This window comes from Micromonospora sp. NPDC023644 (assembly GCF_040640115.1).
Lineage (GTDB): Bacteria > Actinomycetota > Actinomycetes > Mycobacteriales > Micromonosporaceae > Micromonospora.
The window spans coordinates 169,161-275,167 of record NZ_JBFABA010000004.1; the positions used below are offsets into that span (position 1 = coordinate 169,161).

Below are 106,007 nucleotides of genomic sequence, written 5' to 3' on the forward strand. Positions count from 1 at the left end.
GCGCTGGCCGCCCTCGTCCTGCGGGCGCTGGCCCGCCGCGCGGCCGTCGTGACGCCCCGGGCGTCCGCGCCGCCCGCCACGCTGCTCGGGGTGGCCGGCGGGCTGGCGCTGCTGCTGCCCTGGGTCTGGCTGGGGGCGCTCGGCGGGCTGCTGGAGACGGTGCTCGCGGGAGTCGCCGCCGGCGCGGTGGGCGTGCTGGCCGCGGCGCTGCTGGACGACGCCTTCTGGTCGCGCTTCACGGTCGGCGAGCCACCCCGGCCGGCCCGGTTGGTGCTGGTCGGCGGGCTGGTCGCCGGGGTCGCGCTGCTGCTGCTCGCCGCCGGGGTCGGGCAGTCCGGGGCCCAACTCCCCCTGCTGCTGACCCTGCCACCGGCCGGCTTCGCGCTGGCGGCCCTGCACGCGGCGGCCCGCCGCCCGGCCCCCGCCGGCCCGGCCCGCCCTCCGGGCACCGCGCCCGCCGGGCCCTCGGGCCCCCTCCCGGCCGGGCGGCCGGGCACGGGCGCCGTCCGGCCCGCGGCCCGTTGGCTGGTCGGGCTCGGCGTGCTCGGCCCGCTGGCCTTCACCGACCCCGAGGAGATCACCCTCGTCCTGGCCGGCACCCGCGACGTGCCGTTCTGGGTGGCCGCCGCCGCGGGCGCCGGGCTCGCCGTCGCGGCCGTCCTCGCCGTGGCGTACGGCGTGCTGCTGACCCGGGGCCGGCGGCCGAGCCGACGGGTCGCCGCGGCGACCGCCGGCGCCCTGCTGGTCGGCCTCGGCGTGGTGGCCGTCGGCGCGGGCCAGCCCGGCCTGCACGGCGAGCGGCTGTTCGTGGTGCTCCGCGAGCAGGCTGACCTCGGTGGCGTCCCGGCGACGACCGGTCGGGCCGGCCGGGACGCCCGGGTCGGCGAGGTCCACCGGCGGCTGGTCGCGACCGCCGAGCGGACCCAGGCCGACCTGCGGCGGGACCTGCGCCGGCTGCGGCTGGAGCACACCCCCTACTACCTGGTGAACGCGGTCGAGGTGGCGGGCGGGCCGGCGGTGCGGGCCTGGCTGTCGCGCCGGCCGGAGGTGGCCCGGGTGCTGGTCAGCCAGCGGGTGCGACCGCTGCCCGCGCCGGCCGGCCGCAGTCGGGGCACCGCGCCCGCGCCCGCCGGCCCGGAGTGGAACGTCCGGATGCTCGGCGCGGACCGGGTCTGGTCCCAGCTCGGGGTGGACGGCTCCGGGATCGTGGTGGGCAGCTCGGACTCGGGCGTGGACGGCGGGCACCCCGCCCTGGCGGGCGGCTTCCGGGGCGGCGACGACTCCTGGCACGACCCGTGGGACGGCACCCGGGCGCCGACCGACCAGGGCGGGCACGGCACCCACACGGTGGGCAGCGCGGTGGGCCGGGGCGGCATCGGGGTGGCCCCGGGCGCCCGGTGGGTCGGCTGCGTCAACCTGGACCGCAACCTGGGCAACCCCGCGTACTACCTGGACTGCCTCCAGTTCATGCTGGCGCCCTTCCCGGCCGGCGGGGACCCGTTCGCCGACGGGCGCCCGGCGCGCGCCCCGGACGTCCTCACCAACTCGTGGGGCTGCCCGGCGATCGAGGGCTGCGACCCGGGCGTGCTCCGGCCGGCCACCGCCGCCCTGGACGCCGCCGGCATCATGGTGGTGGCCGCGGCCGGCAACACCGGGCCGTACTGCGGCTCGATCGACGACCCACCCGCCCCCTACGCGGACGTGCTGACCGTCGGCGCGGTGGATCGGCAGCGCCGGGTGACCAGCTTCTCGTCGCGGGGACCGGTGCCGGGGGCGACCAAGCCGGACCTGGTCGCGCCGGGCGACGAGGTGCTGTCGGCGATGCCGGGCGGCGGGTACGCCACCCTGAGCGGCACCTCGATGGCGACCCCGCAGGTGGCCGGCGTGGTGGCGCTGATGTGGTCGGCCAACCCGGCGCTGGTCGGCGACCTGCCCCGCACCCGGCAGATCCTGCGGGACACCGCGACCCGGGCCGAGGCGACGTACGCCTCCCGGACGGACACCTGCGGCGGCGACGCGAACATCACCGGCGCCGGCCTGGTCGACGCGTACGCCGCCGTCCAGGCGGCGCGGGGGTGAGGGCCGGGTCAGCGCAGCCGGTCGAGCAGTTCCCGCGACCGCCGCACCACCAGGGTCGTCGCGTCCGCGTCGTACGACGGCAGCGTGCTGTCGGTGAACAGGTGCTGGTCGCCCGGATAGACGAACAGCTCGGCGAGGTCGGAGCCGACGATGCCGACCAGCTCGCGGGCGGCGTCGATGTCGCCCTCCAGGGCGAAGAACGGGTCGGCGTCCATGCCGTGGATCTGCACCGGGACCCCGGCGGGCCAGGGGCCGACGGCCCATTCGCCGGTGACGGGCAGGCAGGATTCGTAGAGCAGCGCGCCCCGGGCGCCGGGCCGGGTCTGGGCGAGCCGCTGGGCGGTGGCGGCGCCCCAGGAGAAGCCGCCGTAGACCAGACCGACGGGCAGGTCGGCCACGGCGCGGTCGGCGCGCTCGCGGAGCGCCTCGCCCCCGATGCGCTTCGTCAGCGCGAAGCCCTCGTCGAGGGTCGCCGGTCGCTCGCCGTCGAACAGGTCCGGCGTGTGCACGGTGTGCCCGCCGGCCCGCAACCGTTCGGCGAACTCGCGCACCCCGTCGGTGACCCCACGCAGGTGGTGGAACAGAACGACGTCGGCCATCTCTACACTCCTGTCAACAGACGACAACGATCGAATGATCCATGATTCTAGAACGGTCGAGAAATGTCGAGCAATGAGCGGATCCCGGACTACGACCTCGACGAGATGCTCGTGGTCACCGCGCCCGCGCAGCTCCGCGCGTTGGCCGATCCCCTGCGCGCGACCCTCCTGGAGCTGCTCCTGGAACGGGCCGCCACGGTGACCGAACTGGCCCGGGCGGTCGATCGGCCCAAGAGCAGCGTCGCCTACCACGTGAACGCCCTCGTCGACGCCGGCCTGCTCCGGGTGGTGCGGACCCGGCGGGTGCGGGCGATCGACGAGCGGTACTACGGCCGAGTCGCCCGCACGCTCTACATCGGCGCGCTCACCCGCCCCGAGGACAAGCGGGTCGCGACCGCCGTCAACGGGCTCGCGGAGGCGGTCGCCGAGTCCGCCGCGGCCCACGCCGCCGACCATCTGCGCTGCACCCTCGTCCACGCCCGCATCCCGGTCGAGGAGGTACGCGCATTCTGGGCCGAGGTGCAGGCGCTGGCCCGCCGCTTCGCCCAGATCCCCCGGTCCGGCGATCAGGTCTACGGGTTCGTCGCCGGCCTCTACCCCACCGACGCGCCGACCCTCCCCGAGCCCGACCCGGAGCCGGAGCCGGAGCCGGAGCCGGCCGGCTGACGCGACCGGGTCGCATCGCGGCACGCCACGGCGGCCCGCCGGCCGGGTGGCGCCGACAGGGCCCCTTCCCGACAGGAACGCTCCGGTGATCTAGGGTCGGCGTCCATGGACCTGGAGATCGTCGAGCTGGGGCCCGACCAGCGGCCCGCCGTGGTGGAGCTCTGCGGGCGGGCACTCGACCTGCCGGAGGACGCGGCCGAGGCGCCGGCGATCGTGGACGCGCTCTGGGCGCGGGCCGGCAGTCACCGTCCGGTGGTCGCGTGGGGCGCGTACCGGGAGGGGCGCCTCGTGGGCGTGCTCGTCGGCTCCCTCGCCGTCGGCGACGGCGACGCCCGTGGTCACGTCGACCTGGTCGCGGTGGCGCCGGAGCAGCGGCGGCGGGGTGTCGGGCGGGCGCTGCTGGCGGTCGCCGAGGCGCGGTTCGCCGGCCTCGGCGCGGCCGAGGTGCTGCTCGCCGGCAACCCGCCGTACTACGCCTGGCCCGGCATCGACGTGCGCTACACCCCGGCGGTCTGCGCCGCGCTGGCGCTCGGCTACCGGCAGGACCGGACGGCGTGGAACATGACCGCCGACCTGTCGTACGACGACTCGCCCGCGCTGCGTCCGACGGAGCCCGCGGAGACGCGGCTGGCCGGGCGGGGGGTGACGGTCCGCCGCGCCGGGGCGGGCGACCTGCCGGCGCTGGTGGAGTTCGCCCGCGCCACCTTCGGCGGGGCCTGGGACGCCGAGCTGGCCGGCTCGGTGGGCCGGGAGGGGGCGGGCTGTCACCTGGCCGAGCGCGACGGCGAGGTGCTCGGTTTCGCCGCGTACGGCTCGTCCCGGCCGAGCTGGTTCGGCCCGATGGGCACCGCCCCGGCCGCCGAGGGCTCGGGGATCGGCGGGGTGCTGCTGCGCCGGTGCCTGCGCGACCAGCGGGCGGCGGGCGTGACGGCGGCACAGATCGGCTGGGTGGGGCCGGTCCCCTTCTACTCGGGCAGCGCGGGTGCCCGGATCGAACGCGTCTTCTTCCTGTACCGCAAGGCGCTCGGGGCCTGACAACAGGGCAAACGGGACATAGATCCTTATAATGCCATTCGCCCGCATCGGTGATCGTCCGCGCCCTACCGTTTCGGTAGAGGAGGCAGCCATGACCACGGACGACGAACGCCCCGGCCCCCTGCCGTTCGACCGGCTCGACTACGGCGACGCCGAGCAGCAGGCGGAGATGTTTGGCGTCGACGAGCCGGCCGACGAGCCGGTGACGCTGGTCGACGAGCCGGTGCAGATCCCGCAGCCGTACGACCGGGCGCAGAAGAGACGCAACCAACGGCCACTGCCGACGTGACAGCGAAAGGGGCGGACCGCTGACGCGGCCCGCCCCTTCCGGCGTTGGAGCTGGACTCAGAAGTCCATGTCCCCGCCACCCGGACCAGCCGGGGCGGCCGGGGTCTTCTCCGGCTTGTCCGCCACGACGGCCTCGGTGGTGAGGAAGAGCGCCGCGATCGACGCGGCGTTCTGCAGCGCCGAGCGGGTCACCTTGGCCGGGTCGATGATGCCCGCGGCCAGCAGGTCGACGTACTCACCGTTGGCGGCGTTGAGGCCGTGACCCGGGTTGAGGTTGCGGACGTGCTCGACGACCACGCCACCCTCGAGACCGGCGTTGACGGCGATCTGCCGCAGCGGGGCGTCCAGCGCGATCTTGACGATCTGCGCGCCGGTCGCCTCGTCGCCGACCAGGTCCAGCTTGTCGAAGGCGGTCTTGCCGGCCTGCACCAGCGCGACGCCACCACCCGGGACGATGCCCTCCTCGACGGCGGCCTTCGCGTTGCGGACGGCGTCCTCGATGCGGTGCTTGCGCTCCTTCAGCTCGACCTCGGTGGCCGCGCCGACCTTGATCACCGCGACGCCGCCGGCCAGCTTGGCCAGCCGCTCCTGCAGCTTCTCGCGGTCGTAGTCGGAGTCGCTCCGGTCGATCTCGGCCCGGATCTGGTTGACCCGGCCCTGGATCTGCTCGGCGTCGCCGGCACCGTCGACGATGGTGGTCTCGTCCTTGGTCACCACGACCTTGCGGGCGCGGCCCAGCATGTCGAGGCCGACGGCGTCCAGCTTGAGGCCGACCTCCTCGCTGATGACCTGGCCACCGGTGAGGATGGCGATGTCGGCCAGCATGGCCTTGCGGCGGTCACCGAAGCCCGGCGCCTTGACGGCGACGGACTTGAAGGTGCCCCGGACCTTGTTGACGACCAGGGTCGCCAGGGCCTCGCCCTCGATGTCCTCGGCGATGATCAGCAGCGGCTTGCCCGACTGCATGACCTTCTCCAGGATCGGGAGCAGGTCCTTCACCGACGAGATCTTGCTGTTGACGATCAGGAGGTAGGGGTCGTCGAAGACGGCCTCCATGCGCTCCGGGTCGGTCATGAAGTAGGCCGAGATGTAGCCCTTGTCGAAGCGCATACCCTCGGTGAGCTCCAGCTCCAGCCCGAAGGTGTTGCTCTCCTCGACGGTGATGACGCCTTCCTTGCCCACCTTGTCCATCGCCTCGGCGATGATCTCGCCGACGCTGGTGTCACCGGCGGAGATGGAGGCGGTGGAGGCGATCTGCTCCTTGGTCTCGACGTCCTTGGCGAGCTTGAGCAGCTCCTCCGAGACGCTGGCCACGGCGGCCTCGATCCCCCGCTTCAGGGCGATCGGGTTGGCACCGGCGGCCACGTTGCGCAGGCCCTCGCGGACCAGGGCCTGGGCCAGGACGGTCGCCGTCGTCGTGCCGTCACCGGCGACGTCGTCGGTCTTCTTCGCGACCTCCTTGACCAGCTCGGCGCCGATCTTCTCGTAGGGGTCCTCGAGCTCGATCTCCTTGGCGATGCTCACACCATCGTTGGTGATGGTGGGGGCACCCCACTTCTTCTCGAGGACGACGTTGCGGCCCTTGGGGCCGAGGGTCACCTTCACGGCGTCGGCGAGCTGGTTCATGCCCCGCTCGAGGCCGCGGCGCGCCTCTTCGTCGAACGCGATCATCTTGGCCATACGGCGTTGTCCTCCTGGACACTCACGGGCCACCCGAGTGTGTGTCCCGGATGGGCCGCCTGGTGTACGCACCTTGGGACGTCGCCACCTGGCGACGACGACGTCTCCTCGGTCGGGCCGGATAGCCCGCGACGACCGGCCATGTGCCGCAGCCGCGTCTGGACGCTGCTACGACCGTGGCCCTACCGCCCCGACCATTGGCACTCACGGTATGCGAGTGCCAATGACTTGTTTAGCACTCTCCCCTGTCGAGTGCAAGCACGACCGCCCCGGTCAGCCGAGTTCACCGGCCAGCCGCGCGCTGTCCACCGGCCCCTCGTGGGCGCGCTGCTCGGCGTACGTGACGACCAAACCGACCAGCTGGGCGAGGTGGGTCGGCAGGGCCAGCACCGCGGCCACCAGCGCCACCGCCATCACGCCGACCGCCGTGCCGGGCGAGTCCATCGGGGTGGTGCCGAACGGCAGCGCGCCGACGCCCTCCACCATGCCGGCGGCGCCGCTGCCGACGATCACCGCCGCCGCCACCAGCGCCACCCGGCCGAGCAGCAGACCGAGCCGGTCGTGGAACATCCGGAAGGAACGGCCGATCGGGTGCTGCCGCTCGAACAGGTAGACCGGGCCGGCCATGCTGAGCGCGAAGGCGAAGTAGATGCCGGGAATGACGCAGAAGCAGACACCAAGCGTGATGATCACGCTCATCAGCAGCGTCCAGCCCCAGAGGCCCAGGGCCCGGCGCGCCCCGTAGGACAGGGCCGCGCCCATGCCCACCGGCTGACCGGCCGCCTGCCGGGCGATCACCCAGGTGCCGGCCGCCCAGCCCAGGCTCTGCACCAGACCGAAGAGGAGGGCGCTGCCGAGCACCACGGACAGCATGACGCCCATGTCGGTCACGAAGGTGTCGGGCAGCGCGGCGGGGTCGTCGGCCGTCGACTGCTCCCACTTCGCGGTCGGGTCGAGGACCAACGAGACCACCGACACCACGAGGGCCGGCAGCACCTGGGTGAGCAGCAGGATCGGCAGCAGCAGCCGCCAGCCCCGGCGCACCGCGCCGACGCACCGGTTGAACCAGCCGTTGACGCCGGCGCCGGGCGGGGTGACGAGCAGGTCGGCCGGGTCGAGGCCGTGCCCCGGCGGGTACCACCCGTGGGCCGGCTGCCCGGGATAGGCGACCGGGGCGCCCGGGTACCACGGCTGCCCGCCGTACGGGCCGGAGCCGACCGGGTACCCGCCGGTGGGCGGGAAGACCCAGTCCTGCGGGCCCGCCGGCGCGCCACCGCCGGGGACGACGGGGTAGCCCGGGGCCACGGGACCGCCCGGGACCACGGGGTAGCCCGGGACCACGGGGTAGCCCGGGCCCGGGACGGGCGGTCCTCCCGCGCCCGGGACGGCCGGTTCCCCGCCGGCCGGGGGCGTGGCGGCGCCGGGCTCGGGTGCGGCCGGGCCGCCGGGTGGCGTCGCGGTGGGGTCGGGATCTCCCGGGGGCGGCGCGGCCTGGGGCGGCTGGTCGGACATGAACCCTCCTCAGCGATGGCTGGAACGGCTCACGATCCTTCCCTGCCGGCGCAACCGCGCCGAAGCCCGCCCCCGTGGACGGGCCGGCTGACGACTGCCCGACCCCCGGGCCACCCCGCCCGGCGCCCCACCACCGAATCGTCCGGCGGTCGGCCGCCGCCGGGGCGGCAGGAACGCCCGGTCAGGCGACGACGCGCACGCGCTCGGCCTGGGGTCCCTTCTGGCCCTGGGCGATCTCGAACTCGACCCGCTGGCCGTCGTCCAGCGCCTTGTAGCCGTCCATCTCGATCGCCGAGAAGTGGACGAAGACGTCCTGCCCGCCGTCGACGGCGATGAAGCCGTAGCCCTTTTCGGAGTTGAACCACTTCACGGTGCCCTGTGCCACGGTGCACTTCCTCACTCTGCGCGGCGTTCCACGACCCCGGAGGCCGGGCGGGCCGGCACCGGAGGACCACCGGCCCGGCGATCGACGAGAGCCGCTGAAACGGTGACCGAAATCGCACGCTACACGAAGCGTGACGACGGCGCACGACCGCAAATCGGGCGAATTCAGACCGAGTGCCATCGGTGTTCATCGCTGTGATAGGGATGCGTCATGACGAGCACGCCCGACGGGTCGGGACCGGCGCGGCGGGCGGCGGTCCGGCGGGTCCGGCCGCGCGACGCGGCCCGGATGCGGGCCCTGCGGCTGGAGATGCTCGCCGACGCCCCGCTCGCCTTCCTGGAGACCCTCGCCGACGCGGCGGCCCGCCCGCACGCGGACTACGCGGCCCGGATCGCGGCCGTCTCCGCCGGGGCCGGCACCGCGCAGTTCGTCGCGGACCCGGGCGGCCGGCTCGTCGGGCACGCCGGCGGCACGGCGGCCCCCGGGGAGCCGGGGCTGACCGTGGTGTACGCCGTCTACGTCACCCCGCCCTGGCGCGGCACCGGCCTCCTCGGCGACCTGGTCGACGCGGTCGCGGCCTGGTCCCGGGCCTGCGGGCGGCCCGAGCTGATGCTGGAGGTCGTGGTCGGCAACGACCGGGCCTGTCGCGCGTACCGGCGGCTGGGCTTCGTCGACACCGGCGTACGCGTCCCGCACCCCACCGTCCCGGCGCTCACCGAACTCCAGATGCGCCGCCCGGCCTGACGCGGCCGCCCGGACCGGCCCTTGCGGGGGTCGGTCCGGGCAGCCGGACGGATCACGCGTGCCGGCGGGACTGCACGATGCGGAACCGGTTGGCCACGTAGGCGCCGTCGGTGAGCGCGGAGTTGGCCGCCGCGTTGGCGCCGCTGCCGTGGAAGTCGGAGAAGGCCGCCGACTGGTTCACGAAGACGCCGCCGGTCAGGTTGCAGGACAGGTGCACCCCGACCTCGATCGCCGCCGCCTCGGCCGCGTCGAGGACCGCCTCGTCGGTGGAGTAGACCGCCGCGGTGAGCGCGCCCTTCTCGCCGACCGTGGAGCGCAGGATCTCCAGGCTGTGCGCGGTGGAGTCCGTGGCGATGGCGAACGAGATCGGCCCGAACCACTCCTTCGAGTAGGTCGCGGTGTCGTCGGCCGCCAGCCGGACCACCGTCGGCGTGCGGACCACCGCGCTGGGGAAGGCGGGGTGCTCGACCGTACGCGACTCCAGCACCGCCTCGCCGACCTTGGTGACCTCGTCGAGGCGCTCCAGCACCCCGTCGTTGACGATCGCGCCGGTCATCTCCACCCCGCGCGCCGGGTCCGCGGTGATCTTGGCAACCGCCGCGGCGATCCCGCCCGCCACCTCGTCGAAGCTCTTGTGACCCTGGTCGGTGGCGATGCCGTCGCGGGGGATCAGGATGTTCTGCGACGTGGTGCACATCTGGCCGCTGTAGAGCGTCAGGGTGAAGCCGAGGTTGCGGCACATCCCGGCGAAGTCGTCGGTGGAGTCGATCACCACCGTGTTCAGCCCGGCCTTCTCGGTGTACACCGCCGCCTGCCGGGCGTTGGCCTCCAGCCAGTCGCCGTACTCGGTGGAGCCGGTGAAGTCGATGATCTTCACCGCCGGGTGCAGGGCCAGCGTGGAGGCGAGCTTCTCGCCGGGGGCCTCGGGGGCGAGCAGCACCAGGTTCGGGTCGAAGCCGGCCTCGGCGAGCACCTCCCGGGCGTACTTCACCGTGATCGCCAGCGGCAGCACCGCGCGCGGGTGCGGCTTGACGAGGACCGGGTTGCCCGTCACCAGCGAGGCGAACAGCCCCGGGTACGAGTTCCAGGTCGGGAAGGTGTTGCAGCCGATCACCAGCGCCACACCACGGGGCACCACGTGGAAGGTCTTGGTCATCCGCAGCGGGTCGCCCTTGCCGGCCGCCTTCTCCCAGCCCGCCGTCCCCGGGTGCCGGGTCATCTCGGCGTACGCGTAGGCGACCGCCTCCAGCGCGCGGTCCAGCGCGTGCGCGCCGCCGGCCTGGAAGGCCATCACGAAGGCCTGGCCGCTGGTGAACTGCACCGCGTTGGCCAGCTCGAAGATGTGCTTGTGCAGCCGGTCCAGGATCTCCAGGCAGACCCCCACCCGGGCCTGCGGGCCGGCGTCGCGCCAGCCGGGCAGTGCGGCGGAGGCGGCGGCGAGCAGTTCGTCGGCGCCGGCGTGCGGGTAGCGGACGTTCAGCTCGACGCCGAACGGGCTGGTCTCGGTGGCGACCCGGTCGGCCGCGCCCGGCTGGTCGAGGGGGAAGTCACCGCCGAGGTACGCCTCGAAGGCGGCCTTGCCGTCGGCGGCGGCGGTCTCGCCGTAGACCCGGGGGCTGGGCGACTCGGGGTAGGCGGACCAGTACCCGCGCTCCGTGATCGCGGTCAGCGCACGGTTGAGGGTGTCGGCGTGCCTGTCGTACAGGGGGTGCGGGGTCTCCGTCATGCCCGCCATCATGCAACAGGAAGCCCCAGGATCAGTAGGGCCGTGTCACAACTCAGATCGTGAGCTGCCAGTCGGTCCACCCGTCGACGGGGCGGAACCCGAGTTGCTCGTTGATCCGCACCATGTGGGCGTTCTCGGCCGCGTTGAAGGTGTCGATCGCGCGTACCGCCGGCTCGTGGGCCAGCAGGTGGCGCAGGTTCTCGACCTTGGCGAGCAGGCCGAGCCGGTGACCGCGGTGCGCCGGGTCGACGATGGTGATCTGCTGGAACGCGTGCCAGTCGGCCGACGGCCCCACGTCGAGCAGGGTCCAGGCGACCACCCGACCGGAGGCCTCGTGGCACACCGCCGCGTGGTAGCGCCGCCGCCCCCGCGCCTCCAGCGCCCGCTCGATGCCGCGGACCCGTTCGACGTCGATCCGCTCCGGCTCCCACTCCACGTCGCCCAGGGGCGCGTCGGCCATCAGCCGGCCGTCGAGGTAGGCGATGTCGGCGACGTACTCCCCGGGGGTCCGCCCCTGCCAGCGGACGGTGCGGTACCCGGCGGCGCGGGACCGGGCCTCGGCCAGCGACGCGGCCAGGCCCGCGTGGTCGAGCCGGGTGGTGTCGAGGCGGCGGCGGACCTCGGCCAGCGCCGGCCGGGCGCCGGTCGTCGCGGCGAAGGCGGCGCCGGCCCCGGAGCGGGCCGGGCCACCGGGCAGCGCGGCGACCGTCATCGCCACCACCCGCTTGCGGCCCCGCTCGCGCAGCAGGCGTACGGCGTGCCCGTGCAGCGCGCGGCCGACGCCGCGACGCCGGAACTCCGGGTGCACGATCACCTCGGCGGTGGCGTTCTCGGTGTTGTCGAGCTGCGGCAGGTCCAGCGCGAGGTAGCCGGCCGGCACGCCGTCGAGCCGGGCCAGCGCCCAGAGCGGATCGTTGCCCGGCAGCGGGTGCCGGATGGCCGCCTCGAAGCGCCGGCGGCAGAACGGCGGGAAGTCCGGCAGGTCGGCGTCGTTGGCCGCCGCGCCGATCCGGTACGCCTCGTCGATCGCGGCCTGGTCGGCGGCGTCGAGCGGCGCGATCGAGATGCTCATCGGCTGAGGGTGCGCCACACGACGACGATCGGGCCAGCGAATTAGCCGCTGGCCCGATCGGAAGTTGGTCGGGAGGGACGCTCGCACAACGCCTCCGGCGTTGGGTCGCAAGAACTGAAAGTCTCCGGCGAGACGCCCTCCCGCACGGAGCATCTTGCGCCGTCCGGTTACCGCCGTCAAGTCATTCTCGGCGCGTTTTCCGCACTCACAGCGAAAACCCAGTTACCCCCCGAATCCCCCACCCACCCCTCCCCGGGGTCCGGCCTCCGCGTCGATCATGAGGTTTGCGGCACCGTTCGCGATCGACTTCGCCGTCAACCTCATGATCGACGCGGAGAACAACAGCCGCGGGCAGGGGGGGTGGGGTGGGGTGGGGGTCAGCCTAGGAGGCCGGCGTCGCGGGCGGCGCGCAGCGAGGGCTTGATGCGGTGGGTGGGGCCGACCTCGCCGGCCACCGCGTCGAGGGTCTTGAGGCCCTCGCCGGTGTTGAAGACGACGGTCTCCGCGGCCGGGTCCAGCCGGCCCGACTCGACCAGCTTGCGCAGCACGGCCACGGTCACCCCGCCGGCGGTCTCGGCGAAGACGCCGGTGGTCCGGGCCAGCAGCCGGATACCGGCGCGGATCTCGTCGTCGTCGACGTACTCCATCCAGCCCCCGGTGCGGCGCACCGCCTCCAGCGCGTAGATGCCGGCGGCCGGGTCGCCGATGTTGAGGGACTTGGCGATGCCGGTCGGCCGGACGGGGGTGATGGTGTCGGTGTCGGCGTGCAGGGCGGTGGCGATCGGGTTGCAGCCGGCCGACTGCGCGCCGAACACCTTCCAGCCGCCGGCCGGCGCCTCGACGAGGCCGATCTCGACCAGCTCGGCGAACGCCTTGTCGATCTTGGTGAGCAGCTCGCCGGAGGCCATCGGGATCACCACCTGCGCCGGGATCCGCCAGCCGAGTTGCTCGGCCACCTCGTAGCCGAGCGTCTTCGAGCCCTCGGCGTAGTAGGGGCGGACGTTGACGTTGACGAACGCGGTGTCCTCGAACTCGTCCGTCTCCACCAGCTCGCCGCAGAGCCGGTTCACGTCGTCGTACGAGCCGTCGATGGCGACCAGCTCGCCGCCGTAGACGGCGGTGGTGATGACCTTGCCCTGTTCCAGGTCGCCGGGGATGAAGACCACCGACGGCGCGCCGGCCCGGGCGGCGTGCGCGGCGACCGAGTTGGCCAGGTTGCCGGTGGAGGCGCAGGCGTAGCGGCTGAAGCCGAGCGCGCGGGCGGCGGTCAAGGCCACCGAGACCACCCGGTCCTTGAACGAGTGGGTCGGGTTCGCGCTGTCGTCCTTGACCCAGAGCGGGGCGGTGATGCCCAGCTCGGCGGCCAGGTGCGGGGCGGCCACCAGCGGGGTGAGGCCCGGGTCGAGCGTGACCCGGGAGGCCGGGTCCTGACCGGCGGGCAGCAGCGCCGCGTACCGCCAGATGTTCTGCGGGCCCGCCTCGATCTGCTCCCGGGTGACGGCCGCCAGCGCGGCGGCGTCGTAGTCGACCTCCAGCGGGCCGAAACACTCGTAGCAGGCGTGCTGGGCGGCGAGCGGGTAGCGGGCCGAACAGGCGCGGCAGGCCAGGGCGCGGGCGGGGCTGGCGGTGGTGTCGATGCCGGAGGGGGCGAACGTCGACGTCATGTCGCGGGTCCTCTCATCTTTCCCCGCATCGCACCCTGCGGCGGGGACGGAATTGGCACCTGCCCCGCCGGTCGCTCTGCGGTGAGCGCGCGGGGTGGTTGCCGGGGCGTCGTCGGGCCGTATCCCTCAGCCCCTCTGGATGAGGTATGCAGTTGTGCCGTCGAGTCTAAGCACCCGCGCAGCCCGGATCGACGGGAGATCCCACGCTGTGAGCGATCCCGCAGCCGCCGGCCAGGGCCGGCGGACCCTTCCTCGACGGTACGGATTCAGGCGGTCACCGAGCGGGAGCCGCCGGGGCGCCGGGCGCGCAGCAGGGTGTCGACCGCCCACACGCCGGGGCCGAACACGGCGATCAGCAGGAACGACCAGCAGAACAGGACGGCCAGCTCACCGCCGTTGCGCAGCGGGAGCAGCGCGTCGGGCTGATGCACCACGAAGTACGCGTAGGCCATCGAGCCGGACGCCAGCAGGGCCGCCGCCCGGGTGAGCAGCCCGACGAGCACCAGCCCGCCGCAGACCGCCTGGATCAGCGCGGCCCACCACCCCGGCCACTCGCCGAGCGGGACCGCCTCGCCGGTGCCCCGGTTTCCGCCGAGGATCCCGAGCAGCGAGGCCAGGCCGTGGCAGAGGAAGAGCAGGCCGACGACGGCGCGGAACAGGGACAGGGCCGGGCCACCGATCCGGTCAGCGAACATCAGGGCACCTCCGGTCAGGACGAGGGGACGACACCAGGATGCCGCCACCCATTCGACGATGTCGATTCTTTCCCTCTCCATGGGAACGCTCCCACGGCTAGTCGGTCCACCGTCCACAAGGGCGCTGGCGCGGGCCCGTTACGGTGCGGGCACATCGACGGAAAGGAACGCGCGATGCGTCGCAAGCTCGTCCCGGTGGTGGCGCTCTCCATGGCCTGCCTGCTGGTCGTCACCACCGCCTGCTCCACCGGCAACCGGAAGAAGCGGAACCGGTCCGCCGACCGGCCGGCCGGCGCCGCCGCGAAGCGGGACGACGTCGACACCACCCGGGCGACCCCGACCCCCCGCCGCACGGGTGACGGGCTCACCTGCCTCGAACTGCGTAACAGCCGGGTCGGCAGCCGGAAGGTCCGCTACCGGGAGTACGCCGCCCCGATCCGCCTCACCGACGGCCGCTGGTCCGACCGCGACGGCACGACGGTGACGTTGCAGCGGCCGTGCGCCGTCGGCGACCTCGACGGCGACGGAGCGGACGACGCGATCGGCGTGGTCATGCTCGACGGCGGCGGCACCGGCCGCTTCTTCACCCTCGCCGCCTGGCGCAACGTCAGCGGCGAACCGGACTATCAGGCCCAGGTCGACCTCGGCGACCGTACGCCGGTGGAGAGCGTCAGCGTGCGCGACGGCAGGGCGACGGTGGTCTACCTGACCCGGCCGGCGGACGGCCCGATGGCGGAGCTGAGCATCCGGCGCACCGCCGTCTACCAGCTCAGGGGCACGACGCTGGCCAAGCTGAGCCACACCGACGCCCGGGTGGCCGGGGCGTCGAGCGACGGGAGCACCGCCGACGCCCCGGACTCGGGGGACACGGTCCCCGCGGCCGACTCCCCCACCCGCAAGCGCAGGTCCCGCTCCCGCTGACGTCCCCGCGCCGCCTCAGTCCGGGACCGGTCGGTGGGTTGGCGGTCTCGGCAGCCGTACGCTCCCGGTCGCCGGGCAACCCTCCTGGCTCACCTCGCCGAGGCAGCCCCACCCCGAGGTCGGCACGCGCTCGAAGTACTGCACGGGCTGCGACGGGACGGCCTCGGTGGTGAACGTGCCGGCACCGCTCGGGATGCGCTGCTCGTGGGAACCGGTCGTGTCGGTGTACGAGGCGACGATGTGCCACTCACAGGTGTGGGTGGACACCTCCGGCTGGATACGGAACGCCATGTTCGACTGACCGTTGCCCAGCTCGACGACGTTGCGGCGGAAGTACAGCTGGCCCTCCTGCGGCTCGCCCTCGGCCAGGACGTACGGGCCGTGCGGTTTGTCCGTCGGCCCGCCGGTCAGGTCCCACAGCAGGCCCTGCCGGGACTCGGCACCCGCCGGGGGGATGACGACGACGGTCTGCGCGGTGGGTGCGCGGCACGAGTCCTTGACGGCGGTCATGTCGTTGATCGTGAGTCCGGCGACGCGGTCGCTGTTGAGGTTCAGGTCGAACGTCTGGGCGTTGCCGCGATTCTCGTTGCCGTCCTCGAAGGGCGCCACATAGGACGCGCGCTCGACGATCCGACCGCCGAGCGGCTTCATGAACTCCCACACCCGCGACGCCTCGCCGGTCAGGGCGGTCAGGGTGGCCTGCTCGCCCTCGGTCAGCGGCCGGTCGAGCAGCACGGCGAAGGCCTCGGGCAGGTACTTGTCGTAGTCGAGCGGAGTGCTGGTGGACGTGAACGCGGGTTGCTCACGGTCGACCGCCCTCGCAGCCTGGCTGTCCGAGCGGGCCCGATCGGTGGCCGTCGACCGGTCCAGGAGAAGGTTGGCGTGGTAGGCGAACAACACGCCGACCACGAGGACGACGGCGACGGCGGTCACGTACACCGCACGCTGCTTCGGCGGGAGCCCGCGGAACCCGGGCAGGCGTTCGTCCGCCAGCACGGCCCAGGCCTTCGGCCGGGGCGACGACCCGGACGGCTGCTCCGGTGGCGCTACGGGCGCGGACGACGGCTCAGCCGGCAGTACGGGCGGAGACACGGACGACGACCCAGGTGACGACACGGACGACGGCACGGGTGGCGGCACGGGCGACGGCTCAGGTGGCGGCACGGACGACGGCTCAGGCGGCGACACGGACGGCTCAGGTGGCGGCGCGGACGGCTCAGGTAGCGGCGCGGACGACGGCTCAGGTGGCGGCTGAGGCGGCGGCACGGCGGGCGGAGTGGCCATACCCGATTCTCACTCACAGGCGCCACGTCATTACAGAAGCCGTCCCCCGACTGTGTCCGGCCAGGAGCGTCGCACCCGCCGCCGTCGCCTCGCCAGGGGTTCCGGGCCGGGTGTTGTCGTAGCCGATTCCGCTCGACAGGCACCGCAAGGGCGCTCCGGCCGGTCGCGCGGATGGGGCAGCTCGACAGCGCCCGCCGGACCTCCGCCGGGCGATGTCTGGGGTCGGCGGCGCGCTGGCCGGTGCGATGATCGGGCGATGGCACTCCCCGCACGCCGGCCCGCGGGCCGACCCGCACGCCAGCACGCACGCCGACCCGCAGGCCGACCCGCGCCGCGCTCACGCGACGGCCTGCCAGGTCCGGCACGGGCGGTCGGGCTCGCGATCGCCGGCCTCGTCCTGCTCGGCGCCTGCGCGCCGGCGACCGACCCGCCGTCGGCCGGTCCGGCGCCGGCCACGATGCCCGGCACTACGCCGACGGCGACCGCGTCGGCGACGGCGTTCTGGGCCACTCCCACGACCGGGTGCCCGGCATCCGGCGTCCGGATCAGCTCACCGGGCACCAGCGCCGCGATGGGTCTGCGCGCGCTCGGCCTGGAACTGGTCAACTGCGGCACGGAGCCCTACCGGCTCGACGGCTACCCGGTGCTGCGCCTGTTCGACGGCGACGGCAACCCCGTACCGGTCCGGGTGGTCGACGGGGCCAAGGAGATCACGTCGGGCTTCGACGACCCGCCCCGGCCGCTGACCCTGCGGCCCGGCGAGCGGGCCGGCGCCGCCGTGCTCTGGCGCAACCTGGTCACCGATCCGACGGTCGTCGCCACCAACGGCGAGCGCCTGGAGGTCGCGCCCGCCGTGGGCCGGCCCGCGCAGGCCGTCGGCCTGGACGGGCCGATCGACCTCGGCAACACAGGCCGGATCGGCGTCAGCGCCTGGAAGAAGCGGGCGGCCGACCCGACATCGACGCCGACCAGGCCGCTGCCGACCAGGCCGCTGCCGGACGCCCCGGTGCCGAGCAGGCCGGCGCCGAGCAGTCCCGTGCCGCTGCCGTGAGGCGCCCGGCGACTCAGCTGGTGACGTCCTTGCGGGTGAAGCGCCAGAACGCCAGGCCCCAGAACAGCGTCGCGTAGCTGATCGCCGAGATCGCGCCGCGTACCACGTCGTCGGTCTGCACCGGCGTCGACAGCAGCCCCAGCCAGGCGGTGCTGTAGTGCGTCGGCAGGAACGCGCGCAGCGCGCCCAGCGCGGTGATCTGGTCGAGGATGCTGGAGAGGATCCAGAGCAGCACCGCGCCGCCGACCGCGCCGAGCGCGGCGTCCGTCACCACCGACAGCAGGAACGCCAGGCCGGCCACCACCAGGAGCACGACCGCCAGGTAGCCGAGCACGCCCAGCAGCCGCAGCAGCCCCTCGCCCGGTTCGAGCTGGGCCGCCACGGTGCTGCGCAGCGGCTCCCAGCCGTAGCGCAGCGTGCCGATCAGCAGGGCGGTGCCGGCGAGCAGCAGCAGCGCCAGTGCCGAGTAGACGAGCGCGACGAGCAGCTTGACGGTCAGCAGGCGGGCCCGGGGCACCGGCACCGCCAGCAGGTAGCGCAGGCTGCCCCAGCTCGCCTCGCTGGCCACCGTGTCCCCGCAGAACAGCGCCACCACCACGACCATCAGGAACGACGCCGAGACGAAGATGGTGAAGAGCGTGAAGTTCAGCCCGCCCGACGTGGCGAACTCCACCAGGCTGCCGAACTCCCCGCGCCCGTTGTCGTCGTCGTCGCCCGTGTCGAACTGGAACGCGATCAGGATGATCAACGGCAGCAGCACCATGAACCCGAGCGCGAGCTGCGTACGCCGCCGGGAGGCCTGCCGCCGGAACTCGGCGCCGAACGGCAGGGTCGCCGACGGCCGGTAGCCGGCCGCCGCTCCCACCATGGGTGACGTGCCCGCCATCATCGGTCCCCGCTTCCCCGAGAGTTCTCGCCCACCAGGGCGAGGAACGCGTCCTCCAGGCGGCGCCGCGGCACCACCCGGTCCACCCCGATGCCGGCCCGGACCAGCTCGGCCACGACCTCGCTGCGGGCGGTGCCGTTGGTGTCCACCACGAGCTGGCCCTCGCCGTCGGGGAGCACCCGCACCCCGTGCAGGCCGGCCAGCACCGCCCGGGCGGCCTTCGGGTCGGTCACGTCGAAGAGCACGCTGGGCGACTCGCCGACGATCTCCTCGACCGGGCCCGAGGCGACGATGCGGCCCTTGTTCACCACCACCGCGTGCGTGCAGGTCTGCTCCACCTCGGCGAGCAGGTGGCTGGAGACCAGCACCGCGCGGCCGTCGGTGGCGTAGCGCTGGAGCACCCGGCGCATCTCCGCGATCTGCGGCGGGTCGAGCCCGTCGGTCGGCTCGTCGAGCACCAGCAGCTCCGGCAGCCCCAGCATGGCCTGCGCGATGGCGAGGCGCTGCCGCATGCCGTGGCTGTAGTTGTTGGTCTTCCGGTGCACCGAGTCACCCAGGCCGGCGATCTCCAGGGCCTGGTCGAAGTGCGCGTCCTCGGCCGGCCGCCCGGTGGCCCGCCAGTACGCCTTCAGGTTCTCCAGCCCCGACAGGTGTGGCAGGAAGCCCGGCCCCTCGACCAGCGCGCCGATCCGGGACAGCACCGGCGACCCGGGCACCAGCCGGTGCCCGAAGACGTAGATCTCGCCGGCCGTGGGCTGGGTCAGCCCCATCAGCACCCGCAGCGTGGTGGTCTTGCCCGCGCCGTTCGGGCCGAGCAGGCCGACGACCTGGCCGGGGTGCACCTCGAAGTCGACGTTGGAGACGGCGACGAAGCCGTCCGCGTACTCCTTGCGGAGCTGCCGCACGGCCAGCGGCACGCCCGCGTACGCCGGGTGCACGGAGCTGTCCTGGCGGCGGTGCCGGCGGCGGACCACCGCGACGACCACGACGAGCCCGACGGCGATCGCCACGATCAGCGCGACCAGCACCCAGCGCCACACGGTGGCGGAGGTGGGGATGGGGTCGCCGGCGACGGTCGGCAGGCCGACCGCGCCACCGGCCGCCACGGTGTGCACGGTCGGCTCGACCGGGGTGGCGTACGCCTGGTCGGAGGTCGCCACCACCACGCGCAGCCGGTGCCCGGCCTCGAACCGGCGGACGATCGCCGGCAGGGTGACGGTGACCGGCCGCGCCGCGTCGATCGTCGGCGGCAGGCCGGTGAGCCGGACCGGGGCGACCAGGCCGTTGGGCAGGGTGGCCGCGCCGTTGGGGTCGACGTCGTAGAGCTTGACGAAGAGCACCGCCTCCCCCGTCGGCGACGCCGCCCGGACGTCGACGGTCGGGGCGCCGACCACGTCCACCGCCTCGGCCAGCGGCGCCGACTCGAACCGGGCGTGCTGGCCGGGGATGTCCCCGGCCACGCCGCCGAGCAGCGACGACAACTCGCCGGCGAAGGGCACCGAGGAGATGGCGGCCGGGTTGCCGGACGGCGGGTTCGCGACGGGCTGGGCCGGGCCGGCGACCGGTACGTCCCGACGGGCCGTGCCGCCGACGCCCGGGTAGTCGGCGTAGCGGTAGCCGGTGGCCACCAGTCCCCGGTCGAGGGCGTCGAAGCCGGCGATCCGGGACCAGGTGAAGTCGTCGCCCGGGGCCTGGCCCTCGCCCTTGACGTAGTGGTCGAGCCACTGGACGGTCAGGAACTTCACCCGGTCCGAGTCGGTCTTCGGGCCCTCGCCGCCGTCGTGCCCGCCGGTGAACCAGGCCACCCGGACGGGCGTGCCGGCGGCGGCGATGCCGCGCGCGTTCGCGTCCGCCTCGCCGAGCGGGAAGAGGGTGTCCGCCTCGCCCTGCACCAGCAGGGTCGGCGCCTTGATCCGGTCGAGCACGCCGGCCGGGCTGGAGCGGCGCAGCAGGTCCACGGCGGCCTGGTCGGCCCGGCCGGTGGTGGCGATCCGCAGGTACGCGGCGCAGATGTCGGCGGCGAACCGGCCGCACGCCGGGTCGGCGACCTCGACCGGGACGCCCCCCGGACCGGTCCCCGGGCCGGCGCCCGGCCCCGGGCTGGGCGGGCCGGTGGCGGGCGCCCCCTCCGGCTGGGCGGCGGGGGCCCCGTTGAGCCCGGCGGGCCCGGCGCCGGCGTTGCCGGCGCTGCCGAAGAAGATGCCGGCCCAGCCGGACTTGAACACGCCCTCGGTGGGCTCCTTCCCGGTGCTCTCCGGCAGGAAGGAGCGGGACAGGTCGTTCCAGGTGATCATCGGCACGATGGCGTCGACGCGCTGGTCCTGCGCGGCGAGCAGCAGCGCCAGGCCGCCGCCGTACGAGCCGCCGACGACGCCGACCCTCGGGTCCCCGGCGGCGTCGGTGCGGACCTCCGGGCGGTCGGCGAGCCAGTCCAGCAGGCGCTGCGCGTCCCGGACCTCGTAGTCCGGGTGGTCCAGGTGGATCTGCCCGCCGCTGCGGCCGAAGCCCCGCGCGGTCCAGGTGAGCACCGCGTAGCCGCGGCCGGCGAACTCCTCGGCGTCGGCGCGGACGGACTCCTTGGTGCCGCCGAACCCGTGCCCCAGCAGCACCGCCGGCACCTTGCTCCCGGCCGAGGCGTCCTCGGGCAGGTAGAAGGTGGTGTCCAGGTCGACGGACTCGTCACCGCCGGGCCCGGAGGAGACGTTCACGATCGCCGCCTCGGTGCGCACGGCCGGTCCCTGCGGCAGGACGGCCCAGGTCACGGCGGCGGCGAGCAGCACGAGGACCACCGTCGCGGCGACGGCGCGCCGGCGGGTGGGCAGGGCACGCCGGATCCACGCGGCCGACAACGGCGATCTCATTCGGCACACGGTACGGCCCGGATCCTGAGCGTTGGCTGAGATCCTCCGTACGTCCGTCCGGTTGATCCGATCGGCGTCCCACCGGCGCGGTCCAGACCGTCTCACGAAGATGAATTCGTATCACGTGAATTCCGATGTTCGTCGGAAATCCCCTCGATCCATCCTTGTCACTCTCTTGCCTGACACAGAGAGTGCCCGACGGGTGACCCATCGGTCACTTCGGGCTTCATGACGCAAAGCTGACTGTTCGACGGTCGGAACAGCTCCCCGCTGGTCGGTTAGTTTTCCGGTCCGGTGCACGGGACTTCACCGTCGACCCCCGACACCCCACCGATCCCGTGCTCCCGCCGGAGGAGACAGCCATGACAGTCCCCGCGCCACCGGCCCGTCGGCGGCCCTCCGCGGTGGGCCGCGTACTGCCGTTGCTGCTCCTCGTCGCCCTGCTCGCGCCGATGGCCCTGCTGTTCGTGCAGACCTGGCGGCTCACGGCCGACGACCGGGACCTGGCCGGCCGGGAACGGCTCGGCGTGGAGTACCTGCGCGCCCTCGCCCCGGTCACCCACGCCCTGGTCGACGCCCAGACCGCCGCCGTCGCCGCCCGGCCCGCCAACGGCGAGGCGCTGACCCGCGCGGTCGAGGCCGCCGCCTCGGTCGACGCGCGGATCGGTGACGAGCTGCGCACCCGGGAGCGCTGGGCCGGCCTGCGGGCCAGGATCGAGGCGCTGGGCGCGCGCGGCCCCGCCGACCCGGAGGCGGCCTTCACCGCGTACGGCGAGGCCACCGACCTGCTGCTGGCCCTGCACGGCAAGGTCCGGGAGACCTCCGGCCTGGTCCGCGACCCCCGGTCGGACTCCTTCTTCCTCCAGGACGCGAGCCGGGGCCTGCCCGAGACGGTGGTGGCGGCCGGGCGACTGGCCGACCTGGCCGTGCTCGCCGACCGCCGGCCCGCCGCCGACCGCAACCGCACCGCCGCCGAGATCGCCGCCCTCCGGGTGGCCGTCCTCACCCCGGCCGGCGACCTGGTCACCGACCTGCGGGCGGCCGTGGACAGCTCGGAGAGCGCCGACCTCGGCCCGAGCGTGCTGACGCCGCTCGACACCTACCAGCGGGCCGTCGAGGCGCTGGCGGCCCACTCCGCGCCGGCCGGCCGCGACGCGGCGGTGGACCAGGCGCAGGTCGCCGGCGCCCGGCTCAACGCGCAGTCCGCCGCCCGGCAGCTCCAGCCCGTCATCCTGGACGAGCTCGACGCCCTGCTCGCCGGCCGCCTCGACGACCTGGACCGGGACCGCTGGCTGACCGTGGCGGCCGGGGCGCTGGCCCTCCTGCTGTGGTCGGCGCTCGGCGCGGTGTGGCTCGCCGCCGTCCGACGGGCCCGGCGGCGCGCGGCGGAGGTCCGGCGCGAACCGGACGGCGCCGCCGCCGGGCCGGACGACACGCCGTGGCAGCCGACCGCCGTCCGCGGCGCGGAACCGCGGCGGCTCCAGCCGGCGGGGTCGGCCCGCGGGCCCGGGAGCGCGCAGTGGGGGCCCGCCGATGCTGCTCGCTAGGCTCCGGATCCGGGGAAAGCTCGCGCTGCTCCTCGTCATCCCGCTGCTCAGCATGGTGAGCCTGGCCGTGCCGGCGGTGCTCGGCCGGGTGGCCGCCGCGCAACGGGCCGGCGACACCGCCGACCGGGTCCGCGTCGCCAGCCGGATCGGCAGCCTCGTGCAGGACCTGCAACAGGAGCGCGTCCTCTCCGTCGGACTGCTCCTCGGCCGGGTCACCCGGACCGAGCTGATGCAGCGGTCGGCCAGCGTGGACGACCGGGTCGCCGACCTGCGGGCCACCCGGGGCGACCTGCTGCCGCCGCGGGTCACCGAGGCCCTGAGCGGCGTACGTGGGCTGACCGACCTGCGGGCCGCGGTGCTCGCCGGTACCGCCACCCCGGACCAGATCATGGGCGGCTACGGGCCGGTGAGCACGAAGCTGATCGACTCGCTGCGGCTGCCGTTCGGGGTGGACACCGACACGGCCGCCGGACGGCAGGTGCTGGCCCTGGACGGGCTGCTCCGCGTCGACGAGGCGATGGGCGCCTGCGCCACCCTGATCGTGCTGGTCAAGGCGACCGGCTCCCCCCGGGTGGTCGCCTCGTACGTCGCCTGCATGGCGGGGCTGCGGGCGGACAACCAGCGGTTCCGCAGTCTGATCACGCCGGATCAGGTCAAGCTGGTGACGCTCAACGACGCGGCGGTGGCCGCCCGGACCAGTCCCGACTTCCTCGTCCGGAGCGCGCTGGACCCGGCCGGCGCGACCAGGGACATCCCCCTGGACGCGCTCTTCCCCTCGGTCCGCTCGATGATCACCTTCGGGCAGTTCATCGAGAAGAAGCTCGTCGCGGACGTCCTCGCCGAGGTGACCACGCAGCAGCGCCGGGCGCTGACCGAGGCGCACCTGGTCAGTGGGGCCGTCGCCCTGATCCTCGCCGTGGTGGTGCTGCTCAGCGCGGCCGTCGCCCGGACGGTGGCCCGGCCGCTGACCCGGCTCACCCGCTCCGCCGACCGGGTCGCCCGGGTCGCCGAGGCGGAACTGACCCGGGTCGCCGACGACGAGACCGAGGGCGCGGTGGCGATGCGCCTCGATCCGGTCGACGTGCGGGCCCGCGACGAGATCGGCGACCTGGCCCGCGCGTTCGACCGGGTGCAGAGCACCGCCGCCCGGCTCGTCGAGCGGCAGGTCGCCGGCCGGCGCAACGTGGCGCAGATGTTCGGCCACGTCGGCCGCCGTACGCAGAACCTCGTCGGCCGGCAGATCGCGCTGATCGACCGGCTGGAACGGCAGGAGACCGACCCCGGCCGGCTGGAGCACCTGTACCGGCTCGACCACATCTCCAGCCGGCTGCGCCGCAACGCCGGCAGCCTGGTGGTGCTCTCCGGTTCGGCCGGCGCGGACCCCCACGTGGCGCCGGTGCCGCTCGGCGACGTGGTCCGGCTCGCGCTCGGCGAGATCGAGGACTACACGCGGGTCGACGTGCAGGTGCCGCCCGGTGTGTCGGTGGCGCCCAGCGCGGTCGGCGACCTCGTCCTGGCGCTGGCCGAACTGATGGAGAACGCGACGGTGTTCTCCCCGCCGCACACCCGGGTCACCGTGGGCGGCGAGCCGACCGGCTCCGGGGCACGGCTGATCGTGGTGGACCGGGGCATCGGCATGACCCGGGAGCGGCTGGCGGAGGAGAACGCCCGGCTCACCCGGCGGGAGCGGCTCGATCTCGCGCCGACCGAGGTGCTGGGGCTCTTCGTGGTGGGCCGGCTCGCCCGCCGCCACGGCTGGACGGTGCGGCTGGCGCCGACCGCCGGCGGCGGGGTGACCGCGCACCTGGAGGTCCCGGAGACGTCGCTGGTGATCCACCGCGCCGAGCGGGCCGGGGTGACCGTGGCCCGGGCCGCCGTACCCGCCCGCGACCGGCGCTCCCCCGCCGACGCGCCGGACGCCCCCCGGCCCCGCGCGGCGGTCGGGGCGGCGCCGGAGGCCCCGCCGTCCGGGTTCGACGCGGCACTGCTGAGCCGCGCCACCCGCAGCATGGAGTCCGGCGCCCCCTGGGACGCGTTCGGCGCCAACGACGAGCCGGCCGCCGCCGAGGCTCCGGCCCCGACCGGCACCGGGCCGCAGGCCCCGGGCGGCTCCGAACCGCAGGCCCCCGCCCGCGCCGCCCCGCCGGGCGTCCGGCAGCGGGTGCCGGGCGCGACCCTGCGCCCGGCCGGGGCGCCGGCCGTCCCGTCGGGGGTCCGGCCGGTGGAGGTCACCGGCGCGGACCCGGCCGCCGCCCGCGCCCTCGTCGAGGCGGTCGAGTCCGGCGTACGCCGGGCCGGGCTGGGCCGACGCCCGCCGGACGGCACCGTGCCGGCCCGGCTGACCCGGCGGGTGCCCGGGGCGAACCTCACCGTCGCCCCGGCCCGTCAGCCCGACAGCCCGCCGCCGGGAAACCCGGACGAGGTCCGCGACCTCCTCATCGAGTTCGAGGCGGGCGTCGCCCGCGCTCTGCGTGAAGTCAGCCAAGACCGCCGACACGAAGAAGGAACATCACGGTGACCAGCCCCTTCCTGCACGACAACGTCGACCAGCAGCACCCGGGCGCCGGGGACCTCAGCCCGGAGGCGCGCACCTTCAACTGGTTGCTGGACTCCTTCACCTCCAGCACGGCCGGCGTGCTGGAGGCGATCGCCGTCTCGTCGGACGGGCTGCTGATGGCCATGTCGGCGATCAAGGACCGCTCCAACGCGGAGCGGCTCGCCGCGGTGGTCTCCGGCATGACGAGCCTCGCCGGCGGCGCCGCCAGCTGGTACGCCCTCGGCGGGCTGAACCGCGTGGTCGTGGACATGGCCGAGGGCTACCTGCTGATCAGCGCGATCAGCAGCGGCTCCGTGCTCGGGGTGGTCGCCGACCGGTCGGCGAACCTCGGCACCGTCGCCTACGAGATGACGCTCTTCGCCGGGCGGGCCGGTGGCGCCCTCACCCCGAGACTGATCGCCGAACTGAAGAACGCCGCTCAGCAATGACCCCCGAGGTCGCCGGCGAGGGACCGGACCCGGAGCCCACGATCCGGATCCGGCCCTACCTGCGCGCGTCGTCCCCGCACGACACCCGGCCCGGCCTGCCGGGAGCCACCGCCGCGCCGGCGGCCGAGGACGGGCCGGCCGGCCCGCGCCCGTTCGTGCTCACCGCCGGGCGGGTGGCCGGCGCCGACCCGGCGATCGGGCTGGAGACGCAGGTGACCGCCCGGCCGGCGACCGACCCGGCGCCGCTGACCTGGCTGGCGCCCGAGTTGCAGGCGATCGTCGCGCTCTGCGGCGAGCCGATCTCGGTCGCCGAGATCTCCGCCCGGACCCGGCTGCACTTCGGCGTGACCCGGGTGCTGGTCGGCGACCTCCGCGCCGCGGGCCACCTGGACGTGCACGACGGCGCCGACGCCCTCGACCCCGACATCATCCTGCGAGTGATTGATGGACTCCGTGCGATCTCCTGAATGGCCGGTCGCCCCGCTGGGCGGGGTCGCCGCCAACAGCGCCGCCACCCGCTACGGCTCCCCGTCGGGGCCGCAACCCGCCGCGTCCGCGCCACCGCCGCACCGTCCGCCGGCCACCGGGGTGGCCGCGGTGCCCCGGCCCGCACCGGCCGCCGCGCCACCGATCCCGGTCAAGATCCTCATCGCCGGCGGCTTCGGGGTCGGCAAGACCACCACGGTCGGCGCGATCTCCGAGATCGCCCCGCTGACCACCGAGGCGGAGATGACCAGCGCCGGGATCGGCGTCGACGATCCGGGCGTACGCTCCGCGAAGACCACCACCACGGTGGCGATGGACTTCGGCTGCGTCACCATCGACCGCAGCCTGAAGCTGTACCTGTTCGGCACGCCGGGCAGGCCCGGTTCGGTTTCATGTGGGACGACCTGGCCCGGGGGGCGCTCGGCGCCCTCGTCGTGGTGGACAGCGCCCGGCTGGACGACTGCTACCCGGCGATCGACTTCTTCGAGCGGGCTGGCCTGCCCTTCGTGGTCGGGGTGAACGCCTTCGACGGGCGGCTGGCGCACGACCTCGACGCGATCCGCTGGGCGCTGGCCGTCGGCGACCACGTGCCCTGGTGCAGTTCGACGCCCGGGACCGGCTCTCGGTGCGGGACACCCTGCTGGTCGTCCTGGACCGCGCACTCGATCGGGCCACCCGGGAGAGGAGGTCCTGAACCGTTCCGGCGGTTCTACCCGTTTCACGAGAAGGGTTCGACCCGTTTCACGAGAAGGGGTGGTCGTGATGAGAGGTGGACTGGACGAGACACTGGCCCGGATGGCCCGCCGCGAGGAGGCGCTGCGGCGGCGGGCCGCCGACGCGGGGGCGGCGGGCGGGGAGGCCGACGCGTCGACGCGGGCGCGGGGCGGACCCGACCCGGGGCGCGCCGACGCCCGGGGCGAGGGGCGCAACGCCGGACCCGGCTGGGCCGACACGCGGCGGGGCGCGGAACCCCGCGATCCCGTGGTGGAGGTCGCCGAGGCGGTCCGTCGGGTGGTGGCCGGTCACCCCGGCACGGCGGTCAGCGTCCGGGTCGAACACGACGGGCGGGCGTACCCGCTGCGGGTCGCCTGGACCGACGCGGGCGTGACGGTCGACGCGGAGGTCGCCGCGCCGCCGGCGTGGCCGATGTCGGTCAAGACCGTGCCGGCCTGGGCGCCGGCCCGGGAGGGGCTGACCCCCGACCCGGCGGCGCGGCTGGCCGAGCTGATCCGCCGCGACCCCGCCCTGCTCAGCGACGGTGACGCAGCTCGCGAGCCACGGAACGCGCCGGGGGCGGGCGCGGCGTGACCACGGCGGCTAGGGTCGGGCGGTGGCGGAACCCGACCTGACCCTGACCGCGAGCCTGCGGCCGGCGGCCCTGGACGCCCGGCGGGGCATCGTCCGGCTGCACCCGGAGGTGCTCACCGCGCTGGCGCTGCGCCCCGGCGACCCGGTGCGGCTGGCGGGCCGGCGGGTGACCGCCGGCATCGTCGCGCCGGCCGAGCCGGCCGCCAGCACCGCGCTGCTCTACGCGGACGACCTGATGCTGGGCAACCTCGGGATCCGCGACGGCGGCCAGGTGACGGTGAGCCCCCTGCCCGTCACGCCGGCCGGCCGGGTGCTCCTCGCCGGGCCGGCGCAGATCGCCGCGGTGGTCTCCCCCGAGATGCTCCGGCTGGCCCTGCTCGGCAAGGTGGTGACGACCGGGGACGACGTGTCGCTGCTGCCGCAGGACGTGCTGCCGGACGCCTCGGTGCGCAGCCTGGTGGAAGCCGCCCGACGCAGCCTCTCCAACAGCGTCGGGTACGCCTGGACCAGCACCCTGCTCGCCGTGGTCGCCGCCGAGCCCGGGCCCGGCTCGCTGGTCACCATGGACACCGTGGTCGGTTGGGAGCACGGCCAGGCGACCCACGGCTCCGCCGGCACCGGCCCCGCCCCGCTCGCGCGACGCGCCGACGCGGCCGGGACGACGGCGAACGGGACCGCCGCGGGCCGGGCGGGTGGCACGGGCGCCGGCCCGGCGGGCGTACGCCGCCCGGCCGCCGTGGACGCCACCGGGCGGACCGTCGACGACGCGCCGCCCGCGGTGGACGAGCTGCCCGGGCTGCGGGCGCAGGCCGAGGAGCTCACCGAGCTGCTCGACCTCGGCTTCCACCACCGGGAGGTGCTCGGCCGGCTGGGCACCACCGTCTCACTGGGCGTGCTCATCGCCGGGCCGGCCGGCTCCGGCAAGGCGGCGCTCGTGCGGGCCGTGGCCGCCCGGGTCGGGGCCCGGGTGAGCCCGCTCTGGGCCCCCGAGGTGGCCGCGCTGACCAACCAGGCCGCCGCCGACCGGCTGCGCGCCGCCGCGGCCGAGGTGCGCGCGGACGGCCCCGGGGTGCTGCTGGTCACCGACGTGGAGGCGCTCGCCCCGGCGGACGGGCCGGGGCCGGTGGCGACCGTGTTCCGTCAGGTGGTCGCCGAGACCGTACGGGCGGGGGCGGCGGTCGTCTGCACCACCGGCCGGCCCGAGGCCGTCGACCCCGCGCTGCGCGCCCCGGACCTGCTCTCGCTGCGGATCAGCGTCCCGCTGCCGGACGCCGCCCTGCGCCGGGAGCAGTTGACGGTGCTGACCCGCCAGGTCCCGCTCGCCGACGACGTGCGGCTCGACGAGGTCGCCGGGCGTACCCCCGGCTTCGTCGCCGCCGACCTGGCCGCGCTGCTGCGTGAGGCCGGGGTGCGCGCGGCGCTGCGGCAGAAGTCGGCCGAGACGCCGACCGTGGCGATGGCCGACTTCACCGCCGCGCTGGAGGTGGTCCGCCCGACCACCATGGCCGCGTCCACCCTGGAGCTGGCCTCCGTGACGCTGGACGACGTGGGTGACCTGACGGAGGTCAAGGAGACGCTGACCGAGTCGGTGCTCTGGCCGCTGACCTACCCGGACACCTTCGCCCGGCTCGGCGTGCAGCCGCCGCGCGGGGTGCTCCTCTACGGGCCGCCGGGCTGCGGCAAGACCTACCTGGTGACGGCGCTGGCCGGCTCGGGCCGGGCGAACGTGCTCTCGGTGAAGGGCGCGGAGCTGCTGTCGAAGTGGGTCGGCGAGAGCGAGCGCGCGGTCCGCGAGCTGTTCCGCCGGGCCCGGGAGGCCGCGCCCACCCTGATCTTCCTGGACGAGGTGGACGCGCTCGCCCCGGTGCGCGGCCAGGCCAGCGACGGCGGCACCACCGACCGGGTGGTGGCCGCCCTGCTGACCGAGCTGGACGGCGTGGAGACGCTGCGCAACGTGGTGGTGGTCGGCGCGACCAACCGCCCCGACCTGGTGGACCCGGCGCTGCTGCGCCCCGGACGGTTGGAACGGCTGGTCTACGTGCCGCCGCCGGACGGGCCGGCGCGGGCGGAGATCCTGCGCGCCTCGGCGCGCAACGTGCCGCTGGCGCCCGACGTGGACCTCGCGGAGCTGGGTGGGGAGCTGGAGGGCTTCTCGGCGGCGGACTGTGCCGCGCTGGTGCGGGAGGCGGCGCTGGCCGCCATGCGGGAGTCGCTGACCGCGTCCACGGTCACCGGCGCGCACGTGGCGGCGGCCCGGGCCCGGGTCCGCCCGTCCCTGGACCCGGCCCAGGTCGCCTGGCTCGCCGCGTACGCCGAGAAACGCTCCGGCTGACCGCCGGCTGCCGGCGTGGCGCCGCGGGCGCCGTCGGCGGGCCGACGCGGGCCGGGGGCGTCAGTCGGTGGGCAGGAGGGGGCCGAGGGGCCCGAGGTCGAGGTTCAGGTCCTCGGGGGCGAGGCCGAAGTACTCGCGCAGCCCCGTCATCTGCTCCTCCAGCGCCATGAGCGTGGTGCCGATCCGCTCGACCTGCTCCTCGGTGAGGTCGCCGAGGTCGACCCGGCGCAGCGCCTGTCGCTCCATGAGCTGCCGCAACAGCTCGATCACGGTGAGCACGAGGCTGGCCAGTCCCCGCTCGACGGAGTCCCGGTCGACGGCGAGCCGGCGGTCCAGCGGAGTCACCCGGGGCGGCTGCCACCGGGTGTCGCCGAGCGCGGCGGCGAGCTCGGCGGCCTCGTCCCGGCGGGTGCCGGCACCGCCGGGGCGGCTCACGCCCGCCGTCCCGGCCCCGCCGCCCGGGCCGGCCGCGTTCCCACCCGGGCCGGCCGCGTTCCCGGCGGGGCCGTCGGCGCGGGCGCCGGGGGCGGTCATGCCGGCGGTCCCGGCGTCCAGGCGAGGTCGTCCGGGGCGGCGTCGGGCAGTTCCGGCGGGGCGAGCGCGCCGACGGAGGCGACCAGGGCGCGCAGGGAGATCCGGACCAGGTCGACGTCGGCGATGGCGATGGTGATGTCGCCGCTGATCACCACGCCGGTGGCGAGGACCCGGTCGAGCAGGTCGACCAGGGCCACCGGCCGGTAGGCCAGCGGGTCGTCGGCGCTGCTCGGCGCCAGCGACGTGGTCACCACGCCGGCCCCCGGGCCGTCAGCACGCCGGCTCCCGCACGGTGAGCGCCGGTTCGGCGGGCCGTTCCTCGGCGAAGGAGTACGGCGGCCACGGGCCGGTCAGCTCCAGTCGGATCTCCGGGTGCCGCCCGGCGAGCGCGCCGACCAGTTCGCGGAATCCGGCGAGCGCCCCGTGCCCGACCAGGTACGCCCCGTTGAGCACCATGGCGGTGGGCGCGCCGGAGAGGCGGCGGTCCTGCGGGGGGTGCCGCCGGGCGGCCACCGCGTGCCGGGCCAGCGCCTCGTGCACGGCGCAGGCGGCGTCGACGGCGATCCGCTGCCCCTCCTCGCGGGCGGTGAGCTGGGCCCGGCGCCGCCGCAGGTACGCCGCCCCGGCGCCACCCGACCCGGCGGGCTCCGCCGCACGGGGCGTCGCGCCCGGCACGACGTACCCCTTGACGCCCCACTCGTCGTGGCCCGTGAGCCGGTCCAGGACGGCGGTCAGCTCGACCCGGCGGGCGGTGAGCTGCCCCGCGACCCGGGCGTCGTCGTGGTGGACGGTGGCCAGCCGGGCGGGCACCACGGCGCCGTCGCGGGACAGGGCCGCGACCACGGCGTGGTGCGTGCGGGCCGCCCGCTCCAGCCAGGCCAGGTCCTCCAGGTTCCGGCGCAGCGCCTCCTCGCCGTACTCGGCCAGCGGCGCGGCGCTGACGACGGCGACCAGGCCGGCGGCCCGCACCGCGCGCACCGCGGCGCCGTCCATCCCGGGAGTCGTGGCGAGCAGGGCCGGGTCGACGTCCCGCACCACGCCGTGCAGCCACACCCCGACGCCGAGGCTCGCCGGCCCGGCGGCGGGCACGAGGTCAACGGTCGAACTCATGCCGCTCCTCCCGGTCGGCGGCCGCCCGGGCGACCCGGGGACGTCGTTCCGCCTCCACCTGCTCCGGGTCCCGTGGGCCGGGCTCCACCGGCGGCCTCGCCCGGGAGCTGAGCCACGGGTCGTGCTCCCACCAGTCGATGCCGATCTGCCGGGCCGTGTCGACCGAGGCGATGACCAGGCGCAGCTTGAGCGTCAGCAGCTCGATGTCGAGCAGGCTGACCCGGATGTCGCCGGCGATCACGATGCCCCGGTCGAGCACGCGTTCCAGGATGTCGCCGAGATTGGCCGGCTCGTGGCCGGCGGGCAGGACCTGGCCGGAGTTCTGCACCACCGGCGGCGGCTGCACGCTCACCTCAACCCACCTCGCCCTTCCCGCGCTGGTAGCGCCGCACCCGCCGGTAGCCGAGCAGGCCGCCCTCCAGGTCCAGCTCCACCTCGTAGAGGCCGAGCAGGTCGGTGGAGCTGGGGATACGCCGGTCCTCGATGACCTCGACCCCGACCAGCCAGCCGTCGCGCGACGCCTTGAGCGAGGTGGTCCCCACCGGATCCCGGCCCGTCAGCTCGACGATCTGCCGCATCCCCTCGCGCGCCGCCTCGGCGGCCGAGATCGGTTCGAGGTACTCCTCCTCGTCGTCGTACCGGTCGTCGACAGGCTCGTTCCTACGCGCCCGACCGCCGTCGCCGCGGATCAGATCCACCATCGCGCCCACCTCCCTCGCCGCCGCCGCGCGACATCCGCCGCGCCCGTTCCGTGCCGACCTGGTGCGCCCGCTCGACGCCAACCCGCCGCGCCCGTTCCGGGCCGGGCTGCCGCGCCCGTTCCGAACCGCCCTGACGCGCGTGTTCCGGGCCGCCCTGTCGGGCCCGTTCCGGGCCCGGCTGGCGCCGGGTCCCGCCGTTCTCGCGGCGGGACCCGGGATCGTTCCGGGTCGGGTTCCGGCCCTGGGCGGGGGCCGGCCGCCGGGCGCCGCCGGTCAGCCGCTCCAGCACCTGCTGCTGCCCCCGGTCGCGTTCCGCGGCGCTGATCTCGCCGGCGGCCTCCGCCGCGTCCAGCGCCTCCAGCTCCCGCCGAATGTCGACGGGGTTGCGCTGCCGCGACTCCGCCTCCCGGGCGATCACCTTCACTACCGCGGTCAGCCCCCGCACCGGCGCGTACGGCAGGGTCAGCAGCGCCCACAGGATGTCCACCGGTCACCCCATCAGCTGATGGGCGCTGACGAAGTCGTACGGGGCGAGCGGGCCGAGCAGCCGCATCCGGATCAGCTCCCGGCGCTGCTCGGCGTACTCCTCGACCGCCGAGACGAACTCGTCCTCCCGGTCCTGGTCGACCAGGAAGGCGGCGTTCGCCGCGTCCAGCTCGTTGCTCGGCGCCCGGGGCGCGCTCGCCACGACGAGCGGGCCGAGCGCGTCGGCGAGTTGCCGGTTCTCCGCCTCCCGGCGCAGCTCCACCGCCTGGCTGATGATCTCGCCGAGCCGGATCCGCTGCGACCGGGTAGCCGCCTCCGGCTGCCCGCGCACCTCGTCGGCCAGCTGGGCGGCGGAGGGGTTGTCCGCCAACACCGCCGCGATCAGGTTCGCCTCGTCGTAGCGCCCGTGCACCGTGTACTGGATCCGGCCCTCGAACTCGTCGAGGGCGGCGGCGAAGCGCTCGTGGTGCGCGTCCAGCAGGTCGGCGACCGCGTCCGGCCCGGTGACGACCGTGCCGAAGCGCACCGGCAGCACCGGCGCCACCGCGGCCGTGCCGTCCACCAGTTCCTGGTACGCGGTCAGGTCCGCCGGCCGGCCGATCGGCTCGGTCAGGCTGACCTCGCTGACCAGCGCGGCCAGTTCGCCGTGCCGGACCGCCGCCACCTCCCCGGGCGGGTCGCCGACCCCGGCTGCGTCCGGGGTCGGCTCCACGTCGGAGGGAACGATGCCGTAGATGAAGAGTCCGGTCTCCTCGGCCATGCTCAGCGCTCCTCGTCCCGGCGTCGGCGGGGTCGTTCGCGGCCCCGGTCCCGGTCGTCCGAGCCGAGCTCGCCGACGGCGTCCTTGACGGCGCCGCCGATCGCGCCGACCGTCTTGCCGACCCCGGACACCGCCTTGCCGGCGCCGACCGCCCCGGAGGCCCCCTCGACCAGGTCGGGGAGCCCCTTCTGGCCCTTCGGGGTGATGTCGAACCGGTCGACCGCCTCCGCGAAACGCAGGTATGTCTCCACGCTGGCGATGACGATCCGGGCGTTGATCTCCAGCAGCTGGATGCCGACCACGGCGACCGACACCTGGGCGTCGATCACCACGCCCTTGTCCAGCACGGTCTCCACCACGTCGGCCAGGCTCGATCCGGCTCCCCCGCGTTCCAGGGCGCCGCCGGCCTGGCCCTCACTCGTCGCGATCGTCACTCGCGCTCCTCCCGTCGGCGGCGGACCACGGGACGGCGAGGCGCCTCCGGGGAACGGCGGGGGCGGGGCTCCTCGCGGGACCGGGGCTCCTCACGGGGGCGGGGCTCCTCGCGGGGCTGCGGGCGACGGGCCCGCTCCGGGGCGCGGCGGCGCGGCGGGGGCTGCTCCTCCTCCTCCGGCTCCTCGTCGTACTCGTCCTCGTCGTACTCGTCCTCGTACTCGTCCTCCTCGACCGGGCGGCGGCGCTGGGGCGGTCGGCGGCGGCCACGCTCGGCGGGCCGGCGCTCCTCGCGCGGTTCCTCCTCGGCCTCCTCCTCGGGCTCGGGCTCGCGCCGGCCGCGCGGCTCGCGCTCCTCCTGCTCCTCGCCCTCCTCCTGCCGCTGCCGTTCCTCCTGCTCCTCGCGCAGGGCGGTCTCGTGGTCGCGGACCACCTTCGAGTCCTCGATCTCACCGCGCCAGCCCTGCACCGAGTCCGGATCGAGGACGGTCTGGGTCATCACGTGCCGGACGAAGTGCTTCAGCTCAAGCCGGGCGCGGCGGCCCTGGGCCCGCCACAGGTTGCCGGTGTGCTCGAAGAGGCCCTTCGGGTGGTACTCCAGCACCACCAGGATCCGGGTCAGGTCGGGCGACAGCTCGTGGAAGCTGACCGTGCCGTCGACGAAGCCCTTGTCGCCCTTGGAGCGCCAGTGGATCAGCTTGTCCGGGATCTGCCGGACGATGGTGGACTCCCAGGTGCGGTGCGACCAGAAGACCTGCGCCTTCCAGCTCAGCTTCTCGTCCGACTCGGTGTCGACGTTCTCGACCTTCTTCATGAAGCTCGGGAAGTCGCCGAACTGGGTCCACTGGTCGTACGCGACCCGGACCGGCACGCCGACCTCGACCGCCTCGACGATGTTGGTGACCTTGAGCTTCTTGCCGCCGCCCTTGCCGCCCTTGCCGAGCGCCGACATGATCTTCTCCTTACCGCCGGCCACTCCGGCATGGAACATCGCCTTCACCGGTGAACCCCCCTCGGCGAGCTTCTGCGCGCCGGTGGCGGCGGCGATCAGACCGGGACCGCCGCCCTGCTTCGCGTAGTCGCTGAGTCGGCCGGTCGCGCCCGTGATCCGCTCGGTCACCACCTGCATCGCGCGTTCGCCGATGGCGCTGGCGAGGTTGCGCGCCTCGCCGGCGAGTTGGTCCCGGACCTTGTTCCCGAGGCCGCCGGGGTTCGTCGTCTCCGGCATGGTCACCGCCCCCGCTGCTCGTTGTCGGCGTCGGCGTCGCGCTCCTGCTGACCGCCGCCGGTGTCACGCTCCCGCTGACCGCCGTCCGCGTCGCGCCCCTGCTGACCGCCGGCGGTGTCACGCTCCCGCTGCCCGCCATCGGCGTCGCGCCCCTGCTGACCGCCGTCGGCGTCCCGGTCCGGCCGGTCGCCGTCGCCCGACCCGTCGGGCGCGCCGGCCCCGCCCTTACGGCGCAGCGCGTCGGCCGAGCCGCGCAGCTTGCCGCTGATGGCATCGATGCCGCTGCCGGCGGCGGCGGTCGCGGCCGCCTTGGAGGCGGCGGCGAGCGGGCTGCCGAGGCGACCGATGCTGCCCAGGTGGGGGGACGAGTGGAGCAGGTTGCCGCCCGCCTTCAGCAGTCCGCCCGGCTCCCGGCTGGCCCGGCCAGCCGCGACCGCGGCGGCCAGGGTGAGGGCGGTACGCAGCTTGCGCCGGCGGCCGAGCAGGTAGCCGACGCCGACCGCGAGCCCGATTCGTGCTCCGCTGTTCATCAGTTCTCCTTCGCTCCCCGGAGCGCCGGACACCTGACGGCAATGGTCGAAAGAATGGCCGCCGGGGATCAGCACGCGCCGGACCGCAGATCAGGTGTCCCGTTCAATCGGACCCGACGGGCAGTACCCGTTGACCTATCCGCGAAACACTCCCGTGCTTTTTCCAACGCCATTGGCCGGCACCGGACCACGCACCTCGTCAAACGCGCAAAGCGGACAGGAGGACAGCGTCGAGCAGGAAGAACGTCAGAAAGGAAAGGATTGCGGAATCGCTGTCACAGGGCCGGCAGCGTCGAATCGAGGCATATCTCGGCGTGCACCTTACCGCCGTCCTCGCGCAATTTGGCGCCGCACTTCTCCAGCACGGAAACGGCGCCGTGATTGTCCGCGGTGGTCTCCGCGACCACGAGCCGCATTCCGGCCGCCGCCGCCTCGTTCAACAGTTCACGCAGAGCGACCGCGCCGATCCCCTGGCCCCGGGCGGAGCGGCCCAGCCACATCCCGGTCTCGACGGTGCCGGGCTGCTCGCGGCGGGTCATCCGGATCATCCCGACGACCTCGCCGCCGGCCAGGATCGCGTACATGCAGGTGCCCGTCGGGCCGTCCAGCCCCGCGAAGCTCGCCCGGTGGAACTCCCGGAACGCCTCCCGACGGGCGTGTGACCAGCCCGCCGGGGCCTCCACCGGCGGCATCACGTCATCGGGCTCCGCCTCGGCAGCCGCTACGGAGAGCAACGGCTCCAGGTTCCGCTCGTCCACCGGCTCCAGCCGTACCGTTCCCGCCACGTGCCGCAGTCTGCCGCCCCCACCGGCCCAAGTCCACCCCATCGGGCAGCGACTGGCGGTCCGGCCGAAGGTACCGGCCGGTCGGCCCGCATCGTGTTCCGCCTCACGCTCCGCTGTCGAGGCCCGTCCGGCCCGCGCAAGGCAGCGGGGAACCCGCCCGGCCCGGGCCGGTCAGGGCCCCTCGGCGTCGAACTCGCAGAGCACCACCGAGGCGTCGTCGGCGGGCTTGTGCCGGCGCAACCGGTCCGGGTGGTCGCGCTCCGCGGCGCGTACCCGGTCGATCAGCGCGCCCGGCCCCTCGGCGGTCGCCACGTCCAGCAGCCCCGCCCAGTCGAGGAGGCCGAACTGCTCCACCAGGGCCGACGCGCCGTCGCTGAGCAGCGCCGCCCGGCGTACCGCGCCCGGCCCGCGCAGCGGCAGCGTCCCGGTCACGGCGTGGAACGCCGCGTCCGGGTCGGCCGCCGCCACCCAGTAGCCGTGGGTCCGGTTCATCCGCTGCCGCTGCATGCCGACCGCCTGGCGGAACCGGATCAGCCGGTCGGCGGAGCCCGCCGGCACGGCCGCGACCATGGACCGCAGCCCCGCCGTCGCGGCGTCCAGCCGGTCGTCCGTGACCACGCTGACCCGCCCCCCGGCGTCGAGCACCAGCGGGCTGTCGCAGAGCACCAGGTAGTCGAGGTGGTCGCCGCCGTCGCGCAGCAGGCAGACCGTGCTCGACGGGGTGCCCGGGTGGTCGAGGTCGCACTCGTCGCCGTGGTCGGCCCGCACGGCGAGGACCGCCGCCGCCAGGTTGCTCATCAGGGTCGCCGTCGGGCGGACCGCCTCCGCCAGCCCGAGCCGGGCCGCGAGGTGCCGGACGTACCAGGCGGGCCCGTGCACGCAGCCCGTGTCGAAGCCCTCCGGCACGCTGGCGCCGTCCAGCACACCCACCAGTGGCCCGAACCGGAAGACGAAGTCCTCGTTCGCCGGCCGGCCGGGCGGCGGCGCGGACGCGGAGCGTACCCGCATCGTCCGCGCCGCCCCGACCACCCGGGTCGCCTCAGCGGCGACGGAGGTCGTCGGCGGCCTCATGCGCCTGCCCCTGCATCTGGTGGGTGGCCGACCGACCCTGTTCCCGGACGGCGGACGCGCCACTGACGGCCGTGGAACCGACCGCCCGGGCCGCCTCCTGCGCCGGCTCGCGCAGGTGGTGGCCCACCTCGCGGCCCATCTCGCGGCCCACCTCGCCGGCCTGCTCCCGCAGGTGTCCGGCCTGCGCGCGCAGCTGGTCGGAGTGCTCGCTCACCATGTCCTTCGCCTGCCCGGCCCACTGCCGTTCGGGACGGCTGGGCGGAATCAGCGACGAGACCAGCAGCCCGGCGCCGAAGGCGATCAGACCGGCCGCGAGGGGGTTGCCCTGCGCCTGCTGGCGGGACTGCTGCCCGAGCGAGCGGGCCTCCTCCCGCACCGACCCGGCCGCGTGCGACATCCGCTCCCGGGACTGCTCCCCGAGGCCCCGCGCCGAATCGGCCGCATGCGACATCCGCTCCCGGGACTGCTCCCCGAGGCCCCGCGCCGAATCGGCCGCGTGCGACATCCGCTGACCTGTCGCCTGCGACATCCGCTGCGCGGCGCCGTGTCCGTCCGACTGCACGCCCATCACCTTCTCCCTGGCCCGGGTGAGCGCGCCACGAGCCTGCCCGACGCGCTCACCGGCGACCCGCCGCGGATTGACCTTGTCGGCCAACGCGTCGACGTCGCTGCTCAGTTCGTTCCGGGTGTTCTCGATCTCCCGCCGGATCCGGTCCGGATCGTTGGACATGATCTGCTCCCTCCCGGGCTGGTTCACCGGCCGCGCATCGCGTCCGGCATCTCCCGTGCGGTCTGCTTCGTCCGGGGCAGCACCGAGCGGAGCTGCGCCTTCTCCTTCCGCGCCCTGGTGAGCAGGACACCCGTGACGGCGGCCCAGATGACGGCCACGATAAGCGCCGCCCAGCCCTGGTCCATCACGTTGGACAGCCCCCACCACAGCGCGTACGACACGAACAGCACCGTCAGGAAGCCGGCCAGCGCGGCCCCGCCGAACATGCCGGCGAGCCTGCCGGCCTGACCCGCCTCCTCACGCACCTCCGCCTTGGCCAGTTCGACCTCCTTGCGGACCAGCGTGGAGAAGTCCCGGGTCACGTCGCCCAGCAGGTCGCCGACCGACTGCGTCCGCTCCTTCTCGGGGGCACTCACGGCGCCACCCCGCCCGGGATGTCCGGCCCCTGCCGACCGGGCGGCGAGGCGTTGCGCACCCGCGCCGTCCCGGTGTACGCCTCCTCGGGCGCGTACGGCGCCTCGACCGTCCGCTCGTACGGCTGCGGCCCGGCCGTGGTGGACGCGGCCGCCCGCCCGGTGGGCGCGGCGGTCGGCGGCGTAGACGGCTGGCCCGTGCCCCGCGCCCCGTCGCCCGAGGCGCTGAGGTTTCGGGTGAGCCGCCCGACCAGCATGCCGGCCAGGGCCGCGCCGGCCAGGAAGGTGCCCGGGTGCCGGCGCGCGTACGACCGCACCTCGTCGAGCACCGCCCCGGGTTCGCGCTCGTCGAGCCAGCCGGCCGCCTGCTGGGCGGCGTCCGCCGCCCGGCGGACCGCCTGACCGGCCATCCCGGAGTCCTCGCTCCGCTCCGCCATCGAGCTGAGTTCGCGCCCGATGCCGCGCAGCCCGTCGGCGGCCCGGTGCTGCTGCGACCGGGCCTGGTCGCGCAACTGCGTGCCGGCCTCGCCGGTCAGGTTGCGCGCCTGCCGCCGGGCTTCCGACGCCACCTGTCCGCCCTGTTCGGCGGCCGCGTGCGCGACCTGCCCGCCGGCCTGGGTCGCCTGGTGCCCGACCCGGGACGCCTCGTGCCCGACCCGGGACGCCTCGTGCCGGGCCTGCTGTGCGGTGCCGGTCGCACCGTCCGGTGGCCGGCTCGGGTTGATCTGCGTCATCGCCCGCTCCCTCCGTCGGCCCCGGGCCGCAGGTCACGGCCCGGAACGTGAACCGGCCGCGAGACGCGGCCCGGAACGACACCCGCGTACCCGCGCGGCTCGCCGACATTCCGGCGCGGCGTCGGGGGTAGGAGCGGCGACCCCCTGGGCGCGACGCCACGCCGGCGAGACGGGACCGGTCGGTCGGATCGGGGTCGGCGGGGCCGGGACCGGTCGCGGGGTGCGACAGCGCTCAGCGACGGCGGTTGCGGGCCCGGGAGGACCGCAACCGGCGTAGCCGCCCGACCAGCACCGGCTCGGCGGCGAGGGCGGCCGGGTTGTCGAGCAGCGCGTTCAGCAACTGGTAGTAGCGGGTGGCCGAGAGGCCGAAGGTGTCCCGGATGGCCTGTTCCTTGGCGCCGGCGTGCCGCCACCACTGCTGCTCGAAGGCGAGGATGCCGCGCTCCCGCTCGGTCAGGCCACCGCCCGGCCGGGCCTCCGCCGGTGCGTCCGCGTCGCCGGGCGGCGCCACTGCCCCGTCTGGCTCCGCCGAACGGGGCGGCGCCGCTGCGGCGTCCGGCTCCGCCGAACGGGGCTGCGGCACGGCCGGCGCCCCGGCGACCGGCCCGGTGCGCGGCTGGGGGACGACGCTGCCGGCGTCGCGCGCCTCGCCGGTCGCGCCCGTCCCGCCGGGCCGACCCGGCACGGGCGGCTCGGTGGCGGCCGGGGCGGCGTCGGCGGGCTGCATGGGGCTCCTCGTGGGGCTGGCGGGCGGCACACCACGACGCCGACCGGTGGGGGACCTCAGCCTAACCAGGGCCGACCCGGTTCGCATCGGACGACGGTGCCGGAACGTGACCGCTCCGGTCCACGCCGTGTCCGCGGTCGGCCGGCCAGGCGGCGGTGCGACCGGGGGCCGGGGAGAGCCGCCGATCGCACCGCCCGCGGTCAGGAGATGTCGCGCCGGCGCATCGCCCAGAGGGCCGCGCCGAGGATCACCACGAACCCGACCGCCATCATCACCGAGGACTGCTGCCAGGTGATGTCCATCGTGTCCGGTTTGCACTCGCCGAAGTAGGTGGCCTGGCAGGTGTTCCAGTCCTCCAGGGTCACCTTCTTCTGCATCCACGCCGTGGCGTAGGTGGGCAGCAGCCACGCCTCGGCGAAGCGCACGCCGGCCATCGCCAGCAGGATGCCGAGGCCGAACTGGCCGACGACCATCAGAGCGATCACGCCGCCCAGGGCCATCGCGGTGTGCCGCCCCAACGAGGCGAGCGCGAAGCCTACGGTCGCGGTGACCAGGGCGAGCACCAGCCCGCGCAGCCCGGTCAGTGCGAAGGACTGCCACGCCCCGGAGGTCATCTTCGCCGTGCTGCCGCGGAAGACGGCGACCAGCCAGAAGCTGCCGAACCAGAGCAGCGTCGTGGGCACCGCCAGGGCGACCAGCCCGGTGAGCAGCGCCGCCAGCTTCGTCAGCAGTACGGTCAGCCGCTTCGGCCGCCACAGCAGCAGGTTCATCATGCCGCCGGTGTTCCACTCGGCCCCCACGAAGGAGGCGCCGACGACGAACCCGACCAGCGCCAGGATCGCCGCGAGCGGCAGCAGGGTGAAGCCGAAGTGCTCCCGGAAGTCGAAGGTGGAGGGCAGGAACCACTCCGCCTCGATGGCCTCCCGGGGCGGCGGCTGGATGGACGCGCAGTCCTCCGGGAAGCCCTCGGTCTGGCCCGTCCCCGCGGCCTTCGCCTTCTCGCACTCCGCGCGGTACCGCTCGTTGTGGCGGACGTCCTGCTGCCACTGCTGCTCGGCGGCGCGCTCGGCCTTCGCCAGCGTGGCGGCGTCGATCTTCTCGTTGGTGAGGAAGACCCCGACCACCACCAACGCGAGCACCAGCAGGCCCAGCAGGCTCATCCAGCGGGTGAAGCGCCGCTTGGCGAGCCGGCGCAGCTCCGTACGGTAGAGGCTCACGCGCCCCACCCTCCTCCGGTGGCACCGGGCTGCCCCGCGCCACCGACCTTCGTGGACTGGTCGACCTGCCGGTGCTGGCCGGGCACCGGCGCGGTGGCGGTCAGTTCGAGGAAGACGCTCTCCAGGTCGACGGCGACCGGGGCGAGCTCACTGACGTAGAGGCCCTGCTCGGCGAGGAGCCGGGTCACCGTGGCCGGCTTGTCGACCCCGGCGAGCATCAGGTGGTCGGCCTGACCCGTCACCCGGATCCCGGCGCGGCTCAGCGCCTCGGCGGCGACCGGCAGATCGGTGACCGCCTCCAGCCGCACCCGGACCGCGCCGGAGGAGTGCTCGGCGAGCACCTGCTCGACCGGCCCGAAGGCCACCCGCCGGCCCAGCGAGATGATGGTGACGGAGTCGCAGATCAGCTGGATCTCGCCGAGGATGTGGCTGGAGAGCACCACGGTCATCCCCGACTCGGCGAGGCTGCGCGTCAGCGTGCGCATCTCCCGGATGCCGCCCGGGTCGAGGCCGTTGGCCGGCTCGTCGAGGATCAGCAGCTTCGGGTTCTTCAGCAGGGCCGAGGCGACGGCGAGCCGCTGCTTCATGCCGAGCGAGTAGGTCTTGACCCGCTCGCCGGCGCGGTCGCGCAGCCCGACCAGCTCCAGCACCTCGTCGACCCGGTGCTGCGGCACGTCGCCCGCGCCGGCGAGCAGGGACAGGGTGTCCCGCGCGGTGAAGTGCGGGAAGAACTGCGGGCTCTCCACGATCGCGCCGACCTGTCCGGCGACGGCGGGCAGCGCGGCCGGCACCTCGTGCCCGAGGATCTCCATCCGGCCGCCGTTGGGTCGGATCAGGCCGAGCAGCGTACGCAGCGTGGTGGTCTTGCCCGACCCGTTGGGGCCGAGGAAGCCGTGCACCTGCCCCTCTTCGACCCGCATGTCGAAACCGTCGAGCGCGTTGCGGGTGCCGCGCCGACGGCTCTTGTACGTCTTGCGGAGACCTTCGATCTCCAGGACAGCTGGCAAGCTGCACCTCCCCCGATGGCGTATGACACGCGACACCATACGCGGTATGCAGCCGCCAGCAATACCCGGTATGCATCCGACGCGCCGATCGGATGAAAGAAGGGCCCCGTCCCGCGCGCCAGGCGTCAGGACGGAGCCCCTCCCCTCACCTCAGGCGCAGACGACGGTGACCCCGGCGGCGCGGAACGCCTCCACCACCTCCGGGTTGGCCCCGGAGTCGGTGACCAGCGTCTCCACCCGGTCCACCGGGCAGATGCGGGCGAAGGCGTGACCGCCCAGCTTGGACGAGTCGGCGATGATCACGACCCGCTTGGCCCGGGCCACCATCAGGTTGTTCATCGCCGCCTCGCCCTCGTGGTGGGCGGCGGCGCCGAGCTGCGGGTCGATCGCGTCCACGCCGAGCAGGGCGACGTCCAGGGTGACCTCGCGCAGCAGCGCCCCGCCCAGCGGGCCGACCAGCTCGAACGACTTCGGGCGGACCACGCCGCCGGCCACCACGACCTTCATCCGGGAACGGACCAGCAGCTCGTTGGCGATGTTCAGCGCGTTGGTGACCACGGTGAGCTGGGCGCCCTCGGCGCTGGTGTTCAGGTCGGGCCGGACGGCGAGGGCCCGGGCCACCTCCGTGCTGGTCGTGCCACCGTTGAGGCCCACCACGGTGCCCGGCGAGACCAGCGCCGCGGCGGCGGCGCCGATCCGCTGCTTCTCCGCCGAGTGCTTGGCGGTCTTGTAGCGCAGCGGCAGGTCGTACGAGACGCCGTTGGCGACCGCGCCGCCCCGGGTCCGCGTGATCATCTGCTGCTGGGCGAGCTGGTCGAAGTCGCGCCGGATGGTGGCCTGGGAGACGTCCAGCCGCTCGGCGGCCTCCTCGACGCTGACCCGGCCGTTGTCGGTCAGCATCTCGAGCAGGGCGTTCCATCTGGCGTACCGGTCCACCCAAGCCCTCCAGTTACTGCGCGGTCGGTGATTGATTGCGTGCACAGTAGTGCGCGAAACTGCGAGGGCGCAAAACCCCGGCTTGCGCGATGCCGGGGCTGGTTGCCACAGCCAGGCGCTTTCGCGCAGAATAACGCGCGAAAGGCGGCCCTAACGAGCCGTATTGCGCACCGCTCCCCTGCGTAGGAGTTCTCATGTCGTACGTCGACGCCGAGATCGCGAGCCAGCCCGACTGCTGGCGGGAGGCGGCGCGACTCGCCGCCACCGTGGCCGACCACCTGCCCCGTCCCGGCGAGCGGGTCGCCGTCGTGGGTTGCGGCACGTCGTGGTTCATGGCGATGGCGTACGCGGCCCGCCGCGAGCACCTCGGCCAGGGCGAGACCGACGCCTTCCAGGCCTCCGAGTTCCCCGCCGGCCGGCGCTACGACCGGCTCGTCGCGATCACCCGCTCCGGCACCACCACCGAGGTCACCGAGCTGGTCGCCGCCCTGCGCGGGCGGGTGCCGAGCACCGTCCTGGTCGGCGACCCGGACTCCCCCGCCGTGGCGCTGGCCGACGCGGCGGTGACCATGCCCTTCGCCGACGAGCGCTCGGTGGTGCAGACCCGCTTCGCGACCACCGCGCTGGCCCTGCTCCGCGCCCACCTCGGCGACAACATCGACGCGCTCGCCGCCGACGCGGAGGTGGCCGTACGCGCCCCGCTGCCGATCGACCCGACCCGGATCGAGCAGGCCACCTTCCTCGGTCGCGGCTGGACGGTCGGGCTGGCCCAGGAGGCGGCCCTGAAGTGCCGCGAGGCGGCCACCTTCTGGGCCGAGGCGTACCCGGCGATGGACTACCGGCACGGCCCGATCTCGATCGCCGCCCCGGGCCGGCTGGTCTGGGCGTTCGGCGAGCTGCCCGACGGGCTGCCGGAGGACGTGGCGGCGACGGGGGCGGCGTTCGTGCACAGCCGCACCCACGGCTGCCGCACGGTGCTGGGCAGCTGGGCCGCCGGCCGTACGCCGGTCGACCCGATGGCCGACCTGATCCTGGCGCAGCGGTTCGCCGTGGCGCTCGCCACCAGCCGGGGCCTCGACCCCGACGCGCCCCGGCACCTGACCCGTTCCGTGGTCCTCGCGTGAGCTCAGCCGACGTCGTCGTCGCGCTGGACGTCGGCGGCACCGGGATGAAGTGCGCCCTCGTCCGGGCGGACGGGGCCGTGCTGCACACCGAGCGGCACCCCACCGACGCCGGGCGCGGCCCGGACGCCGTGGTGGACACCGTCCTGGGCATCGCCGAGGGGCTGGCCGGCAAGGCCCGCGCCGACGGGCTCGACCCGGTCGCGGTCGGCATCGCGGTGCCCGGGGTGATCGACGAGGCGCGTGGGATCGCCGTCTGGTCGGCGAACGTGGGCTTCCGGGACGTACCGCTGCGGGACCTCGCCCACGAGCGGCTCGGGCTGCCCACGGCGCTCGGCCACGACGTGCGCGCCGGCGGCCTGGCCGAGGCCCGGCTCGGCGCGGGCCGCGACGCCGGGCACGTCCTCTTCGTCGCGATCGGCACCGGGATCGCCGCCGCCCACGTGGTCGACGGCACGGCCGCCACCGGGGCGCACGGCGCCGCGGGCGAGATCGGCCACATCCAGGTACGCCCCGGCGGGCCGCGCTGCGGCTGCGGCCGTCCCGGCTGCCTGGAGGCGGTGTCCTCCGCCGCCGCGATCGGGCGGCACTACTCGGCGCTGGCGGGTGTGCCGGCGACCGCCGCCGAGGTCGCGGACCGGGCGGCGGCCGGCGAGCCGCTGGCGGCGGACGTCTGGCGGGAGGCCGTCGAGGCGCTCGCCGACGGCCTCGCCACCGGCCAGGCCCTCTACGACGTGGAGACCGTCGTGCTCGGCGGCGGCCTGGCGCGGGCCGGGGCGCGGCTACTCGACCCGCTCCGGGCCGCGCTGCACGAGCGGATGACGTTCCACCGGGAGCCGCGCCTGGTCGCGGCGGCCCTCGGCGACGAGGCCGGCTGCCTCGGCGCCGCCCTGCTCGCCCTCGACAGTCTGGAGAAGTGATGGCCCACCGTGTGAACGGCAAGGTGGTGACCCCGACCGGCGTGGTCCGGCAGGGCTGCGTGGAGGTGGACGAGGGCCGGATCAGGGCGGTGGCCGAGTACCCGTCCGTCCGCGACGGGCACTGGATCGTGCCCGGCTTCGTCGACATGCACACGCACGGCGGCGGCGGACACACCTTCACCACGGGCGACGCCGAGCAGGCCCGGCAGGCCGCCGACTTCCACCTGCGGCACGGCACCACCACCCTGCTGGCCAGCCTCGTCAGCTCGCCGTTCGCGCTCATGCGCGCGGCCACCGGGGCGTTCGCCCCGCTGGTCGCCGAAGGGGTGCTGGCCGGGATCCACTTCGAGGGGCCGTACCTCTCCTCCGCCCGCTGCGGCGCGCAGAACCCCGAGTACCTCCGCGACCCGTCCACGGACGAGCTGGCCGAGCTGATCGAGCTGGGCGGCGGGGCGGTCCGGATGGTCACCCTCGCCCCCGAGCGGGACGGCGCGCTGGAGGCGATCAAGCTGCTCACCGCGCACCGGGTGGTCGCCGCGGTCGGCCACACCGACGCCACGTTCGACGAGACCCGCGCCGCCGTCGCGGCGGGCGCGAGCGTCGGCACCCACCTGTTCAACGGGATGCGGCCGGTGCACCACCGCGAGCCCGGCCCGGTGGTGGCCCTGCTGGACGCGCCGAACGTGGTCTGCGAGCTGGTCGCCGACGGCGTGCACCTGCACGACGGGATGCTGGCCTTCGCCACCTCGACGGCGGGCCCCGAGCGGGCCGCCCTGATCACCGACGCGATGGCCGCCGCCGGCATGCCCGACGGCGAGTACGACCTGGGCGGCCAGGCGGTCACGGTGGCGGACGGCGTCGCCCGGCTGGCCCGCGACGGCGCGATCGCGGGCAGCACCCTGACCATGGACGCCGCGCTGCGGCACGCGGTGGCCGCCGGGATCCCGATCGCGGACGCCGTCCGGATGGCGTCCACCACGCCGGCCCGCGCGATCGGCCTCGGCGACCAGCTGGGCGCGCTCCAGGTCGGGCTCCGGGCCGACCTGGTGGTGCTCGACGACGACCTCAACGTGGTCCGGGTGATGCGCGGCGGCTCCTGGGTGGAGTGACGCCGCCGCAGGCCGGGCGAGGCAGGCCGGCGACAGCGGCGTGGCAACCGCGTGGCAACGGCGGTGGCGGAAGTGACGGGGCGTGGCGGAAGTAGCGGGGGCGTGGCGCAAGTAGCGGTGACGGCGGAACCGTTGTTGCTGGTTGCGAGCTTCGGGACGGACCGTCGGAGCCGAGGCCGCCGAGCTACCCGCCCCTGCGACCACCGCACCGCTGTCGAGCTGCCCCATCTGTGAGACCACGCCGTCGGAGCGCCCTGGCCGAGGGTGATGGTCTGATCCACCCGACATCGGTCCACCCGGGGCCGGGATGCTCAGCCAGCGGGGCCACCAGCGCCAGACGCTCGGCCGGCGGGTCTGCCCCATCCGTGAGGGCAGCTCGACAGTGCCTGAGCCATGAGGCCTCCCGCCGAGGATCGGCACCGACGCCACACGTTCTCCGGCCCACCGTGCAGCCGAACATTGCCGCCGTCCCGCGCCGATCGGACCGGGCGCCACGACAGACCGAACGCCACCCGGCTGGGGCAGGCTGGGCCGGCCGGGCTTTACGTACGTCAGGCGGTGGTCGGGACCTCGACGCCGAGCACCGCCTGCTCGTCCGGGCGGTGCACCAGCACGTCGGAGAGGAACGACTGCACGGCCGGGGCCATCCCGACGTCCCGGCCGGCCCGCTCGGAGAGCAGCCACTTGTGCTCGATGATCTGCGCGAAGAGTTCCTGCGGCTCGAGCTTGCGGCGCAGGTGCGCGGGCACGGCCCGGACCACCGGCTCGAAGACCTCGGTCAGCCAGCGGTGCGCGGCCTGCTGCTCGTCGGTCAGGTAGCTCTCGGCCCGGTAGGCGTCGAGGTCGTTGAGCAGCCGGCGGGCCTGGTTCTCCTCGGCGTCCAGGCCGGTCAGGCGGAGCAGCCGCCGGGTGTGGTAGCCGGCGTCGACCACCTTCGGCCGGATCAGGTACCGCCCGTTGTCGATCGTGGACATGGCCACCTCGGCGACGTCGAAGCCCAGCTCGTTGAGGCGGCGGATCCGCCCCTCGATGTCGTGCCGGGCCTCCCGCTCGACCTGCTGCTCGTAGGTGATCTCGTGCCACAGCCGCTCGTAGCGCTGGACGACCTCCTCGCAGACCACCTCCGGGTCGATCGACTCGTGCAGCAGCCCCGCGGCCTGCAGGTCGAGCGCCTCGCCGAAGATGTTGACCCGGGCGATCTCCAGGTCCTCGCCGCGCTGGCCGTTGGAGAGGGAGTGGTGCAGCGCCCCGGTCTCGGCGTCCACCAGGTAGGCGGCGAACGCCCCGGCGTCCCGCCGGAACAGCGTGTTCGACAGCGAGCAGTCGCCCCAGAAGAAGCCCGTGAGGTGCATCCGGACGATCAGGGCGGCCAGCGCGTCGAGCAGCCGGCCCATCGTCTCCGGGCGCAGGGTGTGCGAGAAGAGCGCCCGGTAGGGCAGGGAGAACTGCAGGTGCCGGGTGATCAGCACCGACTCGAGGGGTTCCCCGTCCTCTGTCTGCCGGTCGGCGACGATCGCCACCGCCTCGACCGACGGGAAGTCGATCCGCTCCAGGGCGCGGAGCAGGTCGTACTCCCGCTCGGCGATCCGCTCGCGGGTCTCCTTGAACGCGTAGACGTACTCACCCAGCCGGACGAAGCGGACGATGTGCCGGGAGATGCCCTGGGGCAACGCCACCAGGTGTTGCGCAGGCCACTCCTCCAGCGGGGTCGACCAGGGGAGATCGAGCAGCGCCGGGTCCACGAGGGCCGAGGTGATCCGCACGGGCACAAGTGTGACGGGTTTCCCCCGCCGAGCGCCTCCCTTCGTGGCTCGGCACACAGGGCGGCCCCGGCCCGTCCCGGTCCGGCACCGACCGGGGCCGGTAGCGTGACGGGGTGCGGGAGACCACGGCGGTACGGGGAAAGGCGCAGCTCCGGCCGGTCCGGCCGGCCGGCTGGTGGTTCGACGCGGTGCTGCTCGCCGGTTTCGCGGCGCTGACCCTGGCGCTCGCCGAGGGGCAGCTCCACGATCTCGACCTGGCGGTCAGCGAGTGGGCGTTCGCGCACGACCCTGCGCCGCTGTACTGGACCGCCCGGGTGTTCAACCTGCTCGGGCAGGGCGGTTGGCTGCTGATGCCGGTCTCCGGGGCGCTCGCCCTCGCGGTGGCCTGGCGCCGGCACTCCGCCCGGCCGCTGTTGCTGGTGGCGGGCGCGTTCGTGCTGGCCTACCTGACCGTCGGCCCGCTCAAGCTGTGGACCGACCGCGCCGCGCCGAGCGCGACGGTCAAGGATCCGTTCCTGCCGCCCGGCGAGGCGGTGGAGATCTTCAACCGGCTGCCGGCGGGGGCCTACTCGATGTCCTACCCGTCGGGGCACGTCGCCAACGCGATCGTCTGGTACGGGGTGATCGCCGTGCTGCTGACCGCGCTGACCGCCGGGCGGCTGTCCCCGGTCGCGTACCGGCTGGTCCGCTTCGCGCCGCCGGCGATCCTGCTGGTCACGACCACCTACCTGAACTTCCACTGGCTCACCGACGGGCTGGCCGCCCTGATGCTCGGCGTCGTCCTCGACCGGCTGCTGCACCGGGTTCCCTGGGACGGACTGCCGTTGCCGGGCGCGCTGCGGGACTGGAACCATCCGTTCATCTCCGCCCCCTAGGGTCTCGCCGTGGATCAACTGGCACGCCGCCTGGGCGCAGCAGACGCGGTGGTCATCGGCCTGGGGTCGATGCTCGGCGCGGGCATCTTCGTGGTCTTCGCGCCCGCCGCGGCGGCGGCCGGCGGGGCCGGACTGCTGGCGGCGCTCGTGCTGGCCGGCGCCATCGCCTTCTGCAACGCGACCAGCTCGGCCCGGCTCGCGGCCCGCTACCCCGAGTCCGGCGGCACCTACGTGTACGGGCGGGAGCGGCTCGGCCCGTTCGCCGGGTTCCTGGCCGGCTGGGGGTTCGTGGTCGGCAAGACGGCGAGCTGCGCGGCGATGGCGCTGACCATCGGGGCGTACCTCTGGCCGGGGCAGGCCCGGCTCGTCGCCGTCGGCGCGGTGCTGGCGGTGACCGCGGTGAACCTGCGCGGCATCGGCAAGACCGCGACCGCGACGAAGGTGCTGGTCGGCGTGGTGCTGGCGGTGCTGGCCCTGGTCGCGGTGGCCGGCGCGGTCGGCGGCGACGTCTCGCTCGACCGGCTCGGCGACCTCGACGGCGGCGGGCGGGGCGTGCTCACCGCCGCCGGGCTGCTCTTCTTCGCCTTCGCCGGGTACGCCCGGATCGCCACCCTCGGCGAGGAGGTACGCGACCCGGAGCGGACCATCCCCCGGGCGGTCCCGCTGGCCCTCGGCGTGGTGCTGGCGGTCTACCTGGTCCTCGCCGTGGTGGCGGTCGGCGTGCTCGGGGCCGACCGGCTGGCCGGTTCCGCCGCGCCCCTGGCCGACGTGGTGACGGCCGCCGGGCTGCCCGGGCTGGCGTGGCTGGTGCGGGCCGGGGCGACCGTGGCGGTCACCGGGGTCCTGCTCTCCCTGCTCGCCGGGGTGGGCCGCACCGCGCTGGCGATGGCCCGCCGCCGCGACCTGCCGGGGGCGCTCGCCACGGTCCACCCGGTGCACCGGGTGCCGCACCGGGCGGAGCTGGCCGTGGCCGCCGTGGTGGTGCTGATCGTGCTGCTGGGCGACGTCCGCGACGCGATCGGCTTCTCCAGCTGCACCGTGCTGGTCTACTACGCGATCACCAACGCCGCCGCGCTGACGCTGGGCCGCGACCCGGGCCGGCGGCTGCCGGTGCGGGCGCTGGCCGCGCTGGGGCTGATCGGCTGCCTGCTGCTCGCGGTCAACCTGCCGCTGTCCAGCGTGCTCGCCGGCGCCGCCGTGCTCGCCGTCGGCGCCCTCTGGTACGCCCTGCGCCTGCACCGGGCCTGACGCCGGGCGCGGCCGTCACTCCTCCGGCTGCCGGGGCGTGGGCACGACGGGGTCCTCCGGCGGGGGTGGCGCGGCCTCGCGGAGCAGGGCGTTCAGGCCGGCCCGGCGGGCCACCACCGTCAGCCGGTCGCCCGCGACGATCACCAGGCGCGGATCGGGCGCCCAGTCGAGGCGCTGGCCGGTCCGGGCGTGCGCCAGCAGGCGTACGCTCTCGGCCCGCCCGACCGCGGCGAGCGGCCGACCGTCCAGCGACGACCCGGCGGCGACGGAGACCTCGGTGACCAGCAGCGCGTGCCGGCCGACCGGGATGGTGGCGATCACCGCGCGGTCCAGCAGCGCGGCCGCGAACGACGGCGCGGCGAGGTACGACACGCTGCGCGAGACGCCGATGCCGAAGGCCTGCTGGATGCGTTCGGCGAAGTGGCCGTCGAAGAGGCGCAGCACCACCTGGAGTTCCGGGTTGACGGCCCGGCCGTTGAGCGCCGCCTGGAGGTTGGTCTCGTCGTCGGTGGAGACCACCACCAGGGCCTGGCAGCCCCCCACGGACGCCGACTGGAGCGTCTCCTCCAGCGCGGCGTCCCCCACGATCAGCGGCACGCCCAGCCGCCGGGCCAGCGCCCCACCGCGTGGCTCGGGCACCTTGTCGATGGCGACCACCTCGACGCCGAAGTCGCAGAGCTGGGCCATCACCCGGGTGCCGACGTTGCCCAGCCCGACCACCACCACGTGCCCGGAGCGCTCGGGCTGGATGCGGCCGGAGTGCAGGGCCAGCCGGGCGTTGACGATGCCGTCCACCACCACGGCGGTGATCAGCGGGATCAGCGCCAGCCCGGCCAGGTTGAGCACCACCTGCATGATCTGCTCGCCGGCCGACTTGTCCGGGTTGGGATCCTGCCCGCTCAGCGTGGTCACCAGCGTGAGGTAGAGCGAGTCGGCCCAGTCCTCGTGCGCGGCGTAGCCGTTGAGCCAGCCGAGCACCCCGATCACCACCAGCAGCACGATCACCGCGACGCCGATCTTGCGGGTGGCGAAGCTGCGCACCGCGCGCAGCAGCACCGTCAGGGGGCGGCGACGCCGGCGGGCCCGTCTCAGCCGGCGGGCGGCCAGCTCCGTCCCGGGCGGCGCGCCGGTCGCCTCGGCGATCACCAGGTCGGCCGCGCGCTCGTCGGCGGGCAGCAGCCGGACCTGCTGCGGGTCGCCGGTGTCGGCCACCCCGCAGACCACGTCGGTCGGGCGTACGTCGTCGCGGCGGGCCACGTAGAGGGTGCGCCCGCCGTGCCGGAAGTGGGTGGGGGCGACCTCGCCGAGCGCGGCGGCCACGAAGGCGGGGGCGGCCATGGAGGCGTCGGAGAGCACCGCCGAGTCGGGGAAGATCTGCCGCACCCCGTTGGCGAGCCCGGTGTTGAACATCCGCACCACCAGGCGCAGCCGGGGCTCGACCTCCTGCGCGCAGAGCGCGGCGTGCATGTTGCCCACGTCGTCCTGGTGCAGCAGGGCCAGCCCGTCGGCGCCGGCCAGCCCGGCCCGGCGGAAGGTGACCTCGTCCAGCCGGTCCGCGCGTACCACCTCGACGCCCTGGAGGTCGCGCCCGTCGGGCTCGTCCGAGCGCGGCCGCTCGGGCACGACGAGGGTGATCCGGACGCGGCCGGCCTGGAGCTCGGTGGCGAGCAGCGCCCGCACCACCCAGTAGGCGAGGGCGTCGCGGCCACAGATCACGTAGTGCGCCCGCGCGTCCCCGTTGACCCGGAGCCGCCGGCCGGCACGCCGCGCACGATCCAGCAGGGGCTCCGCCATGTGCCGCATCGTAGTCAGCCGGTCGCGCCGCGCGCAGCCCCTTGATCATGAACGCTGGTCGCACGGCATGTCCCCTCCGGTGGCGGGTAGAGCACCGGCATGCAGACGTTCCTGCCGTACCCGGACTTCCTGGCCAGCGCCCGGACGCTGGACCAGAAGCGGCTGGGCAAGCAGCGGGTGGAGACCATCCAGGTGCTGCGCGGGCTGACCTGGCCCACGTACGGCTGGCGCAACCACCCGGCGGTGAAGATGTGGGCCGGGTACGAGGAGGCCCTCACCCGGTACGGGCTGGACGTCTGCGCGGTCTGGTGCGAGCCCGGCCGGGCCGACACCTGCGCGGGCACGATGACCACCGACCTCGCCGCCGCCTGCGGCCTGACCCGGGTGCGCACCCAGGCCGAGCTGGCCGAGGCCGGGGAGCTGCCGCCCTGGCTGGGCCGCGACGACCTGCACCTGAGTCACCGCTCGTCGCTGCTGCGCAAGGACCCCGGGCACTACGGTCCGCTCTTCGGCGACGACGTCCCGCCCGACCTGGAGTACGTCTGGCCCGCCTCGGACCGGCAGCGCCGCTGCCTGCCTCCGCCGACGTGAGCGGGCCGCCGCCAGGTGTCCCCGGCGAGGAAGGTTCCTCCTGACGGGTCAGCGGGCAGACTGTAGACCCATCCGGCGGGGAAGGTGCACATGGCGCTGTCGAAGGTGGTCGGTCGGCTCATCGGCGTACGCGAGCACGAGGTGGACCCGGGCGGTGGCGGCGCCCACCGCGTGCCAGGCCCGGTCGAGGCGGTGGTGGTCGGCGGCGGGATCGCGGGCATGTCGGCGGCGGTGGTGCTGGCGGAGCGCGGGGTGACGGTGACCGTGCTGGAGGCCGCGCCGACCCTCGGCGGCCGGCTCGGGGCCTGGCCGGAGACGCTCGCCGACGGCACCCGGCAGATGAACGAACACGGCTTCCACGCATTCTTCCGGCAGTACTACAACTGGCGGTCGATCCTGCGCCGCGCCGACCCGGGGCTCGGTTTCCTCAAGCCGGTTCCGGGCTACCCGATCCTGAGCGAGCGGTGGCCCACCGAGGAGTTCGGCAGGCTGCCGCCCGCGCCGCCGATGAACCTGCTGGCGCTGCTGCTACGCAGCCCCAGCCTGCGCCTGGGCGACCTGCGGGGGATGGACCGGGACGCGGCGCTGCCGCTGCTCACCTACGACCCGGAGCGCACCTACGCCGAGTTCGACGACACGACCGCCGACGCGCTGCTCACCTCGCTGCGGCTGCCCGACCGGGCCCGCGCGATGCTCTTCGAGGTCTTCTCCCACTCGTTCTTCAACCACGAGGCGGAGATGTCGGCGGCGGAGATGATCGCCCAGTTCCACTTCTACCTGCTGGGCAACCCGGAGGGGCTGGCCTTCGACTGCCCGGACGAGGACTACGCGACGGCGATCTGGGAGCCGCTCGCGCGGCACGTGGAGAAGCACGGCGGCCGGGTGGTGACGGACGCCGCCGCCACCGCCCTGACGCGCGACGGCGCCGGCTGGCGGGTGGCGACCGCCGACGGCACGTCGTACCCGGCCGGGCACGTGGTGCTCGCCGTCGACCCGCCGGCCCTCGCCGCGCTGGTCGCGGCCTCGCCCGGCCTGGCCGACCACGCGCCCCGGCTGGCGGCGCGGATGCCCGCGTTCGGCCGGCCCGGCCCGCCGTACGCGGTGGCGCGCTACTGGTGCGACGGGGACGTCGCCGCCGACCGGGCGGTCTTCAGCGGGGTGTCCCGGCAGCCCACCCTGGACTCGGTGACCCTCTACCACCGGCTGGAGAACGAGTCCCGCCGTTGGGCCGAGCGCACCGGCGGCTCGGTCGTGGAGCTGCACGCGTACGCCTGCGAGGCGGGCGTGCCGGCCGAGGAGCTGGCCGAACGGATGCGGGTCGAGCTGACCGCGCTCTGGCCGGAGGCGGCCCGGCTGCGGGTCCGCGAGCTGCGCGCCCGGGTGGAGGCGCAGGCGCCGGCGTTCACGCCCGGCAGTCACGCCTGGCGGCCGGGGGTACGCACCGACGCCGACGGGCTCTACCTGGCCGGCGACGGCGTCCGGACGGACTTCCCGAGCGCGCTGATGGAGCGGTCGGCGGCGACCGGGATCATCGCGGCCAACCACATCCTGCGCGCCGAGGGCGGCGCGGCCGAGCCGGTCCGCTCGATCCGGCCCCGGGGCCTGCTCGCCGGGCGGGGATGAGCAAAACGGGCAAAAGGGTCGATCGAGTGGCATAGGCTGACCGTCTGGGATGAGCCGGGAGGTCAGCGGGATGTCGCCGCGCACGGACGACGACCCCCTCGTCGCCGACGTGCCGCGGGACGACGCGTACCCGCTGATCCGGGACGAGCGGGCCTGCGTCGTGACCGCCCTGCGGCTCGGCTGGTGGATGGCGGACGCCTACCACCACGCGCAGACCGCCGACCTGCTCGACCCCGGGACCGACCGGCCGGCGGGCGCACCGGTGAAGCTGTCCAACCTGACCGAGATGTCGGGGCGGCGTCGCATGCAGATGTACCTGGACGGCGTGGACGTCGCGCTCGCCCAGATCGCCGAGCTGACCCGGCGCGTCGGCCCCGCGCCCGCCACCGCCGACGCGCGGGCCCGGGTGGCCGACGGTTCCGGGGACGTCCTGCTGCTCGCCCTCGACGACCTGAACGTGGAGCTGCTGCGCTGGACCATGGCCACCAACCAGCGGGTGGGGCTGGCGTACCGGCTGGGGCGCTCGCTGGCCGACACCGTCCGGTACGGCGACGCCGTCCGGCAGGGCGACGCCGGGCAGGTGGCCCGCCGCTTCGGCGGCCGGCAGTTCGAGATCGGCCGGTGGCTGGGCGAGCTGGCCAGCGTGCTGCCCCCGTACTCGGCCGCAGTGGTCCGCCGGTCGCTGTCGGCGTGGGCGTCGGCGGTCACCAGGGCGGGCGTGGGCGACCCGACCGAGGCGGGGCTGCCCGAGCTGGCCCGCGAGCTGCGCAACCAGGGCGAGCTGTGGCGGGGCGTGCTCACCGGCGGGCTGCACCCCAGGGACCTGCTGGACGAGGAGGACTACGCCATCGTCGCCCGGAACCTGATCATCCGGGACCGGAGGCTGGTGGTGCAGGCCGTCCGGGGGATCTTCTGGCCGGTGCTCGTACCGCTGCTCGCGGTGCTGTTCGCCGTCGTCGGGGTGAGCGCGCTCGCCGCCGCCGGTTCGCCGGTGACGCGGGCCGCCGTGGCCCTGCTCGGGTTGGGCGCCGGGCTGGCCGCGATCTGGCGCACCGTCTCGGGACCGGCGCTCACGGTCGCCGGGGAGGTCAACCGGCCGCTGCTGGAGGCCGAGCTGACCGCGCGGATGGCCGTACGCATCGACCGGCCGCTGGCCGCCGCGCGGGCCGCCGGCCGGGCCCGCCGGCAGCGCCGCCCCGACGAGCCGGGGCCTCGATCGAAATCCGTTGCCCCTCTCTCCCCCGCCGACCTACCGTGATCGCGCAAGGTCAACCACCGCCGCGGGAGCTGGTCATGTCGATGTCGCACGTCACCGGTGTGCCGTCGTGCCTGCCCGTGCGTCCGGCGTCGCCGGCGAGCGGCGGCGGTCACCGCGCCGAAGACCCCGGGGGCGGCCGGCCCGACTGACGTGTGCCCGCACGACGTCGAGCCGCCCGTCCGCACCCCGGACCGGGCGGCTCTTTCGCTGTCCGGCCCACCCAGATCGTCACCGCCACGAAGGGAGACACCGGTGGACGCCGTCCTCGTCGTCAACGCCGACCTCGGCCCGCTGCACCGGGTCACCGTCCAGCACGCGATCCGGATGCTCTGCCGGCGGGTCGCCGAGATCCACGAGGCCGAGCCGGACCGGCTGATCGGGGTGTTCCCGGTCCCCCGGGTGGTGCGCCTCGTCCGCTACGTGGTGACCCGGTGGCGGTTCAGCGCCGGCCCGGCCTGGTCCCGCGCCGGGGTGCTGCGCCGGGACGGGCGCTGCTGCGCGTACTGCGGGGGGCCGGCCGACACCGTCGACCACGTCCTGCCCCGCTCGCGCGGCGGCCGGAACACCTGGCGGAACACGACCGCCGCCTGCTACGGGTGCAACCAGCACAAGGGCGACCGGACGCCGGCCGAGGCGGGCATGCCGCTGCGGCGCGAGCCGGTGGCTCCGAGCTGGGCGGCGCTGGCCGGGCGGTGACGGACCGGCCGGCGGGAACGGGGGGCCGCGTCGGGGGTACGACCCTCGGCGCGGCACCCGCCGGCCCCCGGCGGTCAGTGCCCGGCGGGCGGTGTCCAGCCGAAGCGGGGCGGGCGGCGCTCGTGGAAGGCCGCCACGCCCTCGCGGGCCTCGCCGCTGGCCCGGACCTGCCCGTGCCACCAGGCGATCCGGTCCTCGTCCGCCCGCCCGTCGACGATCTCCTTGGCCGCGGCGACGCTGAGCTGCGACCGGGCGACCACGGCGGCGGTGAGCTCGTCCACCCGGGCGGCGAGCCGCTCGCCCGGCAGCACCTCGTCGACCAGGCCCACCCGCAGCGCCCGCTCGGCGTCGATCAGCTCGGCGGTGAAGAGCAGGTGCTTGGCGGCGGCCGGACCGACCAGCCGGGCCAGCCGGCGGGTGGTCGGCGCCGGATACACCAGGCCCAGCCGCGCCGGCGGCACGCCGAAGCGCGCGTCGGCGGCGGCGACCCGCAGGTCACAGGCGACGGCGAGCTGGCAGCCGCCCCCCACGCACGCGCCCCGGACGGCGGCGACGGTCGGCTTGGCGAAGGCCGCGAGCCGCTCCTCGGCGGCCACCGCGATGCTGGCGTCGCCGGCGTCCAGCAGCTCGTCCAGGTCGCCCAGGTCCGCGCCGGCGCAGAAGGTGCCTCCGGCGCCGGTGAGCACCAGCACCCGGACGGCCGGATCGGCCTCCAGCCCGTCGAGCAGCTCCGGCAGCCGCCGCCACATCCCGGTGGTCATCGCATTGCGCCGGGCCGGGTTGTGGATCACCACCGTCGCCACCGGCCCGGCCACCTCGACGAGGAGTTCCGCGTCCGCCACCGTCACCACCCCTTCGCCTGTCCGCCCGGCCGCCGGGACCGGCGACGCGTGCGGCGACCATAACGGCGGGGGCCCGACGACCACCCTGGCGGGGTGGTCGCCGGGCCCGGCGACGGTGCGGCTACGTCAGGAGACGTTGAGCGCGGTGTCGTCCACGACGAAGGACGTCTGGAGCGACGAGTCCTCGGTGCCGGTGAACTTCAGGGTCACGGTCTGTCCCTTGTACGCGGCCAGCGAGAACGACTTCTGGCTGTATCCCGTGGCCTTGTTCAGGTTCGAGTACGTGGCGAGGGTCGCCAGCACCGTCCCGGAGGAGTTGAGCACCTGCACCCGCAAGGTGTCGTATGCGGTGCCGGTGGTGGTCTCCGCCGAGTCGATGTGCAGCCAGAAGCTGAAGTTGTACGACGTGCAGCCCGCCGGCAGGCTCACCGACTGGGCGAGCGTGTCGGTGCGGGTGGTCCCGTACCCGTTCAGCCACGCGCTCCAGGTGCCGGTGCGGGCCGGCTGCGCGGTGCCGTGCTGGCCGATCACGCCCGAGGTCTGCGTCCAGGTGGTGGCCCCGGACTCGAAGCCCGGGTTGCCGAGCTTCTGACCCGGGCTGGTGCAGCCGCCGCCGGTGCCGTTCACGGTCAGCGTGTAGGTGGCGCTGCGGGTGACCGAGCCGGCGCCGTTCACGGTGACCGTGTAGGTGCCCGCCGGCGTGCCGGCCGTGGTGGCGACGGTGAGGGTCGAGGAGCCGCCCGAGGTCACCGAGGCCGGGCTGAACGAGGCGGTCGCCCCGCTCGGCAGGCCGGTGGCCGACAGCGTCACGGTCTGCGCCGAGCCGCTGGTGGTGGCCGTCGCCACGGTGGTGGAGACCGAGGCGCCGGGGTTCACCGCGCCGGAGGTCGGCGAGAGCGAGACCGAGAAGTCGTTGCCGGTCGAGCACGGCGCGTCGTTGCCGGCCACGTTCACCGCGGTCCAGGCCGCCTGGACGGTCCGGTACTCGGTGGAGCAGCTGCCGTACAGGTCGGTCGCGGCGCGCAGGCTGTACGCCCGGGCGGTGTTCGCCGGGTTGCTGGTGTTCACGTACGAGGTGTTGGAGGTGAAGTACGTGTCCAGCGCCCGCCACCAGATCTTCTCGGCCTTGGCGCGGCCGATGCCCGTCACCGCCGGGGCGGAGCCGCAGATCGGCGAGGTGCCGTACGGGGTGGCCCCGGTGCCCTCGGCGAGGTTGAAGAAGAAGTGGTTGGCGACGCCGGACGAGTAGTGCACGTCCTTGCTCTTCGTGGCGGTCGACCAGCAACTGTCGCCCGAGCCGTCGAGGGACGGGTTGTACATGTAGCGCAGCGGCGTCCCGTCACCATTGATGTTGATCTTCTCGCCGACCTGGTAGTCGCCCGGGTCGGCGGGGCTGTTGGCGTAGAACTCGACCATGTTGCCGAAGATGTCGCTGGTGGCCTCGTTGAGGCCGCCGGACTCGCCGGAGTAGGTCAGGCCGCCGGGGACCACGTTCTCGGTCACGCCGTGGCTCATCTCGTGGGCGGCCACGTCGATGGAGACCAGCGGCCGGGAGTTGCCGCTGCCATCGCCGTAGGTCATCCGGGAGCCGTCCCAGAAGGCGTTGACGTAGTTGTTGCCGTAGTGCACCCGGCTGGGCACGCCCCGGCCGTCGCCGAAGATGCCGTTGCGGCCGTGCACGTTCTTGAAGTAGTCGTACGTCCGGGCGGCGCCGTAGTGCGCGTCCACGGCGGCGGACTGCCGGTTGGAGGTGGCGCCGGTGCCCCAGGTGTTGTCGGCGTCGGTGAACGTGGTGCAGGTCGACGTGCCGTTGTTCATGTCGCACGTGGAGCCGTTGCCGCGCAGCGGGTCGATCATCTGGTACGTGCTGCCGGAGAGCGTGGTGTCCACCGTGACGGCGCCCGAGTAGACGCTGTTGCCCGTGCCGGCGACGGCCTCGATCTCGTCGTACGAGCCGATGGTCTTGCCGGTGACGGCGTCGGTGACGACGTGGAACCGCGACGGGGTCTGCCCGTCCGGGTGCCAGCCGGTGACGACGGTCTCCCAGGCCAGCCGCCCCTTGCCGGAGCTGGCGTCGACGAAGAGCTCCGGGGCGCCCACGGCGGTGAGCGTGCCGGAGAACTGGGCGCGGGCGGCCTTCTTCGCCGCCGCGGCCGGGACCTTCGCCGTGGTGGGCAGGGTCAGCGGGGCGTCCAGACCGACCGAGGAGCCGGCGTAGCCGCCATCGGGGGCCGTGTGGATGACGAAGTCGCCGCCGTACACCCGCAGGCCCTGGTAGGTCCGGGTGTAGCGGGTGTGCGCGGCGCCGTTCGGGTCCACCTTGGTGCTGTGCACCTGGTAGGACTCGGCGCTGGTGCCCTGGACGGCGCCGGGGTTGGTCCGCAGGACACTCGCCGCGGCGGCGGCGGGCCCGCCCGGGGCGGGGGCGGTCGGGGGTGCCGCGAGCACCGGGGTGGCGACGCCGGTCAGCAGGCCGCTGGTTAGCAGGGCCGTACCGACGGCGGCAAGGGGTCTCTTCACGTGCCCTCCTGAACGGGGGTATGCGTGACGGAGATAGTCACGCATGTAGATATAACGATGGGACGACGCAAAAGAGAAGGGGTGATCCGAATTCCGTCCGGGACACTGACCGTTCGGTGGAACCGGGGCCGGCGGGAACCGCGCCGCCGCGCCGCGCGTCCGAGCGGCATGAGATCAGCTTCGATGGCCGGGGTCAAGATCGCGCTGGTGGCGACCCTCCTGTCCGGCTGCGCGGCCACCGAGCCGGCGCACCGGGTGCCACCGCCGGGAAGCTTGCCGGCGAGCCCGTCCGCACCCGACCGGCCGACGGCCGCGCCACCCACCCCCGCACCGACGGCCGCGGCGCGCGTCGTGCTGACCCGGTCGGGCGGGATCGCCGGGCGCGGCGACACCGTGACGGTGGAGCCCGACGGACGGTGGACCGCCGTCGACCGCACCGGGTCGCGGCGCACCGGCCAACTCTCCGGCGCGGACCTGGACCGGCTGCGCCGGCTCGTCGCCGACCCCGCGCTCGCCGCCGGGGCCGGCCGCCCGTCGACCCCCACCGCCTGCCGGGACGCCTTCAGCTACCGGCTGACCGTCGGGGCGGTGGAGACCGGCTACGTGGACTGCCCGTCCGACGGCGACGCGCCGACGACGGCCCGCGCGGTGGTGGAACTGCTGGTCGGGGCCACCGGCTGAGCGGGGCGGGGCCCACGTCGTCCCCCTCGTACGCGACCGGAGGCGTGCCGCTTGCGGCACGCCTCCGGATCATGGCCTTCCAGCGCCGGGATCAGCCCCTGGGGAACATCTGGCCGATGCGGATCTTGTTGCCGAACGGGTCGCGGATGCCGAAGTCGATCCCGTACGGGCGCTCCATCGGCTCGTCGGTGATCTCGACGCCCTTGGCGACCAGGTCCTCGTACGTCTTGTGCGCGTCGTCGGTGGTCATGAAGAGGTACCCGCCCAGGGCCCCCTTGGTGAGCAGCTCCCGGACCTGCTCGGCGGTGGCCGGGTCCAGCGCGGGCGGGCCCGGCTTCTCCAGCAGGATCTCGCGCTCCGGGTCGCCGGGCAGGTTCACCGTCAGCCAGCGCATGAAGCCGAGATCCTGGTCCGTGTTGACCTCCAGGCCGAGCTTCCCCACGTAGAAGTCGAGGGCCTCGTCCTGGTCGAGGACGTAGATCTGGGAGCGGCTGATCGCGTTCATCGTCATGCCGGGAACGCTACGGGTCCGCCCTGACCTGCTGCTTATCCAAAACTGACCTCTGCTGGCCGAAGCTGCTGGGCCGGGTCCACGCCTTGGTGAAGCAGGTCGGCACGCCTGCGGCCGGCGCCTTGCGCCGGCGGTACTCCGACGGCGGCTCGCCGACGATCTGACGGAACGTGCGGCTGAACGTGCCCAGGCTGGAGAAGCCGACCGCGTAGCAGACGTCGGTGACGTCCCGGTCGGTGTGCAGCAGCAGGTACATGGCCCGCTCCACCCGCCGCCGCTGGAGGTAGCGGTGCGGGGTCTCGCCGAAGGTGGCCCGGAAGGTGCGGATGAAGTGCGCCTCGGAGACGTACGCGATGCGGGCCAGGGCGGCGATGTCCAGCGGCTTGTCGTACGCGCGGTCCATGGCGTCGCGGGCGCGCAGCATGGCCCGGTTCGACTCCTCCGCCGCCCTGCTCACGCCGCCCAGCGTAGCCGCGCCGGTCACCGGCCTGCCGCATCCTGCCGGTCGGCCACGTCCCGCGCTCGCAGCGAATCGATCACCCGTGTCGCCTTGGCCGGGAGTCGCGCGGTGGAGCGGATCAAGAGCCGATGCCGATCGCCCACGCTGTCCTCCGCCAGGATCTCGATGTCCAGGTGGCCGATGGCAGCCAGGGCACGGCAGGAGAACTCGCCGATCCCGAGGCCGTCGACCCCCCCGCTGCTGGGGAACGACCGGGGTGCGCCCGATCCACGTCAGCTCGGCGTCCGCCTCTTCGATGCCATGACGCCGGAGCCGAGCTTCCAGATCGGGAAACCCGAGCCAGTCCGACGCGCCCGTCCGCTCCTCCCCGTGGAAGGTGATCCGGTAGAGGATCTGCGTCACCGTCGCGTGACCCGGCCCCGCGTTGAAGAAATAGAGGATCCAACGCCCACCGTCGCCCTCCTTCTGCATCCAGCCGTAACCGAAGTGGGGCCGGACCGTCTTGGCGAACTGCGCACGGGCGAGCATGAGCCCGCCGAACACGGCGAGCAGGTTCGCGGTGGTGGGAAGGTCCACGACGGAGAGCCGCCACGGCAGCTCGTCCACGGGGACCTTCACGTTCGCCCGAACGGCTTCCCAGAGGAAGTTGCCCGCCAGGATCGACACGCGGCGGAGGACCTCTGGAAGCACTGACGCCGGGGGTTCGGGCGGGTCGGCCGCGGAGCGACAGCGGCAGCGCCCGGCGCGCCCGGGCAAGGTCCACGCCCACGCCAACCTCGACGCGACGCGTCAGCCGCTCGGCGGGCGGCTGTCACGAGCCCGGCCCCTGTCAGCGTTGCTGTCGACCGGCCCGCTCGCGACAGCGCCCGGCGAGGGATGCCTGATGGAATTGGAGCCCCCGGCCGGGATCGAACCGGCGACATCTCGCTTACAAGGCGAGTGCTCTGGCCAGCTGAGCTACAGGGGCGTGTGGTGCCGACGTCAGCATAGCGACTGACGTCCGGATTTCCCCCTCGGCAGGCCCCCCGACCACCGGAAACGTCGCCGACCCACCGCGAAGTACCGGTATCGGCGGTCGATTGATGTCCGCCCGTGCCCGACTGCCCGGAATGTCTATGGAACCTGTCCCATCCCGTGCTCCCCGCCTTGGCACGTGGCGAAAAGCCGTTTACCGTGCAGTGACACGGACGACATCTCGATCATCGAGAGGCTGCCCGTGGGCCGGCGCGCTCCCGTGCCGGCCGCTCCTTCACTCGGATCGTCCGGCACGTTCCTGCCGGTGAAAGGAAGCACCCCACCATGGCTACGGTCACCTACTCCAAGGCGTCCCGGATCTACCCGGGCCAGGAGCGTCCCGCCGTCAACCAGCTCGACCTGGAGATCGGCGACGGCGAGTTCCTCGTCCTGGTCGGCCCCTCCGGTTGCGGCAAGTCCACCAGCCTGCGCATGCTCGCCGGCCTGGAGGACGTCGACCAGGGCTCGATCCACATCGACGACCGGGACGTCACCCACCTGCCGCCGAAGGCCCGCGACATCGCGATGGTCTTCCAGAACTACGCCCTCTACCCGCACATGACGGTGTACGAGAACATGGCGTTCGCGCTCAAGCTGCGCAAGACCTCGAAGGCCGAGATCGACCGGCGGGTCAAGGAGGCGGCGGCGCTGCTGCAGCTGGAGGAGTTCCTCGGCCGCAAGCCGAAGGCCCTCTCCGGCGGTCAGCGCCAGCGAGTGGCCATGGGCCGGGCGATCGTCCGCGAGCCGCAGGTCTTCCTCATGGACGAGCCGCTGTCGAACCTCGACGCGAAGCTGCGGGTGCAGACCCGTACCCAGATCGCGTCGCTGCAGGCCAAGCTGGGCGTCACCACCGTCTACGTCACCCACGACCAGGTCGAGGCCATGACGATGGGCCACCGGGTGGCGGTCATGCTCGACGGCGTGCTCCAGCAGGTGGACACCCCGCGGGCGCTCTACGACACCCCGGCCAACGTCTTCGTCGCCGGCTTCATGGGCTCCCCCGCCATGAACATCAAGACCGTGCCGCTGAACGAGCGGGGCGCCGCGTTCGCCGACCTGCACATCCCGCTCACCCGCGAGCAGGTCGAGGCGGCCCGCGCCGACGGTGGCAACAACAAGGTGACCGTCGGCTTCCGCCCCGAGGACTGCGACCTGGTCAGCCCGACCGAGGGCGGCATGCCCGTCGTCGTCGAGCTGGTCGAGGACCTCGGCTCGGACGCCAACATCTACGGCCACGCCGCGCTGGAGGGCAACAACGAGCGCTTCGTGGTCCGCACCGACCGGCGCACCATGCCGAACATGGGCGACACCGTGTTCGTCAAGCCGCGCGAGGGCCGCAGCCACGTGTTCAACGCGGGCACCGGCAACCGCATCTGACGTACGACGAGAAAGGGGCGGCCCGCCATCGGCGGACCGCCCCTTTCGCGTGTCTGCGGGATCAGCCCTCGGCGGCCCGGCGGCGTGCCACCTCGGCGAGGGTCACGGCGGCGGCGACGCTGGCGTTGAGCGACTCGACCTCGGAGACCATCGGGATGCTCACCGTGAGGTCGCAGGTCTCGCCGACCAGCCGGGAGAGCCCTCGGCCCTCGGAGCCGACCACCACGACCAGCGGGCCGACGGCGGCCTCCAGGTCGTAGAGGTCCGTCTCGCCGTCGGCGTCCAGGCCCACGACCATGAAGCCGGCGTCCTGACAGGCCTTCAGCGACCGGGTCAGGTTGGTCACCTGGGCGACCGGCACCCGCGCCGCCGCGCCGGCGCTGGTCCGCCAAGCGGTCGCGGTGATCCCGGCGGCCCGTCGCTCGGGTACGAAGACGCCCTGCGCGCCGAAGGCGGCGGCGGAGCGGATCACCGCGCCGAGGTTGCGCGGGTCGGTGACCCCGTCCAGCGCCACCAGCAGCGGAGCGGCCTGCTCCAGCGCCGCCGCGACGAGGTCCTCGAAGGGCTCGTACGCGAACGGCGGCACCTGGAGACCGACGCCCTGGTGCAGCACGCCGCCCGTCATCCGGTCCAGCTCGGCCCGGCTGATCTCCAGGTTCGCGATGCCCCGGTCGGCGGCCGTCCGGATGATCTCGTTGACCCGGTCGTCGACGTCGATGCCCTGGGCGGTGTAGAGCGCGGTCGCCGGCACCAGGGCACGCAGCGCCTCCAGCACCGGGTTGCGCCCGACCAGCAGCTCCGGGGTGTCCTTCGACGGGTTGGACTTGCGGCCCGGGGCGACCCGGGGGCCGCCCCGACCGGCGGGCCTGGCGCCCCGGCCACCGCCCGTGCCGCGCCCGCCGCCCGTCGGCGTGCCCCGGCCACCGCCCTTGCCCCAGGTGGTGTCCTTGCTGCCCGGCTGGCCGATCTTGGGCGCGCGGCCCTCCTCGGCCGCCGCCCGGCGCTCCTTGTCCTGCTTCCAGGCGGTGCGCTGGGGCAGCTTCTCGGTGCCCGAGTAGGCCTTGTGCCAGGGCCGCTCGTCGGCGGGCAGGGTCCTGCCCCGCCCGGCGAGCGAGTCCTTGTTCTTGCCACCGGAGCCCTTGGGGGCTCCCGCCTTCGGCGTCAGACGCCGGCCACGGCGCTGCGAGTTGCCGGCCATCAGTCCTGCTCTCCAATAGTCCAACGGGGGCCCTGGGGGGTGTCCTCGACCACCACGCCGGCCTGCTTGAGCTGGTCGCGTACGGCGTCGGCGGCGGCCCAGTCCTTGCGACCGCGGGCCTGTGCGCGCTGCTCCAGGGCCAGCGCGACCAGTGAGTCCACCACGCCGCGCAGGTCGTCCGTGCGGCCGCCACCGGTCCACGCCGGGTCGAGGGGGTCGACCCCGAGGATATCCAGCATGGCGCGGGCCGCGGCCAGCGCCGTGCGGACGGTCACATCGTCGCCGCCGGTCAGGGCGGTGTTGCCGTCGCGGACCACCTCGTGCAGGACGGCGAACGCGGCGGAGGTGTTCAGGTCGTCGTCCATCGCCGCCGCGAACGCGCCCGGCAGCTCACCGAGCTGGCCGGCGCCGACGCGCTCGACGGCCCGCTGCACGAACCCCTCGATCCGGCGGTACGCGACGGCGGCCTCGCGCAGCGCGTCCTCCGAGTAGTCGATCCGGGACCGGTAGTGCGCGGCGGCGTAGTAGTAGCGCAGCTCCACGGGGCGCACCCCGAGCGAGTCGACGTACGCCAGGTCGAGGGCGTTGCCCAGCGACTTGCCCATCTTCGCGCCGTCGATGCTGAGCAGCCCGTGGTGCACCCAGTAGCGGGCGAACGGCAGCCCGGCGGCCTGCGACTGGGCGATCTCGTTCTCGTGGTGGGGGAAGGTGAGGTCGAGCCCTCCGCCGTGGATGTCGAACTCGGCGCCGAGGTAGCGCCAGCACATCGCCGAGCACTCGATGTGCCAGCCCGGCCGGCCCCGCCCCCACGGCGACGACCAGTAGGCGTCCGCCGGCTCGTCGGGCTTGGCGCCCTTCCAGAGCGCGAAGTCGCGTGGGTCGCGCTTGCCCCGGTCGGGCGCGTCGCCGGCCGACTGCATCGCGTCCGGCGACTGTCCCGACAGGGAGCCGTAGGCCGGCCAGGAGCAGACGTCGAAGTAGACGTCGCCGGAGTCGTCGGTGGCCGGGTAGGCGTGCCCCTCGGCGATCAGCCTCGCGATCAGCTCGTGCATCTCCGGGATGTGCCCGGTGGCCCGCGGCTCGTACGTCGGGGGCAGCACGTTGAGCGCCCGGTAGGACTCGGCCAGGACCAGCTCGTTGGCGTACGCGATCGACCAGAACGGCCGGCCCCGCTCCATCGCCTTGACCAGGATCTTGTCGTCGATGTCGGTCACGTTGCGGATGAAGGTGACCTCGTAGCCGGCGGCGAGCAGCCAGCGGCGCAGCACGTCGTAGTTGACGCCGGAGCGAAGGTGACCGATGTGCGGCGGGGCCTGGAGGGTGAGACCACACAGGTAGACCCCCACCTTGCCGGCTTCCCGCGGGACGAAGTCCCGGACCGATCGGGTGGCGGTGTCATACAGGCGTAGCGTCACCGTACAAGGGTAGCCGTCCACGCATTCCGGGGTCGTCCGGAGCCGGGTCGTACGCTGCTGGTCGTGGAGACGACGGCGCGGGGCGGGGAGACGGCGCAGACGCTGGACCGGGGGCTGCGGCTGCTGCACCTGGTCGCCGACGCGCCGGGCGGGCTGACCGTGACCGAGGCGGCGAACCGGCTGGGCGTCGGCCGGGCGGCGGTGTACCGGCTGGTCGGCGCGCTCGCCGCGCACGGCATGCTGCGCCGCGACGGCGACGGCCGGCTGCGCCTCGGCGCCGGGGTGCTGCACCTGGCGCGGCGGGCCCAGCCGCTGCTCGCCGAGGGGGCGCTGCCGGCGCTGCGCCGCCTCGCGGAGCAGGCCGGCGCGACCGCCCACCTGACGGTGGTCGAGGGCGGCGAGGGGGTCGCGCTCGCCGTGGTCGAGCCGAGCTGGACGTCGTTCCACGTCGCGTACCGGACGGGGGCGCGGCACCCGCTGGAGCGCGGTGCGGCCGGGCGGGCCATCCTCGCCGGGCGGGCGGGCGCCGCCGGCCCGGTGAGCACCGCCGGGGAGCTCCAGCCCGGGGCGTACGGGGTGGCCGCCCCGGTGCTCGGCGTGCCGGGCCTGGAGGCGAGCGTCGGGGTGGTGGCGCTGGCCCCGCTGGACGCCGAGGTGGTCGGCGCGCAGGTCCTCGCCGCCGCCACGGCCATCGCCGCCGCCCTGTCCTGACCCCGCCCGCCCTTCCCGGGCCACCGCCCGCGGCGAACCCTTACCACATCGGACGGCCGTCGGGCCGGTTGTCCACAGTCGACGCCGCGCGGGGGCGGCCCTGGTTGTCCACAGGGGTGCCGGGCGGGGCCGGACGGCGGGCACGCTGCCCACATGCCACCTCCACCACACCGGCCCGCCGTCCTGGCCTGGCAGGTCTTCCGCGGCTCCGACGCGATCCGACAGGGGCTGGTCACCGAGCACCAGCTGCGCAGCTCGGCCTGGCTGCGCCTGCGCCACGACGTCTACGCCGACGCCCGGCTGGACCGGGACCACGCCCTGGCCTGCCGGGCCGCCGCCCTGCGGCTGCCGCCCGAGGCGGTCGTCGCCGGCCCCTCGGCGGCCTACCTGCACGGCGTCGAGCACGCCGCCTCCTTCGCCGACGACGTGCACTTCCTCGTCCCGAGGACGATGCGCCTCGGCCCGCAGCGGGGCCTGCGCGTGCACTCCACGGGCCCGGCCACGTCGCCGCCGTGCGCGCCCGCGCGATCCCGAGGGGCGGGCGACGGTCCGGGCGTGCCGGGCCGACCGCCCGCCGACCGCCGTAACGTCGCGGCCCGCCCGCCCGACGACCGCCGTAACGTCGCGGCCCGCCCGCCCGACGACCGCCGTGACGTCGCGGTCCGACCGCCCGGCGGGGGCCGGAGCACGGCGGCCCGTCCGTCCGCCACCGGCCGGAGCGGCGCGGTCCTTCCGCCCCCGGGCGGCCTGCTGGTCGCCGAGCTGCGGACCGCCGGCGTGCCGGCCCGCACGGATCCGACCGCGGCGGCGTGGGAGACGGCGGTCTGGTTGGAGCCGCTGCGGGCGGTCGGCATCGTCGACTCGCTGCTCCGGCAGGGGCTGACCAGCCGCGAGGCCCTCGTCGGCATCGCCGACCGCAACGCCGACCGGCCCGGCGGTCGGCGGGCGCGCTGGGTGTTCGAGTTGGCGGATCCGGGCGCCCGGTCGCCGGCGGAGTCCGAGTTGCGGGTGCGGCTGGTGCTGGCCGGGCTGCCGCGCCCCGCCGTCCGGCACCCGGTCCGGGTCGCCTCCGGGCTGGTGCTGCACGCCGACCTGGGGTGGCCGGCGTACCGCGTCGCCGTCGCCCCGGACGGGCGGCACGCCGGGGCCGGTGGCGGGCACCTCGACCGGATCGCCCAACTGGTCGGCGCCGGCTGGCTCGTGCTGCCCGTCACCGGCAGGCGACTGCGCCAGGACTTCCCGGGCGTCCTGCGCGAGGTGCGCGCCGCGCTCGGCGCCCGGGGCTGGCGCCCGTGACCGGGGCGCTCCCGCCACCGTGCGCCCGACCGGCCGCCCGCTGTTCGCCCCCGGTCTGGTTCAGGTCACGGCAGGGCGGGCTCGGTGGCGCGCGGCTCCGGGCGACCCTCGGTGCGGGGAGCGCGCAGCTCGTCGACGCGCACCAGGGCGACCCCGGCGACGATCAGGGTGCCGCCGAGCAGTTGCACCACGGTGGGCAGCTCACCCAGCACCAGCCAGGCGATCAGGACGGCGAACATCACCTCGGTCAACCCGACGAATGACGACAGCCGGGCGCCGAGGATCCGGGTGCCGGCGATCCCGGCGAGGTACGCGACGACGGCGGCGACCAGCGACAGGCCGACCACCGGCACGAGCCAACTGGTCTGCTGCCCGGCGAAGGTGACCTCGCCGAAGGCCGCGCGCAGCGGCAGCGCGCCGACCGCGCCGAGCAGCAGCAGGACGGCGGCCCCGACGGCCATGCCGCCGCTGGCCAGGGCCACCGAGGGCAGCTCCTCGTCGACCCGCCCGGCGAGCACGAAGTAGCCGGCGAGGCCGACGGCCGCCCCGAGCCCCCAGAGCACGCCCACCGGGTCGAGCCGGCCGGCGCCGGTCAGGTCCAGGACGAAGAACAGGCCGGCGAGGGCCGCCACCGAGCCGGCGACGGTCAGCCGGCGGGGACGCTGCCCGTGGACCAGCCACATCCAGCCCACCACCAGGACGATGCCGAGGTACTCCAGCAGCAGCGCGACGCCGACCGGCAGGTAGCGGACCGCGTTGAAGAAGCAGACCTGGGCCGTCGCGACCCCGAGCAGCCCGAACACGCCGATCGCGGCGAGGTTGCGGCGCAGCACGTCCCATTTGCCGCGCAGGGAGAGCACGGCCGGGACCGCCACGACCAGCGCGGCGATGCCGACCCGGGCGGCCACGGCCGCTTCGGCCGACCAGCCGGCGTCGATGAGGGACCGGGCGAACGTGCCCGACGTGGCGAAGGTGACGGCGGAGAGAAGGGCGAGGCCGAGACCGAGCCCGGCGGCGGGTGGCTGACGCATCGATCCACTCCCACTGTCACGAGTAAAATGCCACTACGCTCGTGACGCTAGGCGGGCACCCCGACAGGAGTCAAGTTGCTTTTCACCCATGACACGGAATGCTCCCTGACTGCCATGGCCGCCCTGGTCAACACAGCCGGCCGCGACGGTGAGGGCCTGCCCGACGTCGCCGCCCTGGACGCGTTCTTCGTCGCCCACACCTACAGCGGGCGGCACGAGCACACCGGGGACGAACTGCGGGCGGTGCGCGACCTCCGGCCCCGGCTGCGCCGCGTCTGGTACGCCGACACCGAGGGGATCGTCGCCATCGTCAACGGGCTGCTCCGCGAGAACGACGCGCTGCCGCAGCTCATCACGCACGACGACGAGCCGTACCACATCCACGCCGTGCCGCGCGACGCGCCGCTGGCGACCCGGATGGCCGTCGAGGCCGCGATGGCGCTGGCGGATCTCGTACGCGCCGGGGAGCTGCGCCGGCTGCGGATCTGCGACCACCCGGACTGCGAGAACGTGCTCGTCGACCTGTCGAAGAACCGGTCCCGGCGGTTCTGCGACGCGGGCTGCGGCAACCGCGCCGCCGTCACCGCCTACCGCGCCCGCAAGGCCGCCAGCGGGCGCTGAACCGAAGGTGGGGAATCGTCAGCGACACGGCCCGGCCCGGGACCCGGCTGCCCCCGGCATCGCCTTCCGGAACGCCGCCGACATGCCGAGCCGCACCGGGCCGGACCAGCCGGCGGCACCGGCACGGCTCAGGGGTGGGTCATCCGGAGCAGGTCGAGCGCCTCGTCGAGCTGGGTCTCGGTCAGCTTGCCCGATTCGACGTGCCCCCGGGCGATGACCACCTCGCGGATCGAGATCTGCTTGGCCAGCGCCTCCTTGGCGATCGAGGCGGCCTCGTCGTACCCGAGGTGACGGTTGAGCGGGGTGACGATCGACGGCGAGCCCTCCGCGTACGCCAGGCAGACCTCGGCGTCCGCGACCAGGCCGACCACCAGGCGGTCGGCGAAGAGCCGGCTCGACGCGGCGAGCAGGCGGACCGACTCCAGCAGGTTGCGGCCCATCACGGGGAGCATGACGTTCAGCTCGAAGTCGCCCTGGGAGCCGGCGAACCCGACGGCGGCGTCGTTGCCGATGACCTGGGCGCAGACCTGCCGCATCGCCTCGGCGACGACCGGGTTGACCTTGCCCGGCATGATCGACGAGCCGGGCTGGAGGTCGGGGATGCGCAGCTCGCGCAGCCCGGCGCGGGGGCCCGAACCCATCCAGCGGATGTCGTTGGCGATCTTGTAGAGGCCGACGGCGACCGTGCGCAGCTGCCCGGAGGTCTCCACCAGCGCGTCCCGGGCGCCCTGCGCCTCGAAGTGGTTGCGCGCCTCGGTCAGCGGCAGCCCGGTCGAGCCGCGCAGCTTCTCGATGACCTTCGCGGCGAAGCCGAGCGGAGTGTTGATGCCGGTGCCCACCGCCGTGCCGCCCAGCGGCAGCTCGGCCAGCCGGGGCAGCGCCCCCTCCAGCCGCTCGATGCCGTAGCGGACCTGGGCGGCGTACCCGCCGAACTCCTGCCCGAGGGTCACCGGCGTGGCGTCCATCAGGTGGGTGCGCCCGGCCTTGACCACGGTCTCGAACTCCGCCGCCTTGCCCTCCAGCGCCTCCGCCAGGTGGGCAAGCGCGGGCAGCAGGTCCCGCGCCACGGCCTCGGTGGCGGCCAGGTGGATCGAGGACGGGAAGACGTCGTTGCTGGACTGCGAGGCGTTCACGTCGTCGTTCGGGTGCACGTCGCGGCCCAGCTCCCGGCTGGCGAGCGTGGCGATGACCTCGTTGGTGTTCATGTTCGACGACGTGCCGGACCCGGTCTGGAACACGTCGATCGGGAACTGGTCGTCGTAGCCGCCGTCGGCCACGTGCGCCGCGGCGGCGGCGATCGCCGCGGCCACATTCGCGTCGATCACGCCCAGCTCGCCGTTGACCTCGGCCGCCGCCCCCTTGATCTGGGCCAGCGCCCGGATCTGGGCCGGCTCGATCCCCCGGCCGGAGATCGGGAAGTTCTGCACCGCGCGCTGGGTCTGCGCGCGCCACAGCGCCTCGGCGGGCACCTCCACCTCGCCCATCGAGTCGCGTTCGATCCGGTAGCCCGTCGCCTCTGGAGTCGTCACGCGTACCATCCTGCCGCGCCGCGCGCCGACGTGCAGATGATCGCGGCGAGCCGGGTCGGCGCCGGCGGTCACGGCGCCCCGGACGAAAGCCGACACCGTTCCGAGAGCGGATCGACAGTCCTCACACCGACACTCGTCACCGGGTCGCCGCCGACGGCGACCGAACGGGGGCGGTGCGCCCGCCGACTCCTCAGGGCGGGCGCACCGACGTCACTCGAAAAGCCGAGCGCCTTCCGCGTGTCACGTATCTAGGATCGTGGAAGTATTCGCACTCCCATCGGAGGATCTTCCACCTTGCACGGACAACGGGGTTCCACCGGCGTGCCCGCCGTACGCCGTCGGCGCGTTCCGCGCCGGCTTCTGGCCACCGGCCTCACCGCCCTGCTCACCGCCACCAGCGCCCTGGTCGTAACCGCCACGCCGGCATCCGCCGGGGTGAGCCGGTTCATCCTTCCGACCAGCGGCAGTTGGACCGACGCCCGTCAGCCGTCGACCGCTTCTCCGGAGATCGACGGCACCGTGCCGGTCGGCACCTGGACGTCCGGCGACGACAAGCACACCTCGCGGGCCTACTTCACCTACGACCTCTCTCCGTTCCAGGGCAAGCGCGTCATTCGTGCCCTCGGTCTCACCGAGGAGACGGCGGTCAACGAATGCTCGAAGCCACGCGAGATCGAGCTGTGGCGGACCGACGTACCGACCACCGCATTGACCTGGGAAACGTCACCCGCGGTTCGCGAGAAGATCGCTGACATCGCGCCGGCCGCTCCGTGTCAGGGGCAGTTGGAAGTGCTGCTCACCGAGGCGGTACGGCAGGCGGTCGAGGCCGGACAGACCTCGATCACCTTCATGGCACGGATCGCCGGAGACCACGAGGACAAGCTGCCCTACGGCCGATGGATCAGGGAACTCGTTATCTCCATCGACTCGAACACGCCGCCGGACGTACCGACCAACCTGGCAGTCGACGGGCTCCCCTGCGCCGACGGGCTGCACATCGGCACGGCCACGCCGTACCTGTCGGCGAAGGTCACCGACGCGGACGCGGCACCGTCGAACGCCGAGCCGGTGACCGCCACCTTCGCCTGGTGGCCGGTGACCGACCCGACCATGCGGACCGAGCACACGTCCCCGGCCAAGGCCGCCGGGTCGTCTTTCTCGTACAGCGTTGCGGCCGGCCAGATGGTCGACGGGACGTACGCCTTCGCCGTCCGGGCCACCGACAGGGCGGGCGACACCTCCGCCTGGTCGGCGGAGTGCCGGTTCACCGTCGACACCACCAGCCCCGCCCAGCCGACGGTCAGCTCCACGGACTACCCGGCCGACGACGGCTGGTACGGCGGTCCCGGCATCCCGGGCCAGTTCACCTTCTCCGCCGGCGGCGACACCGACACGGTGCGGTTCCGCTACAGCGTGTCCGGGCAGCCGGCGACCGACGTGGCGGCCGACGTCCCGGGCGGCTCGGCGACCGTCACCCTCACCCCCGACCGGGACGGGCCGAGGACGCTCACCGTCGAGGCGGTGGACCTCGCGGGCAATCGCTCCCCCGCCACGAGCTACGAGTTCCGGGTGCGCACCACCAGCCCGACGATCACCGACGCCAACCCGACGGCCGGGTACGGCCAGCCGCGCACCCTGACCTTCTCGCCGCGGATGGAGGACGTCGTCGAGTACACCTACCGGCTCGACGACGGGCCGGAGCAGACCGTCGCCGCGGTCGCCGACGGCACGGCCACGGTCACGATCACGCCGACCAGGCCGGGCTACAACACCGTGTACGTCCGCAGTCGCACCGCCGGTGACCTGCCGTCCGGCGAGGGCACCTACCGGTTCTACCTGGCGACCAAGCCCACGGTCAGCTCCGTCGAGTACCCGATCAACAAGTTCCAGGGGGCGATCGCCGGCACGCCGGGGACGTTCGTCCTCCAGGCCGGCATGCCCGGGGTGACGGAGTTCGTCTACTCCTTCGACGGCCGCCCGGCGGAGACGGTCGCGGCGGGCCCCGACGGGTCGGCGTCGGTGGGGTACACCCCGACGACCGCCGGGATCCACCGGATCACCGTCCACACGCGGACCGGCGACGGGATCGTGTCGGAGACCTTCAGCGGCACCTTCTACGCCAGCCGGGCCAGCTGACGTAGGGCAACGACGAGGGGCGCCGGGCCACTGCCCGGCGCCCCTTCGCGTACGCGTGGATCAGCGGCGGCCGACCGTCAGCACCGGCTTGGTGACCTCGGCGAAGAAGTCGTTGCCCTTGTCGTCGACCACGATGAAGGCCGGGAAGTCCTCCACCTGGATCTTCCAGACCGCCTCCATGCCCAGCTCCGGGTATTCCAGGACCTCGACGTGCTTGATGCAGTCCTGGGCGAGCCGGGCGGCCGGGCCGCCGATCGAGCCGAGGTAGAAGCCGCCGTACTGCTGGCAGGAGCGGGTGACCTGGGCGGAGCGGTTGCCCTTGGCGAGCATGACCTGCGAGCCGCCCGCGGCCTGGAACTTCTCCACGTACGCGTCCATCCGGCCGGCGGTCGTCGGGCCGAACGAGCCGGACGCGTAGCCCTCCGGGGTCTTGGCCGGGCCGGCGTAGTAGACCGCGTGGTCGCGCAGGTACTGCGGCATCGGCTCGCCGGCGTCCAGCCGCTCCGCGATCTTGGCGTGCGCGATGTCGCGGGCCACCACGAGCGGGCCGGTCAGCGACAGCCGGGTCTTCACCGGGTACTTCGACAGCTCGGCGCGGATCTCGTCCATCGGGCGGTTGAGGTCGACCTTGACGACCGTCTCGGCGTCGAGCGTCTCGTCGGTGACGTCCGGCAGGAAGCGCGCCGGGTCGGTCTCGAGCCGCTCCAGCCACACGCCCGACGGGGTGATCTTGGCGACCGCCTGCCGGTCGGCCGAGCAGGAGACGGCGATCGCCACCGGGCAGGAGGCGCCGTGCCGGGGCAGCCGGACCACCCGTACGTCGTGGCAGAAGTAGCGCCCGCCGAACTGCGCGCCGATGCCGAAGTTGCGGGTCAGCTCCAGCACCTCCGCCTCCAGCTCCAGGTCGCGGAAGCCGTGCGCGGTCATCGAGCCTGCGGTGGGCAGCGCGTCGAGGTACTTGGCGCTGGCGTACTTGGCGGTCTTCAGCGCGTACTCGGCGGAGGTGCCGCCGATGACGATGGCGAGGTGGTAGGGCGGGCAGGCGGCGGTGCCGATCAGCCGCAGCTTCTCCTCCAGGAACTGCATCATCCGCGTGGGGTTCAGCAGCGCCTTGGTCTCCTGGTAGAGGTACGACTTGTTGGCCGAGCCGCCGCCCTTGGCCATGAAGAGGAACTTGTACGCGTCGGGCTGCCCGTCCGGGTCCTCCGCGTAGAGCTCGACCTGGGCCGGCAGGTTGCTGCCGGTGTTGCGCTCGTCCCACATGGTCAGCGGGGCGAGCTGCGAGTAGCGCAGGTTGAGCCGGGTGTAGGCCTGGTAGACGCCGCGCGAGACGGCCTCGGCGTCGCTGCCGTCGGTGAGCACGTGCCGGCCGCGCTTGCCCATCACGATCGCGGTGCCGGTGTCCTGGCACATCGGCAGCACGCCGCCGGCCGCGATGTTGGCGTTGCGCAGCAGGTCGAGCGCGACGAACCGGTCGTTCGGCGAGGCCGCCGGATCGTCGATGATCGACCGTAGCTGGGCCAGGTGCGCGGGGCGCAGGTAGTGCGCGATGTCGTGCATCGCCTCGGCGGTCAGCGCGGTGAGCGCGGTCGGCTCCACGGTGAGGAACCGGCGGCCCCCCGGCCCGTTGACGACGTCGACGCCCTCGTCGGTGACCAGGCGGTATTCCGTCTGGTCGGGACCGGTCGGCAGCAAGGGAGCGTACGAGAACGCGGCGGCACTGCTCATGAGCGGAAAGCCTAGGGCAGAAGGGTCGATCAGTCCCACCCGCCGGGTCGGTCCTGGGACGACGCTCTCACCCCGGGCACAGCTCCCGCTTCGGGCCGCAGCTGTCCTCCGGCCCGGGGACCCCCGCCGTGCCGCCGGGACCGGGTACGCCGCCGTCACGCGGCGGGGCGGGGGCGCCCGGCGTGCCGCCGAAGCGGACGTAGCCGATCTCCCGCCCCTCGCCGATGATCATTCCCCGCGGGCCGACCGCGAGGGCGTTCGCGGAGGTCCGCAGGCTCGCCAGCTCCCGCCCGGTACGCGGTTCCAGCGCCACCAGCCGGGACGGCTTCTCGTCGGCGATCACGGCCGCGTACGGGGTGAGCGCGGCGCCGGCCTTCGCCCCGGTGGGACGGGTCCACCGGACGCGCCCGCCGCCCAGCTCCCGGGCGACGACCGCACGCTTGTCGGCCGGTCGGACCAGGGCGTACCGGTCGTCGACCGCGAGCAGCCGTTCCCCGGCGGCGGTGACCAGCAGCAGCCGCCCGTCGTAGCCGTCGAGGACCGCCTCGCGGGCGTCCGGGGCCACCCCGATCAGCACGTTGCGCGCGCCGTGCGGGTCCTCCCGCTGTGCGCAGCCGGCGTTGTCGGCGGTGCGCAGGTTGATCCCGGCCCGCTGCCACGTCTCCTGGCCGGTCGCCGGGTCCCGGCCGGAGATGGCGAAGTAGCAGGTGCCGTCCTGGGAGCGGGCGGTGATCCGCAGCAGCCGGCCGCCGACCACCGACAGCCGCTCGTCCCGGCCGGGCTCGACGTCCTGGAGCACCCGCCCGGTGGCGGTGTCGAGGACGTGCACCCGGCCGTCGATGGGGAAGCCGAGCAGCGGCGGTACGGGCTCCGGGCCGGCCACCTCCTCGTCGATCCGGACGGCGTCGAGCCGGCGGGTGCCGAGCAGCCCGGGGTTGTCGCCGAGCAGCCCGCTGCGCACCCCCGGCACGAAGGCCGTCCAGAGCGGGTCGGTGCCGCGCGGGTCCCAGGCGCTCACCGTGCAGTCGGTGGCGTCGACGCAGCGGGCGTCGAGCAGCATGTTGCGGTACGTCCAGACGGCCACCGCGTCGCCGTTGCGCCGCCGCGTGGCGCCGGTCGTGGGGTCGAGCACCTCGTACCCCTTGACCAGCAGCTTGCCCACGACGACGACCGGGTCCGCGTCGCCGCCGGCCACCGCGGACCAGTCGGCCTTGCGCTCCCACAGCTGGGCGCCGGTGGCCAGGCTGCGCGCCTCCACGCGGGTGCGCTGCTCGACCACCACGGTGTCGCCGGCGATGGTCACGCTGCGCGGGGTGCCGCCGACGCGCTGCTGCCAGACCACGTCCGGCTCGGAGATCGGCTCGCTGCGGTCGACCCAGTCCCACACCGCGGGGAACGGGTTCCACACCCCGGTCGCGGCGAGCGCGACGACCGCGGCGAGCGCGAGCAGCAGCCCGCCACGCCAGCCCCCGAGGCCGCCCGCCTTCGCCACACGCACACGGTAGCGACGACCGCCGCGCCGCCGCCCTCCCGCGCCCCCGTGTCGCCGCCCTTTCTCGCGGGCCCGACGGCGTACGGGGGAACGCGCGCGAAGGGCCCCCTCCTCACCGCTGGGCGGCGGAGCGGACCAGGGGGAGGGTGCGGTAGGGGATCTGTTCGGCCAGGGCGATGATCGTCGAGGCGCGGCGGATGCCCTCGTACGAGACGATCTGGTCGATCACCCGCTGGAGGTCGGTGTTCGAGCGGGCCACGATCCGGCAGAGCAGGTCGCTGGAGCCGGTGATGGTGTGCGCCTCCAGCACCTCCGGGATCGCGGCCAGGTGCGCGGCGACCAGGTCGTGCCCGTGCCGCTGGCTGATCTCCAGGGTGACGAAGCTGGTCACCCCGAACCCGATCGCCGCCGGGGAGATCTCCGGCCCGAACCCTGAGACGACGCCCCGCTCGACGAGCTTGTCCAGCCGGGCCTGCACGGTGCCCCGGGCGACCCCGAGGCGCCGGGAACACTCCAGCACCCCGATCCGCGGTTCCTCCGCGAGCAGTTCGATCAGTCGCGCGTCCAGGGCGTCGAGCTGTACACCTTGACCAGCAGTCATGCCGTCGCACCCTACTGAATGCGCAACCTGACCAGGCGCTGGCCCGACAGTTGCCCAGTGCGGCACTTCACCGCATCCTCGCCACAGGAACACCGGCACAGGACCGACGGCGGCGGCCACGAGGCCGACCGGAACACGAGGGAGACCGCGATGACCCAGGCGATCGACCGACCCCAGGCGACCGACGACGTCGACGTCGACGTGCTCGTCGGCGCAGTCGACCACGACATCAGCCGCGACCCGTTCCCGGTCAAGGGCCTCGACCACGTGCACTTCCTGGTGGGCAACGCCAAGCAGGCCGCGCACTACTACTCCACCGCGTTCGGCATGACCTGCGTGGCGTACCGGGGCCCGGAGCAGGGCTACCGGGACCACGCCCAGTACGTGCTGACCAGCGGCTCGGCCCGGTTCGTGCTGACCGGCGCGGTCCGCCCGGACGCCGAGGGCGCCGAGCACGTCGCGAAGCACAGCGACGGTGTCTCCGACATCGCGCTGGAGGTGCCGGACGTCGACGCGGCGTACGCGCACGCGACCGCGCAGGGCGCCACCGGCCTGCTGGAGCCGCACGACGTCAGCGACGAGCACGGCACCGTCCGGCTCGCCGCCATCGCGGCGTACGGCGACACCCGGCACACCCTGGTCGACCGGTCCCGCTACACGGGCCCGTTCCTGCCCGGCTTCGTGGCCCGCAAGCCGATCGTGGACCGGCAGCCGATGATCGACGCCGGCCTCCAGCCGAAGCGCTTCTTCCAGGCCGTCGACCACGTGGTCGGCAACGTCGAGCTCGGCCGGATGGACGAGTGGGTCGACTTCTACAAGCGCGTCATGGGCTTCTCGAACATGGCCGAGTTCATCGGCGACGACATCGCCACCGACTACTCGGCGCTGATGAGCAAGGTCGTCGCGAGCGGCACCCGCAAGGTGAAGTTCCCGCTCAACGAGCCGGCGATCGCCCGCAAGAAGTCGCAGATCGACGAGTACCTGGAGTTCTACCAGGGCCCGGGCGCGCAGCACATCGCCGTGGCCACCAACGACATCCTGGCCAGCGTCGACGCGATGCGCGCCGCGGGCGTCGACTTCCTGGACACCCCGGACTCGTACTACGACGACCCGGAGCTGCGCGCCCGGATCGGCCAGGTCCGGGTGCCGATCGAGGAGCTGAAGGCCCGCAAGATCCTGGTGGACCGGGACGAGGACGGCTACCTGCTCCAGATCTTCACCAAGCCGGTGCAGGACCGCCCGACGGTCTTCTTCGAGCTGATCGAGCGGCACGGCTCGCTCGGCTTCGGCAAGGGCAACTTCAAGGCGCTCTTCGAGGCCATCGAGCGGGAGCAGGAGAAGCGCGGCAACCTGTAACACTGACGGCGTGACGCAGCCTCCGACGTACCCGACGCCGCCGGCCAGTGGGCCCCCGCCCGCCGCCGGCGGCTTCGCGCCGCCATCCGGTCCCGCCAGCCAGGGGTACGCGGTGCCACCGCAACACACCCCGCCCGGCCAGCTCCCGCCCCCGGGCTGGACCCCACCACCGCCGGGCTGGACCCCACCGCCGCCGGGCTGGGCCGGGCCGCCCCGCCCGGCCGCGGCCCCGGCGCTCGGACCGGGCGGTCGACCGCTCGCCAGCTTCGGTGACCGGCTGCTCGCCGCGCTGATCGACGGCGCGGTGAGCACGGCGGTGGCGATGGTCCTCTTCCTGCCGCCGATGCTGCTCCTGGTCTGGAACATGATGGACGACCTGACCCGGACCAACCCGGACGGCACGTTGGTCGAGCCCGACCCCGGCTCGTTCCTGACCGACTTCATGCTGCCGATCCTGCTGCTCGAACTGGGGCTGATCGTGGTGATGCTCGGGCTCTACTGGCTCTACCACGTGGAGTACATGAAGCGCACCGGGCAGACGTTCGGCAAGCGGGTGATGAAGCTGCGGGTCGTGCCGCTCGACCCGGCCGCCACGCTGGACCGGCGGATGGCCGGCAGGCGGTACGCCGTGCAGTACCTGGCCGCCGCTTTCCTGCCCGGCCTCAGCTATCTCGACGGGCTCTGGCAGCTGTGGGACAAGCCCTGGCAGCAGTGCCTCCACGACAAGTTCGCCGGCACCGTCGTCGTTAAGGTGTCTGCGTGAGCGAGCGCAGCGAGGCCAGGCCATGAGCGTCGAACCGGGGTGGTACGTCGACCCGGCCGATCCGGACACCCGGCGCTACTGGGACGGCGAGGGCTGGATCGGCGCGCCGATCCCCGTCGACGCCACCCCGCCCGAGGGCCCGCCGCCGGCCGAGCCGCCACCCGCGCCCGCCCCGACGTCGCCCGTGGCCCCGGTTCCCGCGCCGGGCGCCCCCGCGGGCGGGCCACCCCCGCCTGGCCAGCCGCACCCGGGCCAGCCCCATCCCTGGCAGCCGCCGCAGGGGCACGGCCACCCGCAGGGCCCACCGCCCGGCTGGCCGCCCGGTGGCGGTCCGCCGCCCGGCTGGCCGCCCGGGGGTTGGCCCGGCCGGCCGCCCGAGCCCCGCCCGCACGGGCTCCCGCTGGCCGGGTTCGGCGCCCGGCTGATCGCCCGGCTGATCGACTTCGCGATCGTCTTCGCGCTGAACGCCGTGGTGAACGGCTGGTTCGTCTGGCGGCTGGTCGAGGAGGTCACGCCGTACTGGCGGGAGGTGTTCCGGCGGGCGATGGCCGGCGACAGCTCCACCGACGGCCTGCCGCAGCCCAGCGAACAGGCCGGCGGCCTCCAGGTCGTCATCCTGCTGATCGCCACCGCGCTCTGGCTCGCGTACGAGGTGCCGACGATGGCCTCCGGCGGGCAGACCTACGGCAAGCGGCTGGTGGGCGTCAAGGTGGTGCCGACGAGCGCGAACGAGCCGCTCGGCTTCGGCCGGGCGCTGCGCCGGTGGAACACCCTCGGCCTGCCCACCCTGCTCTGGTACTGCTGCGGCCTCGGCCTGCTGCTCCAGCTCGTCGACGCGCTCTCGCCGCTCTTCGACCACCCGCTGCGGCAGGCGTTGCACGACAAGCGGGCGCAGACCGTGGTGGTCCAGCTCCCCCGCGGCAACCGCACCTCCAACGGCGCACGCACCACCCCGGACGAGCGCGCCGCCCCGAACGACCGCACCCCCGACGACCGCACCGACCCCTCGGGAGACACCCCATGACCGACCCCGGACGTCACCAGCCGGCGCTGCGGCTGACCCGCGCCGACCTGGACGCGCTGCCCAACTACGTGCCCGGGCGCAGCCCGGCCGACCTGGCCCGCGAGCTCGGCCTCCCCGAGGCGATCAAGCTGGCCAGTAACGAGGTGCCGTACGGGCCGCTGCCCGGCGTGGTGGAGGCCGTCGCCTCCGCCGCCGCCGGGGTGCACCGCTACCCCGACATGGGCGTGCTCGCGCTGCGCGAGACGCTGGCCGAGCGGTACGGCGTGGACGTGGACCGGATCGCCACCGGCTGCGGGTCGGTGGCGCTGGCCGAGCACCTCGTCCGGGCCACCTGCCTGCCCGGTGACGAGTTCCTCTACGCGTGGCGCTCCTTCGAGGCGTACCCGATCATCGCGGCGACCAGCGGCGCGACCAGCGTGCGGGTGCCGAACGACGCCGGGCACGGGCACGACCTGGCGGCGATGGCGGCGGCGGTGACCGACCGGACCCGGCTGATCGTGGTCTGCAACCCGAACAACCCCACCGGCACGACCGTGCGCCGGGCGGAGCTGGACCGGTTCCTCGACGCGGTCGGCGAGGACGTGCTGGTCGTGCTCGACGAGGCGTACCGCGAGTTCGTCACCGACCCGGACGTGCCGGACGGCCTCACCTACCTCGACCGGCCGAACGTGGTCGTGCTGCGGACGCTCTCCAAGGCCTGGGGCCTGGCCGGCCTGCGGATCGGTTTCCTGGTCGGCCAGCCGGCGGTGGCGGCGGCCGTGCGCAAGGTCGTGACCCCGTTCTCCAGCAACATGGCCGCGCAGGCGGGCGCGCTCGCCGCGCTGGCCCAGGAGGACGAGATGCGGCGGCGGTGCGCCCTCGTGGTGGCCGAGCGCGACCGCGTGACGGAGGCGCTGCGCAAGCTGGTCCCGGACGTGCCGGACAGCCAGGCCAACTTCGTCTGGCTGCCGCTGGGCGACCGGGGCGTGGACTTCGGCAAGGCGTGCGAGGCGCGGGGCGTCATCGTCCGGCCGTACCCGGGCGACGGGGTCCGGGTCACCATCGGCACCCCGGCCGAGAACGACGCCTTCCTGGCGGCGGCGGAGAGCGCGCTGGCCTGAGGCAGGTGCCGGTCCGGTCCGCCATCCCCTCGCGGACCGGACCGGCGGCCTCAGGCGGCCGTCACCGGCCGTCCGACCCGGGCCCGACGTCGGTACGCGTAGACCGCGAACAGCACCAGGACCAGCCCCGAGGTGGCCAGCCCCCCGGTGAGCACCTCGTCGGAGCGGTCGGCGGTGGTGGCGGCCACCGGGAGCGGCCCGAAGCTGACCCTGCCGGTGGCGGAGCGCTTCGTCCAGCCGCTGGCCAGGTCGAGCTTCGCCGCCCAGGGTCCGTCCGGCAGCCGACGGTCCAGGGCGACCCGGGCGGTGGTCGTGCCGCCCAGCGCGAGGGTGCCCGCCTCCACCTTCACCGGCCCGACCGAGAGCCCGCCGGGGCCCTCGGCGAGCCGCAGCTCGCCGGCCAGGTCGAGCGCCCGCCTGCCGGTGTTGCGCACCTCCGCGGTGAGGACGGGCGTGCCGTCCTTCTCCCGCCCGCCGGTCAGCGGGCCGATCTCGAAGCCGGAGGGCGGCTCGCCGCCCGGCCCGACGGAGAGGTAGACCCGCACGCCGACCCGGCCGACGTTGCGTATGGTCTGCCCCTCGGCACCGGCGACCTCGGCCCACACGACCGCGTACCGCTCGCCGGCCTCGGCGTCGCGCGGCACCTCGATGGTCACCAAGACCTCGGTCTCCTCGCCCGGTTCCAGGTCCAGTTCCGGGCGGTTGACCGTGATCCAGCTGCTCAGCTCGTTCTCGGTGCGGCCGGGCGCGAGGACGAAGCCCTCGCCGGTGACGTCGGCGGCGGCGGCGTAGACCGCTACCGGGCGGCGGTCCCCGGACAGGTTCTTGACCATGATCCGGCGCTCGATCGTCGTGCCGGGGCGTAGGTGGTCGACGATGTACTTGTGCGCCCGGCTGTCGTCCCGGCGGTTCACCGGCGCGTCGAGCAGCCTGATGCCGACCGCGGACGCCGGCCCGACCGGGCTCGGGCTGGGCGACGGTTTGCGTGGGCCGTCCCGGCCGGGCCGCGCGGCCACCGGCTGGTCGGCGTCGGGCAGGTCCGGTGCCTGCGCCATCGAACCGGAGCGGACCGGCGGCCCCGACCCGTGCGGTGCGGCCGACGCCGGTGCCCCGACCGTGACCAGGAGGGTCAGGGCCAGGGCGACGACGCGGGCCGGGTCATGCCACCGAATGGGTCACCGTCGCACTGTAGGTGCCGCTCACCGCCGTTGCCGGGACGTCGACGCGGATGGTCGGGTTCCAGGTGGCCGAGTTGTTGCCGCTGCCGGAGGTCTTGGAGAAGGCGGTCCGGGGAGTGGAGAGGGTGACGGCGTCCGCCTCGGTCGGCTGTCCGGGGACGAAGGTGCCGGTGCCGGTGGTGGCGGTCGCGGGCCCGGACCAGTACTCGACCAGGTTAGGCGTGATGGTCTCCTCCGGGCTGCCGGCGCCGCTGACGAACTCCGTCACGCTCACCGTCGTGACCCAGGTGGCGTTGAGCGCCGCGCGCTGGTCCACGACCTGCACCGGGCCGATCGAGCCCTGGATGGTGGTGTCGGCGAAGGTGGAACCGAGGTTCACGCCGGGCGGTGCGAAGACGTCCAGGTTCGCGGCTCCCACCGTGAAGGTGACGATGGTGTCGTCGGTGGGCGAAGCCGCGGCGGGCGAGCCCAGGGCCACCACGGCGGCCGCGGCGGCGGTCAGGGCAAGAAGTGGCTTTCTCATGCGGCCCACGCTAGGCCCTCATAGCCGGTCATATCTTCCCGTTCCGGGCAAATCCCCCATTAGGCTACAGAGTGGACGATCGTGCCCCGATACGTCCCCGCCACGATGTCGCTCGGGATGGCGACCCGGATGGTCGGCACCCAGGCCACCGTGTTGTTGCCGTTGCCAGCCGTCTTGCGGAACGCCTCGCGGGTGACGCCCAGGGTCGCCGCCTGCGCCGAGGTGGGCTGCCCGGGCACCAGGGTGCCGCCGCCCGTGCTGCGCACCGCCGATCCGGACCAGTACGAGACCCGGCTGTTGGCGATCGTCCGCTGCGGGCCGCCCGCCCCGGCGACGAAGGCGGTGGCGGAGACCGTGGCAACCCAGGTGTTGGGGTTGACCTGCCCCCGCGAGTCGCGCACCTCGACCGTGCCCAACTGGGCCGTCAGGGCGCCGCCGACGAAGCCGGCGCCGAGGTTCGCCGAGGTGGGCACGGTGATGTCGACCCCCACGGTCCGGGAGAGCCGGACCGCCCGGCCGGTCGACGCGGCGTCGGCCGGCGACGCGGTGACGAGGATGAGGATCGCGCCCAGGAGGGCTGCCAGGAGACGCACAGTGGGACTATAAATAACTTATGTCCGTTTTGTCGAGCAGCTACCCCGGCCCGGCGTTTCACGTCGCCGCAAGGATCACCGGCTCCGAGGTCAGGTAGTAGCGCTGGTCGTCCCCCGTCGGGTCGACCGGCTTGCGGAGCCGCTCGACGGCCACGAACCCGCCGGCCGCGTACGCCGCGCCGGGCGCCCAGCCGACCCCGTCCGAGCCCGCGTTCAACGCGAAGTAGGAGCGCTGCGCCCCCGTCGCCGGGTCCAGCGTCACCAGGTCGTTCGTCTCCGTCAGCAGGTGCACCCGGTCGGGCTGGACGGCGAGCAGCCGCACCTGCGGCAGGCCGGAACGGCGCCACAGCTCCGCCCCCGTACGCGCCGAGCGGCCGACGGGCACCCCGTCCACGACCGCCACGGCGGTCCCGCCGACGAGTTCGGCGTCCGGTCGGTCCAGGGCCGGGGCGGCGACCGGCTCGCCGTCGCCGAGCAGCCAGCCCCGGCCCGCGTCGTCGCCCGGCCTCGCCGTCCGCAGCCCGGTGCACCCCGTCCGGCCGGTGCCGCAGCCCACCGGGGTCGCCACCAGCTCGTCGCCAGCCTCCGGCGGCCGCCAGCGCAGGCCCACCGCCCCTGTCACGGCGTCGCGGAACTCCACCACCGCCGGACCCGCGCAGGAGTCGACGATCATCACCTGTCCCGACCCGGTCGTGCCGAGCGTGTCCCGGCAGCCGACGAACGCGTCGGCGTCGTCCGGTGGCACCGTGACGGTGAGGTGGGACCGCCACAGTTCGCGGCCGTCGGCCAGGTCCACGGCACGCATCCACTCCGCCCCGGCCGCCACCACCGCCTGCCGGCCGTCGGCCCCTCGGGCCACGAGGATCCCCCGGGGATCCCAGACCGTCGCCGCGCCGGTGCGCCGGACCGTCCGCTCCCCCACCGGCGCCGGCCCGTCCGCCCGCCAGGCGACCCGGCCGCTCCGCGCGTCCAGCGCCACCAGCCGCCCGTCCGACCAGCGGGTGACGACCGTCGTCCCGCTCGTCACGACCCCGTCGAGCGCCGCCGGCCAGCGGCGGTACGACCAGTACGGGGTCGTCCGGTGCCGGCCGTCGACCGGCCGGTCGGCGTAGACCTGGCGGTGGGCCGCGTACACCCGCAGCCGGCCGTCCACGACGAGCGGGGCGACGGGGAGCCGGCCGACCACGCCGGCGACGGGGGACGCGGCCGGCGGGTACCCGGCCCGGGCGGGCGTGCTGACCTCGGCGGGGGCGAGCACCCGGTAGACCGTCGCCGCGACGGCGGCGGTGGCGAGCAGCGCCGTGACCGCCACCGCGACCCGCCGCCGGCCCTTCGGGAACCCCATGCCACACCTCCGCCCGGCACCCTACCCAGCCGGGCCGGCCAGAGCCCTGTCAGGTCACCGGCGGGCGGGGGTTCCGGCGGCGCCCCTGCCGGCATCCGCCTCGGACCACCCCGACCCGCCTTCACACCGCCCGGCGTGCGCCTCGGGCCGCCCCGACGCGCCTTGAGGCCGCCCGGCGTGCGCCTCAGGCCGCCTCGGTCGCGCTGGTGGCCGCCGCCTTGGCGAGGTCGGCGAGGTCCTGCCGCAGCGCGCGCTCGACCGCCCGGGCGGCCAGCCCGCCGAGCAACAGCGCCACCACCCGGCCGTAGGGGGCGGTCGGCACCGACTCCTGCTCGACGGTGACGGCGGTGCAGCCCCGGCGACGCCGCTCGACCGGGCGCAGCGTCCAGGTGATCCGGTAGTCCACGCCGGCGCCCCGCGAGCCGAGCACCAGCCGGCGGGGCGGCTCGGCCTCGATGACGACGAACTCCTCGACCAGCGCGGTGCCGTCGGGCCGGGAACGGGTCTCCCGCCACGCGGTGCCCGGGCCGAACCGGCCGGGGGTGAGCACCTCGACCGGGCCGGTGAAGCGCCGGGTGCGGGTGGTCAGGTCGGTCAGCAGCCGCCAGAGGTCGACGTCGTGCGCCTGCACGAACTCCGTGACCGCCACCGTCGACATGCCACCTCCCGTGGCCTCGACGGTACGCCGGGTGAACGTGCAGCGGGGCCCCCGGAGCGGAATTTCCACCGCCGGGAGCCCCGATCCGCGACAGTCGAGCGTCAGCGACCGAACTGGCCGGCCCTGATCGCGCCGACGAAGGCGGCCCACCCCGGCGGGCTGACCGCCAGCGTGGGGCCCGCCTGGTCCTTGGAGTCGCGTACGCCCACCACGCCGAGGGCGTCGACCACGTTGTCGGCCACCTCCACGCAGAGACCCTGGTCGTTGGAGCGGCTGCTGGTACGCCAGACCGCGCCCGGGAGATCGTTCATCGTCGTCACCTTCCTGTCGTCGGTACGCCAACCGGCGACCGGGCCCGGGACCGGAAGGGGCGTCCGGTCCGGCCCCGGCGCGGCATGGCGACGGAATCCGCGACGATCAACGCGCAAAGGACGGTCCCCGGTCGCACAGTTGGTGCGACCGGGGACCGTCGATGATCGGAAGGCGGGTCAGCGGGCGGCGAGGACCTTTCCGGTCACCTCGCCCAGGGCGATGGTGGTGCCGTCCGGGCCGGGCGCGGTGGCGGTGATCGTCACCGTGTCGCCGTCCTCCAGGAACGTGCGGGTCTCGCCCCCGGCGAACTTCACCGGCTCGGTGCCGCCCCAGGTGAGTTCCAGGAACGAGCCGACCTGTCCCCGCTGGGGCCCGGAGACGGTGCCCGAGGCGTAGAGGTCGCCGGTGCGCAGCGAGGCGCCGTTCACCGTGAGGTGGGCCAACTGCTGGGCCGGCGTCCAGTACATGGTGGCGAACGGCGGCTCGCTGACCCGCTCACCGTTCCACTGCACCGACAGGCGCAGGTCCAGCCCGAGGTGCGGCACGTCGCGCAGGTAGTCGGCGACCGGCGGGTCCTGCTCGGGGGCGGGGACGAAGGCGTCGCCCAGCGCGTCCAGCGGGGTCACCCAGGCCGAGATCGAGGTGGCGAAGGACTTGCCCAGGAACGGGCCGAGGGGCTGGTACTCCCAGGCCTGGATGTCGCGGGCCGACCAGTCGTTGACCAGCACTACGCCGAAGACGTGGTCGGCGAAGTCGTCGGTCGGGACCCGGTCGCCCAGCGCGCTGGGCACGCCGACCACGAAGCCGACCTCGGCCTCGATGTCGAGGCGTACGGACGGGCCGGTGACCGGGCCCTGCGGGGTGGCCCGCTGCCCGCTCGGCCGCACCACCGGGGTGCCGGAGACGACCACCGTGCCGGCCCGGCCGTGGTAGCCGATCGGCAGGTGCTTCCAGTTGGGCAGCAGCGGCGGCTGGCCGGGGCGGAAGATCTGGCCCACGTTGGACGCGTGGTGCTCGGAGGAGTAGAAGTCGACGTAGTCGGCGACCTCGAACGGCAGCTGCATCCGCGCCTCGGCCAGGGGCACCAGCAGCGGCTCCACCGCCGGCCGGTGGGCGGTGTCGGTGAGCAGCTCGGTCACCCGCTGCCGGACGGCCGTCCACTGTGGGCGGCCGAGGGCCATGAAGTCGTTGAGGGTGGGCCGAGCCAGCGTCCCGGCGGCCAGCACCAGGCTGGCCTCCTCCGCGCCGGCCAGGTCGAGCACGAAGTCGCCGATGCGTACGCCGACGCGCGGCGCGCCCTCCGCGCGGCGGAACACCCCGTACGGCAGGTTGGCCACCCCGTACGGCGAACCGTCGGCACCACTCACCCAGCTCATGCCGGCCCTCCGCTGCGCTCCAGGCCGGCCTGAGGCACCACCGGCCCGCAAAGATGATTCGCTCGCTGACGCTCGCTCATACGTCGAAGCCCCCGTTCACCAGCCCCAGCCGGATCAGATCGGTCAGTGGTTCCAGGATGCTGCACGAGCCGAAGCCGATCCACAGCGGGCGCGGGCCGGCCAGCCCGGCCTCGGCGAGCTGCACCAGCGGGCGCGGATCGGCCGCGGTGAGCAGCTCGGCGACCCGGGCCACCGGGGCGCCCCCGGCGGCCGCCAGCGTCGCCGCGAGCACGTTGACGAAGCCGTGGTGGGTGAACCCGGTCTCCGGGTCCAGGTGCCGGACCGCCTGGTGCAGCCCGGCGGTCAGCTTGAACGGCAGGCCCCGGTCCCGGCAGGCGCAGATCACCGCCGCCAGCTCCGCCGGGGTGGGGAACAGCTCGGCGGCCAGCCCGCCGGTGCGGAACTTCGCGGCGACCGGCACCCCCTCGGCGCGGGCGGCGGCGAGCGCGTCCAGCGCCCCCATCAGCCCGAACGTGAGCGGCAGCTCGGCGTAGACGGCGTCGAGGGCGGCCGGGCCGGCACCGGCCCGGCGGGCCAGGGCCACCAGCTCGGTCAGGCCGGGCAGCGGGTCCTCCCCGCGCCTGGCGACCGCCGCCTCCACCTGACGGACGCGGATGCGCGGGTCGGCCGTGGCGCGCACCTCGTCGAGCCGGTCGAGCGGCACGTCGCCGATGACGCCGACCGCGATCCACTCGTCGGCGCCGAGCAGACCGGCCAGCTCGGGCAGCCTCGTGGCCGGCACCAGGAGCGGGCCGACCAGGTCCGCGTACCAGGAGGTGCGGTGCCGCCGGTGCGCGGCGACGGCGTCGGGCAGCGGCGCACTGCCGGGCGGGAAGACGGCGGCGTCGTCGACGAGGCCGTCGAGAAGCGCGGGCACCTGCGTTGACACGAGACAAGAATGTACGGGACGCTACAAGGAACGGACAACAGCGTCCGATTATCGGACGCCATTGGATCGGTGAACGGGACGAACCGGGAGGCGAGATGCCGTACTACCGCAGCGTCGGCGAGGTGCCGCGCAAGCGCCACACCCAGTTCCGCCAGCCCGACGGCAGCCTCTACGCCGAGGAGCTGATGGGCCAGGAGGGCTTCTCCTCCGACTCGTCCCTGCTCTACCACCGGCACGCGCCGACCGCGATCGTGGCGGCCGAGGAGTTCACCCCGCCGGCGTTCACCCGGGTGCCGAACCTGCCGCTCAAGCCCCGGCACCTGCGCACCCACAAGCTCGACGGCACCGGCGCCGACCCGGTGCTCGGCCGGCAGTACCTGCTCGCCAACGACGACGTGCGGATCGCGTACGTGCTGGCGGACCGGCCGTCCCCGCTGTTCCGCGACGCCACCGGCGACCACTGCCTGTACGTGGAGTCCGGCACCCTGCGGGTGGAGTCCACGTTCGGCGTGCTCGACGCGGTGCCCGGCGACTACGTCGTCATCCCCACCTCGACCATCCACCGGCTGGTGCCCACCGGCGACGCGCCGACCCGGCTGCTCGCCGTCGAGGCGGCCGGCCACATCGGCCCGCCCAAGCGATACCTCTCGATCCGGGGCCAGTTCCTGGAGCACTCGCCCTACTGTGAGCGCGACGTCCGGGGACCGGACGCGCCGCTGCTCGTCGACGGCGAGGACGTGGAGGTGCTCGTCCGGCACCGGCGTGGTTGGACGCGCTACGTCTACGCGAACCACCCGTTCGACGTGGTCGGCTGGGACGGCCACATGTACCCGTGGGCGTTCTCCATCCACGACTTCGAGCCGATCACCGGCCGGATCCACCAGCCGCCGCCCGTGCACCAGACCTTCCAGGGCCCCAACTTCGTGATCTGCTCGTTCGTGCCCCGCAAGGTCGACTACCACCCCGACGCGATCCCGGTGCCGTACAACCACCACAACGTCGACTCCGACGAGATGCTCTTCTACACCGGCGGCAACTACGAGGCCCGGCGCGGCTCCGGCATCGAGCAGGGCTCGATCTCGCTGCACCCGTCCGGCTTCACCCACGGCCCGCAGCCGGGCGCCGCCGAGCGTTCCATCGGCGCCGACTTCTTCGACGAGCTGGCCGTCATGGTCGACACCTTCCGGCCCCTGGACCTCTGCGACGCCGCGACCGCCTGCGAGGACGACGGCTACGCCTGGACCTGGGCCCGCCGCCCCTAGACCGCGGTGCGGGAGAGGACGGCGAGCTCGGCGGCGGTCGCGACGGCGATGGCGAGCACCAGCGGCCACGGGGTGCCGACCAGGGCGTAGAGCAGGATCAGCGCCGGCGCGACGGCCGCCGCGTAGACGGCCAGCGCCAGGATCCGGTCGGAGCGGAGCAGGCTCGGCAGGATGGTCCGGGACAGGCCGGGCAGCCGGGCGGCGAAGCGCCAGACCACCAGGGCCCCGCCGAGCGCCGCGAACGCCGCCGCGAACCGGGAGAGGCCCGCGCTGCCCGGTGCCAGGCAGGCGATCAGCACGGCGGTGACCATCGTCCAGCCCGCGCCGTAGACCACGAGCTGACGCAGGCCGGCCGAGATGGTCCGGCCGGAGTCGATCCGGCCGGGGCTCATCGCGGCGGCCTCGGCGAGGTGCTCCAGCGCCTCGCTCCAGCGTCGCTGCTCCAGCCGCAACACCCCGATGTCGTGCCGGGCCTCGGCGAGCTGGGGGTCCAGCCGCAGCGCCTCGTGGTAGGCCCGCTCGGCCAGGTCGAACATCTGCATGTTGGCGGCGACCAGGCCCAGCACCAGGTGCGACTCCGGCTCCTCGGGCGCCAGCTCGACCCCGCGCCAGGCCGCGTTCAGCGCCGGCTGCCCGTTGCGCGAGCCGGCCAGGATCGCCGCGGCGCTGCGCTGGGCGTACGCGTCGTCCGGACCCAGCGCCAGGATCCGGTCGGCGGTGCGGGCCGCCTCGGCGTACTCCTCCAGGTCGCTCAGGGCCAGCGCGCGGGCGACCAGCGCCGGCACGGCCTCGGGGGCGGCGGCGACCGCGGCGTCGGCGGCGGTGAGCGCCTCGGTCGGCCGGCCGGCCGCGAGGTGCACCCGGGACAGCATGGTCAGCGCCCCGGCACTGGCCGGTTCGAGCGCGACGGCGTACGAGAGCTCGCCCGCGGCCTCGTCGTAGCGGCCCAGCTCAGCGAGGAGCTGGGCGCGCTGGACGTAGCCGTCGAAGGCGGAGCGGTCGGAGGTGGCGTCGCTGGACATCGCGGCGAGCCTAGGCGGCCGGAGCCTCGTACACCAGGGCCACCGCGATGCCGGTGAGGCCCTCGCCGCGCCCGGGGAAGCCGAGGCCGTCGGTGGTGGCCGCGGAGACGGTCACCGGCGCGCCGACCGCCTCGGAGAGCACCCGCTGGGCCTCCTCGCGGCGCGGCCCGATCTTGGGCCGGTTGCCGATCACCTGCACGGACACGTTGCCGATCGCGAAGCCGGCGGCCCGCACCCGGCGGGCGCTCTCGCCGAGCAGGGCGACGCCCGACGCGCCGGCCCACTCGGGCTGCCCCACCCCGAAGTTTGCGCCCAGGTCCCCGAGGCCGGCCGCCGAGAGCAGCGCGTTGCAGGCGGCGTGCGCGGCCACGTCGGCGTCCGAGTGCCCGGCCAGGCCGTCCTGGTCGGGCCAGAGCAGACCGGCCACCCAGCACGGCCGGCCCGCCTCGAAGGCGTGCACGTCGGTGCCGATGGCCACCCGGGGAACGATCATGCGAAGAGGGTACGCGTCAGGCGCCGGCGGCGAGCAGGTGCTCGGCCAGCGCCAGGTCGAACGGGCGGGTGACCTTCAGCGCGTACTCCGAACCGGGGACGCAGGACACCGGGACGCCCTGCTTCTCGACCAGGCCGGCGTCGTCGGTGAGCGGGTCGCCGGCGGCGGCGTGCGCGGCCGTCAGCACCGCCCGGCGGAAGCCCTGCGGCGTCTGCACCGCCCGCAGCGCGGAGCGGTCGACGGTGCCGAGGACGACCTCGTCGGCACCGACCTCCTTGATCGTGTCGACCACGGGAAGCACCGGGATCACCGCGTCGCTCCCGGCGCGGACCGCCGCCGCGACGGACTCCACCAGATCGGGCGGGGTCAGCGCCCGGGCGGCGTCGTGCACGAGGACGATCTCCGGGCCGGCGGGCACCGCCGCGAGGGCCGCGGCGACCGACGCCTGCCGCTCGGCGCCGCCGGGCACCACGGTCACCGGGGCGACCGGGGCGAGCAGGTCGCGCACCGCCGCCACCTCGGCGGCCGGGGCGGCCACGACGATGGTGTGCACCGACGGCGCGGCGGCGAGCCGGCGGACGGCGTGCACCAGCAGAGGCTCGCCGCCGAGCAGGCGCAACGCCTTGGGCCGGCCGGGGCCGAGCCGCACGCCGGCACCGGCCGCAGGCACGAGGACCGCGACGTCACCGCGCGGATTGAGCTGCGCGGTCACGTCGCGGTCCTCGGTGGTTTCTTCGCTACGAATCGGGTACGACGATGCTGTGGGGACTAGGCCTCGGTGAGGACCTTGTCGAGCAGCGTCTCCGCCTCGTCCTTGGTGCTCTTCTCGGCCAGCGCGACCTCGCCGACGAGAATGTCGCGGGCCTTCGCCAGCATGCGCTTCTCACCCGCGGAGAGACCCCGCTCCCGCTCCCGGCGCCACAGGTCGCGCACGACCTCGGCAACCTTCAGCGGGTTACCGGAGGCCAGCTTCTCCAGATTCGCCTTGTAACGCCGCGACCAGTTGGTCGGCTCCTCGGTGTGCGGTGCACGGAGCACGTCGAAGACCTTGCCGAGGCCCTCTTCGCCGACCACCTCGCGCACACCCACGATCTCGGCGTTCTCGGCGGGCACCCGGACCGTCAGGTCACCCTGTGCGACCCTCAGGACGAGGTATTGCTTAGGCTCGCCCTTGATGACCCGAGTCTCGATTGCCTCGATGAGTGCGGCCCCGTGGTGGGGGTAAACAACGGTCTCGCCGACACTGAAAACCATAGGTTCGAAACCCCTTTCGCTGTGTCTAGGGTAACACGCTCAGGCACCGATGTCTCACCGCTGTCCTGACCGTTGGCGCAGCTCAGGGGCCCTGTGAGAGGTATTTCTTCAGCTTGACAGGCCGCCAAACCGGTGGTTTGACCACGCTCCGTAACGCTCAGATGACGTCCCGGTACGAGTGACGCGAACGTCGAGATCAAGGGCTATGCGCTCCTCCCATGGTAGCCGGCCAGCCGGGTACGCGCCCAGGTGTAGCGGGAGCCCGTCGGGTGCGGGACGCTGGAGGTCGAGCCGCTGTCCGCTCGCCGAGACGTCCTGGGGGTCCGATGGGCAAGCCCGACGCAGACGGCCCCGGACTGCCCGACCTGCCGCCGGAGTGGGGTCGGGTGGTCGTGCCGGACGACGCCTCCGCCCTGGCGGCCGAGGCCGAGCAGATCCGCCGCGAGCTGCGCGCGACGCCCCGCCGCGCCGCCGCGCGCCGGGTGGCCCGTTCCCCGCTCGCCCTGCCCCTGTTGGTGCTGCTGGTGGCGGTGCTGACCACCCTGGCCGGCCTCGCGGCGGTCACCTGGCCCCGGTCCTCCGGCCGGTCCACCCCGGAGCCCGCCGCCACCCCGTACGCGCCGCCGGCCGGGTCGGCCGGACGGCCGCTGCCCGCGCTGGACCTGGTCGACGCGGGGCAGTCACCGGTGCCCCTGCGCGCACTGGTGCCGGCGATGATCATCCTGGTGGACGGCTGCCCCTGCCCGCAGGACGTGGCCACCGCGGCCGCCCTGGCGCCGGCCGGCGTGACGGTGGTCACCGTCGCCGGCGACCGGCCCGTACGCGGCACGCCGCCCGCCGGGGCGACCGTGCGACCGCTCGCCGACCCGGCCGGCGGGCTGCGGGCTTTCCTGCACCTGCCGGCCCGCCCCGGCGCCGCCACCGCGCTGCTGGTGGACCGGGCCGGCGTCCTCGTCAAGGTGGTGCCCGAGGTGCGCTCCGCCGAGGACTACCGCGCCGACCTGGCCCGCCTCGCCTGAGCGGCCGGGCCCGCCACCGCCCGACGCACCGCCCCCGGACCCGCTGCCACCCGCGCGACGACGCCGCCCACCGGTGCGCTCGGGACACCCCGGCGGGTGCCGAGGCGGGGTCAGGGCAGGGCGACCAGCTGCGCCTCGACCCGGAGCGGCTCGGCGTTGGCGCTCGACAGCGAGACCTGGAACGGCCCGCCCCTCCCGGTGACCTCTGTCGAGGTGACCGAGCCGTCGCAGGCGCTGGTGATCGGGTCCGCCGCCCGGGCCCCGTCGATCACGATCAGCAGCTCGCCGGGGCCGACGCAGCGGAACTGGAGCAGGTGCCGGGCCCCGCCCTCGGCGGAGGCGTGCTTGACGAGCCCCTCCGCAGGGCCCAGCCGACCTTGAGCGGACCAGACCGTGTCGGGGAACGAGTCCAGCCGGCTGCCCCGCGCGGCCTCGTCGAGCCGTCCGTCCATGAACCGGCGGGCGTCCGGCCCCGCGGGCCCGACGTCGGTCCGGACGGCGTCGCCGCTGCGCGGGTCGACCCGGAAGGTGAGGCCGCTGCGCGGGTCCGTCCTGGTCGCGTCGCCGGTCTTCGGGTCGACGAGCCAGAAGCTGCTCGCTCTCACCGGCCCTTCCGGCGGGACGGCCTGGACCCGGGCCGCCGCGGACCCGCCCCCGACCCGCGGTGCGGCGCTCGAAGCGACGCCGACCGGTCCGGTGCGGGGCGCCTCGGCCTGCCACCACCAGCCTCCGCCGACCAGCGCGGCCAGCCCCGCCACCGCCAGCACGGCGGTGCGCAGCCGGTCGTCAGCCCCGGCGGGAGTCGCGTGCTCACCCGCGTCCGGCCCGGATTCCGGCCGGCCTGCCGCATCGGCGTCCATTACCAGAGGGTAACCGCCCCGCGCGACGGTTCACTCCTGTCGTTCGAGCAACGCGGCGTAGAGGGTCAGGCCCGGGCCGAACGCCAGCATCACCACCCGGCGCGGCGGCGACGCGGCCCGGCGCAGCCGGTCCAGGATCAGCAGCACCGTCGGCGACGAGCAGTTGCCGTGCTCGTCCAGCGTCGCCCGGGACGCCGCCAGGCCCTCCGGCGGCAGGGCCAGCTCCCGCTCGACCACGTTCAGGATACGCGGACCGCCCGGGTGCACCGCCCAGCCGTCCAGCTCGGACAGCGTCGTGCCGTGCCGGGCCAGCAGCCCCTCGACCAGGCCCCGGACGTGCGTGGAGAGCACCTGCGGCACCTTCGGCGACAGCCCCATCCGGAAGCCCGTGTCGGTGACGTCCCAGGTCATGTGGTCGGCCGTCGAGGTGTCCGTGACGGAGGTGACCTCGCGCAGCGCGTACCCCCGGCCGCCGGGGACGACCACGGCGGCGACCGCGGCGTCCGAGAAGAGCGCGTGGGAGACGATCTGCTGGGTGTCCACCCGGGCGTTGGAGGGCTGGATGTGCAGGCTGGTCAGCTCCGCGCAGAGCAGCAGCGCGGGCCGGCCCCGGGCGGTGACGAAGTCGCTCGCCGCGCCCAGCCCCGGCAGTGCGGCGTAGCAGCCCATGTGCCCGACGAACAGGCGCTGCGTGTCCGGGGCCATGCCCAGGTCCCGGGCGAGCAGGATGTCCAGCCCCGGGGTGGCGTACCCGGTGCACGAGCAGACGACGAAGAGCCCGACATCGCCGGCGGACAGGCCGGCGGCGGTCAGCGCCCGGCCCACCGCCTCCTTGCCCAGCGGCAGCGCCTCGACCAGGTAGCGGCGCATCCGCCGCTCCGTGGGCCAGTCGGAGACGTCCTCCAGCAACGGGTTCACGGCGGCCTGGCGGCGGGTGACCCCCGAGTGCGCGAAGATCCGCTGCGCCAGCGCCCGCGTGCTGCCGGAGAAGTGCTTCGAGAAGAAGCCCTCCCACAGGTCGTCCTGCGCGGCCGACGGCGGGTGTGCCGTCCCCAGCCCCGCGATCACCGGTACGGCCACCATGCCCACCTCTCGTCCGACCTTGCGCACCGGGCGGCCCACCCCGCCCCTGGACGGGCCCCCCGCGCCGTGCGCCCGCGCGTCCGCCGCCTCGGCGGACTCCCCACGCTCACCAACGAGGGACCGTCGTGTCGCGGTCCGGGTCGCCGCCCAGCGCGGCGATGCCGAGCCAGTCCGCGCAGACGTCCGACGTCGCCGGGTGCAGCGAGCCGCAGCGGGCGTCCCGATAGAGCCGCTCCAGCGGATGCCCCCGCCGGGTGGCGGACGTGCCCGCCGCCTCCAGCATGGACGCCGCCACCTCGGCGGCGGTGGTGCCGGCGAGCAGCTTGGCCCGCCAGACCCAGCGGTTGGTCTCCGCGTCGCCCGGCGCCTCGTCCACCCGGCGGGCCGCCTCCGCGACCACCAGCTGCGCCGCCGCCATCGCCGCGTCGGCCCGGCCGAGACGGGACCGGACCGCCGGCAGGCCGGCGAGGTTGCGGGCGTTCAGGTGCTCGGCCGCCGCGTCGACCGCCGCCCGGGCGACCCCGACGTAGACGGCGGCGTAGCTGGCCACCAGCCAGTGCGGCATGAGCTGGGCGACCACCAGGGCCAGCCCCTCCACGCCCCCGAGCAGCCGGTCGGCCGGCACGGTCACGTCCAGGTGCAGGTCGTGCGAGGAGGTCGCGCGCATGCCGAGCGAGTCCCAGGTGGGCTCGACGGTCAGCCCGTCGCCGGCCGGCACCAGGAACTGGGAGACCACCGACTGGTCGGCGGCGCTGCGGGCGGCCACCAGGTAGCCGTCCGCGTGCCCGGCCCCCGAGCAGAACGTCTTGCTGCCCTTGAGGCGCCAACCGCCGTCGGTCGGCTCGTAGACGGTGCTGAGCTGGGAGAGCCGGGCGCCGGCGCCGCGCTCGCTCATCGCCACGGCGTACCAGGAGCCCTGGGCGGCGGCGCGCAGCAGCCGGTCCCTGGCGGCCAGCGCCTCGTCCGGCACCCCGAGCGCCTCGGCCAGCTCCTCGGTCACCGCGCCGAGCGCACCGGTGACCGAGGCGTGCATGTTGAAGACCAGGGCCGTCGCGCCGTTGCCCCGGGCCAGCTCGGTGGCGACCGCGGCGTACTCGGCGAAGGTGGCGCCCATCCCGCCGAGCGCGGTGGGCACCATCAGGCCGAAGAGCCCGGCCTCGCGCAGGTCCCGGAAGTCCTCGGCCGGGAACGAGCCGTCCCGGTCGTGCTCCGCCGCCCGGGCGGCCAGCCTCGGTGCCAGGCGGCGAGCCGCCTCCAGCGCGTGCTGCGTCATACAGCCCCCTTCTCGGCCCTCTCCCTACCCAGGGACGGGCACCGCTATCCGCTCCGTCGACCACGCCCCTGGTAGAGCACGGCGGTCGACCACGTCGGCACGATCCGCGGCGTCGGGCCGGCGACCGTCGCGTGCGGACGGCCACCCGGGACCGCGCCCGGACGGTCGGCGGCGCGCATCCGGCGGGCCAGCCAGCCGAGCAGGCCGGGCACCCCCGGCCGGATGCCCCGCAGCCGCAGGTCGACCCCGTGCCGGGCGCACTCGGCCACCAGCGCCCGGGCGTCCACGAACAACCGTGGATCGTGGATGCCCCTGGGCACCGTGGGCAGCCGCTCGGCGATCCGCACGGCGAGCAGCCGGCTCAGCGCCGTGTCGTTCAACGTGTCCAGGACGAGCAGGCCGCCGGGCCGCAGCAGCCGGCACGCCTCGGCCACCGCGCGCCGCCAGTCCGGCACGTGCTCCAGCAACTCGCCCGCAGCGACCACGTCGGCGCAGCCGTCCGCCAGCGGCAGGGCGGTGACGTCGCCGTTGACGACGCTCACCCCGTGCGCGGCGGCCTGCTCCAGGGCCGACCGGGTGAGGTCGACGCCCACGTGCCGGTAGCCCTTGCCGGCCAGGTGCGGGGCGAGCAGCCCGGCGCCGCAGCCGAGGTCGACGAGGAGGGCGCCGGGACGGGACGCCGTCGGCACCAGCGCCGCGCGGGCCTCGGCCAGCCAGTGCAGCATCGCGAACGCCCCGTCCGGCCGCCACCACTCGCCGGCCAGGTCGTCGTACTGGCGCGGATCGTTGCGTGGCAGGGTGCGGCCCGCGTCTGGCATGGACCGAGCGTGGCACGACTGCCCGGTAACGACCAGACTTCCCTCATGTCGCCAACGGTGCTAGGGCTGGTCAGGGCGAGTCACCCGGAGCCGGCCGCCGCGGTCACCACGGTGGCCGGGCTGCTGGCGTGGGGCGTCGGGCACCGGCCGGTCGGGGTCCTCGCCGTGGTGCTCACCGTGGCGTCCAGCCAGCTCGCCGTCGGCTGGGCCAACGACGCGCTCGACGCGGAGCGGGACGCCACGGTGGGGCGTACCGACAAACCGGTCGCCGCCGGCGCGGTGGGCCGGCGCGCGACGGCCGTGGCCGCGATGGTGGCCGCGCTCGCCACCCCGGCGCTGGCGCTGGCGACCGGCCCGGCCGCCGCGCTCTGCGCCACCCTCGGGCTGCTCTCCGCGCTGCTCTACGACTGGCCGCTGAAGTCGACCCCGGTCTCGGTGCTGCCCTACGCGGTCTCCTTCGGTTCGCTGCCCGCCTTCGTCGTGCTGGCGCTGCCCGGGGCGGTGGTCCCGCCGGTCTGGCTGGTCGCCGCCGCGGCCTGCCTGGGCGCCGGGGCGCACTTCGCCAACGTCCTGCCCGACCTGGCCGACGACGCCCGGACGGGGGTGCGCGGGCTGCCGCACCGGCTGGGTCCGGCCGGCAGCCGCGCCGCCGCCGCGCTGCTGCTGCTCGCGGCGACCGCCACGCTGGCCCTCGGGCCGCCCGGGCCGCCGTCGGGCGTCGGCGTCGCCGCGGTCGCGACCGCCGTCGTGGTGCCGCCGCTGAGCTGGTACGGCGGGCGCGCCGCCGCCCGGGCCGGAGGCCGGCAGGTGGCCGCCTTCCGGGCCGTGATGCTGGTCGCCCTCATCGACGTCGTCCTGCTGGTCACGAGCGGCCGACTGGTGTGACGCGCGCCCCCTCCGGTGGCATCTCCGGGTCGGCGTGCGGGGGTGGATCAGGCCCAACTACCCTGGAGCGCGGTCTGCGCGGGCAGGGCCACCACCCCCGGCGTGAGCACCGGGTGGGATCGTGACGAGGAGGACCGACGTGACGCGCTCGATCAGGGGTTCCCGGCGGGCGGCCCTGCTGCTGTCCGGGATGGCCGCGGCGACCGGGCTGCTGCTGTCCGGCTGCGGCGCCGGCCAGGTCTCCGAGACCGCCAACAAGGAGCCGTCGGTCCAGGGCGTCAACCTGTCGGCCCGCAACGGCGAGTACGCGGTCCGCGGCCTGCTGGTCGAGTTCCCCGGCACCGAGGGCTACCAGGCGGGCGCCAACGCCGTCCTGAACGCCGTGATCTACAACGACTCGCGAAACCCGGTCACCGTGACCGTTTCCACCGACAGCGCCCGCGAGGTGGTGATCGCCGGCGCCGGCGCGACCGCCAGCCCGTCGGTGTCCCCGAGCGGTTCGCCGTCGCCCGACCCGTCGGCGCCGGCCAGCCCGGGCACCTCCGAGAGCCCGTCGGCGCCGGCCAGCCCGGGCGCCACCGGGAGCCCGTCGGGGTCGGCCAGCCCGTCCGCGCCGGAGAGCCCGGCCGCCCCGGCCGGCGAGCCGGCCCGGATCGAGATCCCGCCGCTGAGCTACGTGCAGCTCAACACCGGGTCCGACCGGTTCTTCCAGCTCGTCGGCCTGAACGAGGCGCTGCGCTCCGGCCAGAACGTCTTCGTGACCTTCGACTTCGGCAACGGCGTCACGATCACCGGCCCCGCGCCCGTCGCCGTGCCGCTCACCCCGGCGGCGCCCCCGTCGCCGATCATCGAGCGTGAGGGCGGCTACGAGGGCCAGGAGGACGGCGGCCACTGACCCCGCCCAGTCAGACCGACGACACCGTCGGCGTGGTGACCGCCACGCCGGCGGTGTCTTCGTCGTACCCGGGGACTAACGTCCCGGTGTGACCACCTCACGATCGGCCTCCTCCCGCGCCGGCGGGGTCGGCGGGCGCGGACGCGCCGCCGCCCGCGAGCCCCGGCCGGCCTACGAGTGCGACGCCTGCGGGCACCAGCCACCGAAGTGGGTGGGGCGCTGCCCGGAGTGCGGCGAGTGGGGCTCGGTGGTCGAGTGCACGGTCACCGGCCCGACGGTCTCCGGAAAGGTGGTCAGCTCCCGGATGCCGGCCGAGCCGGCCCGGCCGATCGCCACCATCAGCGCCGCGCCGGCGCGGGCCCGCCCCACCGGGGTCAGCGAGCTCGACCGGGTCCTCGGTGGCGGCCTGGTCCCCGGCGCGGTGGTGCTGCTCGCCGGCGAGCCGGGGGTCGGCAAGTCCACCCTGCTGCTCGACGTGGCCCAGCAGTGGGCGGCCGGCGCCGGCAGCCCCTCCCTGGTGGTCAGCGGCGAGGAGTCGGTCAGCCAGGTCCGGCTGCGCGCCGAGCGGATGGGCACCCTGCACGACCAGCTCTACCTCGCGGCCGAGAGCGACCTCGCCGCCGTGCTCGGTCACCTCGACGCGGTCAAGCCGGGCCTGCTGGTGCTCGACTCGGTGCAGACCATCTCCACCACCGGCGCCGAGGGGGTGTCCGGCGGGGTGACCCAGGTGCGGGCGGTCACCGCCGCCCTGGTCTCGGTGGCCAAGGAGCGCGGCATCGCCACCGTGCTGGTCGGCCACGTCACCAAGGACGGCCAGGTGGCCGGTCCCCGGGTGCTGGAGCACCTGGTCGACGTGGTGCTGCACTTCGAGGGCGACAAGCACTCCTCGCTGCGGATGGTGCGCGGCGTGAAGAACCGGTTCGGCGCCGCCGACGAGGTGGGCTGCTTCGAGATGCACGAGGGCGGCATCAGCAGCCTGGCCGACCCGTCCGGGCTCTTCCTGACCCGCTATTCGGAGCCGGTGCCCGGCACCTGCGTCACGGTGGCGATGGAGGGGCGCCGGGCGCTCGTCACCGAGGTGCAGGCGCTGATCGGCGCGACCGTGGCCGGCTCGCCCCGGCGGACGGTCTCGGGGCTCGACTCGGCCCGGCTCGCGATGGTGCTGGCCGTGCTCCAGCGGCGCACCGAACGCCTGACGCTGCACGACCGGGAGGTCTTCGCGGCCACCGTCGGCGGCATCCGGGTGGTGGAGCCGGCGGCCGACCTGGCCGTCGCGCTCGCCGTCGCCTCGGGCGGGCTCAACCTGGCCATCGCGCCGCACCTGGTGGCGATCGGCGAGGTCGGCCTGACCGGCGAGGTGCGCCGCGTCGGCGCGGTGCCGCGCCGGCTGGCCGAGGCGGCCCGGCTCGGGTTCCGGCTCGCGCTGGTGCCGACCGGCTGCGGCCCCGAGAGCACCGGCGTCACGCCCGAGAACATGCGGGTGCTCGAGGTGACCGACGTGCGTTCGGCGCTCCAGGCCGTCGCCCGGGCGTCGGCCGAGTGACCGCCGGTGGCGGTCGGCGGAGCGTCCGGCCCGATATCGGACAGCACGGACTCCAGCCCACGCTCCGGGCGAGGCGGGGCATCGTGACACATCACAGTAACCACGACAGCACCCACCGCAGGGCAGTCCGTAGACTGTGCCCGTGCCGATCGACCGCGACACCGCCAAGCCTGCCGGTGCGACGCCTCACGCCCGCACCGGCGCCGTGGGCTCGCCCGCCCGCCCGATCAGCGTGAGCGTGACCGGCGGCGCCGGGGGCGCTGGCGACCCGTTGCGGGCGAACCTGGCCCTGATGGCCCCGGGCACCGCGCTGCGCGACGGCCTCGAGCGCATCCTGCGCGGCCGGACGGGCGCCCTGATCGTCCTCGGCTACGACAAGGTGGTCGAGGGTCTCTGCACCGGCGGGTTCCCGCTCGACGTCGAGTTCTCCGCCACCCGGGTGCGGGAGCTGTGCAAGATGGACGGCGCGGTCGTGCTTTCCAGCGACGGCACCCGGATCGTGCGGGCCGCCGTGCACCTGATGCCCGACCCGACCATCCCGACCGAGGAGTCCGGCACCCGGCACCGCACGGCGGAGCGGGTCGCCCGGCAGACGGGCTACCCGGTCATCTCGGTCAGCCAGTCGATGCGGATCATCAGCCTCTACGTCAACGGCCAGCGGCACGTGCTCGACGACTCGGCGGCGATCCTGTCCCGCGCCAACCAGGCGCTCGCCACGCTGGAGCGCTACAAGCTCCGGCTGGACGAGGTCTCCGGCACGCTCTCCGCCCTGGAGATCGAGGACCTGGTCACCGTACGGGACGCGGTCGCCGTGGTGCAGCGGCTGGAGATGGTCCGCCGGATCGCCGACGAGATCGCCGGCTACGTGGTGGAACTGGGCACCGACGGCCGCCTGCTGGCCCTCCAGCTCGACGAGCTGATGGCCGGCGTCGACGCCGACCGCACCCTGGTGATCCGGGACTACCTGCCGGCCGGCCGGAAGTCCCGCACCCTCGACGAGGCGCTGGTGGAGCTCGACCTGCTCGGCGCGACCGAGCTGATCGACCTGGTCGCGGTCGCCAAGGCGATCGGCTACCCGGCCGCGTCCGACGCGCTCGACGCGGCGGTCAGCCCGCGCGGCTTCCGGCTGCTGGCCAAGGTCCCCCGGCTGCCGGTGGCCGTGGTCGACCGCCTCGTCGTGCACTTCGGCAGCCTCCAGCGCCTGCTGGGCGCCACCGTGGAGGATCTCCAGGCCGTCGAGGGAGTCGGCGACGCGCGCGCCCGGGGCGTCCGCGAGGGGCTGTCCCGGCTCGCCGAGGCGTCGATCCTCGAACGCTACGTCTGACCGGTCGGGGCCGTTGAGCGGCCCGACCACGGGCGCTCAGCCGGTGACGGTGAGCTTGACCGGCTCGCTGAGCTTGGTGCCGACCCGGGCGAAGACCTGGTACGTCCCGGCCGGCGGGTTCGGGCCCGCCGCCACCCCGTTGGCGCACTTGGTGCTGTCGCGGCCGTTCCAGCCCACCTGGTAGGAGCGCTCGAAGCCCGGCGTGAAGGACTGCACGTCGGCGCCCTGGCCGGTGCCGCAGGTGTCGGACGACCAGATCTTCTCGGCCCCCGACTTGATGAACAACTCCTGCACGGAGGCGCCGACGTCGCGGCTGCACGTCCGCTCGGACCGGTTCTTGATCTTGAGCTGGAGGTCCACCACGGCCCCCCGGACCACCGAGGCGGGCTGGGCCACCGGGGTCACCGTGATCTCCGCGTCCGTGCAGGCGCCGTCGTCGGCGGCCGGCACGACGGGCGCCACCGGCGGCGAGTCGGTGGTGACCGGCCCGCCCGACGGGTCGCCGGCGTCGGGGCCGCCCGCCGCACCCGGCGAGGGCGCCCCGGTCTGCGGGGTGAGCACCGAGCCGGTGGGCTCCGGCGAGGCACCGGACGACGTCGCGCCCGCGGTGGGCTGCGCGTCGCCGCCCTTGTTCGCGTTCCGGTTCGACCCGGTGCACGAATAGAGCAGGACAATCAGGAAGAGAAGCCCCGCTCCGAATACGACGGCGCGACGCCGCCAGTACACGGCGGGTGGCAGGGGGCCGACCGTCAGACGCATGATGTCCCCACCGTAGCGGCGCGGGACACCCCAGCCCCGCGCGACGCGCCGAGTCGTCCGCGGCTCACCGCATCCACCCTCCACATGCGACGCTCCCGCCTGCCGACCGTGTCCCGCCGGCGACGCTGGGTCGCCGCGCCGCCGCCACTCAGAGGTACACCTTGCGCTGGTAGATGGCGTGGGCGCCGGCGACCCGGTCCAGGAAGAGCAGGCCGGCGCAGTGGTCGATCTCGTGCTGGAGGGCCCGCGCCTCGAACCCGTCCGTCACCAGCCGTACGGGGCGGCCGGTGCCGGGCAGCACGCCCTCCACCACCAGCCGGCTCGCCCGCTTGACGTCCCCGGTCAGGTCGGGCACCGACATACAGCCCTCCCGGGCCACCTTCCACCGGCTCGCCTCGACGACCCGCGCGTTGCAGAGCGCGAAGGTGCCGTGCACGGTGAGCGCCTTGGGGTGGCCGGTCACGTCCACCGCGAAGACCCGCGCGGCCACGCCGACCTGCGGAGCGGCCAGCCCGACGCAGCCCGGCGACACCCGCATGGTGGCGATCAGGTCGGCGGCCAGCCGTACGGTCTCCTCGGCGGTCGGGTCCACCTCGCCACCGACGTAGGTGAGCACCGGCTCCGGGGCGGACACCACCGGTCGCACCTCCCCCGGCACGCCCAGGGAATCCGGGGTCCAGTCGCCGAGGCCGGCGTAGGCCTCGGTCTCCGGACCGCGCTCGCCGCCGGTCACAGCAGATCCGGATCGGCCGGTCGGAGGCTCACCCCGACGCCCAGCTCCGCGGCCGTCGCCGTCAGCCGCCCGGCCAGCTCGTCGGCCGTGCCGCGCGGCAGCTCTACCTCGGCGACCACCACGTAGAGCGAGCCGGTCAGCCGGGTGCTCAGGTCGGTGACGTTGCCGCCGGCGTCGGCGAGCACCCGGGTCATGGCCGCCACGATGCCCATCCGGTCCGCGCCGTGCACCGCCATCACGTACGGCTCGCCGGCGGGAGCCGTCTCACCGTCGGGGGTGACCGCGCGTACGGTGGCCAGCAGCTGGCCGTCGGCGGAGAGGGGCGCCAGCGCGGCCTCGACGTCGGCGGCGGTCGGGCCCACGCAGATCAGGGTCATCGCGAAGTGCCCCCGCAGCCGGGTCATGGTGCTGTCGGTGAGGTTCGCGCCGAGCCGGGCGAGCAGCTCGGCGACGTCGGCCACGATGCCTGGCCGGTCCCGGCCGATGACGGTGATCGCGAGCTCGTTCATCCGGGCATTCTGCCCGATCCGTCCGCCACCGCCGCAGCGCCCCGCCCGGACCGCCCAGCCAGCGGGACGACGGCGGTGCCGTCGTGGCGTCCTCGCCCCGTGCCCGGCCTCGTCGCCCGCGCCACCCCGGCGGTGGGCCGCGTGACATCATCGGCGGCGCGATGTCTGAGCCCACTTTCGCCACCCTGGTCAGCCGGTGGTACGAGAAGAACGCCCGCGACCTGCCATGGCGCGGGCCCGACGTGAGCCCGTGGGCCATCCTGGTCAGCGAGGTCATGCTCCAGCAGACGCCGGTCGTACGCGTGCTCCCCGCCTGGGAGGCCTGGCTGGCGCGCTGGCCGGAGCCGGCCGCGCTGGCGGCGGACAGCCCCGCCGAGGCGATCCGGATGTGGGGGCGGCTCGGCTACCCCCGCCGGGCGGTGCGGCTGCGCGACTGCGCGCTGGCGATCGTCGAGCGCCACGGGGGCCGGGTCCCGGACCGGCTGGACCAACTGCTGGCCCTGCCGGGCGTGGGCACGTACACGGCCCGGGCGGTGGCCGCGTTCGCGTACGGCCAGCGGCACCCGGTGGTCGACACCAACGTGCGGCGGGTGGTCTGCCGGGCGATCGCCGGCGAACCGGACGCCGGCCCGGCGACCCGCCCGGCCGACCTGGTCGCCACCGAGGAACTGCTCCCCGCCGAGCCGGCCGCCGCCGCCCTGGCCAGCGCGGCCTTCATGGAGCTGGGCGCGGTGGTCTGCGTCGCCCGGTCGCCCCGCTGCGGCGCCTGCCCCGTCGAGTCCGTCTGCGCCTGGCGCGCGTCCGGCCGCGAGGCCCCCGCGGGTCCGACCCGTCGCCCCCAGCGGTACGCCGGCACCGACCGACAGGTACGCGGGCTGCTGCTCGGCGTGCTGCGGGAGGCGACCGGACCGGTGCCGCACCAGCGGCTCGACCAGGTGTGGGCCGACGACGTCCAGCGGTCCCGGGCCCTCGCCGGGCTGGTGCGGGACGGCCTCGTGGAGCCGGTCGGCGAGTCCTCGTTCCGCCTCGTCGGCGACGGACCGCCGGTCCCGGTGGGCTGACGCGCCGCCCTGGTGGGGCTGCCGCGTCGCGCCGGTGGTCTGCCGCGCCGCCAGTCTCGTTCCGGTGGGCTGCCGCGCCGGATCGGTGGGCCTGCCGGGCCGCCGGTCCCGGTAGGCCTGACGGGCCGCCGGGTCGACGGGCGCGCCGAAGTGCACGGCCCCGGCCCGGTGGGTGCGGCGCCGGATCGGCACGGGCCAGCTTGTGGGCATGACGAAAGGGCCGGCCCCGTGGGGCCGGCCCTTGTCGTCGTTCGGTGGTGCGTTTTCGTGTGGGTCGGGTCAGGCGGTGTAGCCGCGGGTGGCGATCCAGTCGGCGAGGTTGTCGACGCTCATCCGGTAGGAGGCCTGGGTGGGGTCGGCGGAGTCGGCGATGGTGACGGTGTTGCCGTTGTCGCGGTAGCCGACGACGCTGATGTAGTGCCCGCCTTCGAAGGAGTGGGTGGTGCCGTCGGTGTCGGTGGCGGTGCCGGCGATGTTGGCGACGACGGCGTGGCCCTCGTCGATGGCGGTGACGATGTCGCCGCGCAGCCTGTCGGTCTGCTTCTCGTCGGCCTTGGGCTCGCGGATCTCCACCGACTGGTAGGCGTCCTTGCCGGTCTCCTTGTTCAGTACGGGGGTGATGTCGTTGATGGAGTTGGTGCCGGCTTCGGTGGTGCCCATGCGCTGGGC

The 106,007-nt window shown here is 74.7% G+C and carries 101 protein-coding genes, 1 tRNA gene, 2 pseudogenes and 1 riboswitch (1 of these 105 only partly in view); of the genes and pseudogenes, 40 read left to right on the forward strand and 64 right to left on the reverse strand.

Annotated features, from left to right (window positions below; all coding sequences use genetic code 11):
* On the forward strand, positions 1 to 2,079 hold the 3' portion of the coding sequence (locus AB0G08_RS05160; protein WP_358083290.1) for a S8 family serine peptidase. It extends 402 nt beyond the left edge of the window; 2,079 of the gene's 2,481 nt are visible here — the last part of the coding sequence; the start codon falls outside the window, past its left edge; it ends in the stop codon at positions 2,077 to 2,079.
* 8 nt (positions 2,080 to 2,087) lie between these two features.
* On the opposite strand, the gene AB0G08_RS05165 is transcribed toward AB0G08_RS05160, so the two are convergent.
* Positions 2,088 to 2,678: a dienelactone hydrolase family protein gene (locus AB0G08_RS05165; RefSeq protein ID WP_358083294.1), complete on the reverse strand. Its 591-nt coding sequence runs from the start codon at positions 2,676 to 2,678 to the stop codon at positions 2,088 to 2,090.
* 63 nt (positions 2,679 to 2,741) lie between these two features.
* Between AB0G08_RS05165 and AB0G08_RS05170 the strand changes: the two genes are divergently transcribed.
* The 3 genes from AB0G08_RS05170 (at position 2,742) to AB0G08_RS05180 (ending at position 4,668) form a co-directional block, all read left to right on the forward strand.
* Positions 2,742 to 3,344, forward strand: a complete 603-nt coding sequence (locus AB0G08_RS05170) for a helix-turn-helix domain-containing protein (RefSeq protein WP_358083296.1) — start codon at positions 2,742 to 2,744, stop codon at positions 3,342 to 3,344.
* A gap of 105 nt (positions 3,345 to 3,449) precedes the next feature.
* Positions 3,450 to 4,379: a GNAT family N-acetyltransferase gene (locus AB0G08_RS05175; RefSeq protein ID WP_358083299.1), complete on the forward strand. Its 930-nt coding sequence runs from the start codon at positions 3,450 to 3,452 to the stop codon at positions 4,377 to 4,379.
* Between the two features lie 91 nt (positions 4,380 to 4,470).
* Positions 4,471 to 4,668 (forward strand): hypothetical protein, encoded by a 198-nt coding sequence (locus AB0G08_RS05180; protein WP_358083302.1) that lies wholly within the window; start codon positions 4,471 to 4,473, stop codon positions 4,666 to 4,668.
* A gap of 56 nt (positions 4,669 to 4,724) precedes the next feature.
* Here AB0G08_RS05180 and groL read toward each other — a convergent pair whose 3' ends face one another.
* The 3 genes from groL to AB0G08_RS05195 all read right to left on the reverse strand — a co-directional run bounded on the left by groL (position 4,725) and on the right by AB0G08_RS05195 (position 8,244).
* The gene (gene groL, locus AB0G08_RS05185; protein ID WP_088998150.1) at positions 4,725 to 6,347 is read right to left on the reverse strand and encodes a chaperonin GroEL; all 1,623 of its coding nucleotides are present in this window, start codon (positions 6,345 to 6,347) and stop codon (positions 4,725 to 4,727) included.
* A gap of 273 nt (positions 6,348 to 6,620) precedes the next feature.
* Positions 6,621 to 7,859: a hypothetical protein gene (locus AB0G08_RS05190; protein ID WP_358083305.1), complete on the reverse strand. Its 1,239-nt coding sequence runs from the start codon at positions 7,857 to 7,859 to the stop codon at positions 6,621 to 6,623.
* A gap of 181 nt (positions 7,860 to 8,040) precedes the next feature.
* The gene (locus AB0G08_RS05195) at positions 8,041 to 8,244 is read right to left on the reverse strand and encodes a cold-shock protein (protein WP_088998148.1); all 204 of its coding nucleotides are present in this window, start codon (positions 8,242 to 8,244) and stop codon (positions 8,041 to 8,043) included.
* Positions 8,245 to 8,454: 210 nt separating this feature from the next.
* Here AB0G08_RS05195 and AB0G08_RS05200 point away from each other — a divergent pair, with 210 nt between their 5' ends.
* On the forward strand, positions 8,455 to 8,988 hold the full coding sequence (locus tag AB0G08_RS05200) for a GNAT family N-acetyltransferase (protein ID WP_358083307.1): 534 nt from the start codon (positions 8,455 to 8,457) through the stop codon (positions 8,986 to 8,988).
* 52 nt (positions 8,989 to 9,040) lie between these two features.
* Here AB0G08_RS05200 and paaN read toward each other — a convergent pair whose 3' ends face one another.
* From paaN to AB0G08_RS05220, 4 genes are all read right to left on the reverse strand, one after another.
* Positions 9,041 to 10,714 carry a phenylacetic acid degradation protein PaaN gene (paaN, locus tag AB0G08_RS05205; RefSeq protein ID WP_358083310.1) on the reverse strand — a complete coding sequence of 558 codons (1,674 nt, stop codon included), beginning with the start codon at positions 10,712 to 10,714 and terminating at the stop codon, positions 9,041 to 9,043.
* Between the two features lie 52 nt (positions 10,715 to 10,766).
* Positions 10,767 to 11,786: a GNAT family N-acetyltransferase gene (locus tag AB0G08_RS05210; protein WP_358083313.1), complete on the reverse strand. Its 1,020-nt coding sequence runs from the start codon at positions 11,784 to 11,786 to the stop codon at positions 10,767 to 10,769.
* Positions 11,787 to 12,163: 377 nt separating this feature from the next.
* The gene (gene thrC, locus AB0G08_RS05215) at positions 12,164 to 13,450 is read right to left on the reverse strand and encodes a threonine synthase (RefSeq protein WP_358083315.1); all 1,287 of its coding nucleotides are present in this window, start codon (positions 13,448 to 13,450) and stop codon (positions 12,164 to 12,166) included.
* 10 nt (positions 13,451 to 13,460) lie between these two features.
* Positions 13,461 to 13,596: riboswitch (SAM riboswitch) on the reverse strand.
* Positions 13,597 to 13,716: 120 nt separating this feature from the next.
* Positions 13,717 to 14,145, reverse strand: coding sequence for a DoxX family protein (locus tag AB0G08_RS05220; RefSeq protein WP_358083318.1), 429 nt, complete (start codon positions 14,143 to 14,145; stop codon positions 13,717 to 13,719).
* A 174-nt stretch (positions 14,146 to 14,319) separates the two neighbouring features.
* Here AB0G08_RS05220 and AB0G08_RS05225 point away from each other — a divergent pair, with 174 nt between their 5' ends.
* Complete coding sequence (locus tag AB0G08_RS05225) at positions 14,320 to 15,066, forward strand: hypothetical protein (protein ID WP_358083321.1); 747 nt, start codon at positions 14,320 to 14,322, stop codon at positions 15,064 to 15,066.
* A gap of 15 nt (positions 15,067 to 15,081) precedes the next feature.
* Here AB0G08_RS05225 and AB0G08_RS05230 read toward each other — a convergent pair whose 3' ends face one another.
* Positions 15,082 to 16,062 carry a hypothetical protein gene (locus tag AB0G08_RS05230; protein ID WP_358083323.1) on the reverse strand — a complete coding sequence of 327 codons (981 nt, stop codon included), beginning with the start codon at positions 16,060 to 16,062 and terminating at the stop codon, positions 15,082 to 15,084.
* Between the two features lie 745 nt (positions 16,063 to 16,807).
* On the opposite strand from AB0G08_RS05230, the gene AB0G08_RS05235 reads away from it, so the two are divergent.
* The gene (locus tag AB0G08_RS05235; protein WP_358083326.1) at positions 16,808 to 17,401 is read left to right on the forward strand and encodes a DUF4232 domain-containing protein; all 594 of its coding nucleotides are present in this window, start codon (positions 16,808 to 16,810) and stop codon (positions 17,399 to 17,401) included.
* A gap of 13 nt (positions 17,402 to 17,414) precedes the next feature.
* On the opposite strand, the gene AB0G08_RS05240 is transcribed toward AB0G08_RS05235, so the two are convergent.
* Together AB0G08_RS05240 and AB0G08_RS05245 are read right to left on the reverse strand one after the other, a co-directional pair.
* The gene (locus tag AB0G08_RS05240; protein ID WP_357878787.1) at positions 17,415 to 18,290 is read right to left on the reverse strand and encodes an ABC transporter permease subunit; all 876 of its coding nucleotides are present in this window, start codon (positions 18,288 to 18,290) and stop codon (positions 17,415 to 17,417) included.
* Positions 18,287 to 21,148 carry an alpha/beta fold hydrolase gene (locus tag AB0G08_RS05245; RefSeq protein WP_358083329.1) on the reverse strand — a complete coding sequence of 954 codons (2,862 nt, stop codon included), beginning with the start codon at positions 21,146 to 21,148 and terminating at the stop codon, positions 18,287 to 18,289. Before AB0G08_RS05245 ends, AB0G08_RS05240 begins: the two co-directional genes overlap by 4 nt.
* 362 nt (positions 21,149 to 21,510) lie before the next feature.
* Between AB0G08_RS05245 and AB0G08_RS05250 the strand changes: the two genes are divergently transcribed.
* The 7 genes and pseudogenes from AB0G08_RS05250 (at position 21,511) to AB0G08_RS05280 (ending at position 29,806) form a co-directional block, all read left to right on the forward strand.
* A complete protein-coding gene (locus AB0G08_RS05250; protein WP_358083332.1) occupies positions 21,511 to 22,695 on the forward strand; it encodes a hypothetical protein in 1,185 nt (394 codons plus the stop codon).
* Complete coding sequence (locus AB0G08_RS05255) at positions 22,682 to 25,213, forward strand: nitrate- and nitrite sensing domain-containing protein (RefSeq protein ID WP_358083335.1); 2,532 nt, start codon at positions 22,682 to 22,684, stop codon at positions 25,211 to 25,213. The genes AB0G08_RS05250 and AB0G08_RS05255 overlap by 14 nt, the downstream gene beginning before the upstream one ends.
* Positions 25,210 to 25,680, forward strand: coding sequence for a roadblock/LC7 domain-containing protein (locus AB0G08_RS05260; RefSeq protein WP_357878775.1), 471 nt, complete (start codon positions 25,210 to 25,212; stop codon positions 25,678 to 25,680). Before AB0G08_RS05255 ends, AB0G08_RS05260 begins: the two co-directional genes overlap by 4 nt.
* Positions 25,677 to 26,147, forward strand: coding sequence for a DUF742 domain-containing protein (locus AB0G08_RS05265; protein ID WP_358083338.1), 471 nt, complete (start codon positions 25,677 to 25,679; stop codon positions 26,145 to 26,147). Before AB0G08_RS05260 ends, AB0G08_RS05265 begins: the two co-directional genes overlap by 4 nt.
* Positions 26,125 to 26,860: pseudogene (locus AB0G08_RS05270) on the forward strand (ATP/GTP-binding protein). Before AB0G08_RS05265 ends, AB0G08_RS05270 begins: the two are co-directional and overlap by 23 nt.
* Positions 26,861 to 26,928: 68 nt before the next feature.
* Positions 26,929 to 27,474 (forward strand): hypothetical protein, encoded by a 546-nt coding sequence (locus AB0G08_RS05275; protein ID WP_358083341.1) that lies wholly within the window; start codon positions 26,929 to 26,931, stop codon positions 27,472 to 27,474.
* A 22-nt stretch (positions 27,475 to 27,496) separates the two neighbouring features.
* Positions 27,497 to 29,806 (forward strand): AAA family ATPase, encoded by a 2,310-nt coding sequence (locus tag AB0G08_RS05280; RefSeq protein WP_358083343.1) that lies wholly within the window; start codon positions 27,497 to 27,499, stop codon positions 29,804 to 29,806.
* 60 nt (positions 29,807 to 29,866) lie between these two features.
* Here the strand turns inward: AB0G08_RS05280 and AB0G08_RS05285 are convergent, their stop codons facing one another.
* The 19 genes and pseudogenes from AB0G08_RS05285 to AB0G08_RS05375 form a co-directional block, all read right to left on the reverse strand.
* Positions 29,867 to 30,340, reverse strand: a complete 474-nt coding sequence (locus tag AB0G08_RS05285; protein WP_358083345.1) for a gas vesicle protein K — start codon at positions 30,338 to 30,340, stop codon at positions 29,867 to 29,869.
* Complete coding sequence (locus tag AB0G08_RS05290; protein WP_358083348.1) at positions 30,337 to 30,591, reverse strand: gas vesicle protein; 255 nt, start codon at positions 30,589 to 30,591, stop codon at positions 30,337 to 30,339. Before AB0G08_RS05290 ends, AB0G08_RS05285 begins: the two co-directional genes overlap by 4 nt.
* A 19-nt stretch (positions 30,592 to 30,610) precedes the next feature.
* The gene (locus tag AB0G08_RS05295; RefSeq protein WP_358083351.1) at positions 30,611 to 31,450 is read right to left on the reverse strand and encodes a GvpL/GvpF family gas vesicle protein; all 840 of its coding nucleotides are present in this window, start codon (positions 31,448 to 31,450) and stop codon (positions 30,611 to 30,613) included.
* Positions 31,434 to 31,802: a gas vesicle protein gene (locus tag AB0G08_RS05300; protein WP_358083354.1), complete on the reverse strand. Its 369-nt coding sequence runs from the start codon at positions 31,800 to 31,802 to the stop codon at positions 31,434 to 31,436. Before AB0G08_RS05300 ends, AB0G08_RS05295 begins: the two co-directional genes overlap by 17 nt.
* Before the next feature lies 1 nt (position 31,803).
* Positions 31,804 to 32,151 carry a gas vesicle protein gene (locus AB0G08_RS05305; protein ID WP_358083357.1) on the reverse strand — a complete coding sequence of 116 codons (348 nt, stop codon included), beginning with the start codon at positions 32,149 to 32,151 and terminating at the stop codon, positions 31,804 to 31,806.
* Entirely contained in the window at positions 32,111 to 32,638 is a 528-nt protein-coding gene (locus AB0G08_RS05310; RefSeq protein ID WP_358083360.1) for a gas vesicle protein GvpG, read from the reverse strand. Before AB0G08_RS05310 ends, AB0G08_RS05305 begins: the two co-directional genes overlap by 41 nt.
* 3 nt (positions 32,639 to 32,641) lie before the next feature.
* Positions 32,642 to 33,397, reverse strand: coding sequence for a GvpL/GvpF family gas vesicle protein (locus AB0G08_RS05315; RefSeq protein WP_358083363.1), 756 nt, complete (start codon positions 33,395 to 33,397; stop codon positions 32,642 to 32,644).
* Positions 33,398 to 33,615: 218 nt separating this feature from the next.
* Positions 33,616 to 33,825 (reverse strand): annotated as a pseudogene (gvpJ, locus tag AB0G08_RS05320) (gas vesicle protein GvpJ); the annotation flags it as partial.
* A 2-nt stretch (positions 33,826 to 33,827) separates the two neighbouring features.
* On the reverse strand, positions 33,828 to 35,057 hold the full coding sequence (locus AB0G08_RS05325; RefSeq protein ID WP_358083367.1) for an SRPBCC family protein: 1,230 nt from the start codon (positions 35,055 to 35,057) through the stop codon (positions 33,828 to 33,830).
* 2 nt (positions 35,058 to 35,059) lie between these two features.
* Complete coding sequence (locus AB0G08_RS05330) at positions 35,060 to 35,587, reverse strand: hypothetical protein (protein WP_358083370.1); 528 nt, start codon at positions 35,585 to 35,587, stop codon at positions 35,060 to 35,062.
* Positions 35,588 to 35,862: 275 nt separating this feature from the next.
* Positions 35,863 to 36,372 carry a GNAT family N-acetyltransferase gene (locus AB0G08_RS05335; RefSeq protein WP_358083372.1) on the reverse strand — a complete coding sequence of 170 codons (510 nt, stop codon included), beginning with the start codon at positions 36,370 to 36,372 and terminating at the stop codon, positions 35,863 to 35,865.
* A gap of 171 nt (positions 36,373 to 36,543) precedes the next feature.
* Positions 36,544 to 37,443, reverse strand: a complete 900-nt coding sequence (locus AB0G08_RS05340) for a hypothetical protein (RefSeq protein WP_358083375.1) — start codon at positions 37,441 to 37,443, stop codon at positions 36,544 to 36,546.
* The gene (locus AB0G08_RS05345) at positions 37,412 to 38,173 is read right to left on the reverse strand and encodes a DUF3618 domain-containing protein (protein ID WP_358083378.1); all 762 of its coding nucleotides are present in this window, start codon (positions 38,171 to 38,173) and stop codon (positions 37,412 to 37,414) included. The genes AB0G08_RS05340 and AB0G08_RS05345 overlap by 32 nt, the downstream gene beginning before the upstream one ends.
* A 23-nt stretch (positions 38,174 to 38,196) precedes the next feature.
* Entirely contained in the window at positions 38,197 to 38,589 is a 393-nt protein-coding gene (locus tag AB0G08_RS05350) for a phage holin family protein (protein WP_358083381.1), read from the reverse strand.
* Positions 38,586 to 39,320: a hypothetical protein gene (locus AB0G08_RS05355; protein WP_358083383.1), complete on the reverse strand. Its 735-nt coding sequence runs from the start codon at positions 39,318 to 39,320 to the stop codon at positions 38,586 to 38,588. Before AB0G08_RS05355 ends, AB0G08_RS05350 begins: the two co-directional genes overlap by 4 nt.
* A 232-nt stretch (positions 39,321 to 39,552) precedes the next feature.
* A complete protein-coding gene (locus AB0G08_RS05360) occupies positions 39,553 to 40,047 on the reverse strand; it encodes a DUF3263 domain-containing protein (RefSeq protein ID WP_358083386.1) in 495 nt (164 codons plus the stop codon).
* Positions 40,048 to 40,247: 200 nt separating this feature from the next.
* Complete coding sequence (locus AB0G08_RS05365) at positions 40,248 to 41,264, reverse strand: ABC transporter permease subunit (protein ID WP_358083389.1); 1,017 nt, start codon at positions 41,262 to 41,264, stop codon at positions 40,248 to 40,250.
* Positions 41,261 to 42,271 carry an ATP-binding cassette domain-containing protein gene (locus AB0G08_RS05370; RefSeq protein ID WP_358083392.1) on the reverse strand — a complete coding sequence of 337 codons (1,011 nt, stop codon included), beginning with the start codon at positions 42,269 to 42,271 and terminating at the stop codon, positions 41,261 to 41,263. The genes AB0G08_RS05365 and AB0G08_RS05370 overlap by 4 nt, the downstream gene beginning before the upstream one ends.
* Positions 42,272 to 42,421: 150 nt before the next feature.
* Positions 42,422 to 43,207, reverse strand: a complete 786-nt coding sequence (locus AB0G08_RS05375) for a DeoR/GlpR family DNA-binding transcription regulator (RefSeq protein ID WP_088998118.1) — start codon at positions 43,205 to 43,207, stop codon at positions 42,422 to 42,424.
* Positions 43,208 to 43,401: 194 nt separating this feature from the next.
* Here AB0G08_RS05375 and AB0G08_RS05380 point away from each other — a divergent pair, with 194 nt between their 5' ends.
* From AB0G08_RS05380 to nagA, 3 genes are read left to right on the forward strand one after another with little or no spacing between them, the layout of a single operon-like run.
* Positions 43,402 to 44,331, forward strand: a complete 930-nt coding sequence (locus AB0G08_RS05380; RefSeq protein ID WP_358083394.1) for an SIS domain-containing protein — start codon at positions 43,402 to 43,404, stop codon at positions 44,329 to 44,331.
* Complete coding sequence (locus AB0G08_RS05385; protein WP_358083398.1) at positions 44,328 to 45,248, forward strand: ROK family protein; 921 nt, start codon at positions 44,328 to 44,330, stop codon at positions 45,246 to 45,248. Before AB0G08_RS05380 ends, AB0G08_RS05385 begins: the two co-directional genes overlap by 4 nt.
* Complete coding sequence (gene nagA / locus AB0G08_RS05390; protein ID WP_358083401.1) at positions 45,248 to 46,357, forward strand: N-acetylglucosamine-6-phosphate deacetylase; 1,110 nt, start codon at positions 45,248 to 45,250, stop codon at positions 46,355 to 46,357. Before AB0G08_RS05385 ends, nagA begins: the two co-directional genes overlap by 1 nt.
* Before the next feature lie 551 nt (positions 46,358 to 46,908).
* On the opposite strand, the gene AB0G08_RS05395 is transcribed toward nagA, so the two are convergent.
* Entirely contained in the window at positions 46,909 to 48,120 is a 1,212-nt protein-coding gene (locus tag AB0G08_RS05395) for a DUF4032 domain-containing protein (protein WP_358083404.1), read from the reverse strand.
* Between the two features lie 113 nt (positions 48,121 to 48,233).
* On the opposite strand from AB0G08_RS05395, the gene AB0G08_RS05400 reads away from it, so the two are divergent.
* Together AB0G08_RS05400 and AB0G08_RS05405 are read left to right on the forward strand one after the other, a co-directional pair.
* Positions 48,234 to 48,995 carry a phosphatase PAP2 family protein gene (locus AB0G08_RS05400; protein ID WP_358083407.1) on the forward strand — a complete coding sequence of 254 codons (762 nt, stop codon included), beginning with the start codon at positions 48,234 to 48,236 and terminating at the stop codon, positions 48,993 to 48,995.
* Between the two features lie 9 nt (positions 48,996 to 49,004).
* Positions 49,005 to 50,243, forward strand: coding sequence for an APC family permease (locus AB0G08_RS05405; RefSeq protein ID WP_358083410.1), 1,239 nt, complete (start codon positions 49,005 to 49,007; stop codon positions 50,241 to 50,243).
* A 15-nt stretch (positions 50,244 to 50,258) separates the two neighbouring features.
* Here AB0G08_RS05405 and AB0G08_RS05410 read toward each other — a convergent pair whose 3' ends face one another.
* On the reverse strand, positions 50,259 to 52,037 hold the full coding sequence (locus tag AB0G08_RS05410; RefSeq protein WP_358083413.1) for an NAD-binding protein: 1,779 nt from the start codon (positions 52,035 to 52,037) through the stop codon (positions 50,259 to 50,261).
* 99 nt (positions 52,038 to 52,136) lie between these two features.
* On the opposite strand from AB0G08_RS05410, the gene AB0G08_RS05415 reads away from it, so the two are divergent.
* The 4 genes from AB0G08_RS05415 (at position 52,137) to AB0G08_RS05430 (ending at position 56,205) form a co-directional block, all read left to right on the forward strand.
* Positions 52,137 to 52,628: an MSMEG_6728 family protein gene (locus AB0G08_RS05415; protein WP_358083416.1), complete on the forward strand. Its 492-nt coding sequence runs from the start codon at positions 52,137 to 52,139 to the stop codon at positions 52,626 to 52,628.
* A 90-nt stretch (positions 52,629 to 52,718) separates the two neighbouring features.
* On the forward strand, positions 52,719 to 54,251 hold the full coding sequence (locus AB0G08_RS05420; protein ID WP_358083419.1) for an FAD-dependent oxidoreductase: 1,533 nt from the start codon (positions 52,719 to 52,721) through the stop codon (positions 54,249 to 54,251).
* Between the two features lie 49 nt (positions 54,252 to 54,300).
* A complete protein-coding gene (locus AB0G08_RS05425; RefSeq protein WP_358083422.1) occupies positions 54,301 to 55,509 on the forward strand; it encodes a hypothetical protein in 1,209 nt (402 codons plus the stop codon).
* A 252-nt stretch (positions 55,510 to 55,761) separates the two neighbouring features.
* Entirely contained in the window at positions 55,762 to 56,205 is a 444-nt protein-coding gene (locus AB0G08_RS05430; RefSeq protein WP_358083425.1) for an HNH endonuclease, read from the forward strand.
* 74 nt (positions 56,206 to 56,279) lie between these two features.
* Here the strand turns inward: AB0G08_RS05430 and AB0G08_RS05435 are convergent, their stop codons facing one another.
* Positions 56,280 to 57,053 (reverse strand): enoyl-CoA hydratase/isomerase family protein, encoded by a 774-nt coding sequence (locus AB0G08_RS05435; RefSeq protein WP_358083428.1) that lies wholly within the window; start codon positions 57,051 to 57,053, stop codon positions 56,280 to 56,282.
* Positions 57,054 to 57,173: 120 nt separating this feature from the next.
* Positions 57,174 to 59,567, reverse strand: a complete 2,394-nt coding sequence (locus tag AB0G08_RS05440) for a M4 family metallopeptidase (RefSeq protein ID WP_358083432.1) — start codon at positions 59,565 to 59,567, stop codon at positions 57,174 to 57,176.
* A gap of 168 nt (positions 59,568 to 59,735) precedes the next feature.
* On the opposite strand from AB0G08_RS05440, the gene AB0G08_RS05445 reads away from it, so the two are divergent.
* Positions 59,736 to 60,248, forward strand: a complete 513-nt coding sequence (locus AB0G08_RS05445; protein WP_358083435.1) for a hypothetical protein — start codon at positions 59,736 to 59,738, stop codon at positions 60,246 to 60,248.
* Positions 60,249 to 60,339: 91 nt separating this feature from the next.
* Here the strand turns inward: AB0G08_RS05445 and AB0G08_RS05450 are convergent, their stop codons facing one another.
* The 3 genes from AB0G08_RS05450 to AB0G08_RS05460 all read right to left on the reverse strand — a co-directional run bounded on the left by AB0G08_RS05450 (position 60,340) and on the right by AB0G08_RS05460 (position 62,186).
* Positions 60,340 to 60,759 (reverse strand): VOC family protein, encoded by a 420-nt coding sequence (locus AB0G08_RS05450; protein WP_121401524.1) that lies wholly within the window; start codon positions 60,757 to 60,759, stop codon positions 60,340 to 60,342.
* A 10-nt stretch (positions 60,760 to 60,769) separates the two neighbouring features.
* The gene (locus tag AB0G08_RS05455) at positions 60,770 to 61,216 is read right to left on the reverse strand and encodes an AraC family transcriptional regulator (RefSeq protein WP_358083438.1); all 447 of its coding nucleotides are present in this window, start codon (positions 61,214 to 61,216) and stop codon (positions 60,770 to 60,772) included.
* Between the two features lie 893 nt (positions 61,217 to 62,109).
* A tRNA-Thr gene (locus AB0G08_RS05460) sits at positions 62,110 to 62,186 on the reverse strand.
* Between the two features lie 332 nt (positions 62,187 to 62,518).
* Here AB0G08_RS05460 and ugpC point away from each other — a divergent pair.
* On the forward strand, positions 62,519 to 63,610 hold the full coding sequence (gene ugpC / locus AB0G08_RS05465) for a sn-glycerol-3-phosphate ABC transporter ATP-binding protein UgpC (RefSeq protein WP_358083440.1): 1,092 nt from the start codon (positions 62,519 to 62,521) through the stop codon (positions 63,608 to 63,610).
* Positions 63,611 to 63,671: 61 nt separating this feature from the next.
* Here the strand turns inward: ugpC and rlmB are convergent, their stop codons facing one another.
* Positions 63,672 to 64,808: a 23S rRNA (guanosine(2251)-2'-O)-methyltransferase RlmB gene (rlmB, locus tag AB0G08_RS05470; protein WP_358083442.1), complete on the reverse strand. Its 1,137-nt coding sequence runs from the start codon at positions 64,806 to 64,808 to the stop codon at positions 63,672 to 63,674.
* The gene (gene cysS / locus AB0G08_RS05475; RefSeq protein ID WP_358083445.1) at positions 64,808 to 66,223 is read right to left on the reverse strand and encodes a cysteine--tRNA ligase; all 1,416 of its coding nucleotides are present in this window, start codon (positions 66,221 to 66,223) and stop codon (positions 64,808 to 64,810) included. Before cysS ends, rlmB begins: the two co-directional genes overlap by 1 nt.
* 63 nt (positions 66,224 to 66,286) lie before the next feature.
* On the opposite strand from cysS, the gene AB0G08_RS05480 reads away from it, so the two are divergent.
* A complete protein-coding gene (locus tag AB0G08_RS05480) occupies positions 66,287 to 66,934 on the forward strand; it encodes a helix-turn-helix domain-containing protein (RefSeq protein WP_358083448.1) in 648 nt (215 codons plus the stop codon).
* 153 nt (positions 66,935 to 67,087) lie between these two features.
* Complete coding sequence (locus AB0G08_RS05485; protein WP_358083451.1) at positions 67,088 to 68,230, forward strand: hypothetical protein; 1,143 nt, start codon at positions 67,088 to 67,090, stop codon at positions 68,228 to 68,230.
* A gap of 65 nt (positions 68,231 to 68,295) precedes the next feature.
* Here AB0G08_RS05485 and AB0G08_RS05490 read toward each other — a convergent pair whose 3' ends face one another.
* Positions 68,296 to 69,261, reverse strand: a complete 966-nt coding sequence (locus tag AB0G08_RS05490; RefSeq protein WP_358083454.1) for an EamA family transporter — start codon at positions 69,259 to 69,261, stop codon at positions 68,296 to 68,298.
* Between the two features lie 75 nt (positions 69,262 to 69,336).
* Here AB0G08_RS05490 and AB0G08_RS05495 point away from each other — a divergent pair, with 75 nt between their 5' ends.
* Positions 69,337 to 69,882, forward strand: coding sequence for a CGNR zinc finger domain-containing protein (locus tag AB0G08_RS05495; protein ID WP_358083456.1), 546 nt, complete (start codon positions 69,337 to 69,339; stop codon positions 69,880 to 69,882).
* 128 nt (positions 69,883 to 70,010) lie between these two features.
* Here AB0G08_RS05495 and AB0G08_RS05500 read toward each other — a convergent pair whose 3' ends face one another.
* A complete protein-coding gene (locus tag AB0G08_RS05500; RefSeq protein ID WP_358083592.1) occupies positions 70,011 to 71,420 on the reverse strand; it encodes a class II fumarate hydratase in 1,410 nt (469 codons plus the stop codon).
* A 312-nt stretch (positions 71,421 to 71,732) separates the two neighbouring features.
* Here AB0G08_RS05500 and AB0G08_RS05505 point away from each other — a divergent pair, with 312 nt between their 5' ends.
* The gene (locus tag AB0G08_RS05505) at positions 71,733 to 73,547 is read left to right on the forward strand and encodes a hypothetical protein (RefSeq protein WP_358083459.1); all 1,815 of its coding nucleotides are present in this window, start codon (positions 71,733 to 71,735) and stop codon (positions 73,545 to 73,547) included.
* A 60-nt stretch (positions 73,548 to 73,607) separates the two neighbouring features.
* Here AB0G08_RS05505 and AB0G08_RS05510 read toward each other — a convergent pair whose 3' ends face one another.
* The 3 genes from AB0G08_RS05510 to AB0G08_RS05520 all read right to left on the reverse strand — a co-directional run bounded on the left by AB0G08_RS05510 (position 73,608) and on the right by AB0G08_RS05520 (position 77,368).
* Positions 73,608 to 75,275 carry a fumarate hydratase gene (locus tag AB0G08_RS05510; protein ID WP_358083462.1) on the reverse strand — a complete coding sequence of 556 codons (1,668 nt, stop codon included), beginning with the start codon at positions 75,273 to 75,275 and terminating at the stop codon, positions 73,608 to 73,610.
* A 67-nt stretch (positions 75,276 to 75,342) separates the two neighbouring features.
* The gene (locus AB0G08_RS05515; RefSeq protein WP_358083465.1) at positions 75,343 to 76,767 is read right to left on the reverse strand and encodes a PQQ-binding-like beta-propeller repeat protein; all 1,425 of its coding nucleotides are present in this window, start codon (positions 76,765 to 76,767) and stop codon (positions 75,343 to 75,345) included.
* A gap of 112 nt (positions 76,768 to 76,879) precedes the next feature.
* On the reverse strand, positions 76,880 to 77,368 hold the full coding sequence (locus AB0G08_RS05520; RefSeq protein ID WP_358083468.1) for an Lrp/AsnC family transcriptional regulator: 489 nt from the start codon (positions 77,366 to 77,368) through the stop codon (positions 76,880 to 76,882).
* A 150-nt stretch (positions 77,369 to 77,518) separates the two neighbouring features.
* Here AB0G08_RS05520 and hppD point away from each other — a divergent pair, with 150 nt between their 5' ends.
* Genes hppD through hisC form a run of 4 tightly spaced genes read left to right on the forward strand, consistent with a single transcriptional unit; the run spans position 77,519 to position 81,611 of the window.
* A complete protein-coding gene (gene hppD / locus AB0G08_RS05525) occupies positions 77,519 to 78,724 on the forward strand; it encodes a 4-hydroxyphenylpyruvate dioxygenase (RefSeq protein WP_358083471.1) in 1,206 nt (401 codons plus the stop codon).
* Positions 78,725 to 78,734: 10 nt separating this feature from the next.
* Complete coding sequence (locus AB0G08_RS05530) at positions 78,735 to 79,487, forward strand: RDD family protein (protein ID WP_358083474.1); 753 nt, start codon at positions 78,735 to 78,737, stop codon at positions 79,485 to 79,487.
* A gap of 22 nt (positions 79,488 to 79,509) precedes the next feature.
* Positions 79,510 to 80,511, forward strand: coding sequence for an RDD family protein (locus AB0G08_RS05535; protein ID WP_358083476.1), 1,002 nt, complete (start codon positions 79,510 to 79,512; stop codon positions 80,509 to 80,511).
* Positions 80,508 to 81,611, forward strand: a complete 1,104-nt coding sequence (gene hisC / locus AB0G08_RS05540) for a histidinol-phosphate transaminase (RefSeq protein WP_358083479.1) — start codon at positions 80,508 to 80,510, stop codon at positions 81,609 to 81,611. The genes AB0G08_RS05535 and hisC overlap by 4 nt, the downstream gene beginning before the upstream one ends.
* A 50-nt stretch (positions 81,612 to 81,661) precedes the next feature.
* Here the strand turns inward: hisC and AB0G08_RS05545 are convergent, their stop codons facing one another.
* The 8 genes from AB0G08_RS05545 to AB0G08_RS05580 all read right to left on the reverse strand — a co-directional run bounded on the left by AB0G08_RS05545 (position 81,662) and on the right by AB0G08_RS05580 (position 88,545).
* Positions 81,662 to 82,666 carry a hypothetical protein gene (locus tag AB0G08_RS05545; RefSeq protein ID WP_358083482.1) on the reverse strand — a complete coding sequence of 335 codons (1,005 nt, stop codon included), beginning with the start codon at positions 82,664 to 82,666 and terminating at the stop codon, positions 81,662 to 81,664.
* A gap of 103 nt (positions 82,667 to 82,769) precedes the next feature.
* Positions 82,770 to 83,312: a hypothetical protein gene (locus AB0G08_RS05550; RefSeq protein WP_358083485.1), complete on the reverse strand. Its 543-nt coding sequence runs from the start codon at positions 83,310 to 83,312 to the stop codon at positions 82,770 to 82,772.
* 59 nt (positions 83,313 to 83,371) lie between these two features.
* A complete protein-coding gene (locus tag AB0G08_RS05555; RefSeq protein ID WP_358083487.1) occupies positions 83,372 to 83,905 on the reverse strand; it encodes a hypothetical protein in 534 nt (177 codons plus the stop codon).
* Between the two features lie 58 nt (positions 83,906 to 83,963).
* Positions 83,964 to 85,250 carry a PQQ-binding-like beta-propeller repeat protein gene (locus AB0G08_RS05560; protein ID WP_358083490.1) on the reverse strand — a complete coding sequence of 429 codons (1,287 nt, stop codon included), beginning with the start codon at positions 85,248 to 85,250 and terminating at the stop codon, positions 83,964 to 83,966.
* 184 nt (positions 85,251 to 85,434) lie between these two features.
* Positions 85,435 to 85,908, reverse strand: a complete 474-nt coding sequence (locus tag AB0G08_RS05565) for an SRPBCC family protein (RefSeq protein WP_358083493.1) — start codon at positions 85,906 to 85,908, stop codon at positions 85,435 to 85,437.
* A gap of 101 nt (positions 85,909 to 86,009) precedes the next feature.
* The gene (locus AB0G08_RS05570) at positions 86,010 to 86,219 is read right to left on the reverse strand and encodes a DUF397 domain-containing protein (RefSeq protein ID WP_358083497.1); all 210 of its coding nucleotides are present in this window, start codon (positions 86,217 to 86,219) and stop codon (positions 86,010 to 86,012) included.
* A 177-nt stretch (positions 86,220 to 86,396) separates the two neighbouring features.
* Positions 86,397 to 87,596 (reverse strand): fumarylacetoacetase, encoded by a 1,200-nt coding sequence (gene fahA, locus AB0G08_RS05575; RefSeq protein ID WP_358083500.1) that lies wholly within the window; start codon positions 87,594 to 87,596, stop codon positions 86,397 to 86,399.
* A 76-nt stretch (positions 87,597 to 87,672) separates the two neighbouring features.
* Complete coding sequence (locus AB0G08_RS05580) at positions 87,673 to 88,545, reverse strand: hypothetical protein (RefSeq protein ID WP_358083503.1); 873 nt, start codon at positions 88,543 to 88,545, stop codon at positions 87,673 to 87,675.
* 95 nt (positions 88,546 to 88,640) lie between these two features.
* Between AB0G08_RS05580 and AB0G08_RS05585 the strand changes: the two genes are divergently transcribed.
* Positions 88,641 to 89,807, forward strand: coding sequence for a homogentisate 1,2-dioxygenase domain-containing protein (locus AB0G08_RS05585; protein ID WP_358083506.1), 1,167 nt, complete (start codon positions 88,641 to 88,643; stop codon positions 89,805 to 89,807).
* On the opposite strand, the gene AB0G08_RS05590 is transcribed toward AB0G08_RS05585, so the two are convergent.
* The 4 genes from AB0G08_RS05590 to AB0G08_RS05605 are packed head-to-tail and all read right to left on the reverse strand — an operon-like array spanning position 89,804 to position 92,576.
* Entirely contained in the window at positions 89,804 to 90,829 is a 1,026-nt protein-coding gene (locus AB0G08_RS05590; protein ID WP_358083509.1) for a tetratricopeptide repeat protein, read from the reverse strand. The two genes, AB0G08_RS05585 and AB0G08_RS05590, sit on opposite strands and share 4 nt — an antisense overlap.
* A gap of 10 nt (positions 90,830 to 90,839) precedes the next feature.
* Positions 90,840 to 91,322, reverse strand: coding sequence for a 2-C-methyl-D-erythritol 2,4-cyclodiphosphate synthase (gene ispF / locus AB0G08_RS05595; RefSeq protein WP_358083512.1), 483 nt, complete (start codon positions 91,320 to 91,322; stop codon positions 90,840 to 90,842).
* A gap of 16 nt (positions 91,323 to 91,338) precedes the next feature.
* The gene (gene ispD / locus AB0G08_RS05600) at positions 91,339 to 92,034 is read right to left on the reverse strand and encodes a 2-C-methyl-D-erythritol 4-phosphate cytidylyltransferase (RefSeq protein WP_358083515.1); all 696 of its coding nucleotides are present in this window, start codon (positions 92,032 to 92,034) and stop codon (positions 91,339 to 91,341) included.
* A gap of 56 nt (positions 92,035 to 92,090) precedes the next feature.
* Entirely contained in the window at positions 92,091 to 92,576 is a 486-nt protein-coding gene (locus AB0G08_RS05605) for a CarD family transcriptional regulator (RefSeq protein ID WP_007073334.1), read from the reverse strand.
* Between the two features lie 326 nt (positions 92,577 to 92,902).
* Between AB0G08_RS05605 and AB0G08_RS05610 the strand changes: the two genes are divergently transcribed.
* The gene (locus tag AB0G08_RS05610) at positions 92,903 to 93,595 is read left to right on the forward strand and encodes a hypothetical protein (protein WP_358083517.1); all 693 of its coding nucleotides are present in this window, start codon (positions 92,903 to 92,905) and stop codon (positions 93,593 to 93,595) included.
* A 110-nt stretch (positions 93,596 to 93,705) separates the two neighbouring features.
* Here the strand turns inward: AB0G08_RS05610 and AB0G08_RS05615 are convergent, their stop codons facing one another.
* From AB0G08_RS05615 to AB0G08_RS05630, 4 genes are all read right to left on the reverse strand, one after another.
* Positions 93,706 to 94,455 (reverse strand): hypothetical protein, encoded by a 750-nt coding sequence (locus AB0G08_RS05615; RefSeq protein WP_358083520.1) that lies wholly within the window; start codon positions 94,453 to 94,455, stop codon positions 93,706 to 93,708.
* A 30-nt stretch (positions 94,456 to 94,485) separates the two neighbouring features.
* Positions 94,486 to 95,544: a type III polyketide synthase gene (locus AB0G08_RS05620; RefSeq protein WP_358083595.1), complete on the reverse strand. Its 1,059-nt coding sequence runs from the start codon at positions 95,542 to 95,544 to the stop codon at positions 94,486 to 94,488.
* A gap of 100 nt (positions 95,545 to 95,644) precedes the next feature.
* Positions 95,645 to 96,811 carry an acyl-CoA dehydrogenase family protein gene (locus AB0G08_RS05625; protein ID WP_358083522.1) on the reverse strand — a complete coding sequence of 389 codons (1,167 nt, stop codon included), beginning with the start codon at positions 96,809 to 96,811 and terminating at the stop codon, positions 95,645 to 95,647.
* 44 nt (positions 96,812 to 96,855) lie between these two features.
* Positions 96,856 to 97,629 carry a methyltransferase domain-containing protein gene (locus AB0G08_RS05630; protein ID WP_358083525.1) on the reverse strand — a complete coding sequence of 258 codons (774 nt, stop codon included), beginning with the start codon at positions 97,627 to 97,629 and terminating at the stop codon, positions 96,856 to 96,858.
* A 45-nt stretch (positions 97,630 to 97,674) separates the two neighbouring features.
* On the opposite strand from AB0G08_RS05630, the gene AB0G08_RS05635 reads away from it, so the two are divergent.
* The 4 genes from AB0G08_RS05635 (at position 97,675) to disA (ending at position 102,276) form a co-directional block, all read left to right on the forward strand.
* Entirely contained in the window at positions 97,675 to 98,514 is an 840-nt protein-coding gene (locus AB0G08_RS05635) for a UbiA family prenyltransferase (RefSeq protein WP_358083528.1), read from the forward strand.
* Positions 98,515 to 98,653: 139 nt separating this feature from the next.
* Positions 98,654 to 99,409: a hypothetical protein gene (locus tag AB0G08_RS05640; RefSeq protein ID WP_358083531.1), complete on the forward strand. Its 756-nt coding sequence runs from the start codon at positions 98,654 to 98,656 to the stop codon at positions 99,407 to 99,409.
* 88 nt (positions 99,410 to 99,497) lie between these two features.
* Positions 99,498 to 100,952, forward strand: coding sequence for a DNA repair protein RadA (radA, locus tag AB0G08_RS05645; RefSeq protein WP_358083534.1), 1,455 nt, complete (start codon positions 99,498 to 99,500; stop codon positions 100,950 to 100,952).
* Between the two features lie 142 nt (positions 100,953 to 101,094).
* Positions 101,095 to 102,276, forward strand: a complete 1,182-nt coding sequence (gene disA / locus AB0G08_RS05650) for a DNA integrity scanning diadenylate cyclase DisA (protein ID WP_357873776.1) — start codon at positions 101,095 to 101,097, stop codon at positions 102,274 to 102,276.
* A 36-nt stretch (positions 102,277 to 102,312) separates the two neighbouring features.
* Here disA and AB0G08_RS05655 read toward each other — a convergent pair whose 3' ends face one another.
* The 3 genes from AB0G08_RS05655 to AB0G08_RS05665 form a co-directional block, all read right to left on the reverse strand.
* Complete coding sequence (locus AB0G08_RS05655; RefSeq protein ID WP_358083537.1) at positions 102,313 to 103,035, reverse strand: hypothetical protein; 723 nt, start codon at positions 103,033 to 103,035, stop codon at positions 102,313 to 102,315.
* Positions 103,036 to 103,183: 148 nt separating this feature from the next.
* Positions 103,184 to 103,768: a peptide deformylase gene (locus tag AB0G08_RS05660; protein ID WP_358083540.1), complete on the reverse strand. Its 585-nt coding sequence runs from the start codon at positions 103,766 to 103,768 to the stop codon at positions 103,184 to 103,186.
* Complete coding sequence (locus AB0G08_RS05665) at positions 103,765 to 104,277, reverse strand: ACT domain-containing protein (RefSeq protein WP_358083542.1); 513 nt, start codon at positions 104,275 to 104,277, stop codon at positions 103,765 to 103,767. The genes AB0G08_RS05660 and AB0G08_RS05665 overlap by 4 nt, the downstream gene beginning before the upstream one ends.
* 161 nt (positions 104,278 to 104,438) lie before the next feature.
* On the opposite strand from AB0G08_RS05665, the gene AB0G08_RS05670 reads away from it, so the two are divergent.
* Complete coding sequence (locus tag AB0G08_RS05670; protein ID WP_358083546.1) at positions 104,439 to 105,338, forward strand: A/G-specific adenine glycosylase; 900 nt, start codon at positions 104,439 to 104,441, stop codon at positions 105,336 to 105,338.
* Between the two features lie 279 nt (positions 105,339 to 105,617).
* Here AB0G08_RS05670 and AB0G08_RS05675 read toward each other — a convergent pair.
* On the reverse strand, positions 105,618 to 106,007 hold a 390-nt coding region (locus AB0G08_RS05675; RefSeq protein WP_358083548.1), incomplete at its 5' end, for a C39 family peptidase.

Bases quoted from the DNA above. Each gene is read 5' to 3' on its own strand.
- AB0G08_RS05165 (WP_358083294.1), bottom strand. From the start codon at position 2,678: ATGGCCGACGTCGTTCTGTTCCACCACCTGCGTGGGGTCACCGACGGG.
- AB0G08_RS05170 (WP_358083296.1), top strand. From the start codon at position 2,742: ATGTCGAGCAATGAGCGGATCCCGGACTACGACCTCGACGAGATGCTC.
- AB0G08_RS05175 (WP_358083299.1), top strand. From the start codon at position 3,450: ATGGACCTGGAGATCGTCGAGCTGGGGCCCGACCAGCGGCCCGCCGTG.
- AB0G08_RS05180 (WP_358083302.1), top strand. From the start codon at position 4,471: ATGACCACGGACGACGAACGCCCCGGCCCCCTGCCGTTCGACCGGCTC.
- groL (WP_088998150.1), bottom strand. From the start codon at position 6,347: ATGGCCAAGATGATCGCGTTCGACGAAGAGGCGCGCCGCGGCCTCGAG.
- AB0G08_RS05190 (WP_358083305.1), bottom strand. From the start codon at position 7,859: ATGTCCGACCAGCCGCCCCAGGCCGCGCCGCCCCCGGGAGATCCCGAC.
- AB0G08_RS05200 (WP_358083307.1), top strand. From the start codon at position 8,455: ATGACGAGCACGCCCGACGGGTCGGGACCGGCGCGGCGGGCGGCGGTC.
- paaN (WP_358083310.1), bottom strand. From the start codon at position 10,714: ATGACGGAGACCCCGCACCCCCTGTACGACAGGCACGCCGACACCCTC.
- AB0G08_RS05210 (WP_358083313.1), bottom strand. From the start codon at position 11,786: ATGAGCATCTCGATCGCGCCGCTCGACGCCGCCGACCAGGCCGCGATC.
- thrC (WP_358083315.1), bottom strand. From the start codon at position 13,450: ATGACGTCGACGTTCGCCCCCTCCGGCATCGACACCACCGCCAGCCCC.
- AB0G08_RS05220 (WP_358083318.1), bottom strand. From the start codon at position 14,145: ATGTTCGCTGACCGGATCGGTGGCCCGGCCCTGTCCCTGTTCCGCGCC.
- AB0G08_RS05225 (WP_358083321.1), top strand. From the start codon at position 14,320: ATGCGTCGCAAGCTCGTCCCGGTGGTGGCGCTCTCCATGGCCTGCCTG.
- AB0G08_RS05235 (WP_358083326.1), top strand. From the start codon at position 16,808: ATGCCCGGCACTACGCCGACGGCGACCGCGTCGGCGACGGCGTTCTGG.
- AB0G08_RS05240 (WP_357878787.1), bottom strand. From the start codon at position 18,290: ATGATGGCGGGCACGTCACCCATGGTGGGAGCGGCGGCCGGCTACCGG.
- AB0G08_RS05245 (WP_358083329.1), bottom strand. From the start codon at position 21,148: ATGAGATCGCCGTTGTCGGCCGCGTGGATCCGGCGTGCCCTGCCCACC.
- AB0G08_RS05250 (WP_358083332.1), top strand. From the start codon at position 21,511: ATGACAGTCCCCGCGCCACCGGCCCGTCGGCGGCCCTCCGCGGTGGGC.
- AB0G08_RS05255 (WP_358083335.1), top strand. From the start codon at position 22,682: ATGCTGCTCGCTAGGCTCCGGATCCGGGGAAAGCTCGCGCTGCTCCTC.
- AB0G08_RS05265 (WP_358083338.1), top strand. From the start codon at position 25,677: ATGACCCCCGAGGTCGCCGGCGAGGGACCGGACCCGGAGCCCACGATC.
- AB0G08_RS05275 (WP_358083341.1), top strand. From the start codon at position 26,929: ATGAGAGGTGGACTGGACGAGACACTGGCCCGGATGGCCCGCCGCGAG.
- AB0G08_RS05285 (WP_358083345.1), bottom strand. From the start codon at position 30,340: ATGACCGCCCCCGGCGCCCGCGCCGACGGCCCCGCCGGGAACGCGGCC.
- AB0G08_RS05295 (WP_358083351.1), bottom strand. From the start codon at position 31,450: ATGAGTTCGACCGTTGACCTCGTGCCCGCCGCCGGGCCGGCGAGCCTC.
- AB0G08_RS05305 (WP_358083357.1), bottom strand. From the start codon at position 32,151: ATGGTGGATCTGATCCGCGGCGACGGCGGTCGGGCGCGTAGGAACGAG.
- AB0G08_RS05315 (WP_358083363.1), bottom strand. From the start codon at position 33,397: ATGGCCGAGGAGACCGGACTCTTCATCTACGGCATCGTTCCCTCCGAC.
- AB0G08_RS05325 (WP_358083367.1), bottom strand. From the start codon at position 35,057: ATGCCGGAGACGACGAACCCCGGCGGCCTCGGGAACAAGGTCCGGGAC.
- AB0G08_RS05330 (WP_358083370.1), bottom strand. From the start codon at position 35,587: ATGAACAGCGGAGCACGAATCGGGCTCGCGGTCGGCGTCGGCTACCTG.
- AB0G08_RS05340 (WP_358083375.1), bottom strand. From the start codon at position 37,443: ATGAGGCCGCCGACGACCTCCGTCGCCGCTGAGGCGACCCGGGTGGTC.
- AB0G08_RS05345 (WP_358083378.1), bottom strand. From the start codon at position 38,173: ATGTCCAACGATCCGGACCGGATCCGGCGGGAGATCGAGAACACCCGG.
- AB0G08_RS05355 (WP_358083383.1), bottom strand. From the start codon at position 39,320: ATGACGCAGATCAACCCGAGCCGGCCACCGGACGGTGCGACCGGCACC.
- AB0G08_RS05360 (WP_358083386.1), bottom strand. From the start codon at position 40,047: ATGCAGCCCGCCGACGCCGCCCCGGCCGCCACCGAGCCGCCCGTGCCG.
- AB0G08_RS05380 (WP_358083394.1), top strand. From the start codon at position 43,402: ATGTCGTACGTCGACGCCGAGATCGCGAGCCAGCCCGACTGCTGGCGG.
- nagA (WP_358083401.1), top strand. From the start codon at position 45,248: ATGGCCCACCGTGTGAACGGCAAGGTGGTGACCCCGACCGGCGTGGTC.
- AB0G08_RS05410 (WP_358083413.1), bottom strand. From the start codon at position 52,037: ATGGCGGAGCCCCTGCTGGATCGTGCGCGGCGTGCCGGCCGGCGGCTC.
- AB0G08_RS05415 (WP_358083416.1), top strand. From the start codon at position 52,137: ATGCAGACGTTCCTGCCGTACCCGGACTTCCTGGCCAGCGCCCGGACG.
- AB0G08_RS05420 (WP_358083419.1), top strand. From the start codon at position 52,719: ATGGCGCTGTCGAAGGTGGTCGGTCGGCTCATCGGCGTACGCGAGCAC.
- AB0G08_RS05425 (WP_358083422.1), top strand. From the start codon at position 54,301: ATGAGCCGGGAGGTCAGCGGGATGTCGCCGCGCACGGACGACGACCCC.
- AB0G08_RS05445 (WP_358083435.1), top strand. From the start codon at position 59,736: ATGAGATCAGCTTCGATGGCCGGGGTCAAGATCGCGCTGGTGGCGACC.
- AB0G08_RS05450 (WP_121401524.1), bottom strand. From the start codon at position 60,759: ATGACGATGAACGCGATCAGCCGCTCCCAGATCTACGTCCTCGACCAG.
- ugpC (WP_358083440.1), top strand. From the start codon at position 62,519: ATGGCTACGGTCACCTACTCCAAGGCGTCCCGGATCTACCCGGGCCAG.
- rlmB (WP_358083442.1), bottom strand. From the start codon at position 64,808: ATGGCCGGCAACTCGCAGCGCCGTGGCCGGCGTCTGACGCCGAAGGCG.
- AB0G08_RS05485 (WP_358083451.1), top strand. From the start codon at position 67,088: ATGCCACCTCCACCACACCGGCCCGCCGTCCTGGCCTGGCAGGTCTTC.
- AB0G08_RS05490 (WP_358083454.1), bottom strand. From the start codon at position 69,261: ATGCGTCAGCCACCCGCCGCCGGGCTCGGTCTCGGCCTCGCCCTTCTC.
- AB0G08_RS05500 (WP_358083592.1), bottom strand. From the start codon at position 71,420: ATGGTACGCGTGACGACTCCAGAGGCGACGGGCTACCGGATCGAACGC.
- AB0G08_RS05510 (WP_358083462.1), bottom strand. From the start codon at position 75,275: ATGAGCAGTGCCGCCGCGTTCTCGTACGCTCCCTTGCTGCCGACCGGT.
- AB0G08_RS05520 (WP_358083468.1), bottom strand. From the start codon at position 77,368: ATGACTGCTGGTCAAGGTGTACAGCTCGACGCCCTGGACGCGCGACTG.
- hppD (WP_358083471.1), top strand. From the start codon at position 77,519: ATGACCCAGGCGATCGACCGACCCCAGGCGACCGACGACGTCGACGTC.
- AB0G08_RS05535 (WP_358083476.1), top strand. From the start codon at position 79,510: ATGAGCGTCGAACCGGGGTGGTACGTCGACCCGGCCGATCCGGACACC.
- hisC (WP_358083479.1), top strand. From the start codon at position 80,508: ATGACCGACCCCGGACGTCACCAGCCGGCGCTGCGGCTGACCCGCGCC.
- AB0G08_RS05545 (WP_358083482.1), bottom strand. From the start codon at position 82,666: ATGGCGCAGGCACCGGACCTGCCCGACGCCGACCAGCCGGTGGCCGCG.
- AB0G08_RS05550 (WP_358083485.1), bottom strand. From the start codon at position 83,312: ATGAGAAAGCCACTTCTTGCCCTGACCGCCGCCGCGGCCGCCGTGGTG.
- AB0G08_RS05560 (WP_358083490.1), bottom strand. From the start codon at position 85,250: ATGGGGTTCCCGAAGGGCCGGCGGCGGGTCGCGGTGGCGGTCACGGCG.
- AB0G08_RS05565 (WP_358083493.1), bottom strand. From the start codon at position 85,908: ATGTCGACGGTGGCGGTCACGGAGTTCGTGCAGGCGCACGACGTCGAC.
- AB0G08_RS05570 (WP_358083497.1), bottom strand. From the start codon at position 86,219: ATGAACGATCTCCCGGGCGCGGTCTGGCGTACCAGCAGCCGCTCCAAC.
- fahA (WP_358083500.1), bottom strand. From the start codon at position 87,596: ATGAGCTGGGTGAGTGGTGCCGACGGTTCGCCGTACGGGGTGGCCAAC.
- AB0G08_RS05585 (WP_358083506.1), top strand. From the start codon at position 88,641: ATGCCGTACTACCGCAGCGTCGGCGAGGTGCCGCGCAAGCGCCACACC.
- AB0G08_RS05590 (WP_358083509.1), bottom strand. From the start codon at position 90,829: ATGTCCAGCGACGCCACCTCCGACCGCTCCGCCTTCGACGGCTACGTC.
- ispF (WP_358083512.1), bottom strand. From the start codon at position 91,322: ATGATCGTTCCCCGGGTGGCCATCGGCACCGACGTGCACGCCTTCGAG.
- AB0G08_RS05605 (WP_007073334.1), bottom strand. From the start codon at position 92,576: ATGGTTTTCAGTGTCGGCGAGACCGTTGTTTACCCCCACCACGGGGCC.
- AB0G08_RS05610 (WP_358083517.1), top strand. From the start codon at position 92,903: ATGGGCAAGCCCGACGCAGACGGCCCCGGACTGCCCGACCTGCCGCCG.
- AB0G08_RS05615 (WP_358083520.1), bottom strand. From the start codon at position 94,455: ATGGACGCCGATGCGGCAGGCCGGCCGGAATCCGGGCCGGACGCGGGT.
- AB0G08_RS05625 (WP_358083522.1), bottom strand. From the start codon at position 96,811: ATGACGCAGCACGCGCTGGAGGCGGCTCGCCGCCTGGCACCGAGGCTG.
- AB0G08_RS05630 (WP_358083525.1), bottom strand. From the start codon at position 97,629: ATGCCAGACGCGGGCCGCACCCTGCCACGCAACGATCCGCGCCAGTAC.
- AB0G08_RS05635 (WP_358083528.1), top strand. From the start codon at position 97,675: ATGTCGCCAACGGTGCTAGGGCTGGTCAGGGCGAGTCACCCGGAGCCG.
- AB0G08_RS05655 (WP_358083537.1), bottom strand. From the start codon at position 103,035: ATGCGTCTGACGGTCGGCCCCCTGCCACCCGCCGTGTACTGGCGGCGT.
- AB0G08_RS05665 (WP_358083542.1), bottom strand. From the start codon at position 104,277: ATGAACGAGCTCGCGATCACCGTCATCGGCCGGGACCGGCCAGGCATC.
- AB0G08_RS05670 (WP_358083546.1), top strand. From the start codon at position 104,439: ATGTCTGAGCCCACTTTCGCCACCCTGGTCAGCCGGTGGTACGAGAAG.